107 protein-coding genes, 1 tRNA gene and 4 rRNA genes (1 of these 112 running past the window's edge) are annotated in these 111869 nt (G+C 68.6%); 48 read left to right on the top strand and 64 right to left on the bottom strand.

Annotated elements, in window-relative coordinates:
- On the top strand, positions 1–1179 hold the 3' portion of the coding sequence (locus tag ASE14_RS00555; RefSeq protein WP_056649287.1) for a PLP-dependent aminotransferase family protein. 237 nt of this gene lie to the left of the window's left edge; 1179 of the gene's 1416 nt are visible here — the last part of the coding sequence; the start codon falls outside the window, past its left edge; it ends in the stop codon at positions 1177–1179.
- 38 nt (positions 1180–1217) lie between these two features.
- Here the strand turns inward: ASE14_RS00555 and ASE14_RS00550 are convergent, their stop codons facing one another.
- On the bottom strand, positions 1218–2069 hold the full coding sequence (locus ASE14_RS00550; protein WP_056649284.1) for an MBL fold metallo-hydrolase: 852 nt from the start codon (positions 2067–2069) through the stop codon (positions 1218–1220).
- A 150-nt stretch (positions 2070–2219) separates the two neighbouring features.
- Here ASE14_RS00550 and ASE14_RS00545 point away from each other — a divergent pair, with 150 nt between their 5' ends.
- Positions 2220–2948 (top strand): GTP pyrophosphokinase family protein, encoded by a 729-nt coding sequence (locus tag ASE14_RS00545; protein ID WP_056649281.1) that lies wholly within the window; start codon positions 2220–2222, stop codon positions 2946–2948.
- Between the two features lie 10 nt (positions 2949–2958).
- On the opposite strand, the gene ASE14_RS00540 is transcribed toward ASE14_RS00545, so the two are convergent.
- Positions 2959–3657: a helix-turn-helix transcriptional regulator gene (locus tag ASE14_RS00540; RefSeq protein ID WP_056651545.1), complete on the bottom strand. Its 699-nt coding sequence runs from the start codon at positions 3655–3657 to the stop codon at positions 2959–2961.
- Positions 3658–3722: 65 nt separating this feature from the next.
- On the opposite strand from ASE14_RS00540, the gene ASE14_RS00535 reads away from it, so the two are divergent.
- Positions 3723–4601, top strand: coding sequence for a hypothetical protein (locus ASE14_RS00535; RefSeq protein ID WP_056649278.1), 879 nt, complete (start codon positions 3723–3725; stop codon positions 4599–4601).
- A complete protein-coding gene (locus tag ASE14_RS00530; protein ID WP_056649275.1) occupies positions 4585–5391 on the top strand; it encodes an isocitrate lyase/phosphoenolpyruvate mutase family protein in 807 nt (268 codons plus the stop codon). The genes ASE14_RS00535 and ASE14_RS00530 overlap by 17 nt, the downstream gene beginning before the upstream one ends.
- Position 5392: 1 nt before the next feature.
- On the opposite strand, the gene ligD is transcribed toward ASE14_RS00530, so the two are convergent.
- The 7 genes from ligD to ASE14_RS00495 form a co-directional block, all read right to left on the bottom strand.
- On the bottom strand, positions 5393–6412 hold the full coding sequence (ligD, locus tag ASE14_RS00525; protein WP_200953235.1) for a non-homologous end-joining DNA ligase: 1020 nt from the start codon (positions 6410–6412) through the stop codon (positions 5393–5395).
- 187 nt (positions 6413–6599) lie between these two features.
- Positions 6600–6890, bottom strand: a complete 291-nt coding sequence (locus ASE14_RS00520; protein WP_056649271.1) for a DUF2277 domain-containing protein — start codon at positions 6888–6890, stop codon at positions 6600–6602.
- Positions 6891–6928: 38 nt separating this feature from the next.
- Positions 6929–7714 carry a 1-acyl-sn-glycerol-3-phosphate acyltransferase gene (locus tag ASE14_RS00515; protein ID WP_056649269.1) on the bottom strand — a complete coding sequence of 262 codons (786 nt, stop codon included), beginning with the start codon at positions 7712–7714 and terminating at the stop codon, positions 6929–6931.
- Between the two features lie 29 nt (positions 7715–7743).
- Positions 7744–8250 (bottom strand): nitroreductase family deazaflavin-dependent oxidoreductase, encoded by a 507-nt coding sequence (locus ASE14_RS00510; protein ID WP_056649267.1) that lies wholly within the window; start codon positions 8248–8250, stop codon positions 7744–7746.
- Between the two features lie 55 nt (positions 8251–8305).
- The gene (locus ASE14_RS00505) at positions 8306–9367 is read right to left on the bottom strand and encodes a YihY/virulence factor BrkB family protein (protein WP_082599859.1); all 1062 of its coding nucleotides are present in this window, start codon (positions 9365–9367) and stop codon (positions 8306–8308) included.
- Positions 9368–9485: 118 nt separating this feature from the next.
- Positions 9486–10394: a lytic transglycosylase domain-containing protein gene (locus ASE14_RS20870; RefSeq protein ID WP_200953234.1), complete on the bottom strand. Its 909-nt coding sequence runs from the start codon at positions 10392–10394 to the stop codon at positions 9486–9488.
- Positions 10395–10585: 191 nt separating this feature from the next.
- Positions 10586–11365, bottom strand: coding sequence for a hypothetical protein (locus ASE14_RS00495; protein WP_056649258.1), 780 nt, complete (start codon positions 11363–11365; stop codon positions 10586–10588).
- Positions 11366–11702: 337 nt separating this feature from the next.
- On the opposite strand from ASE14_RS00495, the gene ASE14_RS00490 reads away from it, so the two are divergent.
- From ASE14_RS00490 to ASE14_RS21055, 3 genes are read left to right on the top strand one after another with little or no spacing between them, the layout of a single operon-like run.
- The gene (locus ASE14_RS00490; protein WP_082600115.1) at positions 11703–12227 is read left to right on the top strand and encodes a hypothetical protein; all 525 of its coding nucleotides are present in this window, start codon (positions 11703–11705) and stop codon (positions 12225–12227) included.
- On the top strand, positions 12224–14188 hold the full coding sequence (locus ASE14_RS00485; protein WP_056649250.1) for an ATP-binding cassette domain-containing protein: 1965 nt from the start codon (positions 12224–12226) through the stop codon (positions 14186–14188). The genes ASE14_RS00490 and ASE14_RS00485 overlap by 4 nt, the downstream gene beginning before the upstream one ends.
- A complete protein-coding gene (locus ASE14_RS21055; RefSeq protein ID WP_056649247.1) occupies positions 14185–15018 on the top strand; it encodes a hypothetical protein in 834 nt (277 codons plus the stop codon). Before ASE14_RS00485 ends, ASE14_RS21055 begins: the two co-directional genes overlap by 4 nt.
- Here ASE14_RS21055 and metH read toward each other — a convergent pair.
- Positions 15015–18587 carry a methionine synthase gene (gene metH / locus ASE14_RS00475; protein ID WP_200953268.1) on the bottom strand — a complete coding sequence of 1191 codons (3573 nt, stop codon included), beginning with the start codon at positions 18585–18587 and terminating at the stop codon, positions 15015–15017. The two genes, ASE14_RS21055 and metH, sit on opposite strands and share 4 nt — an antisense overlap.
- A 240-nt stretch (positions 18588–18827) precedes the next feature.
- Here metH and msrB point away from each other — a divergent pair, with 240 nt between their 5' ends.
- A complete protein-coding gene (gene msrB / locus ASE14_RS00470) occupies positions 18828–19289 on the top strand; it encodes a peptide-methionine (R)-S-oxide reductase MsrB (RefSeq protein ID WP_056649242.1) in 462 nt (153 codons plus the stop codon).
- Positions 19286–19807, top strand: a complete 522-nt coding sequence (msrA, locus tag ASE14_RS00465; RefSeq protein ID WP_056649239.1) for a peptide-methionine (S)-S-oxide reductase MsrA — start codon at positions 19286–19288, stop codon at positions 19805–19807. Before msrB ends, msrA begins: the two co-directional genes overlap by 4 nt.
- Positions 19808–19906: 99 nt before the next feature.
- Here the strand turns inward: msrA and ASE14_RS00460 are convergent, their stop codons facing one another.
- Entirely contained in the window at positions 19907–20395 is a 489-nt protein-coding gene (locus ASE14_RS00460) for an SRPBCC family protein (protein ID WP_056649236.1), read from the bottom strand.
- An 83-nt stretch (positions 20396–20478) separates the two neighbouring features.
- Between ASE14_RS00460 and ASE14_RS00455 the strand changes: the two genes are divergently transcribed.
- Positions 20479–21951, top strand: coding sequence for a carboxylesterase/lipase family protein (locus ASE14_RS00455; RefSeq protein ID WP_235511034.1), 1473 nt, complete (start codon positions 20479–20481; stop codon positions 21949–21951).
- 23 nt (positions 21952–21974) lie between these two features.
- Here ASE14_RS00455 and ASE14_RS00450 read toward each other — a convergent pair whose 3' ends face one another.
- Both ASE14_RS00450 and ASE14_RS20245 read right to left on the bottom strand, forming a co-directional pair.
- Positions 21975–22880, bottom strand: a complete 906-nt coding sequence (locus tag ASE14_RS00450) for a serine hydrolase (RefSeq protein ID WP_056649232.1) — start codon at positions 22878–22880, stop codon at positions 21975–21977.
- A complete protein-coding gene (locus tag ASE14_RS20245) occupies positions 22870–23808 on the bottom strand; it encodes a LysR family transcriptional regulator (protein ID WP_162257681.1) in 939 nt (312 codons plus the stop codon). The genes ASE14_RS00450 and ASE14_RS20245 overlap by 11 nt, the downstream gene beginning before the upstream one ends.
- Here ASE14_RS20245 and bla point away from each other — a divergent pair.
- The gene (gene bla / locus ASE14_RS20240; RefSeq protein WP_369816427.1) at positions 23726–24805 is read left to right on the top strand and encodes a class A beta-lactamase; all 1080 of its coding nucleotides are present in this window, start codon (positions 23726–23728) and stop codon (positions 24803–24805) included. The genes ASE14_RS20245 and bla overlap by 83 nt on opposite strands.
- A 27-nt stretch (positions 24806–24832) precedes the next feature.
- On the opposite strand, the gene soxR is transcribed toward bla, so the two are convergent.
- A complete protein-coding gene (soxR, locus tag ASE14_RS00435) occupies positions 24833–25315 on the bottom strand; it encodes a redox-sensitive transcriptional activator SoxR (RefSeq protein ID WP_056649222.1) in 483 nt (160 codons plus the stop codon).
- An 80-nt stretch (positions 25316–25395) separates the two neighbouring features.
- Here soxR and fdxA point away from each other — a divergent pair, with 80 nt between their 5' ends.
- The 6 genes from fdxA to ASE14_RS00405 all read left to right on the top strand — a co-directional run bounded on the left by fdxA (position 25396) and on the right by ASE14_RS00405 (position 29221).
- A complete protein-coding gene (gene fdxA / locus ASE14_RS00430; RefSeq protein WP_056649220.1) occupies positions 25396–25743 on the top strand; it encodes a ferredoxin in 348 nt (115 codons plus the stop codon).
- Entirely contained in the window at positions 25740–26261 is a 522-nt protein-coding gene (locus ASE14_RS00425; RefSeq protein WP_056649217.1) for a flavin reductase family protein, read from the top strand. Before fdxA ends, ASE14_RS00425 begins: the two co-directional genes overlap by 4 nt.
- Before the next feature lie 56 nt (positions 26262–26317).
- Entirely contained in the window at positions 26318–26950 is a 633-nt protein-coding gene (locus tag ASE14_RS00420) for a superoxide dismutase (protein WP_056649214.1), read from the top strand.
- 269 nt (positions 26951–27219) lie between these two features.
- On the top strand, positions 27220–27630 hold the full coding sequence (locus ASE14_RS00415) for a GreA/GreB family elongation factor (RefSeq protein WP_056649209.1): 411 nt from the start codon (positions 27220–27222) through the stop codon (positions 27628–27630).
- Between the two features lie 85 nt (positions 27631–27715).
- Entirely contained in the window at positions 27716–28087 is a 372-nt protein-coding gene (locus tag ASE14_RS00410) for a DUF4180 domain-containing protein (RefSeq protein ID WP_056649207.1), read from the top strand.
- Positions 28088–28108: 21 nt separating this feature from the next.
- Positions 28109–29221 carry a hypothetical protein gene (locus tag ASE14_RS00405; RefSeq protein WP_056649204.1) on the top strand — a complete coding sequence of 371 codons (1113 nt, stop codon included), beginning with the start codon at positions 28109–28111 and terminating at the stop codon, positions 29219–29221.
- Here ASE14_RS00405 and ASE14_RS20235 read toward each other — a convergent pair.
- On the bottom strand, positions 29214–29360 hold the full coding sequence (locus ASE14_RS20235) for a hypothetical protein (RefSeq protein ID WP_157372696.1): 147 nt from the start codon (positions 29358–29360) through the stop codon (positions 29214–29216). The two genes, ASE14_RS00405 and ASE14_RS20235, sit on opposite strands and share 8 nt — an antisense overlap.
- Before the next feature lie 99 nt (positions 29361–29459).
- Between ASE14_RS20235 and ASE14_RS00400 the strand changes: the two genes are divergently transcribed.
- Positions 29460–30386 (top strand): hypothetical protein, encoded by a 927-nt coding sequence (locus ASE14_RS00400; RefSeq protein WP_157372695.1) that lies wholly within the window; start codon positions 29460–29462, stop codon positions 30384–30386.
- A 165-nt stretch (positions 30387–30551) separates the two neighbouring features.
- On the opposite strand, the gene ASE14_RS00395 is transcribed toward ASE14_RS00400, so the two are convergent.
- Positions 30552–31064 (bottom strand): TetR/AcrR family transcriptional regulator, encoded by a 513-nt coding sequence (locus ASE14_RS00395; RefSeq protein WP_162257680.1) that lies wholly within the window; start codon positions 31062–31064, stop codon positions 30552–30554.
- Positions 31065–31194: 130 nt separating this feature from the next.
- On the opposite strand from ASE14_RS00395, the gene ASE14_RS00390 reads away from it, so the two are divergent.
- The 4 genes from ASE14_RS00390 to ASE14_RS00375 all read left to right on the top strand — a co-directional run bounded on the left by ASE14_RS00390 (position 31195) and on the right by ASE14_RS00375 (position 36637).
- Entirely contained in the window at positions 31195–32376 is a 1182-nt protein-coding gene (locus tag ASE14_RS00390; RefSeq protein ID WP_056649195.1) for a PLP-dependent aminotransferase family protein, read from the top strand.
- 70 nt (positions 32377–32446) lie between these two features.
- Positions 32447–34618: an alpha-galactosidase gene (locus ASE14_RS00385; RefSeq protein WP_056649192.1), complete on the top strand. Its 2172-nt coding sequence runs from the start codon at positions 32447–32449 to the stop codon at positions 34616–34618.
- A gap of 20 nt (positions 34619–34638) precedes the next feature.
- Positions 34639–35646: a LacI family DNA-binding transcriptional regulator gene (locus tag ASE14_RS00380; RefSeq protein ID WP_056651532.1), complete on the top strand. Its 1008-nt coding sequence runs from the start codon at positions 34639–34641 to the stop codon at positions 35644–35646.
- Positions 35647–35713: 67 nt separating this feature from the next.
- On the top strand, positions 35714–36637 hold the full coding sequence (locus ASE14_RS00375) for an SDR family oxidoreductase (protein ID WP_369816426.1): 924 nt from the start codon (positions 35714–35716) through the stop codon (positions 36635–36637).
- A gap of 66 nt (positions 36638–36703) precedes the next feature.
- Here ASE14_RS00375 and ASE14_RS00370 read toward each other — a convergent pair whose 3' ends face one another.
- The 3 genes from ASE14_RS00370 to ASE14_RS00360 are packed head-to-tail and all read right to left on the bottom strand — an operon-like array spanning position 36704 to position 37975.
- Positions 36704–37156, bottom strand: coding sequence for a hypothetical protein (locus ASE14_RS00370; protein WP_056649186.1), 453 nt, complete (start codon positions 37154–37156; stop codon positions 36704–36706).
- Between the two features lie 13 nt (positions 37157–37169).
- Positions 37170–37709 carry an Imm21 family immunity protein gene (locus ASE14_RS00365; RefSeq protein WP_056649183.1) on the bottom strand — a complete coding sequence of 180 codons (540 nt, stop codon included), beginning with the start codon at positions 37707–37709 and terminating at the stop codon, positions 37170–37172.
- Positions 37709–37975, bottom strand: a complete 267-nt coding sequence (locus ASE14_RS00360) for a hypothetical protein (RefSeq protein ID WP_056649182.1) — start codon at positions 37973–37975, stop codon at positions 37709–37711. Before ASE14_RS00360 ends, ASE14_RS00365 begins: the two co-directional genes overlap by 1 nt.
- A 117-nt stretch (positions 37976–38092) precedes the next feature.
- Between ASE14_RS00360 and ASE14_RS00355 the strand changes: the two genes are divergently transcribed.
- From ASE14_RS00355 to ASE14_RS00345, 3 genes are all read left to right on the top strand, one after another.
- Positions 38093–39418, top strand: coding sequence for an NAD(P)/FAD-dependent oxidoreductase (locus ASE14_RS00355; RefSeq protein WP_056649181.1), 1326 nt, complete (start codon positions 38093–38095; stop codon positions 39416–39418).
- A gap of 91 nt (positions 39419–39509) precedes the next feature.
- Entirely contained in the window at positions 39510–40202 is a 693-nt protein-coding gene (locus tag ASE14_RS00350; RefSeq protein ID WP_056649180.1) for a response regulator transcription factor, read from the top strand.
- 10 nt (positions 40203–40212) lie between these two features.
- The gene (locus tag ASE14_RS00345; protein WP_056649179.1) at positions 40213–41289 is read left to right on the top strand and encodes a HAMP domain-containing sensor histidine kinase; all 1077 of its coding nucleotides are present in this window, start codon (positions 40213–40215) and stop codon (positions 41287–41289) included.
- A gap of 43 nt (positions 41290–41332) precedes the next feature.
- Here ASE14_RS00345 and ASE14_RS00340 read toward each other — a convergent pair whose 3' ends face one another.
- Positions 41333–41914 carry a dihydrofolate reductase family protein gene (locus ASE14_RS00340; RefSeq protein WP_056649174.1) on the bottom strand — a complete coding sequence of 194 codons (582 nt, stop codon included), beginning with the start codon at positions 41912–41914 and terminating at the stop codon, positions 41333–41335.
- Between the two features lie 127 nt (positions 41915–42041).
- Between ASE14_RS00340 and ASE14_RS00335 the strand changes: the two genes are divergently transcribed.
- The 3 genes from ASE14_RS00335 (at position 42042) to ASE14_RS00325 (ending at position 46968) form a co-directional block, all read left to right on the top strand.
- The gene (locus ASE14_RS00335) at positions 42042–43496 is read left to right on the top strand and encodes an NAD(P)-dependent oxidoreductase (protein WP_056649171.1); all 1455 of its coding nucleotides are present in this window, start codon (positions 42042–42044) and stop codon (positions 43494–43496) included.
- A gap of 190 nt (positions 43497–43686) precedes the next feature.
- Complete coding sequence (locus tag ASE14_RS00330; protein ID WP_056649169.1) at positions 43687–45387, top strand: SulP family inorganic anion transporter; 1701 nt, start codon at positions 43687–43689, stop codon at positions 45385–45387.
- A gap of 135 nt (positions 45388–45522) precedes the next feature.
- Positions 45523–46968, top strand: a complete 1446-nt coding sequence (locus tag ASE14_RS00325; RefSeq protein ID WP_082600109.1) for a DUF1254 domain-containing protein — start codon at positions 45523–45525, stop codon at positions 46966–46968.
- Positions 46969–47253: 285 nt separating this feature from the next.
- Here the strand turns inward: ASE14_RS00325 and ASE14_RS00320 are convergent, their stop codons facing one another.
- Entirely contained in the window at positions 47254–47712 is a 459-nt protein-coding gene (locus tag ASE14_RS00320) for a DUF6325 family protein (protein ID WP_056649168.1), read from the bottom strand.
- A gap of 291 nt (positions 47713–48003) precedes the next feature.
- Here ASE14_RS00320 and ASE14_RS00315 point away from each other — a divergent pair, with 291 nt between their 5' ends.
- Entirely contained in the window at positions 48004–48330 is a 327-nt protein-coding gene (locus tag ASE14_RS00315; protein WP_056649167.1) for a carboxymuconolactone decarboxylase family protein, read from the top strand.
- Positions 48331–48357: 27 nt separating this feature from the next.
- Here the strand turns inward: ASE14_RS00315 and ASE14_RS21050 are convergent, their stop codons facing one another.
- From ASE14_RS21050 to ASE14_RS00295, 4 genes are all read right to left on the bottom strand, one after another.
- Complete coding sequence (locus ASE14_RS21050; protein ID WP_235511091.1) at positions 48358–49188, bottom strand: LuxR C-terminal-related transcriptional regulator; 831 nt, start codon at positions 49186–49188, stop codon at positions 48358–48360.
- Between the two features lie 1481 nt (positions 49189–50669).
- Positions 50670–52073 (bottom strand): APC family permease, encoded by a 1404-nt coding sequence (locus ASE14_RS00305; RefSeq protein WP_056649165.1) that lies wholly within the window; start codon positions 52071–52073, stop codon positions 50670–50672.
- A gap of 118 nt (positions 52074–52191) precedes the next feature.
- Complete coding sequence (locus tag ASE14_RS00300; RefSeq protein ID WP_056651522.1) at positions 52192–53295, bottom strand: glycerate kinase; 1104 nt, start codon at positions 53293–53295, stop codon at positions 52192–52194.
- The gene (locus ASE14_RS00295) at positions 53292–54026 is read right to left on the bottom strand and encodes a ThuA domain-containing protein (RefSeq protein ID WP_056649162.1); all 735 of its coding nucleotides are present in this window, start codon (positions 54024–54026) and stop codon (positions 53292–53294) included. The genes ASE14_RS00300 and ASE14_RS00295 overlap by 4 nt, the downstream gene beginning before the upstream one ends.
- Positions 54027–54149: 123 nt before the next feature.
- On the opposite strand from ASE14_RS00295, the gene ASE14_RS00290 reads away from it, so the two are divergent.
- From ASE14_RS00290 to ASE14_RS00275, 4 genes are all read left to right on the top strand, one after another.
- Complete coding sequence (locus ASE14_RS00290) at positions 54150–55208, top strand: LacI family DNA-binding transcriptional regulator (protein WP_235511033.1); 1059 nt, start codon at positions 54150–54152, stop codon at positions 55206–55208.
- A 199-nt stretch (positions 55209–55407) separates the two neighbouring features.
- The gene (locus ASE14_RS00285; protein ID WP_056651519.1) at positions 55408–56601 is read left to right on the top strand and encodes a Gfo/Idh/MocA family protein; all 1194 of its coding nucleotides are present in this window, start codon (positions 55408–55410) and stop codon (positions 56599–56601) included.
- A 2-nt stretch (positions 56602–56603) separates the two neighbouring features.
- Positions 56604–57857: a dihydrodipicolinate synthase family protein gene (locus ASE14_RS00280; RefSeq protein WP_056649157.1), complete on the top strand. Its 1254-nt coding sequence runs from the start codon at positions 56604–56606 to the stop codon at positions 57855–57857.
- Positions 57854–58732 (top strand): sugar phosphate isomerase/epimerase, encoded by an 879-nt coding sequence (locus ASE14_RS00275; protein WP_056649153.1) that lies wholly within the window; start codon positions 57854–57856, stop codon positions 58730–58732. Before ASE14_RS00280 ends, ASE14_RS00275 begins: the two co-directional genes overlap by 4 nt.
- A gap of 114 nt (positions 58733–58846) precedes the next feature.
- On the opposite strand, the gene ASE14_RS00270 is transcribed toward ASE14_RS00275, so the two are convergent.
- From ASE14_RS00270 to ASE14_RS00250, 5 genes are all read right to left on the bottom strand, one after another.
- On the bottom strand, positions 58847–59854 hold the full coding sequence (locus ASE14_RS00270; protein WP_235511032.1) for a hydroxyacid dehydrogenase: 1008 nt from the start codon (positions 59852–59854) through the stop codon (positions 58847–58849).
- Positions 59851–60783: a carbohydrate ABC transporter permease gene (locus ASE14_RS00265; RefSeq protein ID WP_082599847.1), complete on the bottom strand. Its 933-nt coding sequence runs from the start codon at positions 60781–60783 to the stop codon at positions 59851–59853. The genes ASE14_RS00270 and ASE14_RS00265 overlap by 4 nt, the downstream gene beginning before the upstream one ends.
- Positions 60780–61721: a carbohydrate ABC transporter permease gene (locus ASE14_RS00260; RefSeq protein WP_056649150.1), complete on the bottom strand. Its 942-nt coding sequence runs from the start codon at positions 61719–61721 to the stop codon at positions 60780–60782. Before ASE14_RS00260 ends, ASE14_RS00265 begins: the two co-directional genes overlap by 4 nt.
- Before the next feature lie 58 nt (positions 61722–61779).
- Positions 61780–63087 (bottom strand): ABC transporter substrate-binding protein, encoded by a 1308-nt coding sequence (locus ASE14_RS00255; protein ID WP_056649149.1) that lies wholly within the window; start codon positions 63085–63087, stop codon positions 61780–61782.
- A 97-nt stretch (positions 63088–63184) separates the two neighbouring features.
- On the bottom strand, positions 63185–64273 hold the full coding sequence (locus tag ASE14_RS00250; protein WP_056649147.1) for a substrate-binding domain-containing protein: 1089 nt from the start codon (positions 64271–64273) through the stop codon (positions 63185–63187).
- Between the two features lie 98 nt (positions 64274–64371).
- Between ASE14_RS00250 and ASE14_RS00245 the strand changes: the two genes are divergently transcribed.
- Complete coding sequence (locus tag ASE14_RS00245; protein WP_056649144.1) at positions 64372–66249, top strand: DUF2264 domain-containing protein; 1878 nt, start codon at positions 64372–64374, stop codon at positions 66247–66249.
- A gap of 137 nt (positions 66250–66386) precedes the next feature.
- Here ASE14_RS00245 and ASE14_RS00240 read toward each other — a convergent pair whose 3' ends face one another.
- On the bottom strand, positions 66387–68954 hold the full coding sequence (locus ASE14_RS00240) for a polysaccharide lyase 8 family protein (RefSeq protein WP_082599843.1): 2568 nt from the start codon (positions 68952–68954) through the stop codon (positions 66387–66389).
- Between the two features lie 227 nt (positions 68955–69181).
- Here ASE14_RS00240 and ASE14_RS00235 point away from each other — a divergent pair, with 227 nt between their 5' ends.
- The 9 genes from ASE14_RS00235 (at position 69182) to ASE14_RS00195 (ending at position 75169) form a co-directional block, all read left to right on the top strand.
- Entirely contained in the window at positions 69182–69454 is a 273-nt protein-coding gene (locus tag ASE14_RS00235) for a hypothetical protein (RefSeq protein ID WP_056649138.1), read from the top strand.
- The gene (locus tag ASE14_RS00230; protein WP_056649134.1) at positions 69451–70185 is read left to right on the top strand and encodes an FtsX-like permease family protein; all 735 of its coding nucleotides are present in this window, start codon (positions 69451–69453) and stop codon (positions 70183–70185) included. The genes ASE14_RS00235 and ASE14_RS00230 overlap by 4 nt, the downstream gene beginning before the upstream one ends.
- Positions 70186–70284: 99 nt before the next feature.
- Complete coding sequence (locus ASE14_RS00225; RefSeq protein WP_056649129.1) at positions 70285–70545, top strand: hypothetical protein; 261 nt, start codon at positions 70285–70287, stop codon at positions 70543–70545.
- A gap of 44 nt (positions 70546–70589) precedes the next feature.
- Positions 70590–71375, top strand: a complete 786-nt coding sequence (locus ASE14_RS00220; protein WP_157372693.1) for a hypothetical protein — start codon at positions 70590–70592, stop codon at positions 71373–71375.
- Positions 71376–71466: 91 nt separating this feature from the next.
- Entirely contained in the window at positions 71467–71835 is a 369-nt protein-coding gene (locus ASE14_RS00215) for a hypothetical protein (protein WP_056649124.1), read from the top strand.
- Position 71836: 1 nt separating this feature from the next.
- The gene (locus tag ASE14_RS00210; protein WP_056649121.1) at positions 71837–72340 is read left to right on the top strand and encodes a hypothetical protein; all 504 of its coding nucleotides are present in this window, start codon (positions 71837–71839) and stop codon (positions 72338–72340) included.
- Positions 72341–73516 (top strand): peptidoglycan-binding protein, encoded by a 1176-nt coding sequence (locus tag ASE14_RS00205; protein ID WP_056649119.1) that lies wholly within the window; start codon positions 72341–72343, stop codon positions 73514–73516. It begins immediately after the preceding gene.
- On the top strand, positions 73507–74145 hold the full coding sequence (locus ASE14_RS00200; RefSeq protein ID WP_056649117.1) for an ATP-binding cassette domain-containing protein: 639 nt from the start codon (positions 73507–73509) through the stop codon (positions 74143–74145). Before ASE14_RS00205 ends, ASE14_RS00200 begins: the two co-directional genes overlap by 10 nt.
- A 283-nt stretch (positions 74146–74428) precedes the next feature.
- On the top strand, positions 74429–75169 hold the full coding sequence (locus tag ASE14_RS00195; RefSeq protein ID WP_056649115.1) for a hypothetical protein: 741 nt from the start codon (positions 74429–74431) through the stop codon (positions 75167–75169).
- A 7-nt stretch (positions 75170–75176) separates the two neighbouring features.
- On the opposite strand, the gene lepB is transcribed toward ASE14_RS00195, so the two are convergent.
- The 4 genes from lepB to ASE14_RS00175 form a co-directional block, all read right to left on the bottom strand.
- Positions 75177–75896 (bottom strand): signal peptidase I, encoded by a 720-nt coding sequence (gene lepB, locus ASE14_RS00190; protein ID WP_056649112.1) that lies wholly within the window; start codon positions 75894–75896, stop codon positions 75177–75179.
- A gap of 176 nt (positions 75897–76072) precedes the next feature.
- Positions 76073–76321: a hypothetical protein gene (locus ASE14_RS00185; protein WP_157372692.1), complete on the bottom strand. Its 249-nt coding sequence runs from the start codon at positions 76319–76321 to the stop codon at positions 76073–76075.
- A gap of 972 nt (positions 76322–77293) precedes the next feature.
- Positions 77294–77683, bottom strand: a complete 390-nt coding sequence (locus ASE14_RS00180; RefSeq protein WP_056649106.1) for a DUF1801 domain-containing protein — start codon at positions 77681–77683, stop codon at positions 77294–77296.
- 207 nt (positions 77684–77890) lie between these two features.
- Entirely contained in the window at positions 77891–78328 is a 438-nt protein-coding gene (locus ASE14_RS00175) for a hypothetical protein (protein ID WP_157372691.1), read from the bottom strand.
- 369 nt (positions 78329–78697) lie between these two features.
- Between ASE14_RS00175 and ASE14_RS20230 the strand changes: the two genes are divergently transcribed.
- The 4 genes from ASE14_RS20230 to ASE14_RS00155 all read left to right on the top strand — a co-directional run bounded on the left by ASE14_RS20230 (position 78698) and on the right by ASE14_RS00155 (position 82678).
- Positions 78698–79222: a hypothetical protein gene (locus tag ASE14_RS20230; RefSeq protein ID WP_157372690.1), complete on the top strand. Its 525-nt coding sequence runs from the start codon at positions 78698–78700 to the stop codon at positions 79220–79222.
- A gap of 76 nt (positions 79223–79298) precedes the next feature.
- Positions 79299–80423: a helix-turn-helix domain-containing protein gene (locus ASE14_RS00165; protein ID WP_056649097.1), complete on the top strand. Its 1125-nt coding sequence runs from the start codon at positions 79299–79301 to the stop codon at positions 80421–80423.
- Between the two features lie 188 nt (positions 80424–80611).
- A complete protein-coding gene (locus ASE14_RS00160; protein WP_157372689.1) occupies positions 80612–82081 on the top strand; it encodes a helix-turn-helix domain-containing protein in 1470 nt (489 codons plus the stop codon).
- A gap of 126 nt (positions 82082–82207) precedes the next feature.
- The gene (locus tag ASE14_RS00155) at positions 82208–82678 is read left to right on the top strand and encodes a hypothetical protein (protein WP_157372688.1); all 471 of its coding nucleotides are present in this window, start codon (positions 82208–82210) and stop codon (positions 82676–82678) included.
- Between the two features lie 284 nt (positions 82679–82962).
- On the opposite strand, the gene ASE14_RS00150 is transcribed toward ASE14_RS00155, so the two are convergent.
- The 5 genes from ASE14_RS00150 to ASE14_RS00130 all read right to left on the bottom strand — a co-directional run bounded on the left by ASE14_RS00150 (position 82963) and on the right by ASE14_RS00130 (position 85971).
- Complete coding sequence (locus ASE14_RS00150) at positions 82963–83910, bottom strand: site-specific integrase (RefSeq protein ID WP_235511030.1); 948 nt, start codon at positions 83908–83910, stop codon at positions 82963–82965.
- A 252-nt stretch (positions 83911–84162) separates the two neighbouring features.
- Entirely contained in the window at positions 84163–84426 is a 264-nt protein-coding gene (locus tag ASE14_RS00145) for an AlpA family transcriptional regulator (protein WP_082599836.1), read from the bottom strand.
- 179 nt (positions 84427–84605) lie between these two features.
- Positions 84606–84682, bottom strand: a tRNA-Pro gene (locus ASE14_RS00140).
- A 132-nt stretch (positions 84683–84814) separates the two neighbouring features.
- Positions 84815–85495 (bottom strand): hypothetical protein, encoded by a 681-nt coding sequence (locus tag ASE14_RS00135; RefSeq protein ID WP_056649092.1) that lies wholly within the window; start codon positions 85493–85495, stop codon positions 84815–84817.
- Positions 85492–85971: a MarR family winged helix-turn-helix transcriptional regulator gene (locus ASE14_RS00130; protein WP_056649091.1), complete on the bottom strand. Its 480-nt coding sequence runs from the start codon at positions 85969–85971 to the stop codon at positions 85492–85494. Before ASE14_RS00130 ends, ASE14_RS00135 begins: the two co-directional genes overlap by 4 nt.
- 98 nt (positions 85972–86069) lie before the next feature.
- Here ASE14_RS00130 and ASE14_RS00125 point away from each other — a divergent pair, with 98 nt between their 5' ends.
- On the top strand, positions 86070–86693 hold the full coding sequence (locus tag ASE14_RS00125) for a GNAT family N-acetyltransferase (RefSeq protein ID WP_162257678.1): 624 nt from the start codon (positions 86070–86072) through the stop codon (positions 86691–86693).
- Between the two features lie 27 nt (positions 86694–86720).
- On the opposite strand, the gene ASE14_RS00120 is transcribed toward ASE14_RS00125, so the two are convergent.
- The 24 genes from ASE14_RS00120 to ASE14_RS00005 form a co-directional block, all read right to left on the bottom strand.
- Entirely contained in the window at positions 86721–87638 is a 918-nt protein-coding gene (locus tag ASE14_RS00120) for a CHAD domain-containing protein (RefSeq protein ID WP_056649090.1), read from the bottom strand.
- Positions 87639–87673: 35 nt separating this feature from the next.
- Positions 87674–87910, bottom strand: coding sequence for a DUF167 domain-containing protein (locus ASE14_RS00115; protein ID WP_056649088.1), 237 nt, complete (start codon positions 87908–87910; stop codon positions 87674–87676).
- Positions 87911–87915: 5 nt separating this feature from the next.
- Positions 87916–88641 (bottom strand): DUF4166 domain-containing protein, encoded by a 726-nt coding sequence (locus ASE14_RS00110; RefSeq protein WP_056649085.1) that lies wholly within the window; start codon positions 88639–88641, stop codon positions 87916–87918.
- Positions 88638–89282, bottom strand: a complete 645-nt coding sequence (locus tag ASE14_RS00105) for an SRPBCC family protein (RefSeq protein ID WP_082599830.1) — start codon at positions 89280–89282, stop codon at positions 88638–88640. Before ASE14_RS00105 ends, ASE14_RS00110 begins: the two co-directional genes overlap by 4 nt.
- A gap of 8 nt (positions 89283–89290) precedes the next feature.
- A complete protein-coding gene (der, locus tag ASE14_RS00100; protein WP_056649082.1) occupies positions 89291–90805 on the bottom strand; it encodes a ribosome biogenesis GTPase Der in 1515 nt (504 codons plus the stop codon).
- Positions 90802–91530: a (d)CMP kinase gene (gene cmk, locus ASE14_RS00095; RefSeq protein ID WP_235511029.1), complete on the bottom strand. Its 729-nt coding sequence runs from the start codon at positions 91528–91530 to the stop codon at positions 90802–90804. Before cmk ends, der begins: the two co-directional genes overlap by 4 nt.
- Positions 91531–91532: 2 nt before the next feature.
- Complete coding sequence (locus ASE14_RS00090; RefSeq protein WP_056649079.1) at positions 91533–92615, bottom strand: prephenate dehydrogenase; 1083 nt, start codon at positions 92613–92615, stop codon at positions 91533–91535.
- A complete protein-coding gene (locus ASE14_RS00085) occupies positions 92612–93433 on the bottom strand; it encodes a pseudouridine synthase (RefSeq protein WP_056649076.1) in 822 nt (273 codons plus the stop codon). Before ASE14_RS00085 ends, ASE14_RS00090 begins: the two co-directional genes overlap by 4 nt.
- Positions 93402–94160 carry an SMC-Scp complex subunit ScpB gene (locus tag ASE14_RS00080; RefSeq protein WP_235511027.1) on the bottom strand — a complete coding sequence of 253 codons (759 nt, stop codon included), beginning with the start codon at positions 94158–94160 and terminating at the stop codon, positions 93402–93404. The genes ASE14_RS00085 and ASE14_RS00080 overlap by 32 nt, the downstream gene beginning before the upstream one ends.
- Complete coding sequence (locus ASE14_RS00075) at positions 94150–95016, bottom strand: ScpA family protein (RefSeq protein WP_056651495.1); 867 nt, start codon at positions 95014–95016, stop codon at positions 94150–94152. Before ASE14_RS00075 ends, ASE14_RS00080 begins: the two co-directional genes overlap by 11 nt.
- A 40-nt stretch (positions 95017–95056) precedes the next feature.
- A complete protein-coding gene (locus tag ASE14_RS00070; protein ID WP_056649073.1) occupies positions 95057–95941 on the bottom strand; it encodes a ParA family protein in 885 nt (294 codons plus the stop codon).
- Positions 95942–95983: 42 nt separating this feature from the next.
- Complete coding sequence (xerD, locus tag ASE14_RS00065) at positions 95984–96886, bottom strand: site-specific tyrosine recombinase XerD (RefSeq protein WP_056651490.1); 903 nt, start codon at positions 96884–96886, stop codon at positions 95984–95986.
- The gene (locus ASE14_RS00060) at positions 96883–97557 is read right to left on the bottom strand and encodes an NUDIX hydrolase (RefSeq protein ID WP_056649070.1); all 675 of its coding nucleotides are present in this window, start codon (positions 97555–97557) and stop codon (positions 96883–96885) included. Before ASE14_RS00060 ends, xerD begins: the two co-directional genes overlap by 4 nt.
- The gene (locus tag ASE14_RS00055) at positions 97550–99325 is read right to left on the bottom strand and encodes a CTP synthase (protein ID WP_082599825.1); all 1776 of its coding nucleotides are present in this window, start codon (positions 99323–99325) and stop codon (positions 97550–97552) included. Before ASE14_RS00055 ends, ASE14_RS00060 begins: the two co-directional genes overlap by 8 nt.
- Before the next feature lie 51 nt (positions 99326–99376).
- Positions 99377–101077, bottom strand: coding sequence for a DNA repair protein RecN (gene recN / locus ASE14_RS00050; RefSeq protein WP_056649064.1), 1701 nt, complete (start codon positions 101075–101077; stop codon positions 99377–99379).
- 25 nt (positions 101078–101102) lie between these two features.
- Complete coding sequence (locus ASE14_RS00045; RefSeq protein WP_157372687.1) at positions 101103–102017, bottom strand: NAD kinase; 915 nt, start codon at positions 102015–102017, stop codon at positions 101103–101105.
- Entirely contained in the window at positions 102014–102823 is an 810-nt protein-coding gene (locus ASE14_RS00040; protein WP_056649058.1) for a TlyA family RNA methyltransferase, read from the bottom strand. The genes ASE14_RS00045 and ASE14_RS00040 overlap by 4 nt, the downstream gene beginning before the upstream one ends.
- A gap of 3 nt (positions 102824–102826) precedes the next feature.
- A complete protein-coding gene (locus ASE14_RS00035; protein WP_056649053.1) occupies positions 102827–103021 on the bottom strand; it encodes a hypothetical protein in 195 nt (64 codons plus the stop codon).
- A gap of 67 nt (positions 103022–103088) precedes the next feature.
- A complete protein-coding gene (locus ASE14_RS00030) occupies positions 103089–104120 on the bottom strand; it encodes an HAD-IIA family hydrolase (protein WP_056649049.1) in 1032 nt (343 codons plus the stop codon).
- Positions 104095–105894 (bottom strand): hypothetical protein, encoded by a 1800-nt coding sequence (locus ASE14_RS21045; protein WP_056649047.1) that lies wholly within the window; start codon positions 105892–105894, stop codon positions 104095–104097. The genes ASE14_RS00030 and ASE14_RS21045 overlap by 26 nt, the downstream gene beginning before the upstream one ends.
- A gap of 118 nt (positions 105895–106012) precedes the next feature.
- Positions 106013–106129, bottom strand: a 5S ribosomal RNA gene (gene rrf / locus ASE14_RS00020).
- Between the two features lie 55 nt (positions 106130–106184).
- A 5S ribosomal RNA gene (gene rrf / locus ASE14_RS00015) occupies positions 106185–106301 on the bottom strand.
- A 220-nt stretch (positions 106302–106521) separates the two neighbouring features.
- Positions 106522–109625, bottom strand: a 23S ribosomal RNA gene (locus ASE14_RS00010).
- Between the two features lie 475 nt (positions 109626–110100).
- Positions 110101–111628, bottom strand: a 16S ribosomal RNA gene (locus ASE14_RS00005).
- The 16S, 23S and 5S rRNA genes sit together here, the layout of an rRNA operon.
- Between the last annotated feature and the right edge of the window lie 241 nt (positions 111629–111869).

The raw sequence follows: 111869 nt of genomic DNA, 5'->3' as shown, positions 1-111869 counted from the left end.
GCCGGCACCTGGGTCGCCGAACGCCTCGGCGTCGGGGGCCGGGCCTCGAGCATCGAGTCGTCGCCTCCGCTTCCGCAGCTGGGCCTCGACCTGCGCGGCGGCATTCCGGATGCCTCGTCGTTCCCCCGGCGCGAATGGGCGACCGCCGCCCGGCGAGCCGCGCTCGACCTGCCGGCATCCGCGTTCGGCTACGGCCCGCCGCGAGGTTCCCCGGCGCTGCGCGACACGCTCGCCGAGTACCTCTCGCGCACCCGCGGCGTCTGGGCAGCGCGCGGTCGACTCGCCGTCACCCGCGGCTTCGGCGCGGCCCTGGCGGCGGTCGGGCGCGCGCTCGTCGCCGAGGGGGCCCGGCGCATCGCCGTCGAGCAGTACGGTCACGACGCGCACCGCGGCATCCTCCGCGCGGCCGGACTCGAGGTCGTGGCCGTTCCCGTCGACGCCGACGGCGCCGTCGTCGACGGGCTGGGCGGGCTGGACGTCGATGCCGTGCTCCTGACCCCGGCGCACCAGTTCCCGACCGGTGTCGCGCTCTCGCCGTCCAGACGACTCGACGTCGTCGCCTGGGCGGAGCGCACCGGCGCCCTCGTCATCGAAGACGACTACGACGGCGAGTTCCGCTACGACCGGCGCGCGATCGGCTCACTGCAGGCACTCGCTCCCGAGCTGGTCGTCTACCTCGGCACTGCGTCGAAGAGCCTCGCGCCGGCGGTCGGGCTGGGGTGGGCGGTCGTGCCCGAACACCTGACCGAGGCGTTCGACGAGCAGCTCGTCGCGGCGAACGGCATCGCCGACCTGTTGAACCAGTCGACGCTCGACGCCTTCGTGCAGGCGCACGAGTACGACCGGACCGTTCGCGGGCGTCGCGCCGAGTACCGGGCACGCCGCGAGCGACTCGAGTCGCGAGTCGCCGCCGAGCTCCCCGGCTGCCGGGTGAGCGGCATGCGGGCCGGGCTGCACTGCCTCGTCGAACTGCCGGAGGGACTCGACGAGCGGCGGGTCACGACGGCCGGTGAACGACTCGGCGTGCGGATCGACGGCCTCGGTTCCTACCGGCTCGGAGCCGCGTCGCCGCGTCGTGCCCCGGCCATGGTCGTCGGGTACGGCGCTCCGCCGCCGCATCGGTTCGAGCTCGCGCTCGACCGGGCCATCGCCGCAATCGGCGCCGAGCTGCGCGTGTGACCGTCGACAGGCAGCCGGACGCCACCGGGCATCCGGCCTCAGTCGCCCGCCGCACCCCGCGCGTCGAGCATGCGGAACGCGCGTTCGACGGCGCCGCCGAGCGCGTCGACGGGGATCGACCAGTCGTCGTGCGCGGCGAGCGCCTCCACCGGAGTGAGCCCCACGTCGTAGGCGACGCGGAATCGATCGGCAATGAGCGCGAGCTCCGCCGCCTGACGCTCCACGAACGCACGGTCGACGACACGGCCGTGGCCCGGCACCACACGATCGCCCGGCCGCATGGCCGACACGAGGTCGTCGAGCACGCCAGGCCAGTCGAGCGGGTAGCTCCCCGAGCCGTACATGAGCGGCCCCGACTCCTCGATCAGGTCGCCGAGGATCCAGACCCGTTCACCGGGCACGAAGAGCACGAGATCCGTGTCGGTGTGCGCGGGCGGTTGCGGCCGCAGCTCGACGAGACGATCCCCCAGGTTGAGCATGAAGGGTTCGACGAGCGGATGCGTCGGGGGCGTCAGCACCACGTCGGCCCACTGCCGCTCGGGCTCCCGGCTCGGATCCGCACGCCACGCCGCGAGGCGCGGCGCCTCGAACTCGGCGAAGTGGGCGAAGGTGTTCGCATGGCCGTAGATCGCGGCATCCGTCGCCGTACCCGGCCCGAAGACCTGGTTTCCGAAGGTGTGGTCGAAGTGCGCATGCGTGTTCACGACCCAGCGCACCGGGCGGTCGAAGCGGTCAGCGAGGTCGGCGGCGAGCTCCTCGGCCTCGCTCGGCTGCACGCGGGTGTCGACGAGCAGCAGCCCGTCGGCGCCCTCGATCACGACGATCGAGATGTCGAACGGGTCGTACCGGCGTTGGTGGATGCCGGGTGCCACGGTGAGCCAGGCTGTCATGCCTCAAGCGTAGCGACGCGCCGAAGGCGCGCCGATGCGCCGGCGGCGAACGACGGCGCAGATCAAAGCAAATGCAGAGATTCGCGTCGTAGCGTGGCATCCGTGACCCCGCTCGACGGTACCCCGCCCACCAAGCACGGCACGCCGCCCATGCTCACGGCGCGCGCACAGCGCACGCTCGAGACCATCGACGGCCAGACGCTCGACGAGATGCGCGCCCTGCGCGACGAGACCGAGCGCTTCATGCTGCGCTACAAGTTCGGCATGGACGAGGTGATCACCAAGCTCTCGATCCTGCGCGAGGAGTTCAGCCAGACGCACGACTACAACCCGATCGAGCACATCTCGAGCCGGCTGAAGAGCCTCGACAGCGTCATCGACAAGATGCAGCGCAAGGGCGTCGACCCGACGTTCGAGACGATCCGCGACACGATCACCGACATCGCCGGTGTGCGCGTGACGTGCAGCTTCGTGTCGGACGCGTACCGCATCTTCGAACTGCTCACGGCGCAGCGCGACATCAAGGTGCTGCGGGTGAAGGACTACATCAAGGAGCCGAAGACCAACGGCTACCAGAGCCTGCACGTCATCGTCGAGGTGCCGGTGTTCCTCTCGACCGGGCCGCACCCCGTGGCCGTCGAGGTGCAGATCCGCACGATCGCCATGGACTTCTGGGCGAGCCTCGAGCACAAGATCTACTACAAGTACGACCGCCTGGTGCCGCAGGAACTGCTCGACGGCCTGACGGATGCCGCGCACACCGCCGCCGAGCTCGACGCGCGCATGGAACGGCTGCACCGCGAGGTGCACGGGGCCCCGCCCTCGCCGATCGGCGCGGCGGTGCACCCGGCGCACGGTCGGCCGGGCCAGCCGGTCTGAGGCCGCCCGCTCAGCGTCGGGCGAGCGCGGCGAACTCCCGGGCGCCCTCCTCGGTCACCCGGAGCGAGCGATCACCTGCACGCCGTGCCACCCATTCCTCGGCCAGCAGGCGTTCGAGCACGATCGCTCCGAGCCGACCGGCGAGGTGCGGGCGGCGCTCGGTCCAGTCGAGGCATCCGCGCACGACGGGTCGCCGACTCGTTGCGCCCGCGCCGGCTCCGGCCGCCTCCGCGATGCCGAGTCGCATCGCGACCGGCGTGCCCGGGTCGAGCACGCTGCCCGGTTCGCCGGCGACGAGCGGCGAGATCGCGCCCTCGCGCACGAGCGCGTCGGCGAGATCGAGCGCGAGCCGCCCGGCGAAGTGGTCGTAGCACGAGCGCGCCAGGGCGAGGCGTTCGGCGGTCGCCGACTGCGAGTACGACGTGACCGCCCGTCGCGGCGCGATGCGCTGCAACGCCTCGACGGCGTCGGCGACGTGCTCGCCGGCGAGCGAGAAGTAGCGGTGCCGGCCGAGCTTGCGATCCGTCACCAGGCCGCCGGCGAGCAGCTGGGCGAGGTGCGCGCTCGCGGTCGGCGGCGTCACACCTGCGACGGCCGCGAGTTCGCTCGCCGGCAGTGAGCGACCATCGAGCAGCGCGACGAGCATCGCGGCCCGGGCGGGCTCGCCCATGAGCCGGGCTGGTTCGGCGAGGTCGGCATCTCCGTGCATGCTGTCCACGATACGTCGGCGACACTTCGCCCGTCGGCGAAACGTCCCGGGCGTAGCGTCGAGGCATGATCGAGATCACCGAACGGGCCGAGGTGGAGCGCCTCCTCGCCGACCCCGCGTCGCGAGTCCCCGAAGCGGACCGTGCCGGCTCGCCGCAGTCGTCGTTCGCGCGGTTCCGTGCGGGCGTCTCGAGGTTCGCCAACGGTGCCACGTACGACGCACGGCGTGCACGGCTGGAGGAACTGCTCGAACACCTCGACGCTCACGCGCTCGCCTCGGGCGCTCGCGAACGCACCGCGGCCGCGATGGCCGCCGGGCTCAGCGCGACCGACGAGCGGGATGCCGAGCGCCGCGCCCTCGCGGCGCAGTGCGCCCGGCACGTTCCGGTCGCCGTGCTCGCAGCGGCGCTCGGATTCGCTCGACCCGATGCGCTGCCTCCGCTCGTCGCGACAGTCGCCGCCGCCTACCCCACGGGCGAGACGGCACACCCGCATGCAACGGATGCTGCGGTGACCCAGCTGCTCGAGGCAGCCGGCGCCGCGGATGGAGCGGACCGAACGCTTCGCGTGCAGTTGCTCGTGCAGGCGCACGCCGCCACCGCGACGCTCGTCGAACGGGCCCTCGAACTCGCCGAGACACGCGCCGAAGCGACGCCCACCCGCACCCTGCTCGATGCCGTGCTCCGCGACGACTCCCCCGTGCCCGTCACGCGCCGGCTCATCGCCGCACCGCACGGCGGCCACGACCTCGCCGTGCTCCGCCTCGACGGGCCCGACCAGGAGGCCGCCGCCGATCGCCCTGCGCGCATCCTGGCGTTCGGCGCAGGGCCGAGAGCCTGCCCGGCACCGCATCATGCCCTGGTGATCGCCGCTGCGATCGTCGACACCATTCGCGCCGACGCGAACCGGCACGAGGAGACCACCCGCCATGCTGACGCCCCGTGAGTTCCGAGCCCTCCACCGGCCGGGAGCCCCGTTCCTGTTGCCGAACGCGTGGGATCTCGCCTCCGCGCGCTGGCTCCACGCGGCCGGGCATCGTGCGATCGGCACGACGAGCCTCGGCATCGCGGTCGTCGCCGGCAAGCGAGACGGCGCCGGCGCCATCGCAGCCGAGTCCCTCGCGCTCGCGCGTGCGGCCGCAACCCACGACATCTCCCTCACCGTCGACCTCGAGGCCGGTTTCTCCGACGACCCGGACGAGGTGGGCCGGTTCGCCGCCGAACTCGCCGCGATCGGATGCCTCGGCGTGAACGTCGAGGACTCGACCGAGGACGGCGAACTGCACGACCCCGACCTCGCGACGGCGAAGGTGGCCGCGATCTCGGCCGCGGCACCCGGGCTCTACCTGAACGCCCGCACCGACTCCTTCTGGGTGACGGGCGGAGGCGATGCCGGCGACCGCTTCGACGACGCGGTCACCCGGGCGGAGCGGTATCTTGCGGCCGGGGCATCCGGCATCTTCGTGCCCGGCGTGCTCGATCCGCAGACGATCGCCGCCCTCAGCGGCGCGATCGAGGCGCCGCTCAACGTGCTCGTGCAGCCCGAGCTGCGACTGGCCGAACTGGCGGAGCTCGGCGTCGCCCGGGTCAGCACCGGCTCACTGCTGTTCCGCAGCGCGCTCGGATCCGTCTCGGCCCTGACCGAGGCGCTCATCGGCGGCGGCCGCCCTTCGGACGTGCTGCCCACGGCACCGTCGTACGCCGCCGTCGCGGGGCTGCCGCTCGTGGAGCCCTGAATCAGGGCTGCTGGCGGGCTCGGCTGGGCTGCACGCGCATCGGCTCGCCGGGCATCTTCGGGAAGTCGGGCGGGAACGGCAGTTCGCCGAGGCCGTCGTCGAGATCGCGCTGCCACCACTCGAGCAGCGTGTCGATGCGGCCGGGCGACACGTGCATGTCGTGCCACGGGTCGCCGACCCGCTGCAGTCGCTCCGGCACGGTGCGCACGGTGTGATCGCCGGGATCCGTCGAGGCGAGCTCGTCCCACTCGAGCGGGCACGACACCGAGGCCTGCGGTAGCGGGCGCGGGCAGTACGCCCCCGCCATGGTGCGGTCGCGATTGGCCTGGTTGTAGTCGATGAAGATGCGGTCGCCGCGCTCCTCCTTCCACCAGTTGGTGGTGACCTCGTCGGGCATGCGCCGTTCGAGTTCGCGGCCGAGTGCGATGACGGCGTGCCGAACGTCGAGGAACTCGTGCTCGGCCTCGATGGGCGCGAAGACGTGGATGCCGCGACTGCCCGAGCTCTTCACGAACGCGGTGAGGCCGACCTCGCCGAGCAGCTTCCTCAGTTCCACCGCGACGGGCACCGCCTCGGCGAACCCCGTGCCCGGCTGCGGGTCGAGGTCGATGCGCAACTGGTCGGGGAAGTCGGCCCTCTCGGCCCGCGACGCCCACGGGTGGAACACGATCGTGTTCATCTGGGCCGCCCAGACCGCGCCGGCCGGCTCATCGATCACGAGCTGCGGATGGGTGCGCCCGCTCGGGTAGGTGACCGGCACGGATCGCACCCACTCGGGTGCGCCCTTCGGCGGGTTCTTCGAGAAGAACTGCTCGCCGTCGACCCCGCCGGGGAAGCGCTGCAGCGACACCGGGCGATCGCCGTTCGCCTCGACGAACGGCGCGCCGACGGCGACGAGGTACTCGGCGAGCTCGAGTTTCGTGATGCCGGCTTCGGGCCAGATCACGCGCGATGGGCTCGAGATCCGCACATCGCGATCGCCGTGCGGACCGGGGACGGTGAGAGTGACGGCATCGGCCATGGAGGCGACGCTACTCCCCCTGCACGTGCGACGTCACGCGTGCGACGTCACGCGGGCTGCGACGTCACCGAGGCGACGCTACTCCCCCTGCACGTGCGACGTCACGCGTGCGACGTCACGCGGGCTGCGACGTCACCGAGGCGACGCTACTCCCCTCGCGGGCGCGGCACCCCGGCGCCCCGCGGCGTCACGCGATCTGCGCCGTCGCCTGGGTCGCGTACCGACGCGCCGACCGTTCACGGGCCTTCGCGGCCTCCTCCTCGCGATTCTTCGGCGGCGCGGCGGTCACGAGGTCGTCGAGCAGGTGACGGGTCACGTGCGCGATCTCGGCCACGGCGCGGTCGAACGCCTCGGAGTTGGCCTTCGACGGCTTCGTCGATCCGCTCACCTTGCGCACGAACTGCAGCGCGGCCGCGTGCACCTCGTCATCGGTGGTCGCCGGTTCGAAATTGTGGAGGGTGTGGATGTTCCTGCACATGCCACGAGCCTAACCCGCGGCGTCGAGGATGTCTCGGCTCAGCTCTGCTCACTGCGGGCGGCGCGAGCCGCTTCGCGGGCGGCATCCCGAGCCGCATCGGCGGCTGCAGCCTCTTCGGGAGTCGGTGCCGTGCCGCCGAGCGACCTCGGCTGCCACCACTTGCCCGTACCGTCGACGGGGTACTCGGCCTGCAGCCGATCGACCATGCGCTGCAGTGTCGCACGCAGGCGTTCGGTCACGGTGTGCGGGTCCTCGTCGGCGGTGACCGCGATCGGCTCGCCGAACGCGAAGCTCACCGGCACGCCGAACCGCTCGAAGAACTTCACCTTGCGGCCCTTGGTCATCAGCCGGTGGCCGCCCCAGACGGCGATCGGGATGATCGGCACGCCGGCCTCGGCCGCGAGACGGGCCGCGCCGGTCTTGAGCTCGCGCACCGTGAACGACGCGCTGACACCCGCCTCGGGAAAGACGCCCAGGAGCTCGCCGTCGCGGAGGGCGGCCACGGCCTTCGCATAGGCGGCGGCGCCCGCCTTCATGTCGACCGGGATGTGCTTCATGCTGCGCAGCATCGATCCGAGGACCGGCTTGTCGAACACGCTCTGCTTGCCCATGAAGCGGATGCGACGTCGGTTGGCGAGCCACGTCGCCCACTCGACGAGCGCGAACTCGAAGTAGCCGAAGTGCGTCATCGCGAGCACCGCACCGCCGGTCGTCGGCACGTGCTCGGCGCCGGCCACGTTGCGCTTCAGCCCCCAGAAACCGAAGAGCGCGCGCCCGGCGACGATCGCCGTGCTGTAGATCGGGTCACTCGGGCGTCGCGTCATGGCTCAAGCGTAGGCCTCAGGGCTGGGCGTCACATCGACGCGTGATGCGGGTCGGCGACCGGCTGCAGCCGGAACAGCCGAACCACCCGGCCCGACTCCCGCTCGTAGGCGCGGTAGCCCGGCCACTGCGCCTCGATGCGCGCCCATGCCGCGTCGCGCTCGTCGTCGCCGATCGTGCTCGCCACCACCGGCATCCGCCGCCCACGCACGGTGATCGCGGCGTCGGGGTGAACGAGCAGGTTGTACGTCCAGCCGGGGTGCCGGTCCCGGGCGAAGCTCGTCCCCGCGATGATCGCCCGCCCGCGCCCGTCGGGCGTGTACATGAGCGCGGTGTCACGCGGCTCCCCCGTCTTCGCGCCCGTGGTGTGCAGCACGAGCGAGGGCACCAGCAGGGCGCTCAGCTGCACCCGGCCACCGGATGCCGCGCCGATCAGCCGCTCGACCGGCGGGAGCACGCGCGGGGCGCACCAGCGGAAGAGGCGGGTGCGGGTCAGCGGCGACACCACGGAGCGGACGAGCTGCAGCACGATCGACATCCACCCATTCTGTCGTGCGAGGCGTGCCGCGTCACGGGTCGGTGCCAGGACCGCCTCACGAACCGCTCGCGCGCTCCTTCTCGACGGCCTCGCGGGCGGCGACGAGTTCGGCCGCGGCATCGCCCGCCCGCCGTTCGGCCCGCTGCATGCGCCTGATCGCCATCGTCGGGGCGCCGTAGCGCGCTCGCACACGATCGTGCTCGTCGTCGACACCGGTCACGATGTAGGCCGCGGCCATGAGGATGACCTGGCTCGAGAGGTTCAGCCAGATGAGCAGGGCGATGAGCGAGCCGAACGAGGCGAGCAGCGGATTGCTCGTCGCGCCGCCGACGAAGAGGCTCGAGAGCACCTGCAGCACCGAGAGCCCGACCCCGCCGAGCAGCGCACCCGTCCAGAGCGAGCGGGCGCTCGGGCGCATGCCGGACAGCACGCGGAACATGACCGCGATCAGGAGCGTGTCGATCGCGAAGATCACGGCGATCGAGACGAACCGGGCGGCTGCATCGAAGACCATGTCTCGGCTCGAGATGCCGAACCAGCCGAGCAGTGTGCCGAGGGCGGTCGTGCTGAAGACCGTCACCAGGGCGGCGGCGGCGAACGCCGCACCGAATCCGATGGCGAGGAGCAGATCGCGCAGGAGCACCCACACGAAGAAGGTCTGGTCGTCGGCCTGGTCGCCGAGCCGGCGGAACGCCGTGCGGAGCGAACCGATCGCACCGATCGCGGCTCCCACGAGACCCACTAGGGCGAGGATGCCCGCGATGCTGAGCGTCAGCGGCTGCACGACGTCCTCGGGCGCGATCAATCCGTCTTCGCCGAAGAGCCCCGGGATCGCGGTGTCGACCGTTGCGACGAGCGCCTTGAGCGCATCGGGATTCCCGGCCAGCCACATGCCCGCGATCGCGAAGCCGAGGAACACCCCGGCGAAGATCGAGAAGAGCACGCGGTAGGTGACGCTGTCGGCGAGCATCGCCCCATGGCGTTCGAGATAGAGCAGGAACGCCCGCGCGGGCTTCAGCTCGAGCGCCCAGGCCGTGACCCGGGTGCCGAACGCGACGAGCCCGGCGAACGGCCCCTGCTTCGAGGACTTCCCGGCGTCGCCTCCGTGCTCGCTCATGTCGTCAGGCTACCGAGACGCGGATGCCGCGGGCGGGCGAGCGCGCCGGTGGAACGACGAACGGCGGCGACACCGGGCGCGAGCCCGACGTCGCCGCCGTTGGATCAATCGGTCGGGGTCAGTACCAGCCGGCCGACTCCGAGTGGTCCCAGGCGCCGCACGGCGTGCCGTAGCGGCCCGCGATGTACCCCAGGCCCCAGGTGATCTGGGTCGCCGGGTTGGTCTGCCAGTCGCTGCCGGCCGTGCCCATCTTGCTGCCGGGCAGGGCCTGCGGAATGCCGTAGGCGCCGCTCGAGGAGTTCGATGCGTAGACGTTCCAGCCGGACTCGCGCTGCCAGAGGGAGACGAGGCAGCCGAACTGGTCGTCGCCCCATCCGTACATGGAGGCCATCAGGTCACGGGCGATCGCCTGGGCGCCGCTGGGGTTCGACGGTCCGGTCGGACGCGACCCGGTCGAGGGCGCCGTCGGCTTCGCGGCCTCAGCCGCAGCAGCTGCGGCGGCCGCAGCAGCTGCAGCAGCAGCCTGCTCGGCGGCGACGCGGTCGGCCTCGGCGATAGCGGCCCGAACCGGCTGGGCGTGCGCCTCGGTGCGGTCGGCGAGTTCGAAAACGCGCTCGGGCGTGAGGAGCCGGTAGTTGCCGAGTGCGGCGACCGAGGAGGAGAGCTCCGTGGCATCCGCCTTGCCCTGCGCTGAGACGAGCGTGTCGTTCGCCGCGGCGAGGGTGTCGTTCGCGGTCTTGACCGCGCGGGCCTCGAGGATGCCGGCGTGCGAGCCGAGTTGTTCGACATCGAGGTTCGCGGCGTCGCGCAGGGCGTCGGTCTCGGCGATGCTGTCGTTCGTGGCGGCGACCGCGGACTGCACCGCGAAGCCGGTGCCGACCATCGCCCCGATGGCGACGACGGCCCCGGCCGCGAGGATCGGACCGCTCCTCCAGAGGGGGCGGTTGCGGCGCGACCGTGGGCGGAGTGCTTCGGTCTCGCGGACTTCGGACGTACTGGTTTCAGAAGGAGAAGACTGGTTCTGCATGACTTTCACGAGGCGGATCGCCGTGGCGCATGGCGCTGGACGACCCTTGTTCGACGTTCCACGGGCGGGGGCGCCCGGGCGAAGTGGCCAGTCTGCCGAGGCCTTCTGGACAGAACCTCAGCTTCTCCTGTGAAAGTCATCCATATCGGTGCCCCCTGCGCCCCGCTGATGTCGTCGCCGCGGCGGCGGACTCAGTACCAGTTGTTCGCCTGGAAATGGGCCCACGCCCCGCAGGGCGTGCCGTACCTTCCGGCCACGTACCCGAGTCCCCACCTGATCTGCGTGGCCGCGCTCGTCAACCAGTCCGCGCCGGCCGACGCCATCTTGCTGCCGGGCAGGGCCTGAGGAATCCCGTAGGCCCCTCCCGGGCTTCCGGCGGTGACGTTCCAGCCTGATTCCTTGTTCCAGAGGGCGACGAGACAGCCGAACTCGTCGTCCCCCCAGCCATAGCTCGCCGCCATCATGTCGCGGGCGATGAGCTGCGCTTCGCTCGGATTCGCCGGCGCCGCCGGCGCAGGCCCACCGCTCGCGGGCGGGGTCGCTGCATCGCGCTCCGCCGCGGCCCGTTCGGCGGCAGCACGCTCGGCCGCCGCCTGCTCGGCGGCGACGCGATCGAACTCGGCGACAGCGGCCTGCACGGTCGCGGCATGGGCGCGCGCGGCGTCGGCGAGGACGAAGACGCGTTCGGGGGCGAGGAGCTCGAACGACTGCAGTGCGGCGACGGATGCCTCGAGGTCGGCAGCATCGGACTTGCCGTTCGCCGCGGCGATCGCCGCCTCCGCGGTGGTGAGCGCGTCCGACGCGTCCTGCGTGGCACGTGCCGTGAGGATGCCCTCGTGCGCGCCCAACTGGCTCGCGTCGAGATCGGTCGACGCCGAGAGCTGCGCGGTCTCCGCGATGGCCGATGCGCGATCCGCATCCGGCGCGTCCGCGATGACGCCGGTGCCCGCCACCGCCGCGAGGCCGAGCACCGCGGACGCCGAGGCGACCGACCGCCAACGGCGTGTCGGTGGGCGTCTGCGGGCAGAACCTGGTCCGGTCGATCCGCCTGTCGTGGGCCGTGCGGTGGTCGAGACTCCGGACGCTGCGCTCATGCTTCTCCCCAGCGGGGGACGCGACGCACCGGCCGATCCCCCATCGTGCGACGATCCGCGAGCGTCTTCCGCCCGCGGGAAGTTGCCAGTCCCGACAGACTAACCGAAGGGTTCCTCGGATTCGCAAGCCCTTCGTGACAGGTGTCATCAGCGCCGATGTCACGCGACTTCACGCGACGACGCCGCGGATCGCCCCGTGGGTAGGGTGGTCGACGTGCGATCCCCCCTCCTCTCCGTCCTCTTCGTCGGCGTGCTCGCCCTCAGCGGCTGCGCCGCGTCGACGCCGGCTCCGACCGCCGAATCGACGCCTGCGCCGGCGACGGCGGCGGCCGCCTCCGACTGCGACGGCGTCGGCGTCGTCGTCGACTTCGGCACGCTCGACGGCGAGGGGGTGTCGGCCTGCGTCGACGCGACCTCCGATATCGCCGCATCGTCGGCGCTCGACGAGGCCGGCGTCAGCACCGAAGGGTCGGTGGAGTGGGGCGATCAGATCGTCTGCCGCGTGAACGAACGCCCCGCCGTCGACGAGACCGTTGAGGTCGAGGGCGAGGCCTCCTTCGTCGAGTCCTGCCAATCGATGCCACCGGCGTACGCGTACTGGGCGCTCTGGGTGAAACCCGCCGCCGATGCCGAGTGGGAGTACGCCCAGGAGGGCCTCGGCACCCTGCAGCTCGAGCCCGGCCAGAGCGTCGGCCTCGTCTACACGACCGGCACGGAGACTCCGACCCCGGCGGGATGATGCGGTTCCGCGCGGCACCACTGCGGGCGGCGGCGATCGTCGCGGCCGTCTTCGTGGTGTCGCGCGTGGTCTACCGCATCGTGTTCGGGGGCGGCTCCGGCGGCGGAGCGCTGCTCCTCGACCTGCCGCGAGTCGCCCTCGACGGTCCCTTCGCGCACATCGTGCTCTTCGGCCCGATCACGAGCGGCGGCATCGGGAACGCCGCACTCAGCGCCCTCCCGTTCGCGGCGCTCATCCTCGCGTTCGGCGTGCTGAACGCGCTGATCGACGTGCAGCGGCTGTTCGTCCGCGGGTCGACTCGCGGACCGGTGCGCGCCGTCTCCCGAGCGCTCGTCATCGCATGGGCGACGGCTCCCGCACTGGCCCAGTCGGTGAGTCGGATGCGCCGGGCGGCCGCCCTCCGCGGCGAACGCGGGCCCGCCGCGCTGCTCGTGCCCGTCTTCGAGCACACGATCGAGCGCGCGCTCGCCCTCGCGGCGTCGATGGAGGCGCGCGGGTTCGCGGCATCCGCTCGGCCGGACGCCGACCCCGCACGGCCGGTCGCACTGGCCGATGCCACGCTCGACCAGGGCGAAGGATGGCGACTCGACACCGGCGACCTCGCACTGGCGCCCGGCAGCCTCACCGTGGTCGTCGGCGCGACCGGTTCGGGCAAGTCGAGCCTGCTCGACGCGATGAGCGGGCTCTTCCAGCACTTCGAGGGCGGACGGCAACGCGGGCGCATCGAGATCGGCGGACTCGAACGGCGCGAGTTCCCGCCGCGCGAGACGGCCGGATTCGTCGGGGTCGTCGCCCAGCAGGTCCGACTCTCATTCGTGGCCGAGACGGTGCGCGACGAGATCGGCTTCTGCCTCACGACACAGGGCCTCGACGCCGCGCTCATCGACGAGCGCGTGCGGCAGACGGCCGGCGAGCTGGACATCGCCCGGCTGCTCGAGCGGCCGGTCACCGCCCTCTCGGCCGGCGAGGCGACACTCGTCGCGATCGCCGCAGCGCTCACCTGCCGCCCGGCGCTGCTGCTCGTCGACGAACCGCTCGCGGAGCTCGACGACTCCGCACGACTCCGCGTGTGCGCAGTGCTCGACCGGGTCGCGCACGAGTCGGACACCTGCGTGGTGATCGCCGAACACCGCACCGACGAGTGGCAGGGCATCGCCGATGCCTGGCTCGAGATCCGCGGGGCCCGGCTGATCGCGGCATCCGGTCCGCCCGAACCCGCGCCCGACGAGCTCGCACCGACCGGGATCACGGCGGCGCTCGCCAGTCGGGCGGGGTCGACGCCGGGGCATCCGCTCGCCTCGGTTCGCGGTCTCGAGGTGCGCCACGGCGACACGATCGCGGTGCGCGAGGCGAGTCTCGCCCTCCTCCGAGGCGAAGTGGTCGCGATCGAAGGGGCGAACGGGGCCGGCAAGAGCAGCCTGCTGGGCGCCCTGGCGGTGCCGGATGCCGCAGGCCGCGTGTCGATCGACGGCGTCGACGTCGCGACGCTGAGCGCGAAGGAGCGCCGCGGTGCGATCACCCTTGTGCCGGAACGATTCGACGATCTCTTCTTCAGCACGACGGTCGCCGGTGAATGCCATCGTGCCGATCGCACGAATCGGCCGCCCGTGTCCACCGCAGACACGTTCCTGCGCCTGCTCGGCCGGCCGCGCCCGGCGGCGGCCATCGACGAACTGCTGCTCCGCCATCCGCGCGACCTGTCGGCGGGCGAGCGCCTCTGCCTCGCGATCGCGATCCAGCTGGCACCGTCGCCCGCGGTGCTCCTCGTCGACGAACCGGCGCGCGGGCTCGACGCCGACGCACGGCGTCTCGTGGGCGAGGCGCTCGTCGCCGTCGCGGGCTCCGGGCGGGCGGTGCTCTTCGCGACGCACGACCGTGCGTTCGCCGGGCGATTCGCGAGCCGGGAACTCCGCATCGACCGTGGCGTCGTCACGGCCTCCGCGGCGGAGGCACGCGCATGACCGTCACGGGCCTCCTCCCCGACCGGCGCGGGCTGGGCACCACCGTCGCCCTCGCCGCCGGAAGCGCACTCGCCCTCGCCGCGTTCTGCTGGCCGCTCGTCGCCGCGGCGGTGCCGGCCGATGCGCAGCGCGCCGCCCCGTTCGTCGCGTTCGCAGTGCTGCCGGCGGTCATCGCCGTCGTGCTCGCCGTGCTCGACCGTCAGATGCACTCGGCGAAGGCGGTCGCCCTCCTGGGCGTGCTCGCGGCGATCGGCGCGGGCATCCGCATCGCCGGCGCCGGCGTCGGCGGCATCGAGGCGGTGTTCATCCTGCTGATCCTCGCCGGGCGGGCGTTCGGAGCACGCTTCGGCTTCCTCCTCGGCATGCTCACGATCGCCGTCTCGTCGGTGCTCTGGGGCGGCTTCGGGCCGTGGACGCCGTTCCAGATGTTCGCGTGCGCCTGGATCGCCGCGGGAGCCGGTCTCCTGCCGGTGATCAGCCCGCGCGCGGCCACGGCCGCGGCGGTGCGCCGTGCGCGCGTGCTCGAGATCGCGATGCTCGCCGCCTACGGGGTCGCCGCGTCGTACGCCTTCGGGCTCCTCATGAACCTCTGGTTCTGGCCGTTCGCCGTCGGCACGAGCACCGGCATCTCCTACGACGGCACTGCCCCGATCGGCGAGAACCTCGCCTCGTTCGCCGTGTACTCGCTCGTCACGTCGACCCTCACGTGGGATACCGTGCGCGCGGTGACGACCGTGATCGGCATCGTCGCGATCGGCCCGGCCGTGCTCTCGGCATTGCGGCGCGCCAAGGCGCCGGCACCGGCCCCGACGACGACGCCGCGCCGTTAGACGGAGAAGTACTTCGCCTCGGGGTGGTGGAAGACGAACGCGTCGGTCGACTGCTCGGGGTGCAGCTGCAACTCCTCCGAGAGCACGACGCCCATGCGCTCGGGCCTCAGCAGCTCGACGACCTTGCGGCGATCCTCCATGTCGGGACACGCGGGGTAGCCGAGTGAGAACCGAGCGCCGCGGTAGTGGAGCTTGAAGAGCCCCGCGACGTCGTCGGGGTCCTCGCCGCCGAGTCCGAGTTCGTCGCGCACCCGGGAGTGCCAGTACTCGGCGAGGGCTTCGGTGAGCTGCATGGCGAGGCCGTTGAGCTCGAGGTAGTCGCGGTAGCGGTTCTCGGCGAAGATCTTCGCGGTCGCCTCGCTGACTCGCTGCCCCGCGGTCACGAGCTGCACGGCGACGACGTCGACCTGACCCGAGTCGCGCGAGCGCACGAAGTCGGCGAGGCAGAGGTGACGATCGCGTCGCTGGCGCGGGAAGTGGAATCGCAGCCGGTCGCCGCCGATCGCACCGCCCGAGCCGCCGTCGGGTGCGAGCAACCCCGCGGCGCCGAGTCGGCCGTCGAGGTCGTCTCCGTGGTGGAGCACGACCATGTCGTCGCCGTCGGCGACGACCGGGAAGTAGCCGTACGCCACCGAGGCGTCGAGCAGCCCCTCGGCGAGGATGTGGTCGAGCCAGTAGCGCAGTCGCGGGCGGCCCTCGGTCTCGACGAGTTCGTCATAGCTCGGCCCGTCATCGGCGCGGCTCGGCTTCAACCCCCACTGGCCCATGAACGTGGCGCGTTCGTCGAGGAACGCGGAGTATTCGGCGAGCGCGATGCCCTTGACGATGCGGGTACCCCAGAACGGCGGTGTCGGCACGGGGTTGTCGGCCGCGACATCCGATCGCGCCGGCATCTGCTCGGGCTCGGTGACGGTCAGGAGCCCCGGTCGGTGGATGCGCTTCTTCAGCGGAGGCAGGCCGACAGTCCCGGGGTCGGCTCCGCGGGCGATCGCCACGAGCGGCTCCATGAGGGCGAGCCCTTCGAAGGCGTCGCGGGCGTAGCGCACCTGCCCGTCGAAGATGCCCGCGAGGTCGTCTTCGACATAGGTGCGGGTCAGGGCGGCGCCGCCGAGGATGACGGGCCAGCGCTTCGCGAGCCCCCTGGCGTTCAGCTCCTCGAGGTTCTCCTTCATCACCACGGTCGACTTCACGAGCAGGCCCGACATGCCGATCACGTCGGCGTCGTGCTCCTCGGCCGCCTTGATGATTTCGGCGATGGGCTGCTTGATGCCGAGGTTGATCACCTCGTAGCCGTTGTTCGAGAGGATGATGTCGACGAGGTTCTTGCCGATGTCGTGCACGTCGCCGCGCACGGTGGCGATGACCATCTTCCCCTTGCCGCCGGCGGACGACTTCTCCATGTGCGGCTCGAGCAGGGCCACGGCGCTCTTCATCACCTCGGCCGACTGCAACACGAACGGCAGCTGCATCTCACCTGAGCCGAAGCGCTCGCCGACGACCTTCATGCCCTCGAGCAGGTGCACGTTGATGATGTCGATCGCACTGAGCCCGCCGGCACGGGCGAGGTCGAGGTCGGCCTCGAGCCCCTTCGCCTCCCCGTCGATGATGCGGCGCTCGAGTCGCTCGCCCACGGGCAGCGCGGCGAGCTCGGCGGCGCGGGCATCGCGGATCGCAGCCATGTCGACGCCGGCGAAGAGGTCGAGCATCGCGACGAGCGGGTCGTAGGTGAGGGTGCCCTCGGCGTCGTACTCCCGCCGGTCCCACACGAGGTCGAGGGCGACCTTGCGCCGGTCCTCGGGCACCGAGGCGAGCGGCACGATCTTCGCCGCGTCGACGATCGCGCTCGTGAGCCCGGCCTCGACGGCCTCGTGCAGGAACACCGAGTTCAGCACCGACCGCGCCGCGGGGTTCAGCCCGAACGAGACGTTCGAGACGCCGAGCGTCGTGTTGATGCCCGGGTACTTCGCGGTGATCTGCCGGATCGCCTCGATCGTCTCGATCGCGTCGCGCCGGGTCTCCTCCTGCCCGGTCGCGATCGGGAAGGTCAGGGCGTCGACGATGATGTCGTCGACGCGCACGCCCCACTCGCCGACGAGGGTGTCGACGAGCCGCGAGGCGATGCGCACCTTGTTCTCGGCGGTGCGGGCCTGGCCCTCCTCGTCGATCGTGAGCGCGATGACGGCGGCACCGTGCTCCTTGACGAGCGGCATGATGCGGGCGAAGCGACTGCCGGGCCCCTCGCCGTCCTCGAAGTTCACCGAGTTCACGACCGGGCGCCCGCCGATGAGCTCGAGCCCCGCCCGCAGCACGGCCGGCTCGGTCGAGTCGACGACGAGCGGCAGCGTCGAGGCGCTCGCGAGCCGCGAGACCACCTCGCGGATGTCCGCGACGCCGTCGCGCCCCACGTAGTCCACGCAGACGTCGAGCAGGTTGGCGCCGTCGCGCACCTGGTTGCGAGCGATGTCGACGCAGTCGTCCCACCGTTCGTCGAGCATCGCCTCGCGGAAGGCCTTCGACCCGTTGGCGTTGGTGCGCTCCCCGATCGCGAGGTACGAGCTCTCCTGCTCGAAGCTGACGTGCTGGTAGAGGCTCGCGACACCGGGGTCGGCTTCGATACGGCGAGCGGATGCCTCGGCGCCCCGCAGTCTCGCGACGACGGCGCTCATGTGCGCCGGCGTGGTGCCGCAGCATCCGCCGACGAGGCCCAGGCCGAACTCGCGCACGAACTGCTCGTGCGCGGTCGCGAGCTCCTCGGGAGTGAGCGGGTAGCTCGCCCCGTTCGCGCCGAGCACGGGCAGGCCCGCGTTCGGCATGCACATGACGGGCACGTTCGAGAACTTCGAGAGGTGGCGCAGGTGCTCGCTCATCTCGTCGGGCCCGGTCGCGCAGTTCAGGCCGATCGCGTCGACGCCGAGCGGCTCGAGCGCCGTGAGCGCCGCGCCGATCTCGGAGCCCATGAGCATGGTGCCGGTGGTCTCGACCGTGACCTCGACGAAGATCGGCAGACGCACGCCGGTCGCCGCGATCGCCTGCTTGCAGCCGTTGACGGCGCTCTTGGTCTGCAGCAGGTCCTGCGAGGTCTCGACCAGGAAGGCGTCGGCGCCGCCGCGGATGAGCCCCTCTGCCTGGAGGGCGAACGTCGACTTGAGGTGCGCGTAGCTCGTGTGGCCGAGGCTCGGCAGCTTCGTGCCCGGCCCCATGGAGCCGAGCACCCAGCGCTCCCGGCCGTCGCGCGCCTGCCACGCCTCCGCCCGTTCCCGGGCAATGGCCGCGCCGGCCGCCGCGAGCTCCTCGATGCGGTCGTCGATGCCGTAGTCCGAGAGGTTCGACCAGTTCGCGCCGAAGGTGTTCGTCTCGACGGCGTCGATGCCGGTCTCGAAGTAGGCGTCGTGGATCTGCCCGATGATGTCGGGGCGGCTGACGTTCAGGATCTCGTTGCAGCCCTCGAGCTGCTGGTAGTCGTCGAGGGTCGGGTCGTGCTCCTGGAGCATCGTGCCCATGGCGCCGTCGGCGATGACGACGCGCGCGGCGAGCGCCTCCAGCAGATGGGCGGAGCGCTCGGTTCGCACCGCACCCTCGATGTCGGTCGAGGCTGGGTCCGTCTGCGCTGAGGCCTGAGTCACCCGGCAATCGTAACGATCGCGGGCATCGCGGCCGCTCGTGTGACGGCGGGGGCGTCATGTGCGACAGCGCGGCATCGTTCACAGCGAACCCACAGCGGGCGGACCCGCGAAACGGAACAGCATCGATCCCCCCGCTGTTCTCCTCAGTGGGCGTCGCAGCCGGCGGCGCCGAACTTGGAGGACCACGTGTCACAGGACTACCGGAAGACTCCCGAGGCCATCGCCCGCCTCACCCCGAAGCAGTACTCGGTCACGCAGGAGGACGGCACCGAGCCGGCGTTCCGCAACGAGTACTGGGACAACCACGAGGCCGGCCTCTACGTCGATGTCGTCTCGGGGCAGCCGCTGTTCGCCTCGACCGACAAGTACGACAGCCGATCGGGCTGGCCGAGCTTCACGAAGCCGATCGAACCCGACGCGGTGACCGAGAAGACCGACCGCTCGCTCTTCATGAAGCGGGTCGAGGTGCGCTCGACCGGAGCAGACAGCCACCTCGGCCACGTCTTCGACGACGGCCCCGCCGAGGCCGGCGGGCTCCGCTACTGCATGAACTCCGCGGCCCTGCGTTTCGTTCCGCTCGCCGAGCTGGACGAGGCGGGCTACGGTCGATACCGCGCACTGTTCGAGAACCAGGAGAACGCACGATGACTGCACGAACCGAGACCGCGATCCTCGCCGGCGGCTGTTTCTGGGGCATGGAGGACCTGATCCGCAAGCGCCCCGGTGTGCTCCGCACCCGGGTCGGCTACACGGGCGGCGACGTGCCGAACGCGACCTACCGCAACCACGGCACCCACGCCGAGGCGATCGAGATCGTGTTCGACCCCGAGGTGGAGTCGTTCCGCGACCTCCTGGAGTTCTTCTTCCAGATCCACGACCCCTCGACGCTGAACCGTCAGGGCAACGACGTCGGCACGAGCTACCGCTCGGCGATCTTCCCGACGAGCGACGAGCAGGCCGCCATCGCCCGCGACACCATCGCCGACGTCGACGCCTCCGGCCTCTGGCCGGGCCCGGCCACGACCGAGGTCACGTCGGCCGGCCCGTTCTGGGAGGCGGAGCCCGAGCACCAGGACTACCTGGAGAAGTACCCGAACGGCTACACCTGCCACTTCGTGCGGCCGGGCTGGAAGCTGCCGAAGCGCGACAGCGAGCCCGCGGCCTAGCTCCACCGCCACTCGAGCCCCGGCGATCGATGGATCGTCGGGGTTCGACTGCGTCGTCAGCCGCTACGCCACCGCCGCGCCGTCGCCCCGCCGCGCCGGTCAGACCGCGTCGAGCATCCGCCGCGCCTCGGCCACGACGATCGGATCGAGGCATCCGGCGGCGAACCCGGCGATGCGCCGGTCGATGTCGCGTTGGATGATGCGCGAGCCGATCCATTCCGCGATCGGGCGGATGAGCGCGGGGCGGCACACGAAGTTGTACTTCCAGCTCGCGAGCGTGCCGCCGCTCTCGTGCGCAGAGAAATGCCATCCGCCGCCGAGGCGTTCGAAGAACCACGGGGCGTCGACGACGCGCATGCCGACGCTCGTGGGCGGGCGATACGACACGTACTCGCTCACCATGCGTGCGCCGCGGCGCGATACCGTCACGGTTCGCACACCCTTCGCGGCCCGAGCAGCGCCGTCGAGGAAGTGCTGCTCGCGGATGAACGTGTCCCAGCGCAACCGCACCTCGCCCGTGGTCTGCGAGACGGCGAACGCGAGGGCAGGGTCGATCGGGACGACCACCGTGGCCGTGATGACGGGCATGCGCCCAGCCTACGCACCAGGGAATCTCGAGCGGATCCGGCGCTGCGTGGTGCGAACCGGGCTTCGACGGGCAAGATGAGCTGGTGCAACCACTCAGCGACGAGCGGGCACCCCTCGAGGGTGTCATCGAGACCTCCACCGGCGCCCTCCGCGGCGAGACCATCGACGGCATCACTCGCTTCCTGGGGCTGCCGTACGCGGCACCGCCCTTCGGCGAGCGCCGGTTCCGACTGCCGGCACCGGTCGAGCCGTGGCCGGGAGTGCGCGACGCGACGTCGTTCGGGCCGACCGCTCCGCAGTCGGCCTATGCGGGCGCGCTCGGCGAACTGCTGCCGACGGTCGCGATCCCGGGTGACGAGATCCTGCATGTCAACGTCTGGGCGCCGGCGGATGCCACGGGCGCGCAGTACCCCGTCATGGTCTGGATCCACGGCGGCTCGTTGAAGCACGGGTCGAACGCCCTGCCCGGGTACGACGGTGCGTCCTTCGCCCGCGACGGAATGGTGTTCGTCTCGGTCAACTACCGGCTCGGCAGCGAGGGCTTCTCGGTGCTCGACGGGGCTCCCCTGAACCTCGGCCTGCACGACCAGCTCGCCGCACTCCGCTGGGTGCAGCGCGAGATCGCGGCGTTCGGCGGCGACCCGGACCGGGTCACCGTCTTCGGCCAGTCGGCCGGCGGAGCCACCGTCGCGGCCCTCGCCGCGTCACCCGTCGCGGACGAGGTCATGCGGGCGGCGATCGTGATGAGCGGGCCGCTCGAGGTGAAGGCTCCCGCCGATGCGGGTAGGATCACCGCGCTCATCGCCCGCGAGCTCGGCATCCCGGCCACTCGCGACGCCTTCGCGGCGATCGAGCCCGAGCGCCTCGTGGCTGCCCAGGCCAAGGTCGCCGCGAGCGGCTCGCCCCTCGGCGGCGGACCGGCGTTCACCATCGCGATCGACGACGACCTCGTACCGGCCTCCCCATCCGATGGCTTCGCGGCCGGCGCTTCACCCGACGTGCCGCTCCTCATCGGCACGACCACCGAGGAGTACCGTCTCTGGCTCGTGCCGAGCGGCGCCGTGAACAAGATCACGCGCCTGCACCTGGTCATCGGCCGTCGCGCCGCGAAGATCTCGGCGGCCGCCGTGCGACGGTACCGGGCGAACCGCCCGGGGGCCAAGCACGGCGAGGTCTTCGGCGCGATCCTCACCGACGTGCTGCTGCGACGCTCCGAGTACCGGGTGGCCGATGCACGTGCCGCCGCCGGCGCGCCGACCTGGGTGTACGAGTTCGCGTGGCGCAGCCTGGTGCGCGGGCTCGGTGCGGCGCACGCCGTCGAGCTCGGCTTCGTCTTCGACGGGCTGGCCGCACCCGACTCGGTCGCGCTCGCCGGGGCATCCGCTCCGCAGTCGCTCGCCTCGGCCATGCACGACGCGTGGGTGGCCTTCGCGACCGCCGGCGACCCCGGCTGGCCGCAGTGGGGCGTCGAACGCACCGTGCGCATCTTCGACGGCGCCGACGACCCGGTCACGCCGGCACCTCGACTCGACGAGCTGCAGGAGCTCGGCGGCTGATCGGGCGCGGGTCCGCTCGGCGGTCAGGCGGCCGCCGAGCGGACCCGGTCGTGCAGCAGCTTCGCGGCGAGGCCCAGCGCCTGCTCCGCGGCGGGCTGCCGCTGCGCCGGCACGGATGACTCGCTGAGCACCGCGATCGCGAGAGCTCGGCCGTCGGCGTGCTCGAGCACGCCGATCTCGTGGCGCAGGTGCAGGAACGTGCCCGTCTTCGAATGCCACGCCGCGTCGTCGGACTCCAGGTCCGGAGCGAGCCGCTGACGCATGACGTTCATCGCAAGCAGGCCGCGCAGCCGATCCTTCTGACCATCGAAAGCCGGCGACCGCCAGATGCGGTCGAGGAGCTCGACGCAGGCGTTCGCGGTGCCCGCGTTCGCACTCGACACGTCGAGCTGTGGAATCAGGTGGCCGCCGCCGCGGGTGGACGCCCGGATGGCGAGCGCGAGCGCCTGCGGCATCTGCTCGGGCGGCAGCACGCTCGCGAGGGTACGGTGCAGCTCGCGGATCGAGTGCCGCACGGTGATGCCGGCGATGCCCGTCTCCCGTAGCGATGCCGTGACCTCGGCGGGCGGGCAGAGCTCGAACAGGGCATCGGCCGCCGTGTCGTCGCTGAGGCAGACGGCCATGTACAGGAGATCCTCGATCGAGACGGTCGTCGGGTGCCGGAACCTGCTGTAGCCGGTCTGCCCGGGCGTTCGATCGGCCGGTTCGAGGGTCACCGGCCGAGCCGGGTCGAGCCGGCCCTCGTCGATGAGCTGGAGCACGGCGAGCGCGAGCGGGAGCTTGACGACGGAGGCGAGGGGGTAGGCGTCGTCGGCCGCGATCGACAGCTGACGGCCGCTCCCGAGGTCTCGGACGACGATCGATGCGCGCAGGCCCGCCGAACTCAGGACCTCGGCGGCGTCGCGGAGCACGGCGCGATCAGTCTGCATGCGGCCCTTCCCGTCTCGGTCGGTTCTCGGCCGAACCGCCGGCGACCGAGTCGGATCGCAGCAGCTCGGCGAGACTCGGGTCGGCGAACTCGAGGAAGCGCGCCGCGAGCTCCCGCTCGTGAGCGGCGAGAGCGTACCCGCGGACGAGTCGCAGATCACCGAGCGCTCGCCAACTGAGCCCGAAGTCGGCGGCCTCTGACCGCGTGCAGAGCACCAGGTCGTCGCCGCACAGGGCCGCCGACATCGCGGTGATGAGCGACGGCGCCGTTCGGAGCTGGGTCGGCGCGAGCCCAGCGCCGTTCCGCACCCGCTCGAGGCGATCGCGAACGTGGGGCACATCGTCCTCCGGCGCGAGCCAGAGCCTGACGAGCGAACGGATGCCGCGGCGCGGCCGGAGCTCGGTGAAGAAGAAGTCGCCTTCCGATCGGGTCGCCCCGATGCTCGCGACCCCGAGTGGCACCGCCCATCGCGCGCGATCGGGCGCGACGGGTTCGAGGTCGATGGAGGTGCGCCCTGCCGCGAACGCCGCCGCCCGTTCCGTCGGGAGTCCTGGCACGAACTCGACGGTCATCGACCGGCTCGACGCGGCAGCAGCGATTCGCGCTGCCGCGGCCGGGTCGAAGGCGTGCGGCACGCCGATCGTCACTGGGAGACGATGCGAGCGCTCGGCGTCCTCAGAGAGTTCGAGCGCGGCGTCGACGAGTTTGATCGCACTCGGCAGCACGCCGCGACCGAATTCCGTCAGCACGACCCGGCGGGACGTCCGCTCGAAGAGGCGTGCTCCGAGATGCTGCTCGAGCGCCGCGATTCGCCGGCTGGCGACCGATTGGGTGACGCCGGCACCGATGGCGCCGGCCGTGAAACTCTCGCGTTCGGCAACGGACACGAAGGCCTCGCACGCGGCTCGCAGGTCGAGGTGTCGCGCCATGCATGCGATTCTCGCATCGATCACGGCGTTTCGGGCTTTGCCTGCATCGACGGGTCGCAGACAGACTCCGGACATGACGAATCGACCGACTCCCAGCCATCTGTCCCGACGATCCCTGCTCACCATCGGCGGCCTCACCACGGCCGGCGCGGCGGCCGCGGCGTTCTCGGCGCCGCCCGCGTTCGCGGCGCCGTCGGCACCCGCCGTCGGCGGCCACCGACGCCTGACGGAGGCCATCGCGGAACTCGAGCGGGCGACATCCGTCACCATCGGCGTCACCGCGCTGTGGCACGACTCACGCAGAGCGTTCCGGTATCGCGGCGACGAGCGCTTCCCGATGTGCTCCCTGTTCAAGAGCTTCGCTGCGGGCGCCCTCGTGCAGGCGCGAGGCTACGACGAGGAGTACTGGACGACCCCCATCCCGTTCACCGACGCCGACGTCGTGGGCAAGGAGACGAAGCTGAATCGGGACACCTGGCAGGCCACCCCCGAGGAGTTGGCCGACGCCGCCATCCGCTACAGCGACAACACCGCCGGCAACCTGCTGCTGCGCGAACTCGGCGGCCCGCAGGCCGTGACGACGTTCGCCCGATCCCTCGGCGCGACCCGAACCCGTCTCGACCGGCCGGAACCGCAGGTCAACGAGGCGACGCCCGGCGATGAGCGCGACACGTCGACGCCCGACGACATCGCGTTCCTCCTCCAGCTCCTGCTGATCGACCAGGGCGCCGGTGCGCTCACCACGGCGCGGCTGCAGGAATGGATGCTGCGGAACACCACCTCGGGCAAGCGGATCCTCGCGGGCCTGACACCGCCGTTCGAACTCGCCGACAAGACCGGTCTCGGCGGCTACGGCGTCGTCAACGACGCCGGCGTGATCTGGCGCCCGGGCGAGGAGGCGTTGACGCTCGCGATCCTCACGCGCACCGATCGCACCGACGCTCCGAGCAACCACGACGTGCTCGCCGACGTCACGCGGCTCATCGTCGCGGCCTGACGCCTCGCTGACCCTCCGACGACGTACTCAGAGCCGCTGCGGCCCCGCCCCGTGCTCGCCGAGCTCGTCGTCGGGGTTCAGCAGGCGGCACGCCTTCATCGAGAGGCAGCCGCAGCCGATGCAGCCGGTGAGCTCTCGTTCGAGCTGTTCGATGCCGAGACGGCGCAGCTCGAGCTGCCGCTTCCACCGCCGGGACGCCTGCTGCCAGTCCGCGTGGCTCGGCGTCGTGTCGAGCGGCACGTTCTCGAACGCGGTCTGCACGTCGGAGAGCGGGATGCCGAGGCGCTTGGCGACCGAGATGAGCGAGACCCGGCGCAGCATGTGGCGCGGGTAGCGCCGCTGGTTGCCGTCGGTGCGGTGCGAGGCGATGAGCCCGAGGTCCTCGTAGAACCGCAGCGCCGACGGCGCGACCCCGGTGCGCCGACTCATCTCGCCGACGGTGAGCAGCTCGTCGGGTGCGTGCTTTCCGGTCGGGGCCGGATCGACCTCGAGTGCGTCATGCTGCGACATCCGTACCCCTCGTTTTGACTTCAAGGGTACTTGAGGTTTTACGGTAGAGGCATGCGAAACGTGAAGTCGGTGATCGGCCGGTGACCTATGTGATCGCGCTGCCATGCGTCGACGTCAAAGACAAGGCCTGCATCGACGAATGTCCCGTCGACTGCATCTACGAGGGCGAACGCTCGCTCTACATCCACCCCGACGAATGCGTCGACTGCGGTGCCTGCGAGCCCGTGTGCCCCGTCGAGGCCATCTACTACGAGGACGACCTGCCCGACATGTGGGCCGACTACTACAAGGCGAACGTCGAGTTCTTCGAGGTCTCGGTCGGCGGGGCCGCTCCGCTCGGCTCGCCCGGCGGCGCCGCCAAGACCGGCATGCTCGCCTTCGACCACCCGGTCATCTCCGTGCTTCCCCCGCAGGAGGCGCACGCATGACGGATGTCGCCACCGCGCGCCGCGCCATCGCCACCGCCGAGGCGTTCAAGGCCGCGTTCCGCGATCACCCGGCCGGCGTGGCGCTCATCACCGGCATGACGCCCGACGGGCCGGTGGGGCTCACCGCGTCGAGCGTCGCCTCCGTGTCGGCCGAGCCGGCCGCCCTCTCATTCTCGGTGACCCGTGCCACGGGGTCGGCCGGCGCGCTGCTCGCCGCCGACAGCGTGGTCGTCCACTTCCTCGGTGCGCACCACGTCGACGTCGCGCGCGCGTTCGCCCGCTCGGGTCAGCCGCGCTTCACGGCCGAGCAGGGCTGGTCGTGGCTCGAGACCGGTGAGCCGTGGCTCGCCGACTCCCCCGCGGCGCTCCGCTGTCGTACGCTGCACGTGGTGCCGGTCGGCGGGTCCTCGCTCGTCGTCGCCGAGGTGCTCGACGTCTTCCTCGGCGACCAGGCGCCGTCGCTCGTCTACCGCGACCGCCGCTTCCACCGCCTCGACCAGGCCGCCCCCGAACTCTGACCCCAGTCACCCGCCGCACCGCACCCGCGGGCGGCAGATCGAAAGGAAGCATCCGGATGCCCGCCTATTCACTGCCCGAACTGCCCTACGACTACTCCGCACTCGAGCCGCACATCTCGGCGACGATCATGGAGCTGCACCACTCCAAGCATCACCAGGCCTACGTCACGGGCGCGAACTCGGCGCTCGAGCAGCTCGCAGAGGCCCGCGAGAGCGGCAACCTCGCGAACGTCAACAAGCTCGAGAAGGACCTCGCGTTCAACCTCGGCGGCCACATCAACCACAGCGTCTTCTGGCAGAACATGTCGCCCGACGGCGGCGGCTCCCCCGAGGGCGAGCTGGCCGCGGCGATCGACGACGGCTTCGGTTCGTTCGACGCGTTCCGCGCGCACTTCACCGCGACGGCGCTCGGCGTGCAGGGCTCGGGCTGGGCGGTGCTCGCCTGGGACAGCGTCGGCGCCCGTCCCGTGATCTTCCAGCTCTTCGACCAGCAGGGCAACGCGCCGCTGGGTGTGACCCCGCTGCTGCAGCTCGACGTGTGGGAGCACGCGTACTACCTCGACTACCGGAACGTCCGCGCCGACTACGTGAAGGCGTTCTGGGAGATCGTGAACTGGGCCGACGTGCAGGCGCGTTTCGCCGCCGCCAGCACCGCCACAAGCGGCCTCATCGTTCCGAGGGCCAGCTGAGCACTCCGCCCGAACCTCCTCGCGCGTCACGGCGCCGGCGCCGACCGCGCCGGCGCCCGTCGGTCGCGCTCCTCGCGGTGCAGCTCCGGCGCTACGGCCTGCTCGCACTCATCCTGCTGACCGCGATCGGCACGCTGATCGCCTGGCTGAACCAGTGACGAGTCGCCGCCCCGCGTGCCGGAACACGCCGAACAGCCGCCCGCTCCACTAGGCTGGGAAGTTCTGTGCCAGACGATCCTGCGGGGTCGCCGAAAGGGAGGAATTCCGCGATGACCACGGAATCCGTGTGGATGACCCCGGCCGCGCTCGAGCGGCTCGAAGCGGAACTCGCCGAGCTCTCGCGGCCGGGCCGAACGCTGACCGACACCGAGCAGGCGCGGGCCACCGAGCTTCGCGCGATCGTGCGCAACGCCGAGGTGGGCTTGAAGCCCGACGACGGACTCGTCGAACCCGGCATGCGCATCACGGTGCGGTTCGACGACGACGCCGAGCCGACCAGCTTCCTGCTCGGCAGTCGCGAGCTCGCCGACCTCGACACGAGCGTCGACCTCGACGTGTACTCGCCGACCTCGCCGCTCGGCGCGGCGATCACCGGCCACTACGTCGGCGACACCGTCACCTACCAGGCGCCGAACCGCGCAGTGCAGGTCACCGTACTCGAAGCGGTGCCGTTCGGCTGATCGACCACGAGCGAGCGGATGCCGCGGGCCGCATGTCGCCCGCGGCATCCGCTCGTTCGACGTACGTCGGGGTTAGCGTTGGGGCATGCCCATCGAAGAACTCCACGGAGTGCGCGTCGATCTCCTCGACGTCGACGGCCCCACGATCGCGACCGACGACGACACCTCCGACCTGATCGGCGGCGCCTGGTCGAGCCGGGCCGCCCTCATCGCGATCCCGGTCGAACGGCTCGACGAGCGCTTCTTCGACCTCTCGAGCGGATTCGCCGGCGAGGTGCTCGGCAAGCTCGGCAAGTACCGCCTGCGCATCGCGATCATCGGCGACGTCTCCGAGCACATAGCTGCGAACGATGCCTTCGACGCGTTCGTCTGGGAGACGAACCGCGGCGACGCCGCCTGGTTCGTGCCCGATGCCGAGGCCCTCGCAGCAAAGCTCGCCGATCGGGCGCGCCGATGACGCCGACCATCACCGCGTTCCGTGGTTGAGCGCGGCACGGCGTCGACCGCGACACGCCTGGACACGACTGCGCTCGAGGAGCCCATCGACCGAGCAGAGCTGGCAGCGTTCCGATCGCAACTGCCGACCTCGATGCGGCCGAGCCTCGCCGGAACGTTCTGGCCGTTCGGGCTGCTGCTCGCAGCCGCCCTCGTGCTGCTGGTCTTCTGGACATCGCTGCTCGGGGACGACCTCGTGCCGACGCCCGACCTCGATGACTGGTTCGCGGCCTGGGTTCTGCTCCTGCCGTACGTCGGATTCGTCGTGGTGGCGCTCGTGCTCGTCGTTCGAGATCTCCTGAAGCGCACGGGTCGCCGCCAGTTCCGCCTGCACCGGTTCGCCGCAGCGAACGGCATGGCCTACGCACCGGTGCAGCCCGGCCCCGCGCTGCCCGGCATGATCTTCGGCGCCGGCTCTCCGGAACTGGCGTACGACGTCGTGTCGCGGGGCGGACGCCACCCCGTCTCGATCGCCAACCACCGCTCCACGACCGGCGAGGGCAAGGGCAAGGAGCATCACGAATGGGGCTACGTCGCGGTTCGGCTGCCGGTGACGCTGCCGCACATCGTGCTCGATGCGAAGGGGAACAACGGGCTCGGCCGTCGGAGGCTGCCGATCGCGTTCGAGCGAAGCCAACGGCTGCATCTCGAAGGCGACTTCGACCGGTTCTTCGAGTTGTACTGCCCAGACGGGTACGAGACCGACGCGCTCTACCTGTTCACACCCGACGTGATGGCCGGGTTCATCGACACCACGGCGGAACTCGACGTCGAGATCGTCGACGACCACCTGTTCCTGTACTCGCGCCGGGACCTGTCGACCCTCGACCCGGCGACCTGGCGCTGGCTGTTCTCCGTCGTCGACGCCCTGACCGGACAGGTGGCGCGGTGGGAGCGATGGCGCGATGAGCGGCTGGGCTCGACGCACGTGACGTGGTCGCCCGCCGACGGTGCACCGGTGATCCACCGTCCACCGCCGGGCGTCGCGAAGCAGGGCAGGCGTCTCACGCGTCGCGTCGAGTGGTTCTGGATCGCGGCCGGCCTGCTGATCTTCCTGTTCGGCGTGTACTCGATGATCGTGGACGCCGTCACCTGAGCTGCCGGCCGGGCGAGCCCAGCTCGACCATGGCGACACCGATCGTGTGCTCGATCAACGCTGTGTCGATCCGTTGCAGACCCGGCAGCAGCACACGCATGAGAAGCGGGCCGGTGAGCAGGTCGCTGATCCACTCCACGTCGACGGATGCCTCGACGACGGTGCGCCGCGGTCCGGTGCCGACCCGATGAAAGCCACACGACGTTGCCTATGCATCCGCTGACGGCAGAATAGGCCCATGCAACGCAAGAAGCGATCGCCTGGTTCGCGCCCGAAGGTCACCGGACCGCTGGCGGCAATCACGGATGCCGCGAACGAATTTCACAGGGCGGCAGCCATCGTCACGGCGGGAGATCTCCTCGTTGAGATTAGGGAAACCCGCTGGCGGCGGTTGGGAGAACCTCTCCTCTTCGCTTTCACCGCTCTCGCGACAGCGGCATCACTTGTCTTTGTGGTAATTCAGTCAAACGCTTCCTCGACAGAGGCTCGCGCCGCGGTGGCCGCCCTCGATGCGCAGACCAGGACATCCGACTTCACGTTCATCTCGGGAATCTCGTCATCCGTTCTGGACACTGGACTCGTGTTCACCAATTCGACCCCGATCCCGATTGTGTCGACGGCGTTCTGGTATGTCGCGTTCGACGGAGAAAAGGGCGTACTCCGAGAGGTGGAGGGTGAGATCGCAGGAGTACCCGCGTGTACCTCTGTGTTGGTGCCGTGGGCGCACCTTTACGCGGCTGAACCGAACACGAGGTCGATCGGCGGGGAACGCGGTGAGTTCCAACGGCCACCCTCCGCGGCGGAGGAGCTCCACCTCGCTCTGCAAGCACCGTCCGGTTCATGGTTTCTCGCCGGCGCGAGTGGCACGCTCCTGAAGATCGAGCTGAGCGAAGTTCCCGACCTAGGGATCCACACGGACATGCCGCAAGAAGCGTGGCCGTCGGACTCGCCGCGAGACGTGGTGGCGTACCCATATGGCGAGCAAGGGCTCGCTTTGTCAGCGCTTCACGACGCGGATATCTACGCAGGGGCTCCGGACACATTCTGGGAGGGCGCAGATCTGGTCGAGACGTTTACCGCCGAATCGTTGGTCTCGGTGGGTAACACTGTCACGGGGCACCCTGATGCCCGAGGAGCCGTCCTTAAAAAGACTGATTGTCAATGAGGAGCGCGTACCAAGGCTGACCAAGCACTCAGTCAGGAACACTCCTGGCGGACCGGTCTACCACGAGTCTGCACACCCCAACCAGCCCGCCGAGGATGCGCCGTCACCTGAGCTGCCGGCCGGGCGAGCCCAGTTCGACCATGGCGACGCCGATCGTGTGCTCGATCAACGCCGTGTCGATCCGTTGCAGACCCGGCAGCAGCACACGCATGAGAAGCGGGCCGGTGAGCAGGTCGCTGATCCACTCCACGTCGACGGATGCCTCGACGACGCCCGCGTCGTCGCGGTGCGCCGCGGTCCGAGGAACTCTTCGGAGAAGTGCCGCGCGGCTTCGGGCTGGAGCGAGAGGTCGTCGATCAGGCCCGGGAGTCCGCGCACGACGAGCGGGTGGTTGAACAGATCGAGACGGTGCTGCTGGATCGTCCGGAGGTCGGTCTCGAGATCGCCCGTGTCCACGCCCGGATCGGTGCCGAACCGGGCGCGCAGCACCGCGATTGCGAGTTCCGCAGTCGTGCGGAATCGCCGATACACGGCAGCGCGCGTCGTCGCGGCGTCCTGAGCGACCCGGCCGATCGTGAGTGCGCGATAGTTCTCGACCTCGATGATCCGCGCCGCCGCGTCGAGGATCGCCCGGTCGATGCTCTCGTGCCGAGGTCGTCCCAACGTCGTTGCGGCCATACGATACATTCTGTACCGTAAAGTACCGAACCCGCCATCCGACCACGATGACGAGCTCGCCCGGCCGGGGACACGATCGAGACGGCCACCAGATCCCGACGTTCCCCAACTCTCTGCCGGTGAGGTATCCATGCCCGTCTCAACCCAGCTCCCCCGCCTCTCGCAGCGCGCAGGAGGCACGACGCGATCACCGGTGCGCGATCTCCTCGCGCTCACCGAGAACCCCGACATCATCTCCTTCGCCGGCGGCCTGCCGGCTCCCGAGCTCTTCGACCTCGAAGGGCTCCGACGCTCGTTCGACGCGGCGCTGGCCGCCCCGGTCGGCCTGCAGTACTCGACGAGCGAAGGCAACCCGGCCCTGCGCGAGTTCATCGCCGAGCGCTACACCGCCCAGGGCCTGCCCACCTCGCGTGACGAGATCCTCGTCACGACCGGGTCGCAGCAGGCGCTGAGCCTCCTCGCACTCGCACTCATCGACCCGGGCGACACAGTGCTGGTCGAGCGTCCGAGCTATCTCGCGGCACTCCAGGCGTTCACCCTCGCCGGGGCGCGAATCGTCAGCGTGCCGATGACCGCCGAGGGCATCGACCTCGACGCGCTGGGCGTGCTGGCCGAGCAACACCGCCCGAAGCTCCTGTATACGGTTCCGACATTCCAGAATCCGACCGGCGGTTCGCTCGGCCTCGCGACGCGCAGCGGCCTCGCACGTCTCGCCGCCGAGCACGGATTCCGCATCATCGAGGACGAGCCGTACCGCGAACTGCGCTATTCGGGCGATCCGATGCCGTATCTCGCCGCCCGCTCGAACGAGCACGTCATCACGGTCGGCAGCTTCTCCAAGGTGCTCGCCCCCGGGCTCCGGCTCGGCTGGATCCGGACCAGAGCCGACCTCCACTCCGCAGTGGTCGTGACGAAGCAGGCCGCCGATCTGCACACCTCGACCGTCGATCAGGCCGCTGCGGCGCACTACCTGACCGGTGGCGGCCTCGAGTCAGCACTCGACCGGATCCGTTCCGCCTACGGCGAGCGCCGGGACGCGATGCTCGCCGCCCTGCCGCAGACGCTCCCGGCGGGGAGCACGTGGACCACCCCGCACGGCGGCATGTTCGTGTGGGCCACGATGCCGCCCGGCCACGACAGCACCCGCCATCTGGCTGCGGCGATCGAGCAGTCGGTCGCCTACGTGCCAGGCGCCCCGTTCTACGCGGAACGGCCGGATGCCTCCACGATGCGACTCTCGTTCACCACCTACGATCCGGCCAGGATCCGGGAGGGACTCCGCCGCCTGGAGCGGTCGTTCGTGCGGACATGACCCCACGGGTCTGATCCGTGCACTGAAATTTCTGCTGGATCAATGCATGATCTTGCTCAATACTTGCAGCATGTCACCCTCCGTTGTGCATCTGACCTCTGCCGGCGTCTCGCTCGTCCTGCGCATCCACCCCACCGGGCTGCCGGAGGTGACGCACTGGGGCCGAGCACTCGGCGACCTGACGGCAGACGAGCTCCAGCTCGCGTGCAGCGTCGCCGAGCAGGCTCCGACCGCGAGCGGCGCCGATGCCCGAATCCCGCTGACGATCGTCCCGGAGCACGGCGACGGATGGTTCGGGCGGCCCGGAGTGGTGGGCAGCCGTGAGGGCACCGCATGGTCGCCTCGGTTCGCCGTCGTCGAGACCGCGATCGGCGGTCGCGTGCTCGATTCCGGCGAGACGGTGTCCCACGGGCCGGGCGGGCTTCGCATCCTCGCTCGCGACGAGTGGGCGGAGCTCGAGCTCGAGCTCGACATCGCACTCGAGGACTCCGGCATCGTGACGATGCAGGCCGCGCTCCGCAACACCTCGGCCGCGCCGTACCGCCTCGAGGCGCTGCGACTCGTGCTGCCCGTTCCCACGTACGCGAGCGAAGGCATGGACTTCGCGGGTCGGTGGGGCAACGAGCGCTGGCCGCAGCGATTCGACGTGAGGTACGGGCTGCACGCGCGGGAGTCGCGCCGAGGGCGCACCGGACTCGACGCCGCACTGATGCTGTGCGTCGGCACCCCAGGTTTCGGCTTCCGTCACGGTGAGGTCTGGTCGCTGCACGTCGGCTTCAGCGGCAACCATGAGCACTACCTCGAACGAACGTCGAGCGGCTCGGTCCTCGGCGGCGGCGAGCTCCTCCTGCCCGGGGAGATCACGCTCGGGTCGGGCGATGAGTACCGGTCGCCGCTCGTCTACGCCGCCTACGGCACCGGCCTCGACGGCGTCGCGTCACGCCATCACACCTCGCTCCGCGCCCGGCCGGGTCATCCCCGATCGCCGCGACCCGTCACGCTCAACGTCTGGGAGGCCGTCTACTTCGACCACGACTTCGACAAGCTCTCGCAACTCGCCTCCGCCGCCTCCGAACTCGGCGTCGAGCGATTCGTGCTCGACGACGGGTGGTTCCTCGGCAGGCGGAACGATCGCGCCGGGCTCGGCGACTGGACGCCCGACCCCGCGGTCTGGCCGAACGGTCTCGACCCGCTCGTGTCGCTCGTCACCGGACTCGGCATGCAGTTCGGCATCTGGGTCGAGCCCGAGATGGTCAACGCCGACTCCGACGTCGCGCGCGCCCACCCCGACTGGATCATGCGTGCTCGCGACACGCTCCCGATCGAGGGGCGTCACCAGCAGGTGCTGGACCTGACCAACCCCGCTGCATACGAGTACCTCCACGATCGGTTGACGACCCTGCTCTCCGATTCGCGCATCCGGTATCTCAAGTGGGACCACAACCGAGACCTCGTGGAGGCGGGAAGCGGGCGCGACCTCACCCCGGCGGTGCACCGCCAGACGCTGGCCACCTATCGCCTGATGGCGGAACTGCGCGCGGCGCATCCCGGCCTCGAGATCGAGAGCTGCAGCTCCGGTGGCGGCCGCGTCGATCGGGGCGTCATCGAGCACACCGATCGGGTCTGGGCGTCGGACAACATGGACCCGCTCGATCGGATGCGCATCATGACGGGCACGGGCATGCTGCTGCCCCCCGAACTCGTGGGGTCGCACGTCGCGTCACCGGTCTCGCACACGACGGGCAGGACGCATTCGCTCCCGTTCCGCGCCGCCGTGGCCTTCATCGGTCACTTCGGAATCGAATGGGACCTCACGACCGCCTCGCCTGAGGAACTGGCCGAACTCGCCGCCTGGATCCAGCGGTACCGGCACGCGCGAGACCTGCTGCACACGGGCGAGGTCGTCAACGGGGATCGTTCGGGCCAGGATGCCGCGGTGCGAGGCGTCGTGAGCGCGGATGGCGCTCGGGCGCTCTTCACCGTCATCGCTGCGGAGCACTCGCCCGACGCGACGATGCGGCTCCGGCTCCCTGGACTCGAGGCGGCCGCCCGCTACCGAGTGCAGGCCGAGATGCCGGGCATGACGGAAGAGGAGATGTCGGCGATCGACGCCGTCGGCGCGTACGGGCTCTTCTCCCCCACGCCGGTCACACTGCCCGGTAGCATCCTGATGACGTCGGGGGTGGAGATTCCTGCGATGCGGCCGGAGACGGCCGTCCTCGTGCATCTCGAGCGCGTGTGATCGAGGTGAAGGGGAGCCGGGTGGCCAGAGTCGGACTCAGCGCCGTCGCAGAGGCGGCTGGAGTCAGCGAGGCGACGGTGAGCAGAGTGGTCAACAACCCCTCGGTCGTCGCGGCGGAGACCCGTCGGACCGTGGAGGACGCGATGCGCCGCGTCGGGTACACGCGGGCGACGCACGGCAGCCTCGTGCTGCTGGTGACGCCGGGACTGCGCGACCCGTTCTTCGCGCACCTCGCGGACCGCATCGCCGCGGCCCTGGGCCTGCAGGGGCTGCGCGCGGTGATCTGCTCCGCCCCGGTCGGCGGCACGCAAGAGCTCGACTTCGTGGGAGCGATGGTGGACGCCGGCGCCGTCGGCGTCGTCTTCGTGTCCGCGAGCAACACGCTCGAGCAGGCCGAGCCCGCGGTCCACCGCCTGCTCACGACTCGAGGCATCCCGTTCGTCTGCATCAACGGCAACTTCGCCGGTGTCTCGGCGCCCGGCCTGTCGACGGACGACCGGATGGCCTCGGAGCTCGCCGTCGACCACCTCTGGCGCCTCGGACATCGGCGGATCGGGATCGCCGCGGGCCCGATCGGCAACCGGCCGAGTGACCTGCGCGTCGAGGGGTTCACGGCAGCGTTGCGCGCGCGTGGCGATGACGGCCTGCTCCACGTCGTCCGACACGAGTACAGCGTCGAGGGCGGCATCTCCGCGACGAACACGCTGCTCGGCGATTCGGACCTGACCGCGATCGTCGCGGCGAGCGATGAGATCGCGCTCGGCGCCGTCAAGGCCGCACGACGGCGCGGGCTGCGCGTTCCGGAGGACATCTCGATCGTCGGCTACGACGATGTCTACCCGCTCGACTTCGCCGACCCTCCGCTGACGTCGGTGCGCCAGCCCATCGAGCGCCTGGCCGAGGCGGTCGTGCCGGTGATGACCCGGCTGGTGAAGCACCGAGCGGTGCACCGGGGCGAGTTGTTCTTCGAACCCGAGCTCATCATCCGCAGCTCGACCGCGGCGCCGCCCGGCGTCGATCGCGACTGATCGCTGCAACCTCCTGCAAGAGGTCCGCGATGGCTTCAAGGTGCGCGGCTTCGGGACCATACTGGGGATGTTCGCATGGAGGGAGTCCGCCATGTCGCGAAGATCGGATGCCGCAGCACGATCGACCCCGCTCGAATCCCAGCCTCGTGTCGTGCTGATCACCGGCGCGAGCGGCGGCATCGGCAAGGCGACCGCGCTCGGACTCGCCCGGGCGGGTATGCACCTCGCGATCGTCGGGCGAGATCGGCAACGCACCGAAGCTGCGGCACTGGAGATCCGTGAGGCGGGCGCCGGCACGGTGGACGCCTTCATCGCCGACCTCTCCTCGCAGGCCGAGGTACGGCGGGTGGCCGACGAGGTGCAGCAACGCATGCCGCGCATCGACGTGCTCGTCAACAACGTCGGAGGGTTCTGGCAGACCCGTCACGTCACGGTCGATGGGCTCGAACGCACCTTCGCCGTCAATCACCTCGCGCCGTTCCTGCTGACGAACCTCCTCCTCGATCTGCTTCGGCGAAATGCTCCGTCACGGGTCGTCACGGTCTCCTCGAACGCGCATCGCACCGGACGGATCGACTTCGACGATCTCCAAGGCGAACGGAGCTACTCGGGATCGCGAGCCTACGACCAGTCGAAACTGGCGAACGTGCTGTTCGCGTTCGAACTGGCCAGACGCCTGCACGGCACCCGGGTCACGTCCAACGCCCTGCATCCCGGCGTGGTGCGCACCTCCTTCGGCGCAGAGGATCCAGCCGCGGTGCAGCGCACCATCGTGCCATTGCTCCGGCCGTTCATGAAGACACCGGCTCAGGGTGCAGCGACCTCGATCCATCTGTCAACCGCTCCCGACCTGGAACAGATCACCGGTGGGTTCTTCTCGAGCAGTGCGCGCGTGCGGCCGTCCAGACGCGGCGAGGATCAAGCCGTTGCCGAGCACCTGTGGCTGGTGAGCTCCGAGTTGGTCGGCCTCGACGCCCCACGGCCTTCCTGAGCAGGAGTTCCTCCAGGAACGGGTCAAGGTCAGGTTCGAACAGCCGTCGACCGCATCACTGGACGCTCAGCCGAACGGTCCGTCGTAGTAGCCCGGCGGCGCGACCAGAACCGACTGGAAGTAGTGGCCCTGCTCTTCGTCGGGGTTCTCGTCCTCGACGAACGGTCGCCACAGCGACAGCAGGAGCGCGGGAGCCACGTAGCTGCGACCGCCCTCGTCCTCCTCGAGCGCCGTGAACTCGGAAAGCTGCTCCACGACTCGCGCTGCCGGCGTGCCCAGCAGGTCGATGCCGCGGTACTCGATGCGCATCGGGCCGTAGGGACGGCACACCTCGATCGCGCCCACCGTTCCGCCGGGGGCGGGTTCGAGTTCGATGGACATGCCGCTGTCGTAGATGGCCGGCAACCCGGACTGCGGATCGTGGCCGTCGATGGTGGCGAGCGCGCGCTTCGCCTCATCCATGGTCATGCCGATTCGGACCGGGCCCACGGTCTCGGGGGGAACAATCTCGATGATCATGCATTTCACCCTGTCACAGCGGTGACGCGGGAGAAAGCCTGACCAGCAGAAGCCAGGTGTCCTCGTCGGGCTTGACATGCGCGGACTCGACCCGGTATCGACCTGCCGCGAGATCGATGTGCAGCGACGAGGTGCTGCCGAGATCCTCCGCTGAGAAGGCGGCGTCGAAGAGCACGACGGGCCCGGGCACGTCCCAGTGCGTCGCCTCCTCCCACCTGGCAACCTCCATCGCCCGCCCGACCGCACCCACCGCGGCCTCCTCCCTGTCGGCGGCCAACCTGCGGACGAAGAGCGAGTGCTCCGCGAGGAAGGTCGTCGGGGCGGGGTCGTCGCCGAGCACCAGCGCGGAGGCACCACCGACGTCGATCACCCCGGCGTACCCGTCCGCTGCACAGGCACGCCCGTAGTCACCGGCTTCCTCGTCGTCGAGCTCGTCGAGCCCGTCCAGGTCGTCCAGGTCGTCGTCCGCCCCGGACCAGGCGCCGAGCACCGACTCGGGCACGGCGATCAGCGGCCCGCCTCCCGTGCCGACCCACTCCATCGCTCCGGTCATCAGGCGTCGATCCACTCCGTGCCATCGCCCGGACGGATCCGAGCCAGCCCGGACAGTCCGAGTCCGTGGAGCACACCCAGTACGCGGCGCACCGCCTCGTCGCGCTCTGCCACCGGATCGATGTCGACGTCGAGGTGCGCCCCGAACGCTCCGGAGCCGGCGCCGCTCACCTCGCCGATGCCGGCGAGTGCGTCGTTCAACTCGTCCTCGACATCGTCCCGGTCGACCGGGATCCGGCCGTCGAAGCGGATCTCCATGAAGTCCATGGCTCCCATCCTCACCCGGGATGCGGCAGAGGTCGATCGTCGTGTCACGCGGGGGCGTCGCCGACCGATAGCGTCGGAGGGCACGAGGCATCCGCTCTGACTGAAGGAGATTCGCCGATGGTCCACGTCGACACGATCGTGATCGGTGCGGGGGTGGCGGGCCTGACCGCCGCCCGGCTGCTCGCGAAGGCCGGCCGTCGAGTCGTCGTGCTCGAGGCGCGCGACCGGGTGGGCGGCAGGGTCTGGACCGATCGCAGCGACGGGCTCGTCACCGACCTCGGCGCGTCCTGGATCCACGGCGTCTCCGGCAGTCCCGTCGCCGCGGCGGCCGACGCGTTCGGCATGCCGACCGTGGAATTCACGGTCGGCGGGTACCAGCCCGACAGCCGTCCGATCGCCTACTTCGATCCCGACGGCGAGCGGCTCCCGGATGCCGCTGCGAGACGATTCGCCGACGACATCCGTGCCGTCGACGCCGAGCTCGTCGACGTGGTCGCGGCGTCCGAAACGGATGCCTCGTACCGCGACGTGACCGAGGCAGCCCTCGCCCGCCTGGCCTGGGACGCCGAGCGCACCCAGCGCGTGCGCGAGTACCTCGAGCATCGGGCCGAGGAGCAGTACGGGGCGTGGATCGAGGATCTCGCAGCACACGGCCTCGACGACGACTCCATCGACGGTGACGAGGTCGTGTTCCCCGACGGCTACGACCGACTTCCCGAAAGCCTCGCTTCTGGGCTCGACATCCGTCTCGAACACGTCGTCACGCGCGTCCGATGGTCGCCCGACGGGGTCGCCATCACGACGGATCGTGGCACGTTCGCGGCCGACGACGCCGTGGTGACGGTGCCGGTCGGCGTGCTGCAGTCGCACGAGTTCGTCATCGATCCGCCGCTCCCCGACCCCGTCGCGGGTGCGCTCGGCCGACTCGAGATGAACGCGTTCGAGAAGGTCTTCCTGCGGTTCCCGGTGAAGTTCTGGGACGACGGGGTCTACGCCATCCGACAGCAGGGACCCGAGAGCCGCTGGTGGCACTCCTGGTACGACCTCACGGACCTGCACGGCACGCCGACGCTCCTCACCTTCGCGGCGGGGCCGACGGCCCGGGCGGCGCGCGGCTGGGATGCGGAGCGAATCGTCGAGTCCGTGCTCGCACAGTTGCGCCGACTCTACGGCGAGCGCGTGCAACAGCCGAGCAGCGTGCACATCACCGAGTGGCAGGATGACCCGTTCGCCCGCGGCTCGTACGCGTACATGACGGTCGGCTCGACGACGGCCGACCACGACGATCTCGCGACCCCCGTCGGCGGGGTCCTCCACCTCGCCGGCGAAGCGACCTGGACGGATGACCCCGCGACGGTGCCTGCAGCCCTCTACTCGGGTCACCGGGCGGCGTCGAACGTCCTCGGGCGAGAGATCCCGATCGACGAGGTGTGGGCCGACTGACGCGCGCTCGCCCCTGAATCCTCAGGCGGAGCCGGGCCGTATCCGGTTTCGGATACGACGACGATATGCGGCGCCTTCTAGCATTGCGAGTATGCGTGTGCTTGTGGTGGAAGACGAACCGTTCATGGCGGAGGCCATTCGCGATGGGCTGCGCCTGGAAGCGATCGCGGCCGACATCACCGGTGACGGGGAAACCGCTCTGGAGCTGTTGAGCATCAACTCGTACGACATCGCAGTGCTGGACCGCGACGTCCCCGGCCGCTCCGGTGACGAGATCGCCGCGAGCATCGTCGCCTCCGGCAGCGGCATGCCCATCCTGATGCTCACCGCCGCAGACCGACTGGATGACAAGGCCTCCGGGTTCGGACTCGGAGCCGACGACTACCTGACCAAGCCGTTCGAGCTGCAGGAACTCGTGCTCAGACTGCGAGCGCTCGACCGCCGGCGGGCGCACAATCGGCCACCCGTGACGGAGATCGCCGGGCTGCGTCTGGACCCCTTCCGTCGCGAGGTCTACCGCGACGGCCGCTACGTCGCGCTGACGCGGAAGCAGTTCGCCGTGCTCGAAGTGCTCGTGGCCGCCGGGGGCGGCGTCATCAGCGCGGAAGAGCTGCTGGAGCGGGCGTGGGACGAGAACGCCGATCCGTTCACGAACGCCGTGCGGATCACGGTCTCGGCGTTGCGCAAACGGCTCGGCGAGCCTTGGGTCATCGCCACCGTGCCGGGCGTCGGATATCGCATCGACACCGGGGCCGCCCTGGCTACGGGAGACGAGCGTGGCTAGGGCTCGGGGAATGAGCGTCCGGCTCAAGCTCACCCTCAGCTACGCGGGCTTCCTGATGGTGGCGAGCTTGCTGCTGCTCGCGGCGGTGTGGCTCTACCTCCTGCGGTACGTGCCCACTCATGCGGTCGAGACCACCGGTGGATTCGTCCCAGGGCGCAACGACCTCATCCGAGCGTTCGGTCCGGTGGCGACCTGGGTCCTGCTGTTCCTGCTGGTGGTCGGCCTGCTGGGTGGATGGTTCCTCGCCGGCCGCATGCTCGTGCCCCTGGGGCGCATCACGGAAGCCACGCGCAGGGCTGCCGACGACTCGCTCTCGCACCGCATCGAGTTGGAGGGCCGGAACGACGAGTTCCGTGAACTCGCCGACAGCTTCGACGCCATGCTCGCACGGCTCGAGGCGCACGTCGCCGAACAGCAGAGGTTCGCGGCCAACGCCTCCCACGAACTGCGCACCCCGTTGGCGATCACGCAGACCATGCTCGAGGTCGCGCGCAACGATCCAGGCCACGACAGCGAAGCGCTCGTCGAACGTCTCAGCGCGGTCAACACCCGCGCGATCGACCTCACCGAGGCACTGCTCCTGCTCAGCCGCGCCGATCAGCGGTCGTTCACCCGAGCGGTCGTCGACCTGTCGCTCCTCGCGGAGGAGGCCGCCGAGACGCTGCTGCCGATCGCGGAGCGGCGCGGCGTCACCATCGAGACATCCGGAGACGTCGCCTTCACGCTCGGCTCTCGCACGCTCCTGCTGCAGCTGACCACGAACCTGCTGCACAACGCCATCGTGCACAATCTCCCCGCACACGGCACCGCGAAGGTCACGACGTCGGTCGACGAGAGGTTCGTCAGCATCGTGGTCGAGAACACCGGCGAGCCGCTTCCGCCCCGCCTCGTCTCCACGCTCACCGAACCGTTCCAGCGCGGCACGGAACGCATCCGCGGCGACCATGGGGGCGTTGGTCTCGGCCTTGCGATCGTCAAGAGCATCACCCAGGCGCACGAGGGAACGCTCGTGATCGTCGGTCCTCCCGAAGGCGGGATGCGCGTGACGGTGCAACTGCCCGCCGCACCGTTGCACGCCGACCGGTGAGCATCGCGCACCGCGAGGTCGCGGGCGAGCGAGAGCGAACGGATCAGGATGCGAGCGGGTCGCGCTGCGACCGCACGACTCGGTAGCGGAGGAAGACGACTCCCGAGTCGAAGACGCGGTTCTCGACGAGTTCGAGATCCGCCCGGCGCTCCCGCCGGGGAAAGAACGGGACGCCTCCGCCGACCAGCACCGGATACACCCTGAGCCGGTACTCGTCGATCAGGTCGGCAGCTGCCGAGGCGAGCGTGGCTCCGCCGATCGCGATGCTGTGCTCCCCCGGCTCGTCTCGCAGCCGCTCGATCTCCTCCGCAACGGTGCCCGAGGCCAGGTGGGCACTGCCCTGCACTTCGGACAGCTTCGAGGAGAACACCACCTTCGGCAGAGGATTCCAGAGCGCGGCCCACTCGAGCTCGGCATCGCCGAGCGATGGATCCTGGGCGGCGGTCTCCCAGTACAGCATCGTCTCGTACAGCCGACGTCCCATCAGGTAGACGCCGACCTCTCGCGTCTCCTCGATGACGAAGCGGAACAGCTCGGCATCGGGCGGCGTCCAGTCGAGCCCGCCGTCGGGCCCGACGATGTACCCATCGAGGGATACGCCCATCGAGTACGTCACCTTGTGCATCGGAAGCCCCTCTCTCCTCTGTACGAGTTCGAGGATACGACGCCGGGCGGAGTCCGGGAAGGCGATCGAGGCCGAAGCTAGGCTGAGTCCGCCTGGACCGCACCGGGCAGAATGATCGAGGATCCCGATGGCCGTCACTCCCCCCAGCCGTACCCGTGTCTTCCTGACCGGAGCCACCGGAAACTGGGGCCGGGCGATCCTCCGCGAGTTCCGCGGACGGGCCGATCGCGTCTCCGTCATCGCCCTCGCCCTGCCCACCCCACGCGACCGGCAGGCCCTCGAGGAGTTCGAGGGCATGGAGAATCTCGAGGTCGTGTTCGGCGACCTGACGGACTACGACGTGGTCGAGTCCTGCGTGAGCCGTGCCGACTACGTGCTGCACGTCGGTGCCGTCGTCTCGCCCCTCGCCGATGAGCAACCGGAGCTCGCCCAGCGGGTCAACGTGGGCAGCATGCGCAACATCGTCCGCGCCGTCGCGGCGCAACCTGACCCGGGCGGCATCGGCGTGGTCGGAATCGGCTCGGTCGCCGAGACGGGCGATCGCCCCGCACCGCACCACTGGGGACGGATCGGCGACCCCGTGCGCGTCTCGCGGTTCGACGAGTACGGGCAGAGCAAGGTGATCGCCGAGCGTCTGCTCGTGGATTCCGGCCTCCCGAAGTGGGTCTGGCTGCGTCAGACCGGCATCTTCCACGCGGGGCTCATGCAGGTGCAGGACCCGATCATGACGCACACCCCGCTCGCCGGGGTCCTGGAATGGGTGTCGGCGGAAGACGCGGCGCGACTGCTCGCGGGAATCTGCGAGCCCGAGGCCCCCGACGAGCTGTGGGGCGGCATCTACAACATCGGCGGCGGCGACGGATGGCGCATCACCAACTGGGAGCTGCAGTTGAAGCTCTTCGCGGCGATGGGTGTCGCCGACCCGCGCCGTTGGTACGACCGCAACTGGTTCGCCCTCAAGAACTTCCACGGCCAGTGGTACACCGACAGCGACCGTCTCGAAGCGCTCGTCCCGTTCCGCCGCGACACCTTCGACGACGCGCTCGCCCGCGCGATCACGGAACTGCCGGAATCCGCGCTCAAGGCGGGCACGGCGCCGGGGTGGTTCGTCAAGCACTTCGTGATGAAGCCGATCACCCGCAAGCCTCGCGGCACCATGGCGGCGATCCGATCGGGAAATCGAGCGGAGATCGATGCGTTCTTCGGCTCCCTCGCGCAATGGAAGGCGATCGGAGGCTGGTCGACGTTCGAAACCCCCAACCCGAGTCGAGTCCCGATCCTGCTGGATCACGGCTATGACGAGTCGCGGGATCCTGCGGAGTGGGCCATCGAGGATCTCCAGGGCGCAGCGGCCTTCCGCGGCGGCCGGCTCCTCTCGGAGGCGTTCACGAAGGGAGACATCGCGACGGTACTCGGTTGGAGGTGCGGCCTCGGTCACGAGTTCGAGGCGAGCCCCCGACTCATCCTGACGGGCGGACACTGGTGCCCGGAATGCGTCAAGGACTCTGCGGGCTACGGGACGCAGGCGGTTCACAACGCCTTCCTCGCCCAGCTCGAGGCCCCCGCGCACGCGCCCTCCTGAGCGCCCTCGGTCGCTTCTGATCGAACCCCGTAGCTCACGGTCGTCGTGCCGCTCGCGATGATCGTGCTGATCGCATGACCCGTGTCGGCGACTCTGCCGATAGCCTCTCCTGATCGTCGGTTCCGAGGGAGGAGCAACGTGCGGAGTCGTACGCCCGAGAGACAGCCTCGATGCAGTCCTGCCATCTGCCATGAACAACGCTGAATCGCCCGGCCCGCGTCCACGCGGCATCCGCCGGCTGCTGCGCCGAGGTTCACTCCGGAAGGATGCACTCGCCGGGCTCGTGCTCGGCGTCGAAAGCGTGCCCGACGGGCTCGCCAGCGGGTTGCTCGCGGGCGTGAACCCGGTCGCAGGGCTCTATGCGTACCTCTTCGGCATGGCCGGCGCCGCGTTCTTCACCAGCAGTTCGTTCATGGCTGTGCAGGCGACCGGCGCGATGGCGCTGATCGTCAACGACACCGATCTGGCGTCGCGCCCCGATCCTGAACGTGCGCTCTTCACGCTCGCGATGCTGACCGGCGTCGTCATGCTCCTCGCGGGACTGCTGGGCGGTGGCCGCCTGCTGCGCTTCGTGCCGACGGCGGTCATGACCGGATTCGTGACCGCGGTCGGCGTCAACATCGTGCTCGGCCAGCTCGGAGACCTCACCGGGGCGGAGGGATACGGCGCGAATCGGCTGACCCGCGCGATCGACCTGGTGCTGCATGTTTCCCGTTTCGACATCCCGACGCTCATCGTCGGGGTGCTCACCATGGTGCTCATCCCGCTCCTGACTCGCACCCCACTGCGCTCCCTGGGGCTCGTGGTGGCTGTCGCGGTGGGCTCCGTCGTCGCCTGGCTGATGAACGGCAGCGGCTTCGATGTCGCCGTGGTCGCGGACATTGCGGAGATCCCCGCCGCCCTCCCCATGCCGACGCTTCCCGTACTCGAGGACGTCTGGTTCCTCATCATTCCTGCGATGTCGCTCGCGTTCGTCGGCATCGTGCAGGGCGCGGCGGTCTCCGCCGGCGTGCCGAACACCGACGGGCGCCCGGCAGACACCAACCGCGACTTCGTGGGCCAGGGCGTCGGAAACCTGGTCTCCGGACTCTTCCAGGGCATGCCGGTGGGCGGATCGATGTCCGCCTCGGCCCTGTACGTCGCCGCGGGAGCCCGTACGAGGCTCGGCCTGATCATGGCGTCCTCCGTCATGGCGATCACGGTGCTCTTCGCCTCGGGCATCGTCTCGCAGGTGGCCATGCCGTCGCTCGCCGCGCTGCTGATCGTCATCGGCATCGGCACCATCAAGCCCGCGCAGATCCAGTCGGTCGCCAACACGGGCGTGCTCCAGATCACCGTGATGGGGGTGACGTTCCTCCTGACGCTCATCGTGCCGCTGCAGTTCGCGGTGCTCGTCGGCGTCGGGCTCGGAATCATCCTCTTCGTCGCCGAGCAGTCGAATCAGCTGCGTCTTCGTCAGATCCACTTCGAAGACGACGGTCGTCGGCGCGAGTCCTCACCTGCGGCGACGGTCGGGGCGCATGAGGTCGTGGTCGTGCAGCCGTACGGCAGCTTGTTCTTCGCGAACGCACCGAACCTGGAGGCGCAACTCCCCCGTGTCGATGCCGCGACCCGCGGTTCGGTCGTGATCCTCCGCCTCCGAGGCATCGACCAGATCGGGCTGTCGCACGTCGAGGTGCTCCGGCGATACGCGACCGAACTCGATCAGGCCGGTTCGCGGCTCGAGGTCATCGTGACGAGCGATCGGGTTCGCTCGAACCTCACGGCAGGCGGGCTGACGGCGATCATCGGCGAAGCGGCCGTGCATCGTGGCACCGAGTGGCAGGGCGACACGCTCCGAACCGTGTACGCGAACGCGCTCGACCGGGTCGGCGGGCAAGCCGACGAGTGACGTGCCGGTGTGCCGCCTCGAGCAGTGCGGCGCGTCGAGACGCGTATCGCGCCCGAGACTCGCGCGATCTGCGTGATGGTGTCGCCGCCCTCCTCTGCCACAATCGCGAGGGTATCGACCGATGAGGGGATGAACATGGCGATCGAAGGCACGACCGTGGTGGGACTGACGAAGGAGCAACTCGCGGAGGAGGTGACACATGTCTCGACTCCCGACCGGATGTCGACGCCGTTCGGAGACCTCGAGTTCTTCGACGGGGTGCCCAAGCCCGATTCGGTCCAGTCGATCTTCGACGGTCTCGACCTCGTTCGCGGCATCACTGCGTTCCTGAACACGGTGCCCGGTGCGTCACTCGTCGCCATGCGGCGCGGCCTGCGCGCCGCTGGTGTCGATTCGCCCGACAAGATCGGGTACACCGATCCGCGATGCACCTCCACCCCCATCTTCCTCACACCGAACACCGAGACGACGTATGGCATCACGTTCCTCGACCTGAAGGCGTGGGGGCCCACCGTCATCGAGGTGCCGCCCCAGTCGCTCTGCGTCGTCGACGACTTCTGGTTCCGCTACGTCACCGATATGGGCATCGCGGGCCCCGACAAGGGCGCCGGCGGCAAGTACCTCTTCCTCCCGCCGGGCTACGACGGCGAACGGCCCGACGGCTACTACACCTACGAGAGCCCGACGTTCACGAACTTCGTCGTGATTCGCGCCCTGGGCGGCGTGCCGGCGATCAAGCAGTCCCGCATCTACAAGCTCAGTGATGTCGATGCCGTACCAGAGAACACGTTCGTGAACGTCGGCGAGCAGGAGTTCAACACCGTCCACTCCAACGACTTCTCGTTCTTCGAGGAGATCGCCCAGCTCGTCGCCGAGGAGCCGACCACCGCACTCGACCCCGAGCGCGCGGGCACCCTCGCGACGCTCGGCATCCGGCACGGCACGCCGTTCGCACCCGACGAGCGTCTGCGCGGCATCCTCGACGAAGCGGCTCGCATCGCCGCGGGGATGTCACGCGCCATCCTCTACACGCCTCGCGACCCCGAGACCTTCCGCTGGGAGGGGTCGTCGTGGAAGAACCCGTTCGTCGGGGGCAGCTACGAGTTCCTGAGCGACGGCGCACGCAACCTCGATGCGCGCACGCTGTTCCACTACGCGGCGACGGTGATCACCCCGGCGATGGCGCACGCGCAGGTCGGGGCCGGGTCCGCCTACATTTACACGGCCGAGGACGCCGATGGCGCCCTCCTCGACGGGGCCGAAACTTACTCGCTGCGGATTCCCGCGAACCCTCCGGCGAAGAACTTCTGGTCGATCGACGTCTACGACACGCAGACCCGTTCGCTGCTGCAGTCGGCACTCTACCCCGCGTTGTCGAGCCTCTCCGAGAGCCTCCAGGCCGAAGCCGACGGCTCGTATGTGCTGTGGTTCGCCCCGACCGCTCCCGAGGGCAAGGAGTCCAACTGGATCCCGACGCTCCCGGGCAAGTCCTGGTGGCCGGTGCTGCGCCTCTACGGTCCGCTCGAGCCGTGGTTCGAGATGACGTGGCAGCTGCCGGAGATCATCCGCCAGCAGGGGTGACGACGAACCCGCGGCCCCGTTGACGGATGCCGCGACCACGAGAAGCGGGTGCCCGACATGTCGGGCACCCGCTTTCCGTCATGAGCCGCGTCAGGCGTGACGGCGTCCTGACCTCGTCGATGGCATCAGATCCGGCGACGACGACCGGGCGTCACCGCTGCGGCGACGACTGCGGTACGGGCGACCGGCGCTCGCCCCGGTGTGACCGCGGCGCCGACGACAGCCGCCTTCGCCACGGGCGCTCTCACGACTCCGACTCGTCCGATGCGTGCTGGTCTCAGCATGTCACTCTCCAACCTTCTCGGGTTCGACATCCGCCTCGAGCGAGGCGATGATGTCCTGCATGGGGATGCGGCCGTCTGCGATGAGCCGGCCACCTGCTCGGCGTGCCGCTGACGCGAACGGAGCCGCCCACACGTTCTCGTAGACGACGACGCCGGCAACGCTGCCTGGATCCATGGCGGCAGCGAGGTTCTCGATGTCCTCTTCGGCGAGCAGCTCGGCGAGCTCCGCCTCGAGACGCGCCAGGGGTCCGAGGTCTTCGGCGTCCTCGAGCTCCAGCGCCTCGACGGCGCCATCGTCGGTCTTTCGAAGAATCAGGATGTCGATCAGCCGGATGGTGCCGGCGTCCACGAGCCTGACCAACTCCTCGGCGATCTCCCCCGAGAAACTCGACTGGCCGGCAGGGAACTCGATGATCACGAAGTCCACCGGTCCCAGTTCATCGAGTGACGATTCAGTCATTGCAAACCCTTCTGTCGTTGAGTTGCGCTTCCGGCGCAGGCCCCGGAACCGACCGAGTCGGGTCGATGTCTCTCGATCCCGCTGAGAGCTGACACGACGCCGGCAGGTCTCCACCCACAGTGCCGGTTTCCGCTCGCGCCGGCGTAATGCGTTCTGTGTGAACTTCAACGCCCGAGCGGCGCCGTTCGCAACAGGGCGGAAGAGCGTTCATGCGATCCGCATGGCGCGCCGGCGGGGTTCAGCGCTTCTATGGACCAGCAATAGTCGGCACCGCGCACGGAGGAGGGCATCGTGGACGACACTGAGCGCTTGCGTCGGTTCATCGTCAACGCCGACGGCCTGTGCCGAGATCCGGCTGCCGTGTCCAGCGACGCACTCGACCGCCGTCTCGTCGCTCTCGTCCGGATCAGCGCGCTCTGCGCGGTGGGAGCGCCGACACCGTCGATCCGGGCCGAGGTCGACGCAGCGGTCACGGCGGGTGTGTCCGAAACCGAGATCATCGACGTCCTCGCCGTCATCGTTCCGATCATCGGGATGCCGCGAGCCGTGTCGGCTGCTCCGAAGGTCGCCGTGGCACTCGGGTACGACATCGACCTGCTGTCGGATGACTCCCGCTAGCCGTTCTCCCCGCGGCTCACGCGGGGATCATTCCCCGAGGAGCCCGACGGCGATCGCTCGCTCCACGGCCGCGCTGCGCGCGGTGACGTTGAGCTTCCGATAGATCGACCCGACCTCGGAGCTGACCGTGTTCCTCGAGATGAACAGCCGGGCCCCGATCTCACCGATCGTGAGGTGCGTCTGCAGATAGGGCAGCAACCGGAGTTCGGCCGGGGTGAGCGGTATCGCGCCGCTCCAGCCCGACATGCGCTCGATCCGCCGCTGCAATGCCTCGGTCTCCTCACGGAGGAGCCCGAGGTTCGGACGCCGGTGGAGCAGTTCCTGCATCTCGCGCATCAGGTGCATCGCGGTCACGTGGTCGCCGATCTCGACGAATGCCCTGGCGAGTTGCAGACGAACCTTGAGCGAGACGAACGGAAGCACGAAGGTGCATTGGACTCGCGCCCGCATCGCGCGCGCCAGGTATCGTTCCGCCCGGGCGCTCTCGCCGAGGTGGATCGCGATCCGTGCGGCGACCGCGAGGGCCATCGCAGCAGTGGAGTAGCCCTCCATGTGACTGGCGTCGATGGCTTCCAGCGCCAGGTCGGCGTGCTCCTCTGCGGCACGCCAATGGCCGGCCTCGATCGCGAGGATCGCCAACTCCGCCTCGCTCACGAGAAGAGCACCGGTGTTGCCCATCTTCGGTGCCGTCGCGCATGCTTCGACGAAGGCGCGGCGGGCGGAATCGTCATCCCCCACGAGCCGGCATATCGACCCGTACAGTTGCAGTGCCAGAGCGCGCCACGGCCCCCACGACGGCTCGTTCGCCACCGCGAACGCGGCATCCTCCAGTGCCAGCTCGGGGCCGGCCGCGCACATCACCGCGCGGAGCATCGCGCGCGATGAGTCCAACGCCAGTCGATCCTCAGCCGACGCATCATCCCATTCGATCCGCTCGAGCGTCCGCATCCATCGGTCGGCCTCCGCGGTCTCGCCCAGCAGAACCCCCTTCCACGCGGCCATCACGACCAGCGGAGGGTAGGTTTCGACAGCGTCATCGCCGAGCTCGCCAATCCATCGTTCGACGACGGAGACCCGACCGGACTGGTAGGTCGGCAGCGCGAGTCGCGCGACGAGGTGAACGGAGCGATCGCGATCGCCCGCTGCAAGCAGGTGCTCGATCGCCTGCGCGGGGAGCCCGTTGGATTCGAACCAGGTCGCTGCTCGCAGGTGCAGTTCGACGATCTCCGCCGCCTCGGCCACCTGCAACTCGGCGAGGAGAAAGTCGCGGAACAGCGCGTGATACCTGTACCAGCCGCGTCGCCGGTCGAGGGGAATGAGGAAGAGACTCAGCGACTCGAGCTCTCGCAGGCGCGCGGCGGAATCCGTCGATTCGAGCACGGCGTCGCAGACCGCGCCGGAGAGCTGCTCGAGCACCGCCGTCTGGCGGAGGAATCGCCGCATCTCGTCGGAGAGCTGTGCGAGGCACTCGCGATAGAGGTAGTCGGCGACGAACCGGTCGTCGCCGGTCACCTCGAGAACCTCGCCGCCCGAGCGCGCGACCAGCGCGCAGAGGAAGACTCCGGTCGGCCAGCCCTCGCACCGATCAACCACAGCGGCGAGCTGCTCCTCACCGACTTCGATGTGCGCTCGCTCGAAGATGCGGCGTGCCCCCTCGACCCCCACTCGGAGCTGGGCGGTGCCGATGTCGTACGCATCTCCGTTCGCACGCAAGCGGGCAAGATGCGGCTGCTCGTGCCGACTGGCCAGCACGACTTGAGAACCTTCCGGCACGCCAGTCAGCACGATCTCGAGCGCATCCTGACAGCTCAGCGAATCCGCCAGGTGAAGGTCGTCGACGAACAGCACGAACGGTGTCGATGTGCGCCTGAGCGCCTCTGCCAGGAGTGGTGCCGAGCGCCCGAGCGTCGACGCGCCGACGCCGCGCATCTCGAGCACGACCTCCGCTGCGTGCGGAGAGATCGTCGAACAGGCGGTCGCCAGGAGCGAGAGAAGCACAGCAGGGTCGTCATCGAGCCGGTCGATCGAGGCCCAGGCCACCGGCCGATCTTCGCTCGCCGCCCATTCAGCGAGCATGGTGGACTTGCCGTACCCAGCGGGCGCGGTGATGCCCACCACGCGCGAGCCGCTCGCGCGCGCGTCCTCGATGAGTCCGCGCCGGCTCGCGCCGCCACCGGCGTGTGCCGGAACACTGACCTTGCCCTCGAGCAGGAGCTGCTGCAGATCGGGTCGCGACCCAATCAGCTTCGGATTCCCCACGATCACCGTCGAATCATATGGGGCGAGAGGCTTCCGGGAACAGGACGGGCCGCGGCCGGTGAGGGATCGGGTCGGTAGATTCAGGCGCGTCGGCGTCGCGCGGCGGTGTACACGCGCTCGGCGATCCACAGCACGACGCCGATCGCCAGGAGTGAGAGCGCGATCCCGTACTGTCCGGCCGGCCGGCCGGAGGTCCACGGGAACACCAGGTAGAGGCACGTGATCGCACCGATCACCGGCATCACCGTGGGCGTGCGGAAGTGCTTGTGCTCGACGGGCTGCCGCCGCAGCACCAGTACGGTCACGTTCACCACCGCGAAGACCGTCAGCAGCAGCAGCGATGTCGTGCCTCCGAGCAGGGCGACGACCGAGCCCTCGGCGTCGAGGGAGACGTAGACGATGAGGCCGGCGGCCAGCGCGCTCGTGAACAGGATCGCGGCCCAAGGAGTCTGCCGTCTCGGGGCGACCTTGCCGAGGAACGGCGGCAGCACCTGCTGCCGGCTCATCCCGTAGAGCAGACGGCTCGCCATCATCATGTTGATCAGCGCGGTGTTGGCGACCGCGAACATCGAGATGAACGGCAGCAGGTCGTTGATCGGGAAGCCGGGCGCCGCCACCTCGACTGCGGTCACGAGTGGCGTCTCGCTGCCGACGAGTTGCCCGATCGGCACGAGGGCGACCACGGTGATCGACACCAGCACGTAGATCACCGCCGCGATGCCGAGCCCGCTCAGCATCATCTTCGGGAAGATGCGGCTCGGGTCCTTCGTCTCCTCGGCCATGTTGACCGAGTCCTCGAAGCCGACCATCGCGAAGAATGCGAGGGATGTCGCGGTGCTGACCGCGAGCAGCACGCTCTTGTCCTCAGGCGTGTCGAACGCCACGACCCGCGACCAGTCCGCGTTGCCCCCGGCGATCGCCCACATGCCGATGAGGATCACGAGGAGCAGGCCCGACAGCTCCACGAGGGTCAGGAACACGTTGAGCCAGACGCTCTCACTCACCCCTCGCAGGTTCACCAGCATGACGAGCACGATGAACGCGAGCGCGATGAGCATGGTCGTCACCGCGGCATCCGGGATTCCGAAGGCGACGAGGAGGTTCGCCGCGAACGCACGCGAGGCCGTCGACGCCGACGTGATGCCGGAGGTCATGACGATGAAGCACACGATGAACGTGAAGAAGTGGACGCCGAACGCCTTGTGCGTGTACAGCGCCGCGCCGGCCGCCTGCGGGTACTTCGTCACCAGCTCGAGATACGAGAACGCGGTCACGGTCGCCACCGCGAATGCGAGGAGGAAGGGCAGCCATGCGGCACCGCCGACTTCTGCGGCGACCTGGCCCGTCAGCGCATAGATGCCAGTGCCGAGAATGTCGCCGACGATGAACAGGAGCAGCAGCCCCGGTCCGAGCACTCGCTTGAGTTCGGGTTGTTCAGGCTCGACGGCCTGCACGACTTTGGTCCACGACGGGTCGTCGTTCATGTCGCCCCCTTCCGCTGAACCCAGCCGACCACATCTGGCTCGCCAACTCAACCATCGGGATCACTGACCCTCCACCGGGTGAGATGCTGTCCGGCTGGGGAACGCGGCGCCAGCGGCCTCAACCCGCCGTGCGCGCCAGCTCGGTTCCCGCGGCCTCGAGCCAGCGCAACGGCTCGGCCGACGCCGCCGCGCCGCTGCCCGCGAGGTCGGTGAGGGCGACGGATGCCGCGAACCCGCGCGGCTCGGCCGTGATCGCCCCTGCGACCAGCGCCGTCGGCACCCCCGCGTCGCGCGCGAGCGCCGCGACGACCGTCGGCGCCTTGCCCCGCTCGGACTGCCCGTCGAACCGCCCTTCACCCGTGATCACGAGGTCGGCGCCGCCCATCGCGTCGCCGAGGCCGACGGCCTGCGCGACGATCGCTGCGCCGCCGCCCATCTCGGCGCCCCACGCGAGGAGGGCGAATCCGGTACCGCCTGCCGCGCCCGCCCCGGGCGCTTCGGCGAATGCCCGCACCGATGCGGGGACGAGCCCGACGAGGCGGGCGAGGCCGTGCTCGAGCGCCTCGACGGTCGCGGCATCCGCCCCCTTCTGCGGGCCGAACACGGCGGCCGCGCCGAGCCCGCCGAGGAGCGGGTTCGTGACGTCGCCGAGGATCACCGCACCACCGCGCGGCAGCGACCGCAGCCCCGACAGGTCGACCTGAACGAGTGCGCCGAGCCCGCGATTGCCGGGCGACACGAGCCGCCCCGAGGCATCCGTGAACCGGCCGCCGAGCAGGGTGAGCGCGCCGACCCCGCCGTCGGTCGAGGCGCTGCCGCCGAGCGCGAGGAGCAGCCGGTCGACGCCGTGGTCGAGGGCCGCGGCGATGGCCTCGCCGAACCCGGCGGTGTGCGCGTCGAGCGGCGCGAGCGGGTCGAGCAGTGTGATGCCCGACGTCGTGGCGAGCTCCACGACCGCCGCCGGCCGCGTGCCCGGCAGCAGCAGCCACTCGGCCGCCACCGGGTCCGAGACCGGCCCCCGCACCGTGATCGGCATGCGGACCGCGCCCGGCACCGCGGCGGCGAACGCGTCGAGGGTTCCCTCGCCGCCATCGGCCATGGGGCGCAGCACCACGTCGTCGCCCGGGCGCACGGCGAGCCAGCCGCTGGCGAGGGCCTTCGCGGCATCCGTCGCGCTCGCCGTGCCCTTGAACGAGTCGGGGGCGATGACGATGCGGCTCATGCGTCGGGAGCGGTCGGGGCGGGCACCCGCGAGAGCCATGCAAGCGCACGGGCGAGGAGCACACGGTGCCCGGCCGACTCGTAGGAGCGGGCGTCGTGGCCGAGTGCGTCGTACACGAGCCGCGAGCAGCCGAACTCACGCGCCCAGACGAGGGGGTGGCGCGCGCCGCCCTCCTCGTGCTCGGCGATCGGCTCGATGACGTCGAGGAATCGGAATCCCGTGTAGCGCTCGTCGAACACGGTGAAGTCGGCGAGCCCCTCGGCGACGAGGTGATCACCGACGACGAGCACGTGCGCGTCGCCGATCGGCGGGTGCCACGAGACCTCGCGCACCCACCGGGCGCCGAGCGCGCGCTCGAATGCCGGGTACGCGCGGAGGCTCGACGCGGCCGCGTGCACGGCGAGGATGCCGACGCCGCGTTCGATCGCCGCGTCGAGCCCGGCCGCGGCAGCCGCGATCACGGATGCCTGCGCCTCGCCGCCCGTGTCGGCGGTCGCCACGTCGGCGCCGCCGGCATCGGCCGCGTGCGGGCCATCGGGGTCACCGGCGTTCACGACGATGAGGCGCACGTCGTCGTCGAGTGCGGCGAGTGCGGCATCGGGGTCGTCGGCGACGTGCACGGTGAACCCCGCCTCGCGCACGAGCGCCGCGAGCGCCGCGCTCGTCTCGGCGAACGGATGCCACGGGTCGCCGTATCGCCCGGTGCCGCTGATGATGATGGCCTCGACCACGCACGCCTCCTCGTTTCGATGCTCCCAGCGCGACAGCGCCGCGATCGGGTGGGATGGAAAACGTTATCCAAGATACCTCCCGCCCACCAGCCAGTCCCGCGATCGACGTGGAATGATGGCAGCGTGCCCGGAACGAAGCGAGTGGACCGCGAGACCCCGCGATCGGGTGCGACCCTGCACGACGTCGCCCGCGAGGCCGGCGTGTCGCTCGCGACCGCATCGCGGGCCATCAACGGGAGCACCCGGAAGGTCAACGACGAGTATCGCCGTCGCGTGCTCGACGCCGCCGCCCGACTCGACTACTCGCCCAACCTCTCGGCCCAGGCGGTCGCCCGCGGCGCGACCATGACCGTCGCACTCCTCGTGGCCGACATCGCCGACCCGTACTTCTCGGGGATCGCCGCAGGCGTCGTGCGCGAGGCCGACCACGAGGGCCTCATCGTGACGATGGCCGCGACCGGTCGCGACGCCGCGCGTGAGCTCGAACTCGTGCGCACGCTGCGGGGTCAGCGCCCTCGCGTGATGATCCTGGCGGGCTCCCGGCACACCGCCGACCGCGAACCGGCACTCGCCGACGAGCTCGCGGCATTCGAAGCGAACGGCGGCAGGGTCGCGTTCGTGGGCGGCCACGATCTGCCGTTCCGCACCGTGCTCGTCGAGAACGCCGACGGGGCCGACGCCCTCGCCCGCACGCTGGCGGGCATCGGGTACCGGCGGTTCGCAGCCATCGCCGGCGACACGGGCCTCACCACCTCCGACGACCGCCTCGCGGGATTCGGCGCCGGCCTCGCGGCATCCGGTCTCGCACTCGATCCCGGCCGCATCGTCCGCTCGGACTTCACCCGCGACGGCGGGTACGACGGCATGCGTCAGCTCATCTCGGCCGGGCTCGACGACATCGACCTCGTCTTCGCAGTGAACGACGTGATGGCGGTCGGAGCGCTCTCGGCACTGCGCGAGGCCGGTTTCGAGCCCGGCCGGGATGTCGCGGTCGCCGGATTCGACGACATCCCGACTGTTCGCGACGTCACCCCGACACTGACGACCGTTCGCATTCCGCTCGACGAAGTGGGTCGGCGCGCACTCCGCCGCGCGCTCGACGGCGACGCGCCCGACGCCGCCGGCGCCGTGCCGACCGAGGTCGTGCTGCGGGCGAGCACTCCCCCGATCATCGGGCACTGAGGCGCAGGCCGACCAGGCGACACCGAGCGCCGGGCGCAGCTGCGCATCCCGTTGGAACACCGGGTCGCTTGCGACGGTTCGCCGAGCCATCTACAGTGTCGGGTAAACGCTTTCCCGCAATCGGTCGCCGGTTCGTCCACGACGCCGCCGGCACTCCACGAAGGAGCATCCTGTGTCCGCACCCACCATCGGCATCATCATGAACGGCGTCTCGGGACGCATGGGCTATCGCCAGCACCTCGTGCGCTCGATCCTCGCGATCCGCGAGCAGGGCGGTGTGCTCCTCGCCGACGGCGTGACCCGCGTGCAGGTCGAGCCCATCCTCGTCGGCCGGTCCGAGGCGAAGCTCGCCGAGCTCGCGGCCAGACACGGCATCGAGCACTACACGACGAACCTCGACGAGGCGCTGGCCGACGACCGCTGGCAGATCTACGCCGACTTCCTCGTGACGAAGGCGCGCGCGCACGCGATCAGGAAGGCCATCGCGGCCGGCAAAGCGATCTACACCGAGAAGCCCACCGCCGAGAGCTTCGAGGAGGCGCTCGAGCTCGCCCGCCTCGCCGAAGAGGCCGGCATCAAGAACGGCGTCGTGCACGACAAGCTGTACCTCCCGGGCCTGCAGAAGCTCAAGCGCCTCATCGACTCGGGCTTCTTCGGTCGCATCCTGAGCGTGCGCGGCGAGTTCGGCTACTGGGTGTTCGAGGGCGACTGGCAGCCCGCCCAGCGCCCGAGCTGGAACTACCGCGCCGAGGACGGCGGCGGCATCATCGTCGACATGTTCCCGCACTGGAACTACGTGCTCGAGAACCTGTTCGGCCGCGTCGAGTCGGTCTATGCGAAGGCCGTCACCGAGATCGCAGAACGCATCGACGAGCAGGGCAATCGGTATCCGGCCACGGCCGACGACGCCGCCTACGCGATCTTCGAGCTCGAGGGCGGCGTGGTCGCGCAGCTCAACTCGAGCTGGACCACCCGGGTGAACCGCGACGAACTCGTGGAGTTCCAGGTCGACGGCACGCACGGCTCGGCGGTCGTCGGCCTGTTCGGCTGCAAGATCCAGCCGCGCAACGCCACTCCCAAGCCCGTGTGGAACCCCGACCTCGCCGACGCGCACGACTATGACGCCGACTGGATCGAGTCGCCCGGCAACCAGGAGTTCGAGAACGGCTTCAAGACCCAGTGGGAGGAGTTCATCCGCCACGTCGTCGAGGACGCCCCGAACCACTACGACTTCCTCGCCGGCGCACGTGGCGTGCTGCTCGCCGAGGAGGGACTCCGCTCGTCCGTCGAGGGTCGCCGTATCGCGCTGCCGGTCGTCGCGCTCGACGGCGCAGCGACGGATGCCGCGACGCCCGCGTCCGAGCAGGCCGCCGAGCTTGCGGGGGCACGCTGACCATGACCGCGATCACGCTCATCGACGGCACCGGATCGCTCCGCACCGTGCCGCTCGCGGAGGCGCCGGCGTTCCAGAAGCCGCGACATCCGCTCACGAGCCGGATGGCCTACGCGGCCGCGCACGTCGTGCCGAAGCCGTTCGCCGACAACACCCCCGGCGAGCCGGCCGAGATCGACTGGGACGCCACGCTCGCCTTCCGTCACCACATCTGGTCCTGGGGGCTCGGCGTCGCCGACGCCATGGACACCGCGCAGCGCAACATGGGCCTCGACGCCCTCGCCACGCGCGAGCTGATCTCCCGCGGGGCCGCCGAAGCGGCATCCGTGGGTGCGAACCTCGTCGTCGGCGTCAACACCGATCACGTCGGCGACGAGACCATCTCGATCGAGCAGGTGATCGACGCCTACAAGGAGCAGCTTCACCACGCCGAGGACGCGGGCGCGGGGGTCGTGCTCATGGCGAGCCGCCACCTCTCCCGTGCGGCACGCAACGCCGACGACTACCGCCGCGTGTACCACGAGGTGCTCGGCGCCGCCGGCGGCCCGGTCGTGCTGCACTGGCTCGGCACCGCGTTCGACCCGGCGCTCGCCGGCTACTTCGGCTCCGAGGACACGGATGCCGCTGCCGCGACGCTCGTGGAGGTGATCGAGTCCGACCCCGACAAGGTCTCGGGCGTGAAGATGAGCCTGCTCGACGCCGACGCCGAGATCGCCGTGCGCGAGCGGCTCCCCGAGACGGCCCGCATGTTCACGGGCGACGACTTCCACTACGTCGGCCTCATCGAAGGCGACGAGCGCGGTCACTCCGACGCACTGCTCGGCGCGTTCGCCGCGCTCGCGCCCAACGCGTCGGCGGCGATCCAGGCGCTCGACCGCGGGGATGCGACGGCGTACCGCGACCTCCTCGGCCCCACCGAGGCGCTCTCGCAGCAGGTCTTCGCCGCGCCCACGTACTACTACAAGACCGGCGTCGCGTTCCTGTCGTGGCTGAACGGCCACCAGGCCGCATTCCAGATGGTCGGCGGCCTGCACGCCGCGCGCAGCCTCCCCCACCTCTCGCGCATCGTCGAGCTCGCGAACGCCTCGGGCGCCCTCGAGCGACCCGAGCTCGCGACGGCGCGCTGGCACTCGCTGCTCACGCTCAACGGCGTCGAGGTCGCGACGGCGTGGGGCGCCCCAGCCGACGCCGGCGAGACCGAGGCGACGGATGCCGCGATTTCCGCCTCGGACGAGGGCATCGAGGTGCTCGCATGAGCGCCCACCCGCGCCTCTCGCTCAACCAGGCCACGATCAAGCACGCCCCGCTCGACGAGGCGCTGCGCCTCACCAGCGCGGGCGGCTGCACCTCCATCGGCCTGTGGCGGGAGCCCGTCGCCGTCGTCGGTCTCGACGAGGCCGCGCGTCGGCTCGCCGACTCCGAGCTGCGGGTGTCGAGCCTCTGCCGCGCCGGCTTCTTCACCTTCCCCGAGGGAGCCGAACGCCGCGCCGCACTCGACGACAACCGGCGCGCGATCGAGGAGACCGCGACGCTCGCGGGGGCCGGCGCGCCCGGCTCCGCCGCCGTGCTCGTGCTCGTCGCTGGAGGCATCCCCGCCGGGTCGACCGACCTCGCCGGGGCGCGCGAACGCGTCGCGGACGCGCTCGCCGAGCTCGCCCCGCACGCGGCATCCGCCGGTGTCACGCTCGCGATCGAGCCGCTGCACCCGATGTACGCGTCCGACCGGGCCGTCGTATCGACGTTGAAGCAGGCGCTCGACCTCGCCGAGCCGTTCGACCCCGCCGCCGTCGGCGTCGTCGTCGACACGTTCCACGTGTGGTGGGACCCCGAGGCGTTCGCCCAGATCGCCCGTGCGGGGGCATCCGGCCGCATCGCGAGCTACCAGGTGTGCGACTGGCAGACCCCGCTGCCCGCCGACGTGCTGCTCGCCCGGCACCAGCCGGGCGACGGCGTCATCGACTTCGCCGCGTTCACGCGTGCCGTCGAGGCCGCCGGCTACGCGGGCGACATCGAGGTCGAGATCTTCAACGCGGCGATCTGGGATGCCCCGTGGCCCGAGGTCGTCGCCAGCACCGCCCGGGCCTTCGACGCCGCGGTGGCACCGCACCTCGCGGCAGCCGCCACCGCCTGACGCAGGTCGTGCTCGCACGATGCCGCGCCCCGCTCGGGGCGCGGCATCGTCGTCTGCGGCCGGGTACTCGCCGGCGACGCATGGTCAGGCGTCGGGCGTCGGGCATCGGGCCGATCAGGCCGTGAACGACAGCTCGTCGGCCTGCACGGCGTACTCGAGCGGAAGGCCGCGGGCCAGGCGGATCGTCTCATCGAGCGCGACGTCGGCCAGACGGCCGAGTTCGACGCCGAGCGACCCCGCGATGTGCGGCGTGAGCAGCACGTGCTCGTGGTCGAACAGCGGGTGGTCGGCGTCGAGCACCCACGGCGTCGTCACATCGAGGATCGCGAAGAGGTCGCCGCCGAGCACCCGCGCCGTGAGCGCCTCCTGGTCGATGAGCTCGCCCCGCGCGGTGTTCACGAGCGTCGTACCGGGCCGCATGAGACCGATCCCGCGCGCGTCGATCATGCCGTGCGTCTCGGGCAGCGAGGGGGCGTGCACCGACACGACGTCGGAGGTGGCGAGGAGTTCGTCGAGCCCGACGATCTCGACTCCGAGGTCGGAAGCGTCGTCGACAGAGAGGAACGGGTCGTAGACGACGACCTCGACCGCGTACGGACGGAGCAGTTCGATGACGTTCCGCCCGATCTTCGAGGCGCCCACGATGCCGATGCGCTTGCCGAAGTTGCCGAGCCCGGGAAACCGTTGCTCGACGTCGAAGGCGCGCCGCTCGGCTCGATAGCGCCCCGCGATCGGCAGCACCCGCTTGTTCGCGAGCACGATCATCGCGGCCGTGTACTCGGCGACCGGCACGGCGTTCGCGGCGGCCGCGGAGCTCACCTGGATGCCCCGATCCCACACCTCGCTCGTGACGTGGTGCTTCACCGATCCTGCGGCGTGCAGGATCGCGCGGAGCCGTGGCGCGGCAGCGAGCGTGACCTCGTCGACAGGCGGGCTGCCCCAGCCCGTCACGAGGATCTCCGTTTCGGCGAGCACCTGCCGCGCGGCATCCGACTCGAACTCGGTGAGGACGCCTGCGAGGTCGACGACCTCCGCGAAGGCGGCCATGCGCTCCGGGGTGAAGATCCGCTCCTGCACGTCGGGCGCCATCGCGAACGTGAGGCTCAGGCGGGGGGCGGTCACTTGATGCTCCCGGCCGAGAGCCCGGCGCGCCAGAAGCGCTGGAGCAGGATGAACGCCACCACGAGCGGGATGATCGAGAGGAACGATCCGGTGATCACCATCGGCGTGAACTCGGGCTGAGGCACGGCGTAGCCCTGCCAGAGCGACATGCCGACGCTCACCGGGAAGAGGTCGCGGTTCTGCAGCATCACGAGCGGCAGCATGAAGTTGTTCCAGATCCCGACGAACTGGAAGAGGGCGATGGTCACGAAGCCGGGCGCCAGCATCGGCAGTCCGACGCTGAAGAACGTGCGGAGCGGGCTCGCTCCGTCGACGCGAGCCGCCTCGAGCGTCTCGTCGGGCACGTAGCCCGCGCTGAAGACCCGGGCCAGGTACACGCTGAACGGGTTGCAGAGCACCGGGATGATGACCGCCCAGACCGTGTTCGTCAGGCCGACCGCGGCACCGAGCAGGTACAGCGGCAGCACGGTCGCGGTGTTCGGGATCAGGACCCCGACGAGCACCGCGCCGAAGAGCGCACCCTTGCCGCGGAACTCGAATTTGTCGAAGGCGTAGCCGGCCATGACCGAGATGAGCCCGCCGATGATGGCGCCGACGCCGGCGTACATCACGCTGTTCGCCATCCAGCGGAGGAAGATGCCGTCGCCCTCGGTGACGACGTCGACGATGTTCGACCAGAGCGAGAAGTCGCCGAAGCTGAATGCGCCGGTGCCGTAGAGGTCCTTCGTGTCCTTGGTCGCCGCGAAGACGAGCCAGAGGATCGGCAGCACCATGTACGCGGCGCCGAGCACGAGGATGCCGTTCACGCCGATCGTGGAGCCGAGCGCGCGCTGCGGTCGACGGCCGCGCCGGGCCGGCCCGGTCGCCGCGGCCGGGGCGCCGGAACCGGCTTCGGCGCGAGCCGGTCGTGCGTTGAGCGTCGCGGTCATCGCGTGCGTCCCTTCGAGCTGAGGCGGGTGACCGCCCACGAGAGCAGGCCCGCGAGGAGCGCGAGGATGATCGAGGCGGCCGCGGCCTGCGGCAGGTTGTTGCGGTTGAACGCGGCGTCATAGGCCCACATGTTCGGCACCCATGTGCTCGTCACCGCGGTCGTGGCCTTCGAGAGGATCTGCGGTTCGGTGAACATCTGGAGCGTGCCGATGACGGTGAACAGCAAGGTCACGCTGAGGGCGGGAAGAATGAGCGGCGTCTTGATCGACAACGCCGAGCGCAGTTCGCTGGCACCGTCGACCCGGGCGGCCTCGAGGATGTCCCGCGGCACCGCCTGCAGGGCCGTGAAGAGGATGATCACGTTGTACCCGGTCCACTCCCAGACCGCGATGTTCACGATCGAGGGGAGCACCATGTGCACCGAGAGGAAGTCGATCTGGATGCCGCCGGCCGCGAGCGTCGAGACGATCGGGCTGATGCCGGGGGTGTAGAGGTAGGCCCAGATGAGTGCCGCGATGACGCCGGGGACGGCGTGCGGCAGGAAGAGGAAGAGCTGGAAGGCCCGCTTCGCCTTGGTGACGATCGCGTCGAGGAGGAGGGCGAAGACGAGCGCAAGGCCCAGCATGATCGGGATGTACATCAGGCAGTAGAGGAACAGCCGGCCGAATCCGCCGACGAAGGTCTCGCTCGAGAGCACGTTGAGGTAGTTCTCGAGGCCGACGAACACAGTCTCGGCGCCGCCGAACCCGAGGCCGGAGCGTTTCTGTGCGAACAGGCTGAGCCCGATCGCGTAGACGACCGGCGCGATCATCGCCACGACGAACAGGGAGAAGAACGGAACGAGGAAGATCGCGGCCGTGCGGCCGCCGGTTCCGGGGATGCGACGTCGGGCGGCGGCGGCGGCGGTGGGCGGCCGGTCGCTGTGGCGGATGGTCATCTGCTGCTCCTTGGTGCTGCGTCCCCGGGGCGGTTGCACCCGCCCCGGGGACGCTCGGCTACTCGGTGACGGTGAGGCCGAGCTGCTCGAGGCCCTCGACAGTGGCCTGTTGCGCGCTGGTGAGGCCATCGGGCACGGTCCCGCCGGCGCCCACGGTGCTCATCGAGTCCTTCAGCGACGTGTTCGTGATGTCCCAGTTCGGTCCCCACGCCCATCCGTCGACGACGCGGTCGTAGGACTCGTCGAAGGCGGCGTAGATGTCGTTCGCGAAGTAGTCGGTCGGGAAGACACCGGCGGCGATCTCGTTGAGTCCGGGGTAGGCGAGGTAGGCGCTGCCGACCTCACCGCGAGCCTCGATCGCGACCGGGTCGGTCGTCACGAACTCGAGGAACTTCGCGGCCGCGGCCGGGTTCTCGGAGTTCTTGGTGATCGCGAAGCTCGTGCCGCCGTAGAACGCACTGGCGTCGTCGCCCCACGTCGGCGGTGCCGCGGCGACCCACTTGCCGGCCTGACCGGATGCCTCGGTGCGGGCCTTAAGCCCCGCGGCGCTCCAGCTCGCGCCGATCACGCCGTTGGTCACGCCGGAGCCGAGGTCGGCCGTCCACTCGTCGCTGAACGAGGGCTGCACCTTCACGAGGTCCTCGTCGATGAGTCGCTGCCAGTACTCGGCCACCTTCGTGCTGGCCTTGTCGTCGATGCCGATCTTCCAGCTGTCGCCGTCGATGCCGTACCACTGGCCGCCGGCCTGCCAGGCGAGCGCGGCGAGCACGGCGGGTTCGTTCTGGTTGTAGCTCGCGAGGTAGGCCGACGGGTTCGCGGCACGGACCGCGCGTGCGGCCGCCTCGAACTCGTCCCAGGTCTCGGGCACGTCGACGCCGGCGGCGTCGAGCACGTCCTGCCGGTAGTAGGTGACGAGGGGCGGGGCGTCGTAGGGCATGCCGTAGGTCGCGTCCTCGAAGGTCACGAGCCCGCGCACCTGGTCGGAGTACTCGTCGAGGGTCTCGGCCGGCACGAGGTCGTCGAGTGCGATGACCGAGCCGGAGCCGACGAACTGGGGCAGCTGCCCGTACTCGAAGCCGGCGACATCCGGGCCGGTGCCCGACTCGATCGCCGTCGCGAGCTTCGCGTACCCGCCGTTCGGTCCGTTCGGGATCTCCTCGAACGTCACGGTGATGTCGTCCTGGCTCTCGTTGAACGCCTCGGTGACGAGGTCCATGCCGGGGATCGCCGACCAGAACGTCAGCTCGCCGGTCGGGTTCGCCGCGGGCTCCGAAGGCGTGGTGGCCGAGTTGGCCGAGCAGCCCGCGAGGAGCGCTCCTGCCGTGATGAGCGCGGCGCCCGTGAGCAGCCTGCGTCGCATGTTCATACGAATTCTCCTTTGAATGTGAGAGCGTGCAGGGACACTGAAGCCCGGTTTCGATCACACCGCAAGCCAATGGGCCACAATCGAACAAGTTCGAACATCAGGCTCCGAGGCGAGTCGATTCCCGTTCGATCAGGACGGGCAGCATCGCTGTGCGGGTGACGGCACGCCCCGCGGCATCCGGCTGCCGGATCCGGTCCACGCAGAGGCGCAGCGCGGCATAGCCGAGGTCGTGCTTCGGCGGCGCGATCGCCGTGAGGGGCACGCGGGCGAGGGCGGCGATCTCATCGTCGTACGCGACGACCGCGAAGTCCTCGGGAACGCGGATACCCCGCTCGCTGGCCAGATCGGTGAACGCCACAGCGTCGACGTCGCTCAGCATGACCGCGGCCGAGATCCCTCCGGCGAGGCACTCGTCAAGGAATCGTCCGAGCACGTCGACCGTGCCATCGTCACCGGCGCTCGGACTCGGGAGCTGCTGGTGCATCGAGCCCCCGGCGAGCCCGAGTCGCGTCATCGCCCGTTCGTAGCCGTCGAGGAGCCACGGCGTCGTCGGGGACTCGCGCGCTGCGAGCGCGATGCGCTCGTGTCCGAGCTCGGCGAGGTGCCGGACCGCGAGCTCCGCCCCGTAGGCGTGGTCGCTGCGGACCGACTCGAGTCGGCCGCCACTGCGCTCGTCGACGCTGCGTTCGACGACGACGACCGGGATTGGTGCCTCGACGAGAAGCTCGTGCAACGGCGTCCCCTCGAGCGTCGTGCCGCTCGGCGTGATCATGAGCGCGTCGACGCCGCCCCTGATCAGCCGTTCGGCCTGGCGCAGCTCTTCCCGTTCAGAGTAGTTCGTGGTGCCGAGCACGAGCCGGCAGTTGAACTCGCGCGCAGCGTCGCGCGCGCCGCGGATCACCTCGGGGTAGTAGTAGCTCGCCGAGGGCGTGACCATTCCGATCGTGGCGATCGGCCGTCGCGGCTGGTTCGCACCGACCTCGTGGCGCTCGCGCTGCGCGGCGACGGCGGGCGAGACGGCGCCGCCGTGCACGCGGGCGAGGAGCCCGCGCGCCTCGAGCTCGGCCAGGTCGCGCCTGAGCGTCATGGTCGACACCTTCAGCTTGCCCGCGAGTGGCGTGACCTCGAGCGATCCGCGCAGTTCCAGTTCCCTGAGGATGGCGTCGTGCCGGCCGGCCGCGATCATGGGCACCTCCGATGTGCGATTCTGTTCGAGTCTGCACTGCGAACGGGTCCCACCATACACTTGCTCCGGAACGCGAACGCGAGCGAAGGGGCGACACGATGCACGACGAGCCCGGGTCGGTGTTCACGAGGGCGGACTGGTTCTGCACCGCTGATCGACTCCTCGACGCGCTCACCCCGTTCCGCTCGGACTCGGGGGCCCTCATCGACCTGCCGGGGCGGCCGAGTTGGTCGGGCCGGCGTTCCGACGCCCACGAGGGCTATGCGCGGTCGTTCCTCCTCGTCGCCTTCCGCGTCGCCGGCTCCGCGGGCGAGGATCCGCTGGGCCTGCTCCCCCGGTATCGCGACGGCCTCCTCGCCGGCACCGATCCGGCGCACGCCGATGCCTGGCCGACGATCGTCGATCGAAGCCAGGCCCTCGTCGAAGCCGCCTCGATCGTGATCGGGCTGCACTTCACCCGGCCGTGGCTCTGGGACCGGCTCGAGCCGGCTGAACAGGAGCGGGTCGCCGCCTGGCTCGCGCCGTCGGCGCACGTCGCCACCGGCGACAACAACTGGGTGCTCTTCCGCGTCGTCGTGCAGGAGTTCCTCGCCGGGTCGGGGTTCCCGTTCGATCCGGCCGTGATCGACACCGGGCTCGATCGTCTCGACGACTGGTACGAGGGCGAGGGCTGGTACCGCGACGGCGACGGACAGAACTTCGACTACTACAACGCCTGGGCGATGCACCTGTATCCGCACGTGTGGGCGGGCATGCACGAACGGCGAGACCCCGTCCGGGCCGCCGACGCACGTGCGCGCTACCTCGAGCGCCTCGCCGCGTTCCTCCCGCAGCACGTGCGGAGCTTCGGCGCCGACGGCACCCCCGTCTTCCAGGGCCGGTCGCTGGCGTACCGCTTCGCGGCACTCGCACCGGTCTGGCTCGGCGAGCTCGGCGGCGTCTCCCCGCTCGAGCCGGGCGCCACGCGTCGGCTGGCATCGCGAGCGCTCCGGCGGTTCACCGACGGCGGCGCGCTCGACGACCAGGGCCTGCTGACGAACGGATGGCTCGGCGCGTTCCCGCCCATGGTGCAGGCGTACTCGGGGCCGGCGTCGCCGTACTGGGCGAGCAAGGGCTTCCTCGGGTTGCTGCTGCCGGCCGACTCGCCGGTGTGGGGCGCCCCGGAGTCCGCCGCACCCGTCGAGCGCGAGGACGCGACGCTGACGCTCGCCGCGCCGGGGTTCCTGCTGCAGTCGACGCGGGCCGACGGCATCGCGCGGCTCGTCAACCACGGCAGCGACCACCACCCGCCGCTCGTCGGCACCGACGATCCGCACTACGGTCGACTCGCGTACTCCTCGGCCACTGCGCCGAGCTTCGACGACCACCCGGTCGACAACCATGTCGCCGTGCTCGACGAGCGCGGCCGCGCGTCCCGGCGGGGTGCCATCGAGCGCCTGCCCGGAGGCGAGCACGTGCTGGCGAGCGCGCACCTCCCGTTCTGGGCCGACCCCGGTGCCGACACCCCTGAACCAGTGCCCGGCGTGCGGATCGCGACCGCCTCCACCACCCACGGCGCGACGGTCGTGCACGCCCACGTCGTGGCGAGCGATTCCGCCACGCGCCTCCCGCTCCGGTTCGGCGGATTCGCGATCGCCGCAACCACCGCACCCGCCGCGATCACCGCGGACCCGCGGGCGTCGGTCGTCGGCGACGGCGTGGTCTCGACGATCGAGGCGCTGAGCCCCGGTCTGTCGGCGGGCGTCCACCGTGCGACGGCGAGCAGTCCGCTCGGGCCGCACACTGCGGTGCCGGTGCTCACCGGCACCCACTCCGGCCCACGCAGCATCCATGTCGTCGCGACGGTGCTGACCGGCGCTCCCCACTCCCCCGATGAGCGCCCGATCCGGGCGGAGGTCCGTCACGACGACGACCTCGTCCGCGTCGAGATCGTGTTCGGCGACGGTACTCGGCGAGTGCTCGCGCTCCACGGCTGACCATCGGCGGGTCCGCGGGAATTCTCTCTCTGCGATGGGGCGAAGGCGCCGGGCGCGTTGCAGGTCTGGTCGTGCGCGCGATCACGCGCCCCGGATCGGTGGAAGCGAAGCCGATCCGGGGCGCGAGTTCGTACGAACTACATTCCCAGGGTCACACTGAGGGTGCGGCCGTTCGCGTTCTCCACGTCGACCTCGAGCTTGATGGTGTTCCCGAGCTTCAGAACGGTGATCGCGGGGTCGCTGGTCGTCACCGTGCGCGCCGGGTGACGAAGTTCGATGACGATCTTGCCCTCGTTGGCCTCGGTGGGGTCGGCGACGCCGATGGTGGTGGCCTGGCCTTCCCGGACGACGGTGACCGACGCCGCGGCCGAGCTCGTCAGGAGCGGCACCTCGCCGTCGAGCACCGATCCCCCCGTGGCCTCCCAGAAGTTCGCGGCGATGACCTTGCTCACGGGTCGCTCCGAGTCCGACACCGGCGGCGTGTACGAGGCGGCGTCGACGCCGGAGGTCGTGCGGAGGATGCGCACGGCAGGGTCGGCGGCCTCGGCCTCGACTTCCTCGGCGGTGGCGCCGGGCATCAGCACATAGGCGTAGCTCGCGTCGGTGGGGTCGACACCGTGCTCGACCGCGAGGCTGAGGTAGTTGTCGGTCACCGGCGCGGTGGGTCCGCCCGCGTTGACATCGCTCCATGCCCCCTGGCGCTGCTCTCGGAGCAGGCTGAGATCGGTCGTCGTCGGGAAGTAGTACCCGATGCCTTGCGACGAGGCGTCCTTTCCGGCCAGGTGCGCCCATCGCACCTGGGTCAGGTCGACCGGGGTCGCGCTGATCTCGGCGGGAACCACGGCACCGTCGACGGTGAGAACGTTGTCGCCGGCCGGGGACAGCTTGCGGTTCTCGACCATGGTCTCGACGGGCTTCCCGACCGTGTCGGTGATGCCCGACCCCACCGCGACGATGCGGTCGCCCAGCAGGAACCACGACTTGCGTCCGGTGAGCGTACTCGGGCTCACGCGACCAGTCGTTTCGGACGCGGTCTGCACTTTCTCCCGTGAGAAGAAGCCCGACATGTCGAACTCCATACCGGCGGCCGCGTACCGATCCAGCACCTGCGAACCGCCGGTCCAGTTCACGCCCGCCGCGTTGCCGTAGAACGACCAGTCGATCGGTTTGCCGAAATCGGACTGGTCGGTCGTGATGCCGGGCAGTCGACGGTAGTCCACGGTGGCCCAGTAGTTGTTGCTGAACTGGGTGAGGTCGTCGGTGTAGAGATACGTCATGCCGGCACCGGTCAGCCAGCCCTTCGCGTTCTCGCCGTTGCCGTACTCGAACGACGAGATCCGATCCGAGAACATCGACAGGCCGAAGCCGTACTCCGGGGTCTGCTGCACCGCACGGCCCATACTGCCGTAGACGCGGGTGGTCTCGAGCCGGCTCGGCGTGATGGAGTCGTCAGCCAGCAACGCCTTGGCCCGAGGCAGGTCGTACAGGCCGAGACCCGCGGTGTACCCGCCCGGGAACGACGTGTCCTGCAGCATCCAGCCCCGGAGCACGGAATTGATGCGCGCCGCCGCCTCGGGGTCGGCGATGTCGGCGAGCCGTCGAGCGGCGAGGATCATGTTGCGACCGGTCTTGTGGTCGGATTCCTGCGCACGGGAGATCTTGCGTCCGCCGACCGCGTCCGTCATCGCGCCTCGCGAGATGAGCGGCGCGATGCTGTCGTCGAACCAGGTGTAGGTCTTGCGAAGTTCTTCGATCGGGAACTCCCACGGCGTTCCCTGCACCATGAACGCCAGCTTGGTCACCGCGTTCATCAGCTCGGAACCGTAGCCGCCGATGTAGGCGACGAAGCCGTGCTGAACGAACGACCCGTCGGCGTAGAACCCGTCACCCTTGGTGACGGTGGCGTAGACGGGCTGCATCGCCTGGCGGGCCAGCTCGATTCGGGCCGGGTCGTTTCCGAGCATGCCGGATGCCGCGGTGCTGAACACCTTGTCGAGCAGGTTCGCGCCGGTCATCACCACGTCGGTGTGGGCGGCGCCGGGCGGGGCCGACGGGTTCCACGTCTGGTAGGTGGGATCGGGGTTGAAGCGGTTGATCGTGCGGACGTACCCCTGCACCAGGTCCTGCGGAACGACGTCGTACATGATCGCCAGCACGTCAGCCAGGGTTCTCGGGTTTCCGATCTCCCATTCCCACCAGTTGTCGTACGGCGTCATGCTCTCGTTGTACTTGTTCGCGTACAACCACTCGAGGGCACCCGTGATGTCGGCGGCGAGTGCGGCGTTGCCGTAGAGGGTCGAGCCCTGGGTGCCGTAGGCGAGCGCCATGTCGAACACGCGCAGGAAGTTGGTCCTCGTGGTCGCGCTCTTCGACCAGTTCTGCTGGTCGCTCCAGAGGTAGGTGCGAGCGGGGTCGCGGTTCAGCGAGTTCATCCGCGTGGTTGCAGCCTTCGTGATCGACGTGATCCGGGCGGCGATGTCGGGATCGGCGACGTCGACCTCACCACCGGTGACGAAGGTTCGCCACCGTTCCCGCATCTCGGCGAAGATCTGGGCGGTTTCGGCGGATGCCTCGCCAGTCGTCGCCGCGGTGCCGACCGCGTTCGCCGGCCCCATGGGTCCGGCGGCGATCAGGCTGCCGGCGGCGAGGCTAGCGGCGATGATCACCGCGGTGGGAAGACGCAGGTACCTGCGAGAAGCGTGCATGATGACCTCTACTCTGAGCTCAGGGCTGGTCGTCTTTCTTCCAGCCGGATCGGGTAAACGCTTCCCCACCAGCCCGGATGCCGCAAGAGGATCGAACAGAACCCAACACGGGTGTTCTACCGCGACACCGTCCTCGGCACCTGTGGATCCGCCGGCATCCGACCAGCCGCACCGCCAACTGAATCGGCCTGACTTTCGTTCCGTTCTTCAAGCAAGGATGGAACACGATGAACAGGAAGTACTCGCCGGAGATGCGTGAGCGGGCGTTGCGGATGCTCGCGGAGGCGCGGCCGGAGCACCCGAACATGATGAGCGCGGTCCGCCACGTGGCCGGGCTGCTCGGGATGAGCCCGGAAACGCGGCGGCTCTGGCAGCGCCGCTACGAGATCGATGCCGGTGTGCGGTTCGCGCTGGTTCCCCACTCCAGTTCGCCGCACTTCCGTCAACGACATTCGCCACATTCGAAGGCACTCCCGGACTCGCCGCGATCCTTGGAATGAAGAAGCAGCCGGCGACCTCCGAGTCAGGTATCTGGCTCTCATCCGATCTCGCGGCCGACCTCGGTATCGATGTTCGTCCGAAGGTGAAACTTGATACAGCCTCAGGTGGCTCAGTCAGCGTGGCCGGTCAGTACGAGTATCCAGAAGATGGGCGGCTACCGGTTCTCGCCTACAACGCGGTGAGCGAAGTTCCAGCGACGGGATTCTTCGACGCATGTTGGATCGAGATCTGGCCGGAGAATCCGGCACTCGACGAGCTCCTCACCTTTCCGATCCGAAGCAACGGCACGATTTCACCGGACGAGACCCCGAAGATCCAGCAGCTCAACGCGAGCGAAGGGACCGCTTTCGACGGGTCGCAACGGCTGGAGCGGATCCCCAGCTGGTTCTTCCTGGTCGCGAGCGTCGTATCTGGTGCACTCATCGGATTCGCCCTGATCTGGACGCGAAGACTTCAACTCGCCAGCACTCTCCATGCCGGCGTTCACAAAATCTCGCTCTCAGTGCAGATGACCACCGAGACAGCGATTTTCGCCCTGCCGGCCGCCGCATTGAGCCTTGGGTTGGGGCTGCTTGTGGCAATGCTGGACAATCCAGGCTCACCATGGCCCGCGTATTTCTCAGGGTCTGGTGTTATCGCAGCAGGGATCGCAGCGGCGCTTGTCGCGACCGCAGGGGCAACGCTTTCGATCTCCGAGAGTCGCTTGTTTCGCTATTTCAAGTCGCGCTGACGGCGCGGGCGGGGTGGCGTCTCGCTGTGTGCGCCGTACCAGCGCGGGGCGGTCTGGGACCTCGGTCGCCGGCAGAACCTCGAGACGCTCCGCGCATTCGTGGACGATGGATTCGCCGTCCCTGCTGAGTGGTTCCCGGCGGAATTCCTCGAGTCCGGCGACCGGGCCGGCGAGGTGCTCTTCTCCGGGCTGACCATCTCGGCCCAGCGCGGCTTCGAGAACACGACTACCCCGGCTGTCGAAGCTTCCGTCCGGGGCCTTGCCCGCGAGGCGGAGATCTTCCGGCTCATCAACACCGGCGGCGTCGCCCAGGACGAGACCTCCCTTGCGAAGGCTGCCGCGGTCGAGTCGTCAGAATAGACGCACTCGAGTCGTCAGATTGGCGACCCGCGTACATGGTCGGCATGAGCTCCTCATCTTTCGACCACAACCAGAAGCGCGGCCACGCGTCCAACCCGGGCCGCTGGTCCGAGCACCGGCACACGGAGCCCGAGACTGCGCTCGCGGCCTACGCCCCCACTCCCCCGGACACTCTCGCTGCTGAGAACGTCGCCGGCGGCGGTCCTGACGAGCGTGGGTTCGGCACCTTCGATGTCGACGTCGAAGGCGTCCGCACCGGTGACGCGGTCTACGCTGCCGGCGACGGCGAGGACTACAAGTTCGTCGGCCGAGCTGCCGGAGTGGCACCCCACCCGTCGAAGGAGGGCAAGCTCCGGGTCTCATTCGCCGACGGCGGCGGCCTCGTCGGCGACCCGTCCGACAAGATCGCGGTGGTCCGCGATGAGCTCCCACCCAGGTACGACCCGACGGACCGCGATTACTGGCGCCGGGTCAGCAGCCTCTACCACCCGGCGCAGACCGCCGACACCCTCGACCGCGTCGCGAACAAGGGCGGGGAGAACGAGGATGACGTCCTGCTCGCCGTCACCCAGCATCCGAACGCCTCGGCGTCCGCGCTCGACGCGGCGTCGAAGCACTCTAGCTTCGCCGTCAGGTCCGCAGTCATCGCCCACCCGGCGACGTCCGTGGAGACGCTGACGAACATGGCCGCGGCGGCGGAGCGGGAAGCAGCAGATGCCGCTGAGCGTGTCGCCGAGGGCGTCAACCTGATGCAGTCGTACCACCAGCGGGACGCCGAGCAGGCCGGCAAGCTCGCGGCGGCGGCCACCGAACGACTCGAGACTCGCTAGACGAGCTATATGGATTAACGCGCGAAGCACTGTTACGGTGAGCCCACGCCTGGCATCGCCGAGCGCTTTCAAAGATGAAAGTGGGGAACATATGACGAGATTCAAGCGTATCGCGGCTGCCACCGCGGTGCTGGCAGCTGGCCTGCTGGCCGCCTCGGTGGCGACAGCGGGCCCGGCGATGGCCGGTCAGGACAAGAAGCTCTGCAAGAGCGACATGTATGTCGCTGGGGCCAGCTACAGCTCGGGGGCGTACACGACCAAGCCCCACGCAACCGAATGCGGCGACGTCGGCGTGCGAGCGTTCTACCAGCTGTACAGCGGCTCGCCGATCTACTACGCGGCGTGGTCGTACGGCACGGTCGATTCGGCCAGCCAGCGGGGCAACACCATCCTCGGTGGCAACCACAAGACGTCGGCCCCGTACTCCGGGTACGACGGCAACTTCCCGTTCTCGACCTGATATGCGACTCAAGCTTGTAGGCATACTCGCGCTGCTCGCTCTTCTGACGGGTTGCTCGGTTTCACCGGGCAGCCCGTCAGGGGCGTCGCCTGAGCAGCAGGGCGCAACGGAAGAAGTCACCATCTCCGCCGAGCAGAAGGCGGCCCTGGACGACGGCGAGGTGACGCAGGACGAGTACGAGGCTGGGTATCGCCGTTTCGTGGACTGCCTCTCAGCGGCAGGGTTCGAAATCCTCGACAACGGGATCGAAAACGACATCCACCAGTTCGGGATCCCCGAAGCTGCCGTCGCATCGGGGGACGACGCGCGGTGCTACGGGGCCGAGTACGAGCAGGTCGACATCAAGTGGCAGATCGCTCACGAGGACACGTCCAAGACCGCGAAGATCATCGCCGACTGCCTGACCGCGGCCGGGGTCACACCGAAGTCCAGCATGGCAGAGCTGCAAACCCAGCTCGAGGAGAACGGGCTCACCTTCGAGCAGTGTGCAAAGCAGGGCGGGTAGATGTCGGGAAAGGCGAGGTTCGGCTGGCGTGACCTGCGTTTCATCGCGCCGGTCGTGCTGTGCTTCGCCGTCCCCATCGTCGCGCTGGTGGCGCTCGTCCCTCTGGCTCAGCACGGGGAGGAAGCCGCGGCTTCCTCCCCGTTGCCGGCCACGGTTGAGGTCGGGTCCCGGGAGGCCGACTTCCGGCAGTCCATCGGTGTCGAGTTCACCCTGAACCCCGCCGGTGTGGTGAAGACGAACGCGTCCGGCCGGGTCACCGCTGTGCACGTGGATGTAGGCGGTCAGATCAGCAGCGGCACGAAGCTCATCGATGTCGACGGTGCACCGGTGTTCGCAATGCCGCAGACCCCGCCCCTGTACCGGGACCTCGCGCGCGGCATGGAGGGGGCCGATGTCGCTTCGATGCAACAATTCCTCGTGGCCGGCGGGTTCCTCGCTGACTCGACCGACAACGTGGACGGCGACTTCGGCGGCGCCACCGCGGACGCGGTATGTGAGTTCCAGGAAGCGGCCGGACTCGAATGCACCGAGGTGTTCGCAACAGCTCGGGTCGCCTACGTGCCGCAAACCGTCGCTTCAGTCGGGTCGGTCGCAGCCAAGGTCGGCGACACCCTGACCGCCGATGATCCGATCCTCTCGGGTACCGCGACACCATCGGCAGCCGAACTCACTCCCGCCGCGGAGAACGGCGACCTCACCGCGTATGGAGACGAGCCGGTCATCGTCTCGACGAGCGACGGGGGCGAGGTTCCCCTACCGTGGGCCTCAGGTCTCGACGCGGCATCCGTCGACGCGCTGTACGTTTTCGTGCAGGCGGCGGTCGCAGCCGGTGAGATCGCGGCTCCCGAAGCACCGAAAGGTGAGGATGCAGAAGCGGCATCCAGCGCGAGCTACACGGGTCTCATGCTCCGGAAGGAGGCACCCAGCGTCGTCGCCGTGGTGCCGGGCACTAGTGTCCTCACGAACGCCGATGGCGGCAGCTGCGTCATTACAGTCTCAGACGCCGGCTCCGGCTCCTCGTCGGGCCCGGGCCGGCACACGGCCGTGAAGCTCGAGAACGTCGCTCCGGCAGTCGGACAGCTCGGGCAGGTCTTCACCGACGCCAACCTCGCGGGCAGTGTCATCCTCCGCGACCCGACCACCGCCCCGTCCAAAGCCCAGGCCGGATGTTCGTAGACGTCCGCGGCGCCAGGAAGTCGTTCGGGGACGTCGTCGTCCTCGACAACTTCAGCTGCACCATCGAACCGGGCATGGTCACCGCTCTGGTCGGCCCGTCGGGCAGCGGGAAGTCCACCCTCCTCGCAGCGATGGCCGGGTTCCAGCAACTGGACTCCGGTCAGATCACGTATCGGCACGCCGACGGCAGCGTCGAACCGCCGACCCCGCAACGAATCGCCTGGGTCTCGCAGGGAGCGAACGCACTCGGCGCGCGCACCGCCCTCGACAACGTCATGCTGAGCGCGCTGGCCGCTGGCGCGGGACTCTTTGCTGCTTCCCGGAGCGCGGAGACTCAGCTCGAAAAGGTGGGTCTCAGCGACCGGATGCACACGCTCGCGAAGCACCTGTCGGGTGGCGAACTGCAGCGCGTCGGGTTCGCGCGCGCCCTCGCCGCGGCGAAACCGCTGATCTTCGCGGATGAGCCCACGTCGAGTTTGGACGCGGCGAATACTGACCAGGTCGCTGAGCTTCTGCACACGCTCAGGGAGACCGCGACCATCGTCGTCGCCACCCATGACCCGCGCCTCGTCGAGACGGCCCACGCCGTTGTTCATGTGAGGAGACAGCATGTCCCCGGCGCCGCGTGACGGGTGGCGGGGCGCCTACCTCTGGCGGGAAGCGAACCGGAACGTGTTCTCGCGCGACTCGCGCTTGATTCTGTTGCTCTGCTTCGCTGTCCTCGCCGCGGCTGGGGCAGCCGTGTTCGCCGCGTTCCAGTGGACGACATTCACCCAAGGTCTCGCGGCCAGTGAACTGCAAGGCAGGAACACCGTTGTGTTCCAGTCCGCGGACGCGAGTATCCCCACTCGAGTGGACCGGGCCAGCTGTGAAGCACTCGCCTCGCAACCGGATGTAGTCACCGCGGGCGGGATGAGCCTTGTCGGCCCGTCGACGTTCGTCCAACTCGGCCCGGCGGTGCAGGTGTACGCGGTGAGCGCGACGCTCCTGCCCGCGCTATCCGAGGCTGATGTGAACGTCGGGTCGGAACTCGGCTTCACCGGCGGCCAACGCCTCCTGCTGATGCCCGACGGTTCGGCTCAGACCGCCCTCCTCGGGCAGAAGACACCAGCGGGCATGAACCTCGGGTCGGCCGTGGCGGTACCGCTCACGCCGAACGAGACGCGCGTTCAGTCGTGCGTCGTCACACTGGACCGGTTCGCCGACACCGAGGCGGCGACCGCACGGCTGTCGAGTTCCCTCAGTGCGACTGGCGGGACCCTCGCCGGTACGACCGAGTTCGCCGAGAACGTCGACCCGGTCGAGGCGTTCGTGAACCGTCCGGACCGCTATCTCCCGGTCGGACTGGGAATGATCTGCGGGCTCGTCGGGCTCGGGATGAACCGGTTCCGCTCCAGCGACATCGCCAGCTACCGATTCTCGGGAACGACTGTCCGCTCGATGTTCCTGCTCCTCTTCTTCGAGCAGGCTCTCCTCGCCGGCTGCTTCGCGGCGGCAGGGTCCCTCGCACTGCTTTTGGTCTCGGGCTACTTCGCCGCACCGGCGGCACAGGTTCCGTGGGTTGTCGCGGGCGCGTTCGCGTGGCTGTTCGTGGCGACCGGGAACCTCCTCTTGTCACGCGGAGACCCGAGCTCGCTGTCGAAGGACCGGTAAGGCGCGCCTACCGCACCGGATCGACGCCCTTGAACGTGTCGGGGTAGTTGCCGAGCCATGCCCACCGGTCCAGCGGCCGGCTCACGAGGAATGCCGTGCCGACGACGTCGTCGATGGGGACGAAGCCACGCGTGGGGGTGTCGGCGTGGAATCGCGAGTCTTGGGAGTTCTCGCGGTTGTCGCCCATAACCCACAGCGAGCCGTTAGGCACGACGACATCGAAGTCAACGTTCGAGGCTTCGGCCTCCCCACCCGAGTGAAAAGCATACGGCTCCCGAAGTGGCACCCCGTTGACGCTCATCTGACCGAGCCCGTTGCAGCAGACCACGCGGTCGCCGGGCAGACCGATGACGCGCTTGACGAGGTGCTCGTCGGAGTCCGGTGCGGACAGGCCCACGGCGGCGGCGAGCCAGTCGAATGCGGCAGCCAGTGGCGGCTGCGCCGGGGCCTCCCCGCGATACGGGAGCCACTCCCCCGGGTCCTTGAACACGACGACGTCGCCGCGTTCGATGGGGCTGATCTCGGACTTGAGCTGGTTCACGATGATGCGGTCGTCGATCTCGAGGGTGTGGGACATCGACCCTGACGGGATGTAGAACGACCGGATGACGAACGTCTTGATGAGGAAGGAGAACAGCACCGCCACGAGGAAGATGATGAGAATGTCGCGGAGGAACCGGAGGACCCCACCCCTGCGCGGTTCGTCGCGGGTGCGGTCTCGTTTCAGCGCCTCATCTGCCGGTGCAGTCGGGGCGTCGGTGATCCATGCGTTCGTGCCCTTCTTGCCAGGGGCCCTCCCAAGCGTTCAGCTACGCTACCAGCTGTACCGACCTATATTGAATAACGCGGACGGATGGCTCTCCTCCATCTGCCGTCTAGCAGCAGATCGTGCCGGTTGCAGCGCTACTCAAGATCAGGGAAGTCAGTACGGAGGCCAGTGCGAGTACGGGCTTCTCTCGCCACTTGACGATGGATGCTCACATCGATGGTGACGCTCAGCGCCACCCACAGCACAGTTCCGACGGCCAACACAGCCATCACCCATGGCTGCTGGATGTCGAACACGTAGTAGAGAATCGCGCCCACTAGCGCCAATGGGACGCCAGCCAGCAGGACAACTGCCAGAACTGGTCGACGTCGCTGCTCACTCATGCCACGAGAGTACTGCCTGCCTTGTATCTGCTCGCTCGTTCAGGCCGCAAGTACCTGCACTCTCGAGATGCGCCGAGGGTGGGGGCCTCCCCTCCCCCCTCTGTCCGTCCCGGGAGGGCATAGCGCCTCTCTGTGCGCGCGAGTCTGGGGGCTCTGTGGGCACAGCGGCGCTCATTGCCCAGCCCCGTGCGACCGCTTGAGCGCCCTCAGCCCCGGCCTAGTTCCCCACTAGGTGCGGGGCTTTCGTGCGTTCCATTGGTGACACAGCAGCGCTCAAGCGCGGACCTTACGCTGATCGCATGGACACCGTCGGACTCCTGATCCTCGCAGCCGTGCTGGCGGTCGCAGGGGGTGTTTCATCGTCTTCCGTCGCCAGCTGAGTGACCTGCTCATCTTGTTCATGCCGTGGGCCGACACGGCGTACGGCAGAGTTCGGCTGCCTCAGGGCTCCTTCGCCATGGGTGCTGTGTGCTCGTCGCCAGCGCGCCCTTGCTTGCCACAGGCTTGCTCGACCTGCTCGTGTTCGGAGCCCGCTCGTACTGACTCGACGCGGCATCTCGCAAGGCGTTGGCGTACGCGCCCCACGTACGACTCAGGGGCCGCATCCGGCTTTTCCGGAAACGACCCCTGATCTGCGACTTTCTCAGTCGGGCTGACAGGATTTGAACCTGCGACCCCTTGGAGGATTCAGGCGTCTGCCGGCCACCTCCGGAAATCTCCGGAAACCCACGGATTCCCTTGTGTTTACAGGGAACCGAGCGGTTCGGTGACTCCGATTCTACCCGGTCGATTGGGGTCGCTCACGGGTCAATCTGATGGGTAAATGATGGGAATTCCGGAGACCCGGCATGATGGCCCATGAGTAGCCGCCGGACTCGGATTCACGCGCAGTCCTCGCATGGGTCAGGCAATGCGAAGGTCGCGATCGATTGTCTGACGTGGGTGACCGGTTCGGATCTTCCGTCACCACTGTCACCTGGCTGCGACGTTGAGTTCCACGGCCTCGGCCACGAGCGCCTTGACCGCCGCTTCGTCCACGCGGTCTCCATCGAAGTAGTCGATGGCTCGGACGACTTTGCTGTCCAGCCGGGTGTTGAAGAGATCGCTGCTTTCCATGCGGGCACCCTTCGCGAACGTCAGCCTTACGGCGCTCTTGAGCACGTCGACGAAGCAGACGTCTCCGTCATGCTTCCAAAACGGAACTCCCTCCGGTTTGGAAGGCTTCTTGTACTTGACCACCTCGACAGCAGCCGGATCGGCGGCCATGATCGCAGCTCGAAGCGCGACGAGCGCATCCTGTTTCCAGCCGCTCTGCTGCGCGATGATGTCGTCGATCTGCTCGGAATCGGACTTGTCACTCATGCGCGAATACTTGCGAAGAGAGCTGACAAAATCAACAGCCGAAGACGGGCGGCCGGCGACGAGTTTCGCCGGGTGCGCACCGCAGGCCGGTCCCCCACTGGCACTCGCGTTCTACATCCGCGCCTAAGCGACAACCGGCCGCCCGAGATTCCCCTATGACCCGCCCGCAAGGATGTCCGGGGATGGTGCCCCAAACCGCGATCGTCCTCAGCGTCTTCGATGCCACCGGTCGCGTTCGGAAACATCCAGGATGGCGCGGTTCAACTCGGTGATCGCGCGCACGACGGGCGCCCACTTGCCGTCCAGCCGTAGTGTGCCCGATCGGACCAAGCCATTCAGAGCGGACAGGACATTCGTGACCGCACGGGGCGATGCACAGACCCGCCGCAAGCACTCGATGATGTCGTGGCCCTCGTCGACGGTGGAGATGGTCTCAACCATTTCCACGGCAATGCGCTCAACAACTCGGATTTGAAACGCCTCCGGCTTCCGGGCCCGCCTGTCGTCGTAGGCCGCCTTGCGGCATCCAGGCCCGCAGTAGACGCGTGGACGCCCGGTGGCCGCAGGCTGCGGCAGCGACGCTCCGCACCGGATGCACCGGGTCGGCAGGATCCGCCGGATCGTGGTTTTCTGCCGGATGCTCATGCTCCGAAGGTGCGCAAAGCCACCCCGTTTCGTCACCGACGAAACAGCGAACGCCTCGATCTGCAAGAGGCGTGGGATCTCTGGTGATCTGGGGCGGAGGGTCATCGCTCGACGCCATCAGGTCGGAGGACGACCCGCTGGGACGCGATCTTGGTCGTTCATTGATACGCCCGGGTGGCAAATCACCTTGAGTCGGCTGTTGCGTTCGAGGCAGCTTGACCGGGCACTATTGCGGGCGGGTCATGCGGGAATCTGCGGTCGACGGACGCCGCGCCCCTCACGGCTCGGTTTGAGAACAACCGAGCCGTTCGGTCCGGGACCGGCTTGCGGGCGTCCGAATTGGTTGTGGCCGCGGGTACGCTTTCCGACATGCAGTCACCCGAGCCTAAGCACGAGCGTTCCGTGCTCTCTTCGGCTTGGTCTGACTCTGTTGAGGAGAAGAGCGTCGGCCGGTGGCCGAAACGCACCACGATCCGCACTGTGCTCCGGTTCCGCGATTGGCTCGTTGATGGTCGGCCGCTCCGAGATTGGATCGCCTACGGTGACCCGCGTGATGAAACGCGTCCGCTCATGTGGGAGACGAACCAGTACGGTGCCGGCGTCGTTGCCAGCCTCGAGGCGCTCATTTCACGGGACGTCGGACCGGAGGAGGAATTGGTGCGATTTCCCGACGGAAGAACCGCCATCCTGTTCTGCGGCGCATGCGGCGATATCTGGTGCGGCGCGATCAGTACGCGCGTGGAAGTCGCTGACGACTCTGTCGCGTGGAGGGACATCGCATTCCAAGACCGAATCACGGGCGAGATCAGCACGGACGGCCCCCCTCCGACCCTCCGGTTCGAGCGGGACGCGTACGAGCGCACCATCCGCGACCTCATCGGCGAGTGGCGCTGAGGGATCCGCCTGCGGGCGCGCGGTGACCGACCGGCTTCCAGACGAGAGACGCCGGGCGGACCCGTAGGGTGAAGATGTGATCTCGATATTGGTCGAATCCGAAGAAGAGCCTTGGGCGGTCAACGGACAGCGGCGCTGGACCGACATGGGACACCTCATGCTCAAGCCATCGGAGGTTGAAGAGCTCGAAGTGAGTACCCTCCGGGACGCGTTTGCAATACACGCCTCGCTCTACGACCACGAAGTGGACACAGCGGCTGTTGTCTATGACGGCGGCGATGAGGGGTTCTTCGACGTGGACGCTCCATATCATCAAGTTGAGTTCGTCTTGCATGAAGACCAGGTCGCATTGCGCATGGACCTCTTGCCGGAATGGCCAGACGGCGATGACTTTGAGCCTCTTCGCACTAGGCTCTGGTCGACCGTCGAGGCATTCGCGTCATCTCGGGGTGCTGCGGTTGTTTCATTGGGCGACGAGGATCAGGCCTTCCGAGATTCGGGCGTACCAGGTCTTGCGATATTGACCATGATCGTCGCCGTTCCGGCGCAGGTAGTGCGTCTGAAGCACGCATTCGCTCTGGGATGTGATGTCGCAAACCTCGTGGACGCTTTGGTCGCAGAGACGCCGACTCGCGACACCATGGCTGATCTGATTCGCGGCGGGAATGCTCATCTGTTGGTCGGCCAGCCTGAGGGGAACTGGCTGGATGTCAAGAGCCAAGAGTGGGACTTGTCGTCGGGCCATGGCAAGCATCGACTAGCGATTGAGGTAGCGGCATTCTGCAATGCTGAAGAGGGTGGCATCATTGTGTTCGGCGCGCGGACCGCAACTCCTGTCCGGGGCGGTGGAGAGATCATCACTGAGGTGTCTGGGCTCCACGAGGTGCGTACTCCTCCGAGGACCTACATGCAGATATTGAGCGACAAGGTCGTCCCTCTTCCATTCGGCCTGCGTGTCACTGAGATCCTGCTACCGGGCGGATCTCCGATCGTGATGGTCGACATACCGCGACAGCCCGAGGAACTCATGCCTTTTCTCGTGCGGGGAGGTGTCTCCGTGGACGAAAGCAAGATTGAGTCTGCAGCGTTCACGGTTGTTCAACGTCGCGGTGAGGACACTGTGCATCTTGATGCGGCGATGCTCCACTCGCAGCTCGCTGCCGGTCGGGCGTTCCTGCGGGGCGCGGGCAACCGCGGATGAATTCGTCACCTGGTGCACGGAGATGACAGCTACCCGCTTGCGCAACGTCCGGAACCGCATGCGGGGACCGGCCTGCAGGCCCGAGACTCGAGCCAGCGCCGACGGGTCCCCCCGCTAGCACTCGGTGGGAACGCTTTGCCGTACCAAGGCTATTTCGCCTTCACTTGGGGGCAGGCCATGCTGAGAGTATGGCCCCTGAAAATCGTCGGTCCGACTCGCTCCGTCCGACCACTGCTGCGCTACTGCTGGCGGGCGAACAGTCCCACATTGAGTTCAAGAGCGCGGTCGAGATTGGGGCGGTTGCGAAGCAAGTCGCCGCGGGTGCCAACTTCGTAGCGTTTCAGCCCGCAGTCGAAGTACACACGATCGTGTATGGCGTGACGGAGGACGATTCACAAGGCACCGGAGCTACGACAGGCGCAATTGTCGGCTTGTTCGGTGAGGACGGTCGGCCCGCGGATCTAGACGGTCTCCAGTTGCAGATCGAGCAGAAGGTCCACGGAAACGTTCAACCGCAGCCGAACCTCACGATCTACCAAGAGAACGTGGACAGGGCGCCAATCCTTGTGGTGGAGGTTCGCCCAGCGTCAGCGCCCCACGTGATCGGTGACCGGTGGCACATCAGGGGCGTTGGAGGGGTGCGGGCCCTTACCCAGGGCGAGGCACTCCAGATATTCAAAAACCAACGACTGGCCGCGTGGATTGATGAGTTCGAGGGGAGCGATCCGCTGAAACGAGCGCTGGCGGCAATACGCGGCTCGATTGACGACTTGAGGTTGCAGAGCTTCGCTGGTGGATTCGAAACACACGTGAACAATTCTGACGACGCCTCTGCGGTGCTCAGGGCATCCCTTCGAGACATTGAGGAAGCGCTCGGGGATGTGGATACGAAGGTTGTGAATGCGCTCGATGCCATCGAGGACGCGACGCAACAGGCAAGGTACGCCGTTGAGAACACAAGCACAGAGTCCGCCGAGAGCGTCTGGTGGTCAGTCATGAAAGCACGGATGATGCGGTTGCATACCGTTCATACATATGCCTCACTAGTCGGTCACGCGCGAGTCCAGCTGGTGGATGACCTTGTTCGCGACCAGCTGGGTGAGAAGGCGGAATTGGCCGAGTATGCGGAGAATCTGGCGGAGTTGGCCGCGTACCGCAGTCTCCGCCGGGCCGGGGAAGAACGACGGATGGAGGCCGATGCCATAGCCGACCTCATCTCAGCCGTGGTCTGGCGGCGCAACGGTCTGCCGCCCACCTTCGGCATAGATTGGCTTCCTGACATGGCAACTACGCCTGACTTGATGGCGAACTTGAGAGCGCCGCTCGCTAGCACGAACCGAGTCCAGGGTGCTGCGACGGAGGTCGGACTGCTCAAGCTTCCGGGCATCCCGACGAGTCGGATGGTCGATGTGCTGCGCGGCGGCCTGAGCCTCAACGAGCACGTGCTGAGCACCCGGATTCCCGAAGGCGTCTACCGCCTCGCGGTGCCGGCGACGGGAGACATCTGGGCGGTTGTCTTCGTTCCGGGTAATGAAGTTGATGAAGATGCGACGACCGATCTTGCGCACTCGGTGGTCGCGTTCAGCGCACTCATCGCCGAAAGCCGCGGGTCGAGCTGGTGCGTCGAAGGGCCAGGCCGGGCGATTCCGACAACCTAGAGGATCGACGATCGTTTTACCGTTGCCCAGGTATGGATCCGCGATCGAGACAGCCTGACAGCACGATCACGTAACGTGACCCCGATCACCTGCGTTTGAGTTCGTCCCTGGAACTAGCATCGCGCCATGCCTACACGCCCAACGCTGCGCGCCACAGTTGCCGTGATCGCGTGCGCGTCAGTCGTAGTCCTCACCGGATGCCAGGCCGTACACCGCACCGCCCTCCGGTTGAACGAGGACGGGTCGTTCGACTTTGGCATCTGCGAATCGCTGAGCGACATCACCAGCGGGACTGCCACGTCCTACCTCCGTGGGAGCGACGATGACTCAGGCAACGCGAATCTCTTAGCCGATGAGCTGCCCGAAGATCTGGCTTCCGGCGATGTCATCCACCTTCCAGCACCGGTCGCCGACGACTGGGATCAGATGACAGTCATCATCGAGGGCAACTACACCATACGCTCAGGCGAGGCCATTGCGTCGGACGTCTATGGTTTGTTCAACCGGGCCGACCTTGAAGTCGGTGAGTGGGCGTGGGCACGGTCTGGCATCTTCATCGGCACCATCCCCGTCGAGGCTTGCGACCTGGACGACTGAGCCACGGGCGGCATCCGCCGCTAACGGCCATAGTGAAGGAGACCGTGACAGATGTGCAGGTCAGTGCGCGAGGGAGCAGGTGCGCACCTGACTTAGGTGGATCGTGCTTCGGGCGATCAGCGGGAAGAGAGCAATGGCCGTGGTTGGGCAGCGTGAAGCAGCACCGACGGTGCACTCGCAGGGGCGGGCACCGGCGCCTACTTCAACCGCACCGGCCTGGGCGCCGAAGGTCGACTGGGGCAGTGCGGTGCCGCACCGGGTGCGGCACCGCACTGTACTCCCGATCAGACTTCATCGCGCTTGAACGCCCGCTCCAGCAACGCCGCTGTCGCCGGGTTCACAAGTTCCCGCCGCTGGATGTAGTGCTGAACCGTGACCTTCGTGTCGGTATGTCCGAGCAGCTCGGCGGCGAGTTCGACGCTCGCATTGTCATTGACGGCGGTAGCCACGGTGCGGCGGAACAGGTGCGGCGTCACTCCCCCGATGCCGGCCCGCTCGAGCACCTGCCGCAGCTGGCGACGCACATTGGCCGTGGTCAGCGGCGTGCCCTCGCGCGAGTGGAACACCAGCGAGTCAGGAACAAGGTCGCGCGCTCCCGCAAGCCGACGACGTACGGCTGCGGCCGTGAACGACGGAAGCGCGACGATCCGTCGCGACTTGGCCGTCTTCGGATGGTCCTGCCGGAACGTCGGCTCGCCGTTTCGACTGATGATCGTGCCGGCGATGCGGATCGTCGGCGTCGGGCCCGTGACGTCGACGTCGCATCGGCGGATCGCGAGCACCTCGCCGATGCGGGCGGACGTGCCGAGCATGACCTCGACGATGGCGCCGAGCTGCCCATCGGGTCGAGGACCCGAGACATGGTCGATGCCGGACTCCCAGCGGGCGATCACGGCGCGGACCGCGTTCACCTCGAGACCGGTCAGGGCGTCGGGCATCCTTGCCTCACGGTGAATGCGGGCGACGTGATGCATCGGGTTGGCCGGCAGCACCTCGTGCCGCACCGCGAGTTCGAGTGCGAGCCGCAGCACGACGCGCGACTGCTTGGCGCGGTTGTACGAGATCCTCGCCTGCTCTTTGATGAAGCGGTCACAGCGGGCTACCCCGATCTCACGCAGGGTCAAGTGCTCGAAGACCGGCAGCACGAGCGTGCGCATGTTGCGCTCATAGAGCATCCGGGTCGTCTTGGAGATCCGCCCCTCGAGGTCGATGTCGTCCAGCCAGTACGCCACGAGGTCACCGAATGGACTGTCGGGCGTCAGGTGGCCGCGGCCAGACTCGGGCTGTACCGGCGACCGCCCGACCAGCTTCGCTTTCAGCGCGGCTTCTGCAGCCTTCGCGGTGGCGCCGGTGGCCTGCACGATGCGTGAGCGACCGTCCCAGTCGCGATACCGGGTGCGGGCCTCGAATCGCCCGGATGGCTGGATTCGGCTGGCGATATCGCCGAAGCTGCCGATTGCCAGGTGCGGCCGGGACATCTCAGCTCACCGCCGTTCGGTTGAGCGGGGCGCCCCAGAGACTTCCCGCTGCTCGGCCACCCAGGCGCGCACGTCCGAGACGGCGAACTTCAGGTGCTTGCCGAAGCGGTATGCCGCTGGCCCTTTGCCGCGGGTGCGCCAGTCGTAGAGCGTCGAGACAGGCACACCCAGATAGGCGGCGAGTTCGGTGATGTCCAAGAGCGGCTCGAGCCCGAACGCGTCGGCGGGTACCGGCGCAGAAACGATCGGCAGATCTCCGTGCGTGTTCATACCGGTGAGGTGCGCATGGCGCCCCTGAGCGATCGCAACCGACCGGTGACGACTCGCCCGTCTCGGACGGCAAAGCCAGATCAGGGCTCGTGCAGAAGTGAAAGTGATGGGTTTTCGATGGGAGGATCAAATCTCTTAACCTCAAAAGTCCCGGAAACCCTTGAGTTTCCGGGACTTTCTGGTCGGGCTGACAGGATTTGAACCTGCGACCCCTTGACCCCCAGTCAAGTGCGCTACCAAGCTGCGCCACAGCCCGATGCCACCGGATTTCTCCGAAGACAACTTGACCATCATAGCGGCATCCGAAGGGGTGCTCGTGACACATGGGGCGTCCGGGGGCATCCGCTCGGTGAGAACTGACCGATTCAGCGCATCGAGCGCACCAGCCTCAGATGTACTTCCGCACCTCATCCATGAACGCCACCGGATCGTCGACCCAGATGCGCACCGCGGTGATCGCCTGCTCGCCGCCCGCGGCGCCGTGCCCGGGCAGCCGCACAACGGTCGGACCCTCGAGTTCGATCTCGACACAGGTCTCGTTGTTGATGCGCAGCATGAGGGTGCGCGAGGCATCCGCGCCGTCCTGAGCCTGTCGAAGGGTCTCGACGATCTTCGGCTGCTTCGGCTCGTCGACCCGCAAGTTCCGGGCGACCGAGGCGATGTCGTCCCAGCTCAGCGCGATGTCGGTCTCGAGGCCGGCGCGCACGCGGATGCCGTCGGGGCCGACCGTGTGCGGCCGCATGAGGTATGAGCACAGCAGGCCGAACATCCAGGTGAGCCCCCAGATGCCGAGCACGAGCAGAGTGATGCGCACGGCGAGCCAGCGATGCACGATGAGGTCGAAGATCGGGATCTCCACAGCCGAGAGCACGATGAAGATCATGAGGATCGTCAGCACCGGCTTGTGGAAGCCGAATCCGCGCGCGCCGGGCGAGATCGCCGGGCGCCGCACGATGAACCGGCCGATGCTCGCGTAGATGCTGAGCTCCAGCAAAAGGGCGCGCTTCAGAAACGACCCGATGTGCAGCCAGACAAATGCCTCGGCGCGCGCCGAGGTCTCGGTGCTCACTCCCCCACCGCCCGAGCCTCGGCCGCTTCACCGCGCTGCTCTTCGGCCTCGACGAGCTCCCGGAGGCGCCCGGCGATCGCCTCGACACCCCGCAGCAGCGCGGCGCGGTCGGCCGGCGCGACGGCGCCGAGCAATTCGGCCGAGAGCTCGGCATGGTCGCGCTGCATGTCGCGCATGAAGGCTTGAGCGGATGCCGCGAGCGACACGATGATCGCCCGCCGATCGCTCGGGTGCGGCGAGCGGGTGACGTAGCCGCCCGCCTCGAGCGCGTCCACGAGACCGGTGATGTTGCGCGGGCTCACCTCCAGCCGCGTGGCGAGGGCGTGCTGCGTCGACGGGCCGCTGGCGGCGAGCTCCCAGAGCAGCCGGGTGCGCGAGGGCGTCAGTGGGGTGCCCGCGAACGCGCGGGCCATGTCCTTCTGGAAGAGTTCGCTGACCTCGAGCAGACGGTCGAGCACGGTGATCTCGGGCGTCATATCATGATGATACTGCATTGTTACCTAGCTTCACGATTCCCACCTTCGAGCACAGCGAACCCGCTGCGGATGTCGGTGGTCGGCGCTACATTCGAAAGGTGATCACCGACGTGACCGAAGATCTCGAACCGATCCAACTCCGGGTCGCTCCAGCGAGCGACGTGCCGTTCGCCGATGTCGAGGCCGTATTCGGCACTCGTGGCGACGCCGCGCACTGCTGGTGCCAGTGGTACAAGATCCCCGGCAGCGATTGGCGCAGATTCGGCGACGAGGGCCTGCACGACCGGCTGCAAGAGCAGCTCCGCACGACCGGCATCGGCCGCGGGCTCGTCGCCTACGACGGCGAGACACCGGTCGGCTGGTGCGCCGTCGAGCCGCGCAGCGATCTCCCCCGGCTCAGCCAGAGCACCATCGTCAAGGGCGGCACCGCCTACCCCGACCTCGATGACGACGCAGTGTGGGCGGTCTCGTGCTTCGTCGTACCGCGCAACCATCGAGGCCGAGGCGTCGCTCGCGCCCTCGCAGAAGCGGCCGTCGACTTCGCCCGTGCAGGCGGCGCCCTCGTCGTCGAGGCCTACGCCGTCGACCCGAAGGTCCGCGCGAAGGTGACCGCCGACGCGCTCTTCCACGGCACCGTCTCGATGTTCGCGCACGCGGGCTTCACCGAGGTCGCCCGCCCGAGGCCCGACCGCGCGATCATGCAGGTTGAACTGAGCAGCTGAGCATGGCGTGCTGATGCAGCGCGTGCGTCAGCGCGACCGCCATTCGCGCTCGGCACGGCGAAGCTCCTGCACCGCAGGTTCGAGTTCGGCGACCCGCGCTGCGGCACGCAGATCCGCGTCGACCGCGAGCTGCTCGAGCACGTCGCGGTCGTGCCGGAGTTCGGCCACGTCCGAAGCCGAACGTCGCAGATACCTCGCGAACAGCACATGATCGCGGTGATCGCCGAGCACGTCCTGGATCGTCTCCCCAGCTGCAGCGAGTCGCCGCGCCGGCTCACCGAGGATTTCGACCGGGTCTTCGCTCAGCGCCTCGGCGGCGTATCGGAGTCGCCGCCCGGCCCTCCGCACGGCATGCAGCTGAGCAGGGGTCCTGGACGCATCGACCCCTGACGCGTGCCCGACGGTCCGGCGCGCTTCGCGCGCGAGGAGCGCGGCGAGCACCGGCCGGACCGCCCCACCGGCAAGCAAGGTCGCGGGCGCTCCGGCGAGGAGATCGTCGAGCACAGCGCGGCGCCGGGCCGCACCCGGGTGTTGCTCGTGCTCGACGAACCTCTCGTGTGCGAGCCGGTGCGACGCCCCCGCTTCGGCGGCGATTCCCGCCCTGATCCGAGCCAGCGCTACAGGGTCGAAGGTGCCCGACTCCACCGCGTCATGCAGCCCCGATTCGGCCACCTGGAGCCGCACCTCGAGATCGCGCACCCTGCCGAGCCGCCGGCCGAGCTTTCGATATCTGCGACGCACCTCCTCCACGGCAGGCGCGTCGAACAGCGGCCCGTACGCGGCCAGCACACTGCGAAGCCGACGTACCGTCGTTCGTAGTCGGTGCACGGCATCGGGTTCGTCGGCCAGGGCCGCGGGCTCGATCTCGTCGAGGCGCCCCCGGATCTCACCCAGCGCGACCATCACTGCGGTGCGGGCGGCGTCGTCCGCTTCGACGAGATCCATGGCGCCATCGTAGGCGCCTCTCGGTCTCCTCCGGCTCAGTCCACGTCGATGCGGACGCGCTTCACGCGCGACGACTCGCCACGCAGGATGTGCACGCGACTCCGCGGCACACCGAAGTGCGCGGCGAGTGCCGCGACGACGCCGGCGTTCGCGGCACCGTCCACCGCTCGCTCGCGCACGAACACGGTGAGTGCGGCGGCGGGGTCGCCCTCCAGCGCCTCCACGAGCGGCCCTCTGCGGCTGCCGGGCTTCACCCGGATCGAGACATCCATCGCCGTCAGTACCGCGCCTCGTGCCGTTTCGGCAGCACACGCGCGGGCGCCTCGGTCGCGTCGGGGAACTCGCTCACGAACCAACCCTCGTAGCCGAAGAGGAATCCGAAGACGCGATTGCGCACCTCGAGGCGAACGCGGAAGACTCCTTCGGCCTCGTCGAACCGCTCACGCAGCTCCGCATACCCCGAGAAGAGCATCGGGAACCGGAAGTCGATCCACCCCTCGCGAAAGCGCTGCGCACCCGAGCGCAGCAGCAGCGACCCGTCGGGCTCGACCTCGAGCGTCAGGTCGACGGCGAGATGCTGGTGCGTCCCGAGGTAGTCGACCACTGCGCCGCGCTTCGGGTCGAACACCATCGTCGCGTCGAAGCGACTCGAGCGTCGTCGGCCCGGCGCGCGGTACTCGCGCACGAACGTCACCGTCTCCCGTCCGAACGGGTCGACGTAGGCGTGGTTCTCGATCGTGAACGGCACGTCGCGCCCGACATCGGGGATCAGGATGTTGCGGAGCCGCCCGATCTGCAGGAACGGCACCGTCCACCACGGTCCGCGCCGAACGCTCGTCATCACGCCGCGGCCGATGCACGCGTACCCGCGGTCGAGCGAGACGCCGAACCGTCGCTGCATCATCGGATGCAGGCGTCCGAAGTCGTCGCCGAGCGCCCGCGGGAACACCGCGCCGTGCGTCGATGCCGCAGACGCCCGGGCATCACCGGTAATCTCGGTCATGGCTGCTCCAGTGCGGCGAGGCTGTCGGGCACGAACGCGAACGCACCGCGCGCCGGCGGCGTGGTTCGGCATCGTCGGGCACGGGGCCGATCGCCCCGCCAGAACATGATGACGGATGCCACCGGCCAGCGCTCGGGCTCCACGCCGGTCTCGGCCCAGATTCTGAGGCGGTCGAAACTCCACGCCGTCATCCAGCGCACGAACGGGCGGATGACGAGATCGGCGAGCCTGCCGAATCCGGGCTCGTAATCGTACCCCGTGATGAAGCGCACGCCGTCGGGCGTCGGGATGTAGCGCCAGTAGCCGCGGCCGTCGCGCAGCGGCGACCACGGGTCATCCGTGTCGAACCGCAACGCGGAGGTCGCACCACCGTCGGTGTGCGTTCGCTCGCCGAGCGAGACGCCGGTGCCGCGAATGGTGTGCACGCCGAGCGCGCGTTCGTAGATGAAGCGCGTGCGGCCGTCGGGCACCATCACCGCAGGCGTGATCGATGAGAAGCGCAGATCCCACCGCGGGTGCAGTTCGGGGTTCTGCGTGAGCCGCCAGAGCTCGTCGAGGTCGGCGCGCACGATGATCTCGACGTAGAGAGCGCGAACGCCCGAGCCGCTCCCAGTGCGGGAACGACTCGGGCGCCGCGACATCCGTGGACCTACTTCGAGCGATCGCGCTTCTCGCGCACGCGCATGTTGATGACGATGGGCGAGCCCACGAAGCCGTAGATCTCGCGCAGGCGCCGCTGGATGAACCGGCGGTAGCCCGGGTCGAGGAATCCGGTCGTGAACAGCACGAATGTCGGCGGGCGGCTGGCCGCCTGGGTGCCGAACAGCACACGGGGCTGCTTGCCGCCGCGAACCGGGTGCGGGTGCTCCTGCGTCAGCTCGGTGAGGAACGCGTTGAACTTGCCGGTCGGAATGCGCGTGTCCCACGACTCGAGGGCCGTCTCGAGGGCCGGCACGAGCTTCTCGAGGTGGCGGCCGGTCTTGGCCGAGATGTTGACGCGCGGCGCCCACGCCACGTGGTGCAGGTCCTGCTCGATCTCGCGTTCGAGGTACCGGCGGCGTTCATCGTCGAGCAGGTCCCACTTGTTGTAGGCGAGCACGAGCGCGCGGCCCGACTCGAGCACGAGGTCGATGATGCGCACGTCTTGTTCAGAGATCGGCACCGAGACGTCGAGGAGCACGACGGCGACCTCGGCCTTCTCGAGCGCGGCCTGGGTGCGGAGCGAGGCGTAGAAGTCGGCACCCTGCTGCAGGTGCACCCGACGACGGATGCCGGCGGTGTCGACGAAGCGCCAGATCTTGCCGCCGAGCTCGATCTGCTCGTCGACGGGGTCGCGCGTGGTGCCGGCGAGCTCGTTCACGACGACGCGCTCTTCACCCGCCGACTTGTTGAGCAGGCTCGACTTGCCGACGTTCGGGCGACCGAGGATCGCGACGCGGCGGGGGCCGCCGAACTCGTCCTTCGCGACGGCCGAGACCTGCGGCAGCACCTTGAAGACCGATTCGAGCATGTCGGCGACGCCGCGACCGTGCAGCGCAGAGACCGGGTAGGGCTCGCCGAGACCGAGGTTCCAGAGGGCTGCGGCCTCAGGCTCCTGGCGGGCGTCGTCGACCTTGTTCGCCAGCAGGAACACGGGCTTGTTCGTCTTGCGGAGCAGCCGCACGACGTGCTCGTCGGTGGAGGTCGCGCCGACCGTCGCGTCGACGACGAAGAGCACGACATCGCAGAGGTCGATGGCGACTTCGGCCTGCGCGGCGACAGAGGCGTCGATGCCCTTCGCGTCGGGCTCCCATCCGCCGGTGTCGACGAGGGTGAAGCGACGGTCGAGGTACTCGCCCTTGTACGAGACGCGGTCACGGGTGACACCGGGGGTGTCCTCCACGACGGCCTCACGGCGGCCGAGGATGCGGTTCACAAGGGCGGACTTGCCGACGTTCGGGCGACCGACGATCGCGATGACGGGCAGCGCGGGGAGGTAGCGGATGCCCTCCTCGCCCTCCTCCGACAGCTCGAGCACGTCGAGGTCGTCGTCGTCGAGCGCGTAGTCGGCGAGCCCCGACCGCAGCGTGGCTGCGCGCTGCTCGGCGAGCTCGTCGTCGACGCCGGCGAGACGCTCGGCGAGGTCGTCGTCGGGAGCGTCGAACTCTTCGCTCTTGTCGGTCATGGTGTCTCCTCTGAAATCTGTGCGCCCCGGGCGTCGTACTCCGGGACGAGCGCCGGTTGCGCTGCGCGGATCACGCCGATCACCGCTTCGACCGTCTGGTCGAAGTCGAGTTCGGTCGAATCGACGGTGGTGACGCCGTCTGCCGCGGTCATGAAGTCCACGACCTTGGAGTCCGCCGCGTCGCGCTTCCGCAGCTGCTCCCCCACTGCCTCGACCGAGGATCCGGTCAGTTCGGCGGAGCGCCTGCCCATTCTAACCGCTTCGGATGCTGTGAGGAGGATGCGAACGGGCGCATCGGGCGCGACGACGGTCGTGATGTCGCGCCCTTCGACGATGATCCCGGGCGCTTCGACGGCCGCCATGATCGAGCGGAACAGCTCGATGAGGTGACGGCGAACCTCGGGTACTCGCGCGACGGCGCTCACGACGGCGGAGATCTGCGGATCGCGGATCGCCTCGGTCACGTCGACCTCGCCGACGTGCACGGCGTAGCCGGTCGGGTCGGTACCGATGCGGTAGTCGAACGAGTCGAGGCACGAGACGACGGATGCCGAGTCGTCGGTGTCCACACCGGATGCCTCAGCGTGCCATGCCAGCGCACGGTACGCGGCGCCCGTGTCGAGGAAGCCGAAGTCGAGTCGGCGCGCGACCGCCTTGGACACGCTCGACTTGCCGCTGCCGGCCGGGCCGTCGACGGCCACGACGAACGGGATGATGGGAGACACTTTCAACCTGCAATCCGCCAGCCGCGTGCGGCCAGCTCATCGGTGAGGTGCTGCAGCACCTCGGGGAGCACCGATATCTCGGCGAGACCGACCTGCGCACCCGGCGAGTGCTCGAGTCGCAGGTCTTCGATGTTGGCGCCGGCATCGCCGACGTCGTTGAAGAGACGGGCGAGTTGACCGGGCCTGTCGTCGACCATGACGATGAGGCTCGAGTAGCGCCGGTCGACACCGTGTTTGCCGGGCAGCCGTTCGACGCCCGTGTTGCCGCCGAAGAGCTCTTCGGCGACGCGTCGGCGTGCGCCAGGGGCATCCATGTTGTCGAGCGCGTCGATGAAGCGGTCGAGGTCGCCGCGGTACCCGCGGAGGATCTCGGCGACGGGCGCGGCGTTCTGGCCGAGGATCTGCACCCAGAGTTCGGGGTCGCTCGCCGCGACGCGCGTGACGTCGCGGAGGCCCTGACCGGCGAGGTTGACCGAGGCGTGCGGGGCGTCGATGAGGCGTCGGGCCATGAGGCTCGAGACGACCTGCGGCACGTGGGAGACGAGGGCGACGGCGGCGTCGTGCTGCTCGGGCGTGAGTTCCACGAGGGTGGCACCGAGATCGAGGATGAGGTCGTCGATCGCCGAACCGTCCTGGTAGGAGATGCCGCCGTGCGCGGCGACGACCCATGGACGGCCGACGAAGAGGTCGGCGCGGCCCGCCATGGGGCCGCCGCGCTCGCGCCCGGCCATGGGATGGGTGCCGATGTACCGCGAGAGGTCTGCACCGCGGGCCTTCAGGTCCTCGTACACGGCGAGCTTGACGCTCGCGACATCCGTGACGATCGCGTCGGGGTACGCCGCGAGTTCGGCCGCGACGACGTCGGCGGTCACGTCGGGCGGCACGCACACGACGATGAGCTGCGGCCGGTCACCGTCCACGGCGGGCCGACCGGCACCGTAGTCGACCGCGATCGCGAGGTGCGTGGGCGACGCATCGGCGAGGATCACCTCGATGCCCTTGGCACGCAGGCCGAGGCCGATGCTCGCACCGAGCAGCCCGACACCGACCACGCGAACCGGGCCGGTCAGGCGGGATTCCGTCACGACTCGTTTCCCTCCCGGCCAGCGTCCGCGGCGCGGGAGATGGTGAGCAGCTGGCCCCGCTCCACTTTAGTCAACTCGCGCATCTGACCCGACCTGAGGGTGCCGAGGTTGAGCGGGCCGAAGCTGCGGCGCACGAGATCGACGACCGGATGCCCCACTGCGTCGAGCATTCGGCGCACGATGCGGTTGCGGCCCGAGTGGAGGGTCAGCTCCACCATCGAGTGCCGGTCGTCGCCCTGCTGCTGCAGGATCCGCGCCTTGTCGGCCTTGATGGGGCCGTCTTCGAGCTCGATGCCGTTCTTCAGCTGCTGGATGACCTGCGGGGTGACCCGCCCCGTGACCTTCGCGATGTAGGTCTTCGAGACGCCGAACGACGGATGCGCGAGCACGTGGGCGAGGTCGCCGTCGTTCGTGAGCAGCAGCAGCCCGCTCGTCTCGGCGTCGAGCCGACCCACGTTGAACACGCGCTCCTCGAGGTCGTCGGTGAAGCGGGTGAGGTCGGGTCGGCCCTGCTCGTCGCGCATCGAGGAGACGACGCCGCGCGGCTTGTTGAGCATGTAGTAGCGCTTCGCGGGGTCGAGCTGCACGGCGACGCCGTCGACCGAGACGAGGTCGGTCTCGGGGTCGATGCGACGGCCGAGCTCGGTGACGATCTCGCCGTTCACCTCGACGCGTCCCTCGACGATGTACTGCTCGGAGACCCGTCGGCTCGCGACGCCCGCCGCAGCGAGCACCTTCTGCAGGCGTACGCCTTCGGGGGCGGGTTCGCCGCCCCAGCCGGTTGCGTCAGTCAAAATCGAATCCTTCCTGGCCGTCATCGAGCAACGGCGAGATGTGGGGCAGCTCGTCGAGCGAGTTGATGCCGAGGTTGGTGAGCAGCAGCTCAGTCGTGCCGTAGAGGATCGCGCCCGTCTCGGGGTCGGTGTCGACCTCGGTCACGAGACCGCGGCCGAGCAGCGTGCGGACGACCGAGTCGACGTTCACCGCCCGGATCGACGCGACCTGCGAGCGCGAGATCGGCTGCTTGTAGGCGATCACCGAGAGCGTCTCGAGCGCGGCCTGCGACAGCCGGGTCGACGACTGGGTGAGCACGAAGTCCGCGACGAGGGTGTCGTACTCGGAGCGCACGTAGAATCGCCAGCCGCCGCCGACCTCGCGGAGTTCGAACCCGCGACGGATGCTTCGCGGCTCGGGCTCCCCCGCGACATCCGTTCGCGGTTCGCCCGATGTGCCGGCGCCGTCGTAGTCGGCACGGAGGCGCACGATCGCGGCGCGCACCTCGGCGACCGGGCGTGCCACGGCCGCAGCCAGCGAGACGACGCTCTGCGGCTCGTCGGCGATGAAGAGGATCGCCTCGAGCGCACGATCGAGGTCGAGCCGAGGCTGGCCCGGCACATCGAGCGGCGTGGCGATCGACAGCTCGGGACCGTCGTCGTCGTTCTGCGCGGGTGCCGCCGACGCTTGCTCCGGGCCGTCGGCGCCTTCGGCCGTCACGACTTCGTCGTCGGCCTGGTCCATCGCCGCGACATCCGTCTCATTCGTCATAGTCAGCCCCCAGGCTCTCGAGGTTCTCGTCAGACCAGTTCTCGGCCGACCAGCGCAGTGTCAGCTCGCCGAGCGGTTCGAGCTGCTCGAATCCGATCGCCGCGTGGCGGTAGAGCTCGAGCACCGCCAGGAATCGTGCAACGACGACTCCGGACTGGCCGACACCGGCGATGAGCTGGCGGAACGTGACCGGGTCGCCGCGCCGGAGCACGGCGACGACGTGCGCCGCCTGCTCGCGGATCGAGACGAGCGGCGCGTGCAGGTGGTCGAGGCCGACGACCGGGATCTCGCGCGGCGTCAGCGCCAGCGTCGCGAGCGCGGCGAAGTCGTCGGCCGACAGGGTCCAGAGCAGCTCGGGCGCGCGCTGGCGGAACTTGTCCTCGAGCCGCACGTTGCGGGCGTGCCGCAGCGACTCCCGCTCGAGGTGCCCGGAGAACCATCTCGCCGCTTCCTTGAAGGCCCGGTACTGCAGCAGGCGTGCGAAGAGCAGGTCGCGGGCCTCGAGCAGGGCGACGTCTTCGGCGTCGACGAGTTCGCCCTGCGGAAGGAGCCCCGCGACCTTCAGATCGAGCAGGGTCGCTGCGACGACGAGGAACTCGGAGGCACGATCGAGCTCTTCCTCGGAGTCGAGGCCGCGCAGGTACGAGATGAACTCGTCGGTGACCGCCGAGAGCGAGACCTCGGTGATGTCGAGCTCGTGCTTCGTGATGAGCGAGAGCAGCAGATCGAACGGGCCCTCGAAGTTCGTCAGGGCGACCCGGAAGCCGCCCTCGTCGGGAGTCGCATCGGCCGGCTGCGGATCGACGGTCGCCGAGTCATCCGACCGCGCGTGCGCGTGATCTCCTTCGGCCGACACCGTCGCGTCGGGCGCGTGCTGTTCGGGGGCCGAAGCCGCCTCAGGCGACCGCGCCACGGAAGACCAGCTCCCTGGCGAGCTGGCGGTACGCCTTCGACGCCTGGTGCTCGGGTGCGAACTCGGTGATCGGGGTGCCGGCGACGCTCGCGTCGGGGAACTTCACGGTACGGGAGATGACCGTCTCGAGCACCTCGTCGCCGAACGCGTCGACGACGCGCTCGAGCACCTCACGGGAGTGCAGGGTGCGGGCGTCGTACATCGTCGCCAGGATGCCGTCGAGCCTGATCGCCGGGTTCAGGCGGTCGCGCACCTTGTCGATCGTCTCGATGAGCAGCGCAACGCCGCGCAGGGCGAAGTACTCGCACTCGAGCGGGATCACGACGCCGTGGCTGGCGGTGAGGGCATTGACGGTGAGCAGGCCGAGCGAGGGCTGGCAGTCGATGAGGATGACGTCGTAGTCGGCCGACACGCGGCGCAGCACGCTCGCGAGGATCTGCTCGCGGGCGACCTCCGTGACGAGGTGCACCTCGGCGGCGGAGAGGTCGATGTTCGCGGGGATCACGTCGAGGCCCTCGACGCTCGTCTTCTGGATGACATCGGCCGGGTCGAGGTTGCGCGAGAGCAGCAGGTCGTAGATGGTCGGCACGTCGTGCGTCGGCACGCCGAGCCCGGCCGAGAGCGCGCCCTGCGGGTCGAAGTCGATCGCGAGCACGCGGCGGCCGTACTCGGCGAGCGTGGCGCCGAGGTTGATCGTGGTGGTCGTCTTGCCGACGCCGCCCTTCTGGTTGCAGAGGGCGATGATGCGTGCGGGGCCGTGCGACGTGAGCGTGACGGGCTCGGGGAACTCGCGCGACGGGCGACCAGTGGGACCGAGCTCTGGCGGAGTAGCGATTCCGTCCGCTGAGTGGTTCGTCTGGTGCGTCACGTGTCGTCTTCTCTCCTGGGCCGGGCGGGTGCTTGGTCGATTCTAGCGAGCACGGGGGTGGGCCGCTGTGTACATCTCCCGGAGTGTGTCAGCCGTGACGAGCGTGTAGATCTGCGTGGTGGCGACGGAGGAGTGGCCGAGCAGCTCCTGCACGACGCGCACGTCGGCACCGCCCTCGAGCAGGTGGGTCGCGAACGAGTGCCGAAGGGTGTGCGGCGAGACGGATGTCGCGAGCCCGGCGGTCTCGGCGGCATCGCGGATCGCCTCCCAGGCGGCCTGCCGTGACATCCGCTTGCCGCGTACGCCGAGGAAGAGCGCCGGCGTCGCCGAGCCGCGTGCGGAGAGCAGCGGCCTGGCACGCACGAGGTAGGCGTCGACGGCCCGCCGGGCGTAGCTGCCGAGCGGCACGATGCGCTGCTTGCCGCCCTTGCCGAAGAGTCGCACGACCTCCTGGTCGACGAGGTCGTCGACGTTCAGCGAAACGGCCTCCGAGACTCGGGCACCGGTCGCGTACAGCAGCTCGAGCAGCGCCGTGTCGCGCAGGTCGGTGGGCTCATCGCCGACTGCGGCCGCGATGAGCGCCTCGACGTCGTCGACCGGGATCGCCTTCGGCAGCCGCATCGGGAGTTTCGGCGGCCGCAGGTCTCGTGAGACGTCGGCCGTCACGAGTCCCTCCTCGGCGAGGAAGCGGTGCAGGCCGCGAACGGCCGACAGCACCCGTGCGATGGACGACGTCGCGAGCGGCGGCACGCGATCGGCGCCGAGGAAGCGCACGAAGTCGCCGAGGTCCTGCTCGGTCGCCGCCGACGGCCCGGCGATCTCGCGAGCGTCGAGCCAGTCGGCGTAGATCGCGAGGTCGCGTCGATACGACGAGATGGTGTTCTGCGCGAGCCCCCGCTCCACGGCGAGATGCCGCAGGTAGTCGTCGACCGGGGTTCGGGTCATCGGCGCGTGGGCTCCGTGCGGCCGATGACGTGCCCGGGCCACGGGGCATCCGCCGGGCCGAGGCTCGACCAGCCTCGTGCCCGCGCCGTTGCCGCTCCGAGCACCGCGATCGCGAGCGGTGCGTTGTGGATGCGCCGCTCGAGCACCGCGTCGACGCACTCGTCGAGCGGCACCCATCGGGTCTCCATGTCGGCCTCTTCGCCCTCGCGGTCGAACGCCTCGGCGGTCGCCGACAGGCCTCGCGCCAGGTAGACCCGGATCAGCTCGTCGCTGCCGCCGGGCGAGGTCGCGAAGTCGGTGAGCACCGCCCAGTCGGATGCCTCGAGGTCGGCCTCCTCGGCGAGCTCGCGCTTCGCAGCGGCGAGCGGCGGTTCGCCGTCGATGTCGAGGAGTCCGGCCGGGATCTCCCAGTCGCGCATGCGCACGGGGTGCCGGTACTGCTTGATGAGCAGTACGCGATCGTCGTCGTCGAGGGCGAGCACGCCGACGGCACCGGTGTGGTCCATGTACTCGCGCACGATGGTCTCGCCGCCGAACTCGAAGGCGTCGCGGCGGATGTCCCACACCCGACCGTCGAAGACCCGCTCGCTCGAGACGACGGGCACCTCGACCCGTTCATCGGCGAGCGGCTCGCGCCGCCCGCCGATGCCGGTGTCGTGGGAATCAGCCATTGCTGACGTCGTCGAAGAGCAGGCTCGCCTGCTGACGTTCGAGTGCCGCGGCGACGAGTCCGCGGAACAGCGGGTGCGGGTTGTTCGGGCGGCTGCGCAGCTCGGGGTGAGCCTGCGTGCCGACGTAGAACGGGTGCACGTCGCGCGGCAGCTCGACGAACTCGACGAGGTGCCGGTCGGGCGACATGCCCGAGAACGACAGCCCGGCTTCGGCGATGCGGTCGCGGTAGGAGTTGTTCACCTCGTAGCGGTGACGGTGGCGCTCGGAGACCTCGGTCGCGCCGTAGAGCTCCGCCGCGATCGAGCCTTCCGCGAGCTTGGCCGGGTAGAGGCCGAGTCGCATGGTGCCGCCGAGGTCGCCGCCGGCGATGATCTCGACCTGCTCCTCCATCGTCGCGATGACGGGGAACTGCGTGTCGGGGTCGAACTCGCTCGATGAGGCACCGGGGAGGCCGGCGACGTTGCGCGAGTACTCGATGACCATGCACTGCAGGCCGAGGCAGAGTCCGAGCACCGGGATGCCGTTCTCACGCGCGAAGAGCAGTGCACCGAGCTTGCCCTCGATGCCGCGCACGCCGAAGCCGCCGGGCACGCAGATGCCGTCGAGGTGCGCAAGGTGCTTCTGCGCCCCCTCCGGCGTCTGGCACTCGTCGGACGGGATCCACTCGATGTTGACCTTGCTGTCGTTCGCGAACCCGCCGGCGCGCAGCGCCTCGGTGACCGAGAGGTACGCGTCGGGAAGATCGATGTACTTGCCGACGAGGCCGATCGTGACCTCGTGCTTCGGGTCGTGCACGACGTCGAGCAGGCCGCTCCAGCCCGACCAGTCGACATCGGCCGCCTTCGCGTCGAGTCCGAGGGAGTCGATGATGTACGCGTCGAGGCCCTGGTCGTGCAGCATCGTCGGGATGTCGTAGATCGACGGCACGTCGACCGCGTTCACGACGGCCTGCTCGTCGACGTCGCACATGAGCGCGATCTTGCGCTTGTTCGACTCGGTGACCGGGCGGTCGCTGCGGAGCACGAGCGCGTCGGGCTGGATGCCGATGGAGCGCAGCGCCGCGACCGAGTGCTGCGTGGGCTTCGTCTTCTGCTCGCCCGAGGCGCCCATGAAGGGCACGAGCGAGACATGCACGAAGAAGACGTTCTTGCGGCCGAGTTCGTGACGCACCTGGCGGGCGGACTCGATGAACGGCTGCGACTCGATGTCGCCGACGGTGCCGCCGATCTCGGTGATGATCACGTCGGGCTTCGGGGTCTCCGACGCCTGCAGCCGCATGCGGCGCTTGATCTCATCGGTGATGTGCGGGATGACCTGCACGGTGTCGCCGAGGTACTCGCCGCGACGTTCCTTGGCGATGACCGTCGAGTAGATCTGACCGGTCGTGACGTTCGCCGCCTGGCTCAGGTTGATGTCGAGGAACCGCTCGTAGTGACCGATGTCGAGGTCGGTCTCGGCGCCGTCGTCGGTGACGAAGACCTCACCGTGCTGGAAGGGGTTCATCGTGCCCGGATCCACGTTCAGATATGGATCGAGCTTCTGCATGACGACTCTGAGGCCCCTCGCAGTCAGGAGATTGCCGAGACTCGCCGCCGTGAGTCCCTTGCCCAACGAAGAAACGACACCACCGGTCACGAAGATGTGCTTGGTCTCGCCGTTTGTAAGATCAGGGTTCTGATTGTCTGTTCCGCGTTCATCCACCACGGGCTTATAGCCTAACTCACGTTCCTGATCATTCGACCCGACATGCCCCACGCGCTCCCCCATCTTTTCTCGGGATCGGCTCGATCCCGTTCGTTCGCGGTCGTCGACCGCGCGTCACGCCGCGCGGTCCGCGGCGATCTCCAACAGCTCCCTCGCGTGCGCGAGTCCGCTCTGCGAATCGGTCAGACCCGACAGCAGTCGCGCCATCTCGGCCTCGCGTTCGGCGCCGGCGAGCTGGCGCACGCTCGACGAGGTGACCTGCCCGTCGGTGCCCTTGACCACGCTCAGGTGGTTCGTCGCGAACGCGGCGACCTGAGCGAGATGGGTCACGACGATGACCTGCGAGCGTTCGGCGAGTCGCGCCAGCCGTCGCCCGATCTCGATCGCGGCGGCGCCGCCGACGCCCGCGTCGACCTCGTCGAAGACGAACGTGGGCACGGGGTCGCTGCCGGCGATGACGACCTCGATCGCGAGCATGACGCGGGACAGCTCACCGCCCGAGGCTCCGCGCGACACCGGGCGGGGTTCCGCGCCGGGGTGCGGTCGCAGCAGGATCGAGACGTTGTCGCGGCCGTGCGCCGTCGCGTCGGCGGTCGGTTCGATCACGACGGCGAGCTGGGCATCGGGCATCGCGAGCGCCGAGAGCTCGGCGGTCACCGCCGCCGCGAGCCGGCCAGCCGCATCGGTGCGCAGTTCGGTGAGCGAGCCGGCGAGACGGTCGACCTCGGCTTCGAGCGCGGCGACGGATGCCTCGAGACCCTCGATGCGCTCGTCGTCGCCGTCGAGCTCGACGAGCCGGAGTCCACCCGTGCGACGGAACTCGAGCACCTCCTCGAGACCGCCGCCATGGCGGCGCACGAGCCCGCCGAGGAGGGCTCGTCGCTCCTGCACGATCTCGAGTTCACGGGCGCCGTCGGCGTCGAGGCCGGCGAGGTAGCCCGACAGCTCGGCGGCGGCGTCGGCGAGCAGGAAGCCCGCGTTCGTCAGCACCTCGCCGATCGGCTGCAGCTCGGCATCGTGTTCGGCGACCCGCTCGAGGTGACGGCGGGCCCCATCGACGAGCGCGACCGCGTCGGGCACGTCGTCGACGACGTCTTCGGCGGAGATCAGCGCACGCGCCTGCGCGGCGGCGACGCGCAGCTCTTCGAGGTTCGAGAGCCGGTCGGCGCGCTCCTGCAGCTCGACGTCTTCGCCGGGCTGCGGATCGGCGGCCTCGACCTCGTCGAGTGCGGCGCGGAGCTCTTCGGCCTCGCGCATCCGCACCTCGTGGTCACCTCGGAGCCGCTCGAGCTCGGCGGCATCCGTGCGCCAGGCGTTGAACGCCGTGCGGTATTCGTCGAGCAGCGCTTGCAGTTTCGGTCCGGCGAAGCGGTCGAGTGCTTCGCGCTGCGCCACCGCCGAGCGGAGGCGCTGCTGGTCGGCCTGTCCGTGCACGACGACGAGCTCGTCGCCGAGTTCGGAGAGCACGCCGACGGGCGCGCTGCGACCGCCGACGACGGCCCGGCTGCGCCCCTCGGCCGAGACCGATCGGCCGAGCAGCAGCTCGCCGGATTCGACCTCGCCGCCCGTCTCGGCGACGCGTTCGGCGATCGCACCGTCGTCGGGCACGAGCCAGCGCCCCTCGACCCACGCCTGCTTGGCGCCGGCGCGCACCGCGCCCGCGTCGGCGCGCGCGCCGAGCAGCAGGCCGAGTGCGGTCACGACCATGGTCTTGCCCGCTCCCGTCTCACCGGTCACGGCCGTGAAGCCGGCCCCGAGCGGCAGCGTCGCCTCGGCGATGACGCCGAGATCGCGGATGCCGAGTTCCTCAATCACTGCAGCCCTCGTTCACTCTCTGCCCTCATTCACGCCCGACCGGTCCCCTCCACCCGGTGACGGGGAGCTGGAACTTGTTCACGAGTCGATCGGTGAACGGCGCCTCGTGCAGGCGGGCGAGCCGCACCGGAACCGGCGACCGGCGCACGATCACGCGGGCGCCGGGCGGCAGGTCGAAGGTGCGCCGACCGTCGCACCAGATGACCGCGGATGCCTCGGTGCGCTGCAGGATCTCGACGGCGAGCGACGACTCGGGGCCGACCACGAGCGGCCGCGCGAAGAGCGCGTGGGCGCTGATCGGCACGAGCAGGAGCGCTTCGAGGCTCGGCCACACGACCGGGCCGCCGGCCGAGAACGAGTACGCCGTCGAGCCCGTGGGCGTCGACATCACGACACCGTCGCAGCCGAAGGAGGAGAGCGGGCGGCGGTCGACCTCGATGACGACCTCGAGCATGCGTTCGCGCTCGGCCTTCTCGACCGTCACCTCGTTGAGCGCCCAGCTCTCGTAGACGACCTCGGTGCCGACCTTCGCGCGCACCGACAACGTCATGCGCTCTTCGACGGTGTAGTCGCGAGCGAGCGCACGGCCCACGGTGTAGCCCAGGTCGTCGCGCTCGCTCTCCGCGAGGAAGCCGACATGGCCGAGGTTCACGCCGAGCAGCGGCACCGGATGGTCGCGCATGATCTCGGCGGCCCGGAGGATCGTGCCGTCGCCGCCGAGCACGATGACGAGCTCGATGGCCGCCGGGTCGGTCTCTTCGTAGCGTTCGACCGCGCCGTTGATCTCGGGCACGAAATCGTGCACGTCGTCCCAGTGCTCCGCCGCGATGACCGGCACGGCCCCGGCGGCGAGCAATTGCGCGCAGACCTCGCTCGTGGCTTCGAGGGCGGCTGTGCGGCCGGTGTGGGAGACCACCAGGAAGCGCCGTGCGTCACTCACGCGTTCGCCCTCCCCGTCAGTTCGTCGACCCGACCAGTCCATTCTGTCGGATTCACCCCGCGCACCGCGCTCAGATGCACGAGGTATTCGAGGTTTCCGTGCCCGCCCGCGATTGGGGAGGACAGGAGGCCGGCGGTGCCGAGCCCCGCATCGAACGCCGCCCAGAGCACGTTCGAGACGGCCTCGGAACGCAGGCCGGCGTCGCGCACCACTCCCTCGCGAACTCCCCCACGGCCCACCTCGAACTGCGGCTTGATGAGGAGCACGAAGTCCGCGTCATCCGTCGCCGACGCGCGAAGCGCCGGCAGCACCACGGTGAGCGAGATGAACGAGAGGTCGGCCACCACGAGTGAGGGCCGCTCGTCGACGCCGGTGAGTTCGGCGAGGCGCGCGGCGTCGAGATGACGCACGTTGCAGCCCTCGACGAGTACGAGGCGGGGCTCGTCGGCGAGTTCGGCGGCGAGCTGATCGTGGCCGACGTCGACCGCGAGCACCTGCCGGGCGCCGCGCTCGAGCAGCACCTGGCTGAACCCGCCGGTCGAAGCGCCCGCGTCGAGCGCGATGCGGCCGGCGACCTCGACGCCGAAGCCGTCGAGGCCGGCGATGAGTTTGTGGGCGGCGCGGCTCACATAGTGATCGGATGCCGCGACCTCGAGCACCGCATCGTCACCGACCTTCGCTGCGGCCTTGACCACGGGTCGACCGTCGACCGTCACCACGCCTGCGGCGATCAGCGTGGCGGCGTGCGTGCGGGAGCGGGCGAGTCCGCGGGCCGCGAGGGCCGCGTCGAGGCGTTGTTCGGCCATGCGTCAGGTACGCAGCGACGGGTCGGACTGCTCGAGCTGCGTGCGGAGCTCATCGGCGAGGGCCTGGTAGCCCTCTGCACGTTCGGCGAGCGGTCGCGCCTCGACCTCGGCGAGCACGGCCGACACCGACAAGGACGCCGCATCGGACGCGGGCGGGTTCGTCTCGGCCGCTTCTGATCGATCGGGTTCAGTGCTCACGGGTCAACGCTACCCCGAGCCGCTGACACGCGGCCGACGACGGACCGGTCGGCTGGAGAGTCGCGCCTCAGCTGTAGAGTCGCGCCGGAACGTCGAGCACGTGGATGCCCATGCCCGAGTCCCAGATCGCCGCGCACGCCGCACGGAGCAGGTCCAGCTCGTCGCCGCCGTCGGCGACGATCTCGACCCGATTGCCCGAGATCCGCACGCGAGCCGCGCCCACTCGCGTGACGCCGCGGATCTGCTCCGTCACGGGGTATGGCGCGTGGAGCCCATCGAGGTCGGCGAGGATGAAGTCGGGACGGCTGGTCGCCGGGGCGGCGAGCACCTGCTTCGCGCGGTCGATGCCGGTCAGCACGAGGGCGCTCAGCATGCCGGCGCGCCGGGCGCCGAGGATGTCGGTGTCGAGCCGGTCGCCGACCATGAGCGGGCGCTCGGCCGCGAAGCGGCGCCTCGCCTCGTCGAAGATCGGCGTCTCGGGCTTGCCGGCCACGAGCGGGAACCGCCCGACGGCGGTGTGCACCGCGGAGACGAGCGTGCCGTTGCCGGGCGCGATGCCACGGGCGACCGGGATCGTCCAGTCCATGTTCGTGGCGATCCACGGGATGCCGGGGGTCGCGGCATCCGGTCCGCCGTTGGCGTTCAGTGCGAACGAGGCCTCTGCGAGCTCCCGCCAGCCGATGTCGGGCGTGAATCCCTGCACGACGGCATCAGGTGCGTCATCGGCCGACCGGGTGATGCGGTAGCCGCGCTTCTCGAGCTCGGCCGTGATGCCCTCACCGCCGACGACGAAGACCAGTGCGCCCGGTTCGACGTGCTCGGCGAGCATGGCCATGGCCGCCTGCGGCGACGTCACGACGTCGTTCGGCACGACGTCGAGTCCGAGCTCGGCCAGGTGACCGGCGACGGATGCATCGCTGCGCGACGCGTTGTTCGTGATGTAGCCGATGGCCCGATCCTGCTTCGCGAGGTTCAGGCTCTCGACCGCCCGCGGAATCGCATGGGCGCCGGCGTAGACGACGCCATCGAGGTCGGCGAGCACCGCGTCGACGCCCTCGAGCGGCGTCGACGACTCAGTCTTCGTGCGGAACAGGCCCACCGGGCGTGCCCTCGTTCTCTTCGGCCTCGAGTGCTGCGCCTTCGGCGAGCACCGCCTTCACATCGTCCTCGAGCACGTCGCCCGGGTCGACGTCGAAGGCGTCGTCCGACTCGGTCTCGGTGGCGTCGTCGGAGCGGTCCTGAGCCGCGGCATCCGCTGCTTCAGGCTCGACGGATGCTTCGGCCGCGACGGTCTCGACGACCGCGTCGGGGGCTTCGGCCTCGACGACCTCGACGTCGATCTCCTCGAGCTCGACCTCGAAGATCTCGATCGACTCGGCTTCCGCCGGGCCGGCCAGTGCTGCCTCGGCGCGGTCGGCGCGGGCGCGCCATTTCGCGGCCTCGGCCGCGCGACCGAGTTCCTCGAGCACCTCGGCGTACGCCGAGAAGAGTGCCGGGCTGTACGAGAACGCACGGTCAGGGTCGAGCTGCGGGATCTCGAGCTCGGCGAGGGCGATCTCGGGCTGGCCGAGGTCGAGACGGGCGCCCGACATCGCGATCGCCAGGCCGACCTGCACCGCGGCCGGAAGCGTCGTGCGGTCGACCGCGCGGCCGACCTCGAGGGCACGGTCGGGCCGGCCGACGCCGCGCTCGCTGTCAACCAGGAGCGGCAGCTGGTCGTTGCTGCCCGAGATGCGACGGTAGGTGCGCAGCTCGCGGAGCGCCAGGGCGAAGTCGCCGGTCGCGTACGCCGTGATGGCCAGTGTCTCGCGCACGACCGCGATGCGGCCGGCGCGTCGGGCGGCGGACATCGCGTGCTGGTGGGCGAGCTCGGGGTCGTCGTCGAGCAGTTCGGATGCCGCGACGAGGTGCCGCGCGACCCAGTCGGCGTTCTCCTTGCTCAGCGTCTTCAGCTCGGCGCGAGCGCCCTTGTCGAGGTCGCGCGCTTCGATCGACTCGTCGATGTACGGGTCGTCGTGGCGCGGGCGCACCTGCAGCTCTGCCGCGCCGAAGTTCTCGCGGGGAGCGGCGTCGCGCTGGTCGTCGCGCCCACCGGGGCGTCCGCCGCGCGGTCCATCGCCAGAGGGCTTGCGCGCGTCACGGTCACCGTACGGCTTCCGGGCGTCGCGATCGCCGTAGGGCTTCTTCGCGTCGCGATCGCCATAGGGACGCTTCGCGTCACGGTCACCGTACGGCTTCTTCGCGTCACGGTCACCATAGGGACGCTTCGCGTCACGGTCACCATAGGGCTTGCGTGCATCACGGTCACCATACGGCTTCTTCGCGTCACGATCGCCATAGGGACGCTTCGCGTCACGGTCACCATACGGCTTCCGTGCGTCGCGGTCACCGTAGGGCTTCCGGGCGTCACGGTCACCATACGGCTTCTTCGCGTCACGGTCGCCATAGGGCTTCCGGGCGTCACGGTCACCATACGGCTTCTTCGCGTCACGGTCGCCATAGGGCTTSCGTGCGTCACGGTCACCATACGGCTTCTTCGCGTCACGGTCACCATACGGCTTCTTCGCGTCACGGTCACCGTACGGCTTCTTCGCGTCACGGTCACCGTACGGCTTCTTCGCGTCACGGTCGCCATAGGGACGCTTCGCGTCACGGTCCCCGTACGGCTTCCGGGCGTCGCGATCGCCATACGGCTTCTTCGCGTCACGGTCACCGTACGGACGCTTCGAAGCTGATCCATCTCGAGCACCGGAGCCTGAGCGAGCGCCGGCCGGACGACCGCCACCGCGAGCGGCGTCGTTGCCGCCCGGGTTGCGCTGATCACGCCGATCAGGTCGTCCCTGGTCTGCCGAGTCCTGCCTGGAGTCACTCACGATAGTCCCGTCGTATGTGGAGTCCTCATGGAACTCAACCGTAATAGGGGCACGTGTGAAGTACCCCGTTAACGAAGAATGGCCACCCGTCTTCGGGTGGCCACTCTCCTCAATGATTGTCCGGCGGTGTCCTACTCTCCCACAGGGTCTCCCCTGCAGTACCATCGGCGCTGCGAGTCTTAGCTTCCGGGTTCGGAATGTGTCCGGGCGTTTCCCTCGCGCTATGGCCGCCGAAACTCTTGCCACACCTCGCCCGCCAACACGCCTTGGGCGGCTCTCTTCGAAATTATGTCCGGCGGTGTCCTACTCTCCCACAGGGTCTCCCCTGCAGTACCATCGGCGCTGCGAGTCTTAGCTTCCGGGTTCGGAATGTGTCCGGGCGTTTCCCTCGCGCTATGGCCGCCGAAACTCTTGCCACACCTCGCCCGCCAACACGYGGGTTGGGGTGGGTGTGTGGTCTCGGTGACCGCACCACGAACACCCGAAACGGGGTGTGTGGTGCGGGTTCAACTGTGTTGAATTGTGTTGGGTTTCCGTCTGAAGGGAACCACAGAGTGGACGCGAGCGTATCTTTGGCCACTCACACGGCCTTTTCATGAACATKTTCAAACGTGTGTGAGTGTAGTGATTATCAAGTTATCGGCTTATTAGTACCGGTCAGCTCCGACAGTCGTTAGTCCTGTCTTCCACATCCGGCCTATCAACCCAGTCGTCTGGCTGGGAGCCTCTCCCCCGAAGGGATGGAAATCTCATCTCGAGGCCGGCTTCCCGCTTAGATGCTTTCAGCGGTTATCCATTCCGAACGTAGCTAACCAGCGGTGCTCCTGGCGGAACAACTGGCACACCAGAGGTTCGTCCAACCCGGTCCTCTCGTACTAGGGTCAGATCCTCTCAAATTTCCTACGCGCGCAGCGGATAGGGACCGAACTGTCTCACGACGTTCTAAACCCAGCTCGCGTACCGCTTTAATGGGCGAACAGCCCAACCCTTGGGACCTACTCCAGCCCCAGGATGCGACGAGCCGACATCGAGGTGCCAAACCATGCCGTCGATATGGACTCTTGGGCAAGATCAGCCTGTTATCCCCGAGGTACCTTTTATCCGTTGAGCGACAGCGCTTCCACAAGCCACTGCCGGATCACTAGTCCCGACTTTCGTCCCTGCTCGACCTGTCAGTCTCACAGTCAAGCTCCCTTGTGCACTTACACTCGCCACCTGATTGCCAACCAGGTTGAGGGAACCTTTGGGCGCCTCCGTTACTTTTTGGGAGGCAACCGCCCCAGTTAAACTACCCACCAGGCACTGTCCCTGAACCGGATCACGGTTCGAAGTTAGATATCCAGAGTGACCAGAGTGGTATTTCAACAATGACTCCACCGACACTAGCGTGCCAGCTTCACAGTCTCCCACCTATCCTACACAAGCCACACCGAACACCAATACCAAGCTGTAGTAAAGGTCACGGGGTCTTTCCGTCCTGCTGCGCGTAACGAGCATCTTTACTCGTAATGCAATTTCGCCGAGTTCGCGGTTGAGACAGCTGGGAAGTCGTTACGCCATTCGTGCAGGTCGGAACTTACCCGACAAGGAATTTCGCTACCTTAGGATGGTTATAGTTACCACCGCCGTTTACTGGGGCTTAAATTCTCAGCTTCGCCTTGCGGCTAACCGGTCCTCTTAACCTTCCAGCACCGGGCAGGCGTCAGTCCGTATACATCGTCTTGCGACTTAGCACGGACCTGTGTTTTTAGTAAACAGTCGCTTCCCACTGGTCTCTGCGGCCCTGCAGCGCTTCCCGGAGCAAGTCCGTTCACGCCTTAGGCCCCCCTTCTCCCGAAGTTACGGGGGCATTTTGCCGAGTTCCTTAACCACGATTCTCTCGATCTCCTTGGTATTCTCTACCTGACCACCTGAGTCGGTTTGGGGTACGGGCGGCTGGAACCTCGCGTCGATGCTTTTCTTGGCAGCATAGGATCACCCACTTTTTATCCGCATCGCGTCTCAGCCGAATGAGCGACGGATTTGCCTATCGCTCGGCCTACACGCTTGCCCCGGGTCAACCATCGCCCGGGTTGGGCTACCTTCCTGCGTCACACCTGTTAATACGCTCACTCCACCAGATGGGGTCGCATGCCGCCTCACGATCGTCCCCGAAGGGATCCACGCGTCTTGGGATGCTTAGCACTCCTGATTTCATGTGGGCGGTTCTTCGCCGGTACGGGAATATCAACCCGTTGTCCATCGACTACGCCTGTCGGCCTCGCCTTAGGTCCCGACTTACCCAGGGCAGATTAGCTTGACCCTGGAACCCTTGGTCTTCCGGAGGACGGGTTTCTCACCCGTCTTTCGCTACTCATGCCTGCATTCTCACTCGTGTGGCCTCCACGGCTGGTTCACACCGCCGCTTCACTGCCCACACGACGCTCTCCTACCCATCAACACGGCTGGACCACGAAGGCCTACCATTAATGTCAATGCCACAACTTCGGTGGCGTGCTTGAGCCCCGTTACATTGTCGGCGCGGAATCACTTGACCAGTGAGCTATTACGCACTCTTTCAAGGGTGGCTGCTTCTAAGCCAACCTCCTGGTTGTCTGTGCAACTCCACATCCTTTCCCACTTAGCACGCGCTTAGGGACCTTAGTTGGTGGTCTGGGTTGTTTCCCTCTCGACGATGAAGCTTATCCCCCACCGTCTCACTGCTGCGCTCTCACTTACCGGCATTCGGAGTTTGGCTGACGTCAGTAACCTTTTGGGGCCCATCGGCCATCCAGTAGCTCTACCTCCGGCAAGAAACACGCAACGCTGCACCTAAATGCATTTCGGAGAGAACCAGCTATCACGAAGTTTGATTGGCCTTTCACCCCTATCCACAGCTCATCCCCTCCATTTTCAACTGAAGTGGGTTCGGTCCTCCACGACGTCTTACCGTCGCTTCAACCTGGCCATGGATAGATCACTTCGCTTCGGGTCTAGGACCTGCGACTGAATCGCCCTATTCAGACTCGCTTTCGCTACGGCTGCCCCTCACGGGTTAACCTCGCCACAGATCACTAACTCGCAGGCTCATTCTTCAAAAGGCACGCTGTCACCCCTACAAGGAGGCTCCAACGGTTTGTAAGCAAACGGTTTCAGGTACTATTTCACTCCCCTCCCGGGGTACTTTTCACCTTTCCCTCACGGTACTTGTCCGCTATCGGTCATCTGGGAGTATTTAGGCTTATCAGGTGGTCCTGACAGATTCACGCGGGATTTCTCGGGCCCCGCGCTACTTGGGATACCTCTCCGGGCCGCCAGGCATTTCGACTACGGGACTCACACCCACTCCGGTCCGGCTTTCAATCCGGTTCGTCTATACCTGACGCGTCACCGTGACTGCACGGCAGTACAGTCCGAAAGGTCCCACAACCCCGACCATGCAACCCCTGCCGGGTATCACACATGGCTCGGTTTAGCCTCTTCCGCGTTCGCTCGCCACTACTAACGGAATCACGGTTGTTTTCTCTTCCTGTGGGTACTGAGATGTTTCACTTCCCCACGTTCCCTCTACCCGCCCTATATATTCAGGCGGGAGTCACCAGGTCACCCAAAGGGCCTGGCGGGGTTTCCCCATTCGGAAATCCTCGGATCACAGCTCGTTTATCAGCTCCCCGAGGCTTATCGCAGATTACGACGTCCTTCTTCGGCTCCAGATGCCAAGGCATCCACCGTTTGCTCTTAAAAACTTGAAATCACATGAGATCGAATCGTGTGACACCACCCCGAAGAGCAATGCCACGAAATTGACCAGTGAATACGCCAAACAACACCCCCGAAAGGATGCCCCTGGCGACTCACCTATTGTGAAACAGGACCGAAGTCCCGTTTCTAAGATGCTCGCGTCCACTATGTAGTTCTCAACAGACGGCCAGAACCCCCACACCCACCGAATCACAACATCATCGGCTTCGTGAAGGCCTGTAAGAAACCATCACCCCCGCCACCCCCGAAGGAGCGCAGGAAGTTGTCCGGTCCCTCAGGACCCAACAGCGTGCACGTGCCCGACCGGCCGGCCCCCACCGTTCCAACCACTCCCGAAGAAGCGGCGTACTAGGTCTGAACCATTCAGACGAGCACCTATGTCAATGTTCCACCCATGAGCTGCCAGCAGACACGTTCGGTCTGATCTGGCATGCCTGGACCACCGAAGTGGCCAGTGCTCCTTAGAAAGGAGGTGATCCAGCCGCACCTTCCGGTACGGCTACCTTGTTACGACTTAGTCCTAATCACCGATCCCACCTTCGACGGCTCCCTCCACAAGGGTTAGGCCACCGGCTTCGGGTGTTACCGACTTTCATGACTTGACGGGCGGTGTGTACAAGGCCCGGGAACGTATTCACCGCAGCGTTGCTGATCTGCGATTACTAGCGACTCCGACTTCATGAGGTCGAGTTGCAGACCTCAATCCGAACTGAGACCGGCTTTTTGGGATTCGCTCCGCCTTACGACATCGCAGCCCTTTGTACCGGCCATTGTAGCATGCGTGAAGCCCAAGACATAAGGGGCATGATGATTTGACGTCATCCCCACCTTCCTCCGAGTTGACCCCGGCAGTCTCATATGAGTTCCCACCATTACGTGCTGGCAACATACGACGAGGGTTGCGCTCGTTGCGGGACTTAACCCAACATCTCACGACACGAGCTGACGACAACCATGCACCACCTGTAACCGAGTGTCCAAAGAGTTCCACATTTCTGCGGCGTTCTCGGTTATGTCAAGCCTTGGTAAGGTTCTTCGCGTTGCATCGAATTAATCCGCATGCTCCGCCGCTTGTGCGGGCCCCCGTCAATTCCTTTGAGTTTTAGCCTTGCGGCCGTACTCCCCAGGCGGGGCGCTTAATGCGTTAGCTACGACACGGAAACCGTGGAAAGGTCCCCACATCTAGCGCCCAACGTTTACGGCGTGGACTACCAGGGTATCTAATCCTGTTCGCTCCCCACGCTTTCGCTCCTCAGCGTCAGTTACGGCCCAGAGAACTGCCTTCGCCATCGGTGTTCCTCCTGATATCTGCGCATTCCACCGCTACACCAGGAATTCCATTCTCCCCTACCGCACTCCAGTCTGCCCGTACCCACTGCAGGCCCGAGGTTGAGCCTCGGGATTTCACAGCAGACGTGACAAACCGCCTACGAGCTCTTTACGCCCAATAATTCCGGACAACGCTCGCACCCTACGTATTACCGCGGCTGCTGGCACGTAGTTAGCCGGTGCTTTTTCTGCAGGTACCGTCAAGCCGAAGCCCTTCTTCCCTACTAAAAGAGGTTTACAACCCGAAGGCCGTCATCCCTCACGCGGCGTTGCTGCATCAGGCTTTCGCCCATTGTGCAATATTCCCCACTGCTGCCTCCCGTAGGAGTCTGGGCCGTGTCTCAGTCCCAGTGTGGCCGGTCACCCTCTCAGGCCGGCTACCCGTCGACGCCTTGGTGAGCCATTACCTCACCAACAAGCTGATAGGCCGCGAGTCCATCCCAGACCGAAAAAACTTTCCACCCAAAACCATGCGGTTCCAGGTCCTATCCGGTATTAGCTCCGATTTCTCGGGGTTATCCCAGAGTCCAGGGCAGGTTACTCACGTGTTACTCACCCGTTCGCCACTAATCCCCCAGAGCAAGCTCCAAGTTCATCGTTCGACTTGCATGTGTTAAGCACGCCGCCAGCGTTCGTCCTGAGCCAGGATCAAACTCTCCAAAAAAAATGGTTCCAACACTCCGAAGAGCATTGAGAGTTTCAATCTCTGACTGAAAGAACAATCAAACTGACTGTCCATCAATCCAAAGGAATCCTCCCCCCACCAAACGGTGAGGTCGGGGTTCAATAATTTGGCATTGAACATAGTGCACGCTGTTGAGTTCTCAAGGAACGGACGCACCCGACACACAACCCTCAACGGATCGAGCAGCCGGAGCAWTTTCGTTCTCATCCGGCCATCCAAA

Source organism: Agromyces sp. Root81 (assembly GCF_001429165.1).
Lineage (GTDB): Bacteria > Actinomycetota > Actinomycetes > Actinomycetales > Microbacteriaceae > Agromyces.
This window is presented reverse-complemented; position numbering and strand designations above follow the sequence as displayed.

Excerpts from the sequence above, each read along its gene's own strand:
- ASE14_RS00550 (WP_056649284.1), bottom strand. The coding sequence starts at position 2,069 with ATGACAGCCTGGCTCACCGTGGCACCCGGCATCCACCAACGCCGGTAC.
- ASE14_RS00545 (WP_056649281.1), top strand. The coding sequence starts at position 2,220 with ATGCTCACGGCGCGCGCACAGCGCACGCTCGAGACCATCGACGGCCAG.
- ASE14_RS00540 (WP_056651545.1), bottom strand. The coding sequence starts at position 3,657 with ATGCACGGAGATGCCGACCTCGCCGAACCAGCCCGGCTCATGGGCGAG.
- ASE14_RS00535 (WP_056649278.1), top strand. The coding sequence starts at position 3,723 with ATGATCGAGATCACCGAACGGGCCGAGGTGGAGCGCCTCCTCGCCGAC.
- ASE14_RS00530 (WP_056649275.1), top strand. The coding sequence starts at position 4,585 with ATGCTGACGCCCCGTGAGTTCCGAGCCCTCCACCGGCCGGGAGCCCCG.
- ligD (WP_200953235.1), bottom strand. The coding sequence starts at position 6,412 with ATGGCCGATGCCGTCACTCTCACCGTCCCCGGTCCGCACGGCGATCGC.
- ASE14_RS00520 (WP_056649271.1), bottom strand. The coding sequence starts at position 6,890 with ATGTGCAGGAACATCCACACCCTCCACAATTTCGAACCGGCGACCACC.
- ASE14_RS00515 (WP_056649269.1), bottom strand. The coding sequence starts at position 7,714 with ATGACGCGACGCCCGAGTGACCCGATCTACAGCACGGCGATCGTCGCC.
- ASE14_RS00510 (WP_056649267.1), bottom strand. The coding sequence starts at position 8,250 with ATGTCGATCGTGCTGCAGCTCGTCCGCTCCGTGGTGTCGCCGCTGACC.
- ASE14_RS00505 (WP_082599859.1), bottom strand. The coding sequence starts at position 9,367 with ATGAGCGAGCACGGAGGCGACGCCGGGAAGTCCTCGAAGCAGGGGCCG.
- ASE14_RS20870 (WP_200953234.1), bottom strand. The coding sequence starts at position 10,394 with ATGCAGAACCAGTCTTCTCCTTCTGAAACCAGTACGTCCGAAGTCCGC.
- ASE14_RS00485 (WP_056649250.1), top strand. The coding sequence starts at position 12,224 with ATGATGCGGTTCCGCGCGGCACCACTGCGGGCGGCGGCGATCGTCGCG.
- ASE14_RS21055 (WP_056649247.1), top strand. The coding sequence starts at position 14,185 with ATGACCGTCACGGGCCTCCTCCCCGACCGGCGCGGGCTGGGCACCACC.
- msrA (WP_056649239.1), top strand. The coding sequence starts at position 19,286 with ATGACTGCACGAACCGAGACCGCGATCCTCGCCGGCGGCTGTTTCTGG.
- ASE14_RS00460 (WP_056649236.1), bottom strand. The coding sequence starts at position 20,395 with ATGCCCGTCATCACGGCCACGGTGGTCGTCCCGATCGACCCTGCCCTC.
- ASE14_RS00450 (WP_056649232.1), bottom strand. The coding sequence starts at position 22,880 with ATGCAGACTGATCGCGCCGTGCTCCGCGACGCCGCCGAGGTCCTGAGT.
- bla (WP_369816427.1), top strand. The coding sequence starts at position 23,726 with ATGGCGCCGGCCGTGAAACTCTCGCGTTCGGCAACGGACACGAAGGCC.
- ASE14_RS20245 (WP_162257681.1), bottom strand. The coding sequence starts at position 23,808 with ATGGCGCGACACCTCGACCTGCGAGCCGCGTGCGAGGCCTTCGTGTCC.
- soxR (WP_056649222.1), bottom strand. The coding sequence starts at position 25,315 with ATGTCGCAGCATGACGCACTCGAGGTCGATCCGGCCCCGACCGGAAAG.
- ASE14_RS00425 (WP_056649217.1), top strand. The coding sequence starts at position 25,740 with ATGACGGATGTCGCCACCGCGCGCCGCGCCATCGCCACCGCCGAGGCG.
- ASE14_RS00420 (WP_056649214.1), top strand. The coding sequence starts at position 26,318 with ATGCCCGCCTATTCACTGCCCGAACTGCCCTACGACTACTCCGCACTC.
- ASE14_RS00415 (WP_056649209.1), top strand. The coding sequence starts at position 27,220 with ATGACCACGGAATCCGTGTGGATGACCCCGGCCGCGCTCGAGCGGCTC.
- ASE14_RS00410 (WP_056649207.1), top strand. The coding sequence starts at position 27,716 with ATGCCCATCGAAGAACTCCACGGAGTGCGCGTCGATCTCCTCGACGTC.
- ASE14_RS00400 (WP_157372695.1), top strand. The coding sequence starts at position 29,460 with ATGCAACGCAAGAAGCGATCGCCTGGTTCGCGCCCGAAGGTCACCGGA.
- ASE14_RS00395 (WP_162257680.1), bottom strand. The coding sequence starts at position 31,064 with ATGGCCGCAACGACGTTGGGACGACCTCGGCACGAGAGCATCGACCGG.
- ASE14_RS00390 (WP_056649195.1), top strand. The coding sequence starts at position 31,195 with ATGCCCGTCTCAACCCAGCTCCCCCGCCTCTCGCAGCGCGCAGGAGGC.
- ASE14_RS00385 (WP_056649192.1), top strand. The coding sequence starts at position 32,447 with ATGTCACCCTCCGTTGTGCATCTGACCTCTGCCGGCGTCTCGCTCGTC.
- ASE14_RS00375 (WP_369816426.1), top strand. The coding sequence starts at position 35,714 with ATGTTCGCATGGAGGGAGTCCGCCATGTCGCGAAGATCGGATGCCGCA.
- ASE14_RS00370 (WP_056649186.1), bottom strand. The coding sequence starts at position 37,156 with ATGATCATCGAGATTGTTCCCCCCGAGACCGTGGGCCCGGTCCGAATC.
- ASE14_RS00365 (WP_056649183.1), bottom strand. The coding sequence starts at position 37,709 with ATGACCGGAGCGATGGAGTGGGTCGGCACGGGAGGCGGGCCGCTGATC.
- ASE14_RS00360 (WP_056649182.1), bottom strand. The coding sequence starts at position 37,975 with ATGGACTTCATGGAGATCCGCTTCGACGGCCGGATCCCGGTCGACCGG.
- ASE14_RS00355 (WP_056649181.1), top strand. The coding sequence starts at position 38,093 with ATGGTCCACGTCGACACGATCGTGATCGGTGCGGGGGTGGCGGGCCTG.
- ASE14_RS00350 (WP_056649180.1), top strand. The coding sequence starts at position 39,510 with ATGCGTGTGCTTGTGGTGGAAGACGAACCGTTCATGGCGGAGGCCATT.
- ASE14_RS00345 (WP_056649179.1), top strand. The coding sequence starts at position 40,213 with ATGAGCGTCCGGCTCAAGCTCACCCTCAGCTACGCGGGCTTCCTGATG.
- ASE14_RS00340 (WP_056649174.1), bottom strand. The coding sequence starts at position 41,914 with ATGCACAAGGTGACGTACTCGATGGGCGTATCCCTCGATGGGTACATC.
- ASE14_RS00335 (WP_056649171.1), top strand. The coding sequence starts at position 42,042 with ATGGCCGTCACTCCCCCCAGCCGTACCCGTGTCTTCCTGACCGGAGCC.
- ASE14_RS00330 (WP_056649169.1), top strand. The coding sequence starts at position 43,687 with ATGAACAACGCTGAATCGCCCGGCCCGCGTCCACGCGGCATCCGCCGG.
- ASE14_RS00325 (WP_082600109.1), top strand. The coding sequence starts at position 45,523 with ATGGCGATCGAAGGCACGACCGTGGTGGGACTGACGAAGGAGCAACTC.
- ASE14_RS00320 (WP_056649168.1), bottom strand. The coding sequence starts at position 47,712 with ATGACTGAATCGTCACTCGATGAACTGGGACCGGTGGACTTCGTGATC.
- ASE14_RS21050 (WP_235511091.1), bottom strand. The coding sequence starts at position 49,188 with ATGTGCGCGGCCGGCCCCGAGCTGGCACTGGAGGATGCCGCGTTCGCG.
- ASE14_RS00305 (WP_056649165.1), bottom strand. The coding sequence starts at position 52,073 with ATGAACGACGACCCGTCGTGGACCAAAGTCGTGCAGGCCGTCGAGCCT.
- ASE14_RS00300 (WP_056651522.1), bottom strand. The coding sequence starts at position 53,295 with ATGAGCCGCATCGTCATCGCCCCCGACTCGTTCAAGGGCACGGCGAGC.
- ASE14_RS00285 (WP_056651519.1), top strand. The coding sequence starts at position 55,408 with ATGAACGGCGTCTCGGGACGCATGGGCTATCGCCAGCACCTCGTGCGC.
- ASE14_RS00280 (WP_056649157.1), top strand. The coding sequence starts at position 56,604 with ATGACCGCGATCACGCTCATCGACGGCACCGGATCGCTCCGCACCGTG.
- ASE14_RS00275 (WP_056649153.1), top strand. The coding sequence starts at position 57,854 with ATGAGCGCCCACCCGCGCCTCTCGCTCAACCAGGCCACGATCAAGCAC.
- ASE14_RS00265 (WP_082599847.1), bottom strand. The coding sequence starts at position 60,783 with ATGACCGCGACGCTCAACGCACGACCGGCTCGCGCCGAAGCCGGTTCC.
- ASE14_RS00260 (WP_056649150.1), bottom strand. The coding sequence starts at position 61,721 with ATGACCATCCGCCACAGCGACCGGCCGCCCACCGCCGCCGCCGCCGCC.
- ASE14_RS00255 (WP_056649149.1), bottom strand. The coding sequence starts at position 63,087 with ATGAACATGCGACGCAGGCTGCTCACGGGCGCCGCGCTCATCACGGCA.
- ASE14_RS00250 (WP_056649147.1), bottom strand. The coding sequence starts at position 64,273 with ATGATCGCGGCCGGCCGGCACGACGCCATCCTCAGGGAACTGGAACTG.
- ASE14_RS00245 (WP_056649144.1), top strand. The coding sequence starts at position 64,372 with ATGCACGACGAGCCCGGGTCGGTGTTCACGAGGGCGGACTGGTTCTGC.
- ASE14_RS00240 (WP_082599843.1), bottom strand. The coding sequence starts at position 68,954 with ATGCACGCTTCTCGCAGGTACCTGCGTCTTCCCACCGCGGTGATCATC.
- ASE14_RS00235 (WP_056649138.1), top strand. The coding sequence starts at position 69,182 with ATGAACAGGAAGTACTCGCCGGAGATGCGTGAGCGGGCGTTGCGGATG.
- ASE14_RS00230 (WP_056649134.1), top strand. The coding sequence starts at position 69,451 with ATGAAGAAGCAGCCGGCGACCTCCGAGTCAGGTATCTGGCTCTCATCC.
- ASE14_RS00220 (WP_157372693.1), top strand. The coding sequence starts at position 70,590 with ATGAGCTCCTCATCTTTCGACCACAACCAGAAGCGCGGCCACGCGTCC.
- ASE14_RS00215 (WP_056649124.1), top strand. The coding sequence starts at position 71,467 with ATGACGAGATTCAAGCGTATCGCGGCTGCCACCGCGGTGCTGGCAGCT.
- ASE14_RS00210 (WP_056649121.1), top strand. The coding sequence starts at position 71,837 with ATGCGACTCAAGCTTGTAGGCATACTCGCGCTGCTCGCTCTTCTGACG.
- ASE14_RS00205 (WP_056649119.1), top strand. The coding sequence starts at position 72,341 with ATGTCGGGAAAGGCGAGGTTCGGCTGGCGTGACCTGCGTTTCATCGCG.
- ASE14_RS00200 (WP_056649117.1), top strand. The coding sequence starts at position 73,507 with ATGTTCGTAGACGTCCGCGGCGCCAGGAAGTCGTTCGGGGACGTCGTC.
- ASE14_RS00195 (WP_056649115.1), top strand. The coding sequence starts at position 74,429 with ATGAGCCTTGTCGGCCCGTCGACGTTCGTCCAACTCGGCCCGGCGGTG.
- ASE14_RS00185 (WP_157372692.1), bottom strand. The coding sequence starts at position 76,321 with ATGAGTGAGCAGCGACGTCGACCAGTTCTGGCAGTTGTCCTGCTGGCT.
- ASE14_RS00180 (WP_056649106.1), bottom strand. The coding sequence starts at position 77,683 with ATGAGTGACAAGTCCGATTCCGAGCAGATCGACGACATCATCGCGCAG.
- ASE14_RS00175 (WP_157372691.1), bottom strand. The coding sequence starts at position 78,328 with ATGAGCATCCGGCAGAAAACCACGATCCGGCGGATCCTGCCGACCCGG.
- ASE14_RS20230 (WP_157372690.1), top strand. The coding sequence starts at position 78,698 with ATGCAGTCACCCGAGCCTAAGCACGAGCGTTCCGTGCTCTCTTCGGCT.
- ASE14_RS00160 (WP_157372689.1), top strand. The coding sequence starts at position 80,612 with ATGGCCCCTGAAAATCGTCGGTCCGACTCGCTCCGTCCGACCACTGCT.
- ASE14_RS00155 (WP_157372688.1), top strand. The coding sequence starts at position 82,208 with ATGCCTACACGCCCAACGCTGCGCGCCACAGTTGCCGTGATCGCGTGC.
- ASE14_RS00145 (WP_082599836.1), bottom strand. The coding sequence starts at position 84,426 with ATGAACACGCACGGAGATCTGCCGATCGTTTCTGCGCCGGTACCCGCC.
- ASE14_RS00130 (WP_056649091.1), bottom strand. The coding sequence starts at position 85,971 with ATGACGCCCGAGATCACCGTGCTCGACCGTCTGCTCGAGGTCAGCGAA.
- ASE14_RS00120 (WP_056649090.1), bottom strand. The coding sequence starts at position 87,638 with ATGGATCTCGTCGAAGCGGACGACGCCGCCCGCACCGCAGTGATGGTC.
- ASE14_RS00115 (WP_056649088.1), bottom strand. The coding sequence starts at position 87,910 with ATGGATGTCTCGATCCGGGTGAAGCCCGGCAGCCGCAGAGGGCCGCTC.
- ASE14_RS00110 (WP_056649085.1), bottom strand. The coding sequence starts at position 88,641 with ATGACCGAGATTACCGGTGATGCCCGGGCGTCTGCGGCATCGACGCAC.
- ASE14_RS00105 (WP_082599830.1), bottom strand. The coding sequence starts at position 89,282 with ATGTCGCGGCGCCCGAGTCGTTCCCGCACTGGGAGCGGCTCGGGCGTT.
- der (WP_056649082.1), bottom strand. The coding sequence starts at position 90,805 with ATGACCGACAAGAGCGAAGAGTTCGACGCTCCCGACGACGACCTCGCC.
- ASE14_RS00085 (WP_056649076.1), bottom strand. The coding sequence starts at position 93,433 with ATGACGGCCAGGAAGGATTCGATTTTGACTGACGCAACCGGCTGGGGC.
- ASE14_RS00080 (WP_235511027.1), bottom strand. The coding sequence starts at position 94,160 with ATGACGAATGAGACGGATGTCGCGGCGATGGACCAGGCCGACGACGAA.
- xerD (WP_056651490.1), bottom strand. The coding sequence starts at position 96,886 with ATGACCCGAACCCCGGTCGACGACTACCTGCGGCATCTCGCCGTGGAG.
- ASE14_RS00060 (WP_056649070.1), bottom strand. The coding sequence starts at position 97,557 with ATGGCTGATTCCCACGACACCGGCATCGGCGGGCGGCGCGAGCCGCTC.
- ASE14_RS00055 (WP_082599825.1), bottom strand. The coding sequence starts at position 99,325 with ATGGGGGAGCGCGTGGGGCATGTCGGGTCGAATGATCAGGAACGTGAG.
- ASE14_RS00040 (WP_056649058.1), bottom strand. The coding sequence starts at position 102,823 with ATGGCCGAACAACGCCTCGACGCGGCCCTCGCGGCCCGCGGACTCGCC.